The sequence below is a fragment of the Enterococcus sp. C65 genome, assembly GCF_040887165.1.
Taxonomy (GTDB): Bacteria; Bacillota; Bacilli; order Lactobacillales; family Enterococcaceae; genus Enterococcus_B; species Enterococcus_B hirae.
This window is the reverse complement of record NZ_JBFOFG010000011.1, coordinates 1-91,135: the sequence shown is the minus strand read 5'-3', so window position 1 is coordinate 91,135 and position 91,135 is coordinate 1. Positions and strand designations below refer to the sequence as shown.

The following is a 91,135-nucleotide window of genomic DNA, read 5'->3' as shown; positions in this document are numbered from 1 at the left end:
AACGATTAGGTTCAATACTTTCGTAATCAATTTCATACGAATGGACGATTCCTTCAGCTGCTAATGCTTTGGGATCTAACCGTTTTAACTCAGATTCGATCAGTTGCGCTACTCGGTCACTCTTAATCATATTGACCATTTCTTCATTAAGCTGCTTTTGTTTCATGTACACAATCCCTCCGATTATGATTACTGCTATCCCTAAAATTTTCATTAAACGATACATCATATTTTGTTTTTTCATAAATCCTCTTCCTGTTTTCTATCTATTTGACCAACACGTTCGTCATTCTCTTTTCATAATAGAGATACGCAAGTACTTGAAGATTTTTGTCAGATAAACCCAATTTTTTTGTTGATCTGATTTCTTTTACGATTCATGCTTTTGGTTTGATGGATTATCCAAGAACACTCATGACTTTCATCATGGGTAGTTCCTGCTCAATTAGAAGAATGTAAACAAAAAAACATAGATCTGGAACAAACGTTGTTCCAGATCTATGTTTTTCTTATCGATTAAAGTAGGAAAAAAATTATTGTCTTCGTTCCTTAAGAAAATAGTTGCATCAAAAATCCTGAAATGATCAAGACGATTGCACCGCCTAAACGATTTCCCATTTGCGCAAAAGCAATTAGTTCCATTCGATTAGCCGCAGATAATACTGCTACGTTCCCTGTACCACCCATTGAGTTGTTACACAATCCAGCTGTAATGGTTGATTCAACTGGGTACAAACCGAATAAACGTCCCACGAATCCTGAAGTGAGCGAGATTGCTACAACACTTGTCAAACATAAAACAACGAATTGCCAAGTTAACGCTGAAGCTAAGACATTTAGATTCAATAGCGCAATCCCTATTCCTGCAAGGACAGCTGCTGTTAAATTCTTAACGATCAGATTATTGAACATAATTGCTGCATCCTCATAATAATCAGGTAAGAGATTTGTAATTTTACAAATCACGACAATGATAATCATGAATGCATACGCATGGATTTTTGGCACAAAGTAGTTGCCGATTTGTCCTAAAATAAAGAATGTCAATGACACCATTAGACCTACACCTAATTGGGGGATCGATGGTTTCACATTCCGTGGTTTACCGTCACCAAGATCGCCTTTTGCCATAAGTTTGCCTTCACCATTCAATTTAGGCATTGATTTTCCTGCACGAGCAACCAAAGCTGCTCCAATGATGGCTAAGACATTAGTCATTGCTGTAGCTGGGAGTAATTGAGAAATAATAGAGGAAGCATTCGTTCCTAAGACGTTCGCATAAATCGTAGATAATGGAACTGCGCCAGCTCCAACTCCTCCAGCCATTGCTGGTAAAGAGATATACAGTACGGAACGTCCAAACCCATTACCAATTAACATTCCAACTAGACCAACAGCAAAAAACGAGACAATCATTGAAATAAGTGCTACTGGAATGAAACGTACCGATGCTTTCATTAGTAAATTACGGTTCATCCCTAAAATACTCCCAGTGATTAAAGCTGCGATATAAAAATCTAAGAAACCCATGTTACTTACAAAATTTTCAGTAGCTTTCACCACGTATTCTGGTAATATACCAAAAGTCGCAATTGCAGCTGAGGCAAAGATCGCAAATACGGAACCTCCACCTAGATAACTTCTAACGATTGGGATTTTTGTACCAATAAAATGAAATAAATTCCCGAATATCACTAGAACAGCGATCGGACCAATCATATTCGTTGGTAATTTTCCAAGTGCCATTGCAACGATCAGGACTAATACCATAACAAAATAGATAGGAAGACTTACTCCAGTAATCTTAGTTGTCCAAAATCCTTCTTTTGTTTTTTCTTCAACTTTTGTAGTTGATTCTTCTCTTTGTGTCATTCATACAGATCCTTTCTGAATAAAAAAGCACGGTGAAAGGCTGAGGTACGTTGAAAAATAGTTCAATATCTGATTTTTATAGCTTCTTCATCAGGTGATTCCCATTTTTCACCTCGTTGCATCTAATCAGCTGCTTTCCTTTCACCGATTAACGTACTCTGTGTATGATTGTGCTCAACTAATCCTTCATTCACTTTGTTTTAGAAATTTGGTCAAGCTTATTTGTCTAACTCTTGGTATTCTGGTACCCATTTAGCAGATTCCACTGCTGCTTTGATATCAGTGATTTCTTCACGATTCAATTTTTGAGAAACAACAGATTTCGCTACTGTTTCTGCAATCGTTTGAGAAAATTCAGTGATTTTCGCAACTGGAGGTAAAATTGCTGCGCCTGGTTGTGTAACATCAACGATTCCACCTAATGCACGACTTGCTTGAGAAATGATCTCAGCATTCACACGTGTAGCCGTTGAAGCAATCAAACCAAGTCCTAACCCTGGATACATCAACGCATTGTTTGCTTGTCCGATTTGATAAGTTACTCCTTGGTATTCCACGTCTGCTGCCGGAATCCCAGTTCCTACTAATGCTTTCCCATCAGTCCATTCAATTAAATCTTTGGCTTTCGCTTCCGCTAATTTCGTTGGATTAGACAATGGCATGATGATTGGACGTGGTGTATGGCTTGCCATTTCCTTAACGATTTCTTCCGTAAACGCACCTGGTTGAGTCGATGTCCCAATCATGATTGTTGGATGAATTTCTTTTACGACCGCTTCTAAAGTTGTTAGTTCAGCAGAATTAGTAAATTCAGATCGTTTTCGAGCAAAAGGAATTTGTCCTGGAGTCAAACCTTCTGTATCTTCAAATAATAACCCTTGTTTGTCTACTTGATAAAAGTGTTTTCGAGCTTCTTCTTCTGATACACCTTGACGAATCATTTCGTCTAATAGAATATTGGCAATACCTACGCCCGCAGTACCGGCTCCAAAAGTCAAAATAGTTTGGTCTTTCAATGATTCTCCAGAAATATTCAGTCCACCTAGTACACCAGCAAGAACAACAATCCCTGTTCCTTGGATATCATCATTGAAAGTAGTGATTTTATCTTCATATTTTTCTAAGATCGTTGCAGCATTTCCTCGTCCAAAATCTTCCCAATGTAGTAATAGTTCTGGGAAAAGATCCGTTGCTGCATCAACGAATTGATCGATAAATTCATAATATTTTTGTCCTGTCACACGACGATGGCGATTTCCTAAATACAATGGATTATTTAGTAATTCTTCATTATTTGTTCCTGCATCAATCGATACAGGTAATACTTGGGCAGGGTTGATTCCAGCAGCTGCTGTATAAACCATCAATTTACCGATCGCAATATCTACACCATTGACTCCCCAGTCACCCATACCTAAGATTCCTTCTGCATCAGTCACCACGATCAAGCGAATGTCTCGACCGTCCGCAGCATTTTGTAAACTTGCTTTGATATTTTCTGGTTCATCAATTGAAAGAAACGCAGCATCTTGCGGTTTTAAGAAAATTTCATTGTATTGTTCGATTGAATCCGCAACGACTGGATCATAAACAACTGGCATAAACTCAACTAAATGTTGTCCCATTAATTTATAGAAAAGTGTCCGGTTTGTATTGAATAAATTCATTAAGAAGATTCGTTTTTCAAGATCACTTTGTTTACTCAAATATTGTCCGTATGCTTGAATCGATTGTTCCTCTAACGTTTGGACTGTGCTTGGTAACATACCTGTAATCCCATATTTCGCACGTTCTTCTTTCGTAAAAGCTGTTCCTTTATTTAAAAATGGATTATTTAATAAGTTTAATCCTGTCAACATAGCTAATTCCTCCTAGGTTTTAGTAACAAGGGAAGTATAGGCGTGAGAAAAGAATATAGTCAAAACTAATACCTACCATAAATTTTATTTATATGTCACTTTTCCTTATAAACTATATTTTTATGAGCATTGCATTTGTATGACACTCTCGTTGAATACAATGACTCGCTTTCTGGCTTCATGACCAAATGAAGGAACGACCAACTACCGCGATTCACTTTCTTATTGTGTTGGTTAAAAAAATAAGATAAGATGAGAAAAATCTTTTGATTGGGGAAAACAAATGAAAGCATCTATCACAACACAGCTACAACCTGATACCAAGCAAACGATCCGTGAATTGAAAGAACAGATCGAACAGCAGCGTCACTGCCAGTTTAAACTAGCTCCTGATTTTGCTGAACAAACGAACGACCAGATCCGCCATGTCCTTTGTTTTAAAGAAGAGACACTTATTGCCTATGCTTTTTTAAGTTTTTATGATGAGAGTGAACTAGAAGTGACAATGATCGTGCATGAAAATTTGGCTTGTTTACAACAACTACTTGATGAAATAATGCGATTTGCTCAAACCATCGGTCGAACAACGATTCTTTACATCACTGATCCACGTGACCTTTTTTTGAAACATTACTTTGAGTCGAAAAAAGAATTGAACAAACAGTTTACTGAGTATCGGTTGATTCTTCAGCCAAACAAATTTAAACAGCTAGATTCTCCTTATCGACCACAAAAAGCTACTTTAAAGGAATCTTCCCTAATTGCCCAACTCCAATTAGGAGAAATTGGGGCAACGGTTCCTCCATTGTCATCTGAAGATTTAGAGAAAACAGTTGTTTTTCATAAAGAAAATCAACTGATTGCTTGTGCCCGAATCGAAGAGGATCTATCTTCCTATGGTATCTACGGCTTAGTCGTAGCACCGGCTTTTCGTGGTCAAGGGTTAGGTAAACTTTGCTTGAACCGTTTGATCCAAGAATTATTAATCAAAGAAGAAAAAGAAATTTATTTAGAAGTCGACGCAACCAATCAAATTGCATATGATTTATATGTAAACATGGGCTTTGAAAAGAAAAGTACATTTGATTACTATGTTTGCCAACTGACTAAATATTGAAAGCTGTCACTCCAAAGTATCACTAGAAATAAAACAGTTTTTCAGTTAAGAAATGCTCTATATAGAATGGCTTTATACGTTTTGATGTTGGTGAAGTTCACCAACATCTTTTCATTTTTCACCCTTCACTTTGATCCCTCCAGTAAAGAAAAACAATCAAATGTCTCCTCAATAAATATCCCATTCCATTCCTCACATCTACTAAGTCCTAATTCAGTCGTTTTAAGAAATTGTTTTAGCATTCAAATTTCCCCTACTAGAAATGTGTCCTCCATTCTTATGAATCCAGTCGTTATACTAGTCACTTCTTATTTTTTTCGACCAACTATTATTCTCTAATAATAAAAACAAAGAACCTATCAAAAGACTAAATTCTATCATTGACATTAGTACGAATTCGTATTATTATCATAAGTACGAATTAGGATTATAAAGGAGAGGTTCATAAATGGCTGAAAAACACACGAATCAACGAATTGGAAAAATAACTTCTACACTTGATGGTGTTTATTGGAAAATTTCAAAATTATCTGGTGTCAAAGAAAATTTATTTTGGCTCTTATATGTTTTAGACGATGGAGAATTCCATTCACAGAAACAAATCTGCGAGGATTGGTCATTTCCCAAAACAACAATCAATACGCTGATCAAAGAATGTGAATCAGATGGATACATTACTCTGAAAAATATTCCTGGGAAAAAACGTGAATTACAAATCTGTTTAACTGAAAAAGGTCTCCTCTATGCCCAAGAAGTATTAAAACCGGTATATGAGATTGAAAATAAAGCCCTTCAAGAAACTATGAAAATTGCACCAACTTTTATTGATGATTTTGAGAGATTTTCCAATGAACTCTTTTTCTCTTTAGAAGATTACTTAAAAAGGAGAAATGAATCATGAAAAAATTATTTTCCTTCTTAAAGTCATATTATAAAGAAACGATAGTAATGATCTTATGTGTTTTCATACAAGGATTTGGAACATTATATATCCCTACCCTCACTGCAGATATTGTGGATAATGGTATTCTTCAAGGAGATTTAGATTATATCTGGAGAATTGGTACGCTGATGATTTTGGTAGCACTTACTATCATGAGTTTTTCCATCTTTGGTACTTATCTTTCTTCAAAAATTTCTGCCTATCTAGGCCGTGACCTTCGAAATGCGTTATTTCAAAAAGCACAAAATCTATCAATAGATAAATTCAATGATTTCGGGCCAGCTTCAATGATCAGTAGAAATACCAGCGATGTAACAAAAATCCAAGAAGCTTTTTCTTCATCAGTTGAAATGCTCTTACCCGCTCCTTTCATGGCAATTGCTGGATTAGTTCTCACTTTTTCAAAAGATACTGGTTTAGCAATCAGCATCATGGGAATCATGGTGGTCATTCTTTTCTTAGCTTTTTTAATTAGCAAAAAAGCGATTCCTCTTCTAGCAAAACAGCAAACGCTTTTTGACAAGATGAATAAGAATATTAGGGAAAAAATTACTGGTGTCAGAGTCATTCGTGCCTTTAATCGTATGGATTATGAAAAGAGCCGTATGGATAAATCCTTTTTTGACTACAATAAAACAGCAGTTAGTATAAATAAACTATTTGCCATCCTCATGCCGATCATTACGCTTATCATGAATTTTTCTACATTGTTGATTGTCTATCTAGGAAATATCAGAGTAACCAATGGATCAATGCAATTAGGAGATATCATTGCCGTCATCGGATACTCTTCTATCATTCTTATGTCATTGATCATGGGACTTGCAGGAATCACTAGCCTTCCGAAAGCAAAAATAAGTGCAGATAGGATACTAGCTGTTTTAAATGTCGAGGAAGATGATTCCTCAGAGACTTCTATCAATGAAACTGATGAAGTAACGGAAGTAATCAAATTTGATAAAGTGTCTTTCGGTTATGCAAATGCTGAAGAACCAGTGTTGGAAGACATTAGTTTTAGTGTAAAGAAAGGTCAAACTACAGCTATCGTTGGAAGTACAGGTTCTGGAAAATCAACAATCGCAAGTTTACTTATGGGGTTTTATCACTCTTATACAGGAACTATTTCCTATAAAGGGAAAAATATCAAAAATTTATCTAGTGCAGCCCTCCGAGAGGAAATTGGCTATGTGCCTCAAAAAGCTTTTTTATTCAGTGGCACGATTTTAGATAATCTTAAACATGGTAAGAAAGATGCAACAGATGAGGAAATCACTCATGCTTGTAAAATTGCTCAGGTCAATGATTACATTAACAGCTTAAATGATAGATTTGAAACATCAGTAGCACAAGGAGGAAATAATTTTTCTGGTGGACAAAAACAAAGACTAGCCATTGCACGTGCATTAATTAAAAAGCCTGAGTTATATGTATTTGATGATAGTTTTTCAGCCCTAGATTATAAGACGGATGCGAAACTTCGATCACTCTTGAAAAAGGAAACAAGAGAAGCCGCTATGATCATTGTAGCTCAGAGAATCAATACAATTATCGATGCCGACCAAATCATTGTTTTGGACGAAGGTAAAGTAGCAGGTATTGGCACCCATCAGACTTTATTAGAGACTTGCTTACCTTATAAACAAATCGTTGATTCTCAGTTTAGCAAGGAGGATATCGCATGAGTAACACGACCGTAAATGGAAATCCATCAAAAATAAAGAGTGTGAAAAAAACAACTTCTCGTCTGTACACTGATCTCATGGGACAAAAATGGAAACTACTATTAACTCTTATAGGTGTAGGGATTAGTTCGTTACTGAGTATAATTTATCCTTTGTTATTAGCTCAGGCTATCAATCTTATTGCCCAAGAAGTTCAATTACCTGTACAAACAAGTAACGCATTTACAATAGGCATACACTCAATGAATACGTTGCTGCTATTGCTAGTTGGTATTTTTTCCGCCAGAGCTTTGTTTAGTTATCTGCAACAATATGTCTTGGCAAGTGTTGCAGAAAATGTCACGCTTTCAATGAGAAAACGAATTAGTGAAAAACTGAATAGAGTGCCACTTCGATTTTATGATACACATAAAAAAGGAGATATATCCAGTCGTATCACTAGCGACCTTGAAAAAGTTTCGACAACCTTACAAGATGGAATTTCTCAACTGCTTTCTTCATTTGTAGCAATGATTGGTGCCTTGTTCATCATGTTTATGATTAGTCCTTTGCTGTCTTTGATTGTACTAGGCACTGTGTTCTTGAGTCTGGTAATTGCTTCAATGTTCACGAAAAAAACACAGGTTGCTCATGCTGAGAACCAGAAAGCTTTGGGAAACATGAATGCTCAGATCGAAGAAGCATTCACAGGAAATATAATTATTAAGGCGTTTAATATCCAAGATGAAATGATTCAGAATACTGCGTCTTTAAATGAAGATCTGTGTCAGAAAGAAAAAAAAGCAAAGTTCATTACTTACGTCATCAATCCAATCATCCAATTTATGAACCATTTAGGCTATGTTGTAATCGCAATTGGCGGGGCAATTCTTGTTTTAAATGGAAGTATTTCAATTGGGTATATTCAAGCGTTTTTACAATATATTGAAAAAGTATCTGAATCAGTGTCTACATTTGCCTATATCTCTAATTCACTTCAAGGAGCTATTGCCGCTGCTGAGCGGATCTATCAAATAGAAGATGAAATAGAAGAAATTCCTGAAACGAACAAACGCATTAGCTTACCTAAAGTCAAAGGACAAATGCGTTTTGAAAATGTTCGTTTCGGCTACAAAGAAGACATGATGTTGATGGATAACATCAATATTGATGTTAAAGCGGGAAGTAAAGTGGCCATCGTTGGTCCTACAGGTGCTGGCAAAACAACATTAGTTAACTTAATCATGAGGTTTTATGAATTAAATGGAGGTAAGATTTCTATCGATAATGTCAATATAACGGAAATGACTCGTCAAGAATTGCGTTCGATCATTGGGATGGTTCTCCAAGATACTTGGCTATCCTCGGGTACTATTGCTGAAAATATTGCTTATGGAAAAAGAGATGCTCCAGAAACTGAGATTATCAAAGCTGCTAAAGCTGCACGAATCGATCATTTTATACGTACCCTTCCTGATGGTTATCAAACTATCTTGGATGATGAAACATCAAATATTTCTGTTGGACAAAAGCAATTACTAACTATAGCTAGAGCTATTCTAGCAGATCCAGCAATTCTAATTTTAGATGAAGCAACGTCTAGTGTAGATACACGTACGGAAGCTGAAATTCAAAAAGCAATGGATGCCCTGATGAAAAACCGTACAAGTTTTATCATCGCACATCGTCTTTCAACGATTCAAGATGCTGATCATATTCTGGTCATGGACAAAGGAACGATTATTGAACAAGGGAATCACGAAGAATTGATTCGTCAAAATGGGTTCTATGCTGATTTATATAATAGCCAATTTGCAGCCTAATCTAAGGGCTTGGTATCAATGCTCTTTCGACGAATGAAGAAACTAAATTATTGCAAGTAACGTATGGAGGAAGGTATGAAGATTTCAACAAAAAATGCGCTAACAAATGAACAAATCAAAACAGTTATATACAAACAATTTAAACATTCTGAAGTTACGAGTATCAAACAATTTAAGGAAGGAACGCTGAATACAGTCTACCTAATAAAAGGCACCCAAGAATTACGCAACGGAGTAGTATTAAAGACTGCACCTGACGAAAGTGCTGGTTTACCTTTGTTAGAAAAAGGCGGACTTTACACAGAAGTTTATGTTTATCAGTTGCTCCAAGATCATCATGTCCCTGTACCCAAAATGTATGCATATGATTTTTCAAGAAAAGTGATTCCTTATAATTACATTCTATTAGAGTGTGTTAAAGGAAAAACTTGGTCCAACTATTTTTCTAATTACTTGCTTTTAAATAAATCAAGACCTGAATTGATGAAAAAACTCGGGAAAATAAATGCTAAATTACATGGGATTGAAGGCGAATGGTTTGGCTATATCAAAGAAGAACGTCATTATCGTTACACATCTTGGAGTGAAGCATTTACGGCTATGGTTAGCGATTTGTTAGAGGATGCGCGACAGCACGGATACAAAATTCCGTATACTGAAATCTTATCTGCTATAGAACAAAGAAAAGAGTTGCTAGATGAAATTCAAATACCTAAGCTTGTTAATTATGATATGTGGACTGGAAACATATATTTGGCACCCAAAAAAGAAAAGTTGACTATCTCAGGTATCATTGATTTTGAACGATTCTTTTTCGGAGATCCATTAGCCACATTCCCTTCATTCATGTTAGATAGATTAGAAAAAGATCCAAATTTCATCTCAGGTTACAGTAAAGTGATAAATGATCATTTTACGTTTAGTCAAGAAGATAAGATTAGGCTTGTACTCTATGACATCTATACTCATTTGGTAGAAATAGCATGCACCTATCGCTATCCGAAAATTGTAGCGGAAATATACCGATACTATCTAAATTCAAAAATTAAAACCTTTTTAAAAAAATTGAGCAAAAATGAATATGTTATCAAATAAAGAGAATTCCAACTAACAAAAAGGATTAAAATAACTTAAAAAGATAAGTCTAACCAATCTATCTTAATGAAATATTTCTTGAAACCAAAAAATTAGGATGAATATAAAGGGTGAGGAAGCTTATGAATAAAAAAATAAAATTTCGTTTTGAAAACAATCAGTCTAATGATAGTTCATATGAAAATAAACAAATAAAATGGAGTTCATTAAATAAGACCGCCAAAACTAACGGACAACTATTTTTCATAAGTGATATTGATAAGTTAGAAATGGACATAAAAAAATTTGCCTATGTGATTGATAAAAAAATTGTTGAATCTGAAGAAAATGCTTTGACTTTTCTGAGCAACAATCCTGAACGAATCCCTTGGTATATCAAGAAGTTGAAAGAACAATACGAGAATTGGAAAAGTTCATCAAAATAAGGGCTTGCGAATACTCTAAGCAATGAGAGTTTCTCTCTTGCTTGGAGTATTTTATTTTTCAGAAGAAATACGATATCTAATTACCTGTTATACCTCAATTCTTCTATTGTATTAGATAACATAGATTCATCAGTTGGCTGTTAACAAGAAAATAGACACCGATGGTTAACCTTAGCCAAGCGACTAAAAATAAAGCAATTAAAAAACTTGCAGCACATCTAAACATTTAATGAACTTTGTTTGAGTGTTTATAGACACAAAAAGAATAGGATACACTTCATATTCGATTACAACAAAAGTGTCCAGAAATCCGTTGTCTTCTGAACACCCTCTGTTTACCTTTATAAAATAAAACGAACTAAATCAATTTCCTTGCTTAGGATAGCTTACTATTTTTCTGGTACAATGTATGGAACAATCGGTACTGTTACACCAACAGAACTGCCTCTAACAAAGGGTTTGTCTTTTAGTTCTGCTAAATTCTTTGCTTGTCCTGTAATCATTACTCCTAAGACTTCTAGGTCATCTACTTTCTTATTTTCGTTTTCCTTTAGAAAATTTACCATTGCTTTATTATTCACAGAAGAAACGTGTGATTCAAATGAGCTGAAAAAATAATCTTTATCTGCTTCTGCATCAATCAGCTGATTCTTTTCATCAAAACTTAACTGAAAACCATACGTTGGCATACCGGAACGTCCTTTGCTTTCGTCTCTCTCTTCAGAAAACAAATACAACCAGACAACATTGACATTTTCCGGAAATATTTTTTTCACTTCACTATAGCGATAGGGCCGATCAAAGGAAATCGCTACTTCTGCAAGTAAATCATCCGTGCTTTTTAAATCCGCTAATTCATTTTTCACCCCACCATAATAGTTTTCAATCGTCGGATTGTAGAATGTGGCGACTTTTTGTTTGGTTTGACGATTATATTCATATGAATTTTTAAGGGAATGATACCAAGATGTCATCCGTTCATTATTGTCCACTTCGTTGCCAAAAACATTGTACTTACTATGTAAACTACTCCAGGGTACAATGTAGCCATCAATGTTTTTCGATTGGTTAGTTACGACCTCCCCGCCCAAAATTGAGCTATTAGCAATCACTTGTGAGTCAATTTGTGTATTTGGTGACGCAATTGTTTGGTAAGCAAATAACGACTGATCTAGCTCATGATAATTTTTCGTAGCGACTTTATCTAATATAAAAACCAAGATACCCGACATCGTAAGAAAAATTATGATTGAAACACAACTGACCATTATTATCTGCTTTCTTTTGGCTTTTTTGATACTCCTATTCAAATCCATCACTCATCCTCCCAGTTTGCCTTTAATTTTTTTCGTGCTCTGTATAATTGTTTTTTCACGGTTTCTACTTTTTGATTTAACATACTCGCGATGTCCTCATACGATAGTCGATAATAATACTTAAAAATCAGTAATTCTTGTTCTTGCCTTTTTAGCGAGTCGATAATCATCCATAAATTTTCTGATTCATTAGTTCCATTCGACTGCGAGTCAACATAGCGAAAAATAAGCTCTTTTTCACGCTTCTTTTTCCTGAATAGATCAATATAGTTATTGAAAGAAACTCTAAAAAACCAAGGACGTAAATTATCCTGTGTCATATAGATAAGAGAAGAAAATATAGTATCATAGGTTTTAGAAACAGCATCTTCTGCGTCTTCCAACGTACTCCCCTTTTCTATTAGCACTCTGATTACTTCTTGCCCTAATAAAAGTAATACTTCTTCAAATGTTCCCTCCTGTTTCATTTCATTTTCTCCTTTCATCTATACAACGCTTGAACATCTGAAAAAGTGGACAAGAATATTTACTTTATCTGTCATTTCATTCTTAGAAACAATGACAAGTCACATACTTCATCACAAAGAACCTCTTATTATTATATCGTACCCTACGAAGGGTTTTATATTCCTATCTAGAAATCAGATATTTTCTGCATACTTTATTCTTGATCATTCCTTAAAACAAAATACACTTAACTATTTTGACTCTATTATTTATGTGGCTGATGAAACCGAGTTGATTTTTCAGACTCAGATTTGATTTTACTCCACTCATCAGTCCTTCTTGACAAAGAGCCGATTTTTAATAACCGTGGTCAAAGCAAAACACAAAAAAGCTGAACCCTTATCCATCAAGGGTTCAGCCGTCATTTTAAGACTATTCTTCTTCTTCAGCCATGAACGTGTTGAATACTTCTTCAATCATGTCCCATTCTGCATCAGTTTCGATTTGTTCTAGTTCGCCTTCTGTGCCATCTTCATTTTCGACATAAGCATAGGCTTGTAACTCAACATCTTCATCTTCTGGTACACCAGCTGGATAAAGCAATACGTAGTTACGGCCAAATTCTTCTTGTCCATCAACTGTTAATAAGATTTCATATAATGTTTCGTTTCCTTGATCATCTACTAAGGTGATATGCTCGTGCCCTTCGTGATCGTGGTCATGTGTGTGGTTATGTTCTGTCATAAGTCTCCCTCTTTTCATTGAAATTAAAATAATTTTTTTCCTGAACCGTCTAAATAATTTTGTAAAATCATGACAGCAGCTAATTTATCAATCACTTTTTTTCTTTTAGCTCTTGATGTATTGGCTTGCTCAACTAACATTCGTTCAGCTTGAACTGTGGTTAGTCGTTCATCTTGATATTCAACTGGTAACGAGAACAATTCTTTAATTTTTTCTCCATAAGCCATTGAGCTTTCTGCTCTTGGTCCAATTGTATTATTCATATTTTTAGGTAAGCCTACGACAAATCGGTCTACTTCATATTGATCGACTAGTTCTTTCAAACGGTCAAAGCCAAACTCTTCCGCCTCTTCATCAATACGAATGATCTCTACTCCTTGAGCGGTCCAACCAAATGGATCGCTAACAGCAATACCAACTGTTTTTGAGCCCACATCTAAGCCCATTACTCTCATATACTTACCCCATGGTTTGTTAGATAATCTTTAACAATTACTTCCATGATTTCATCGCGTTCGTGACGGCGTATCAAGTTTCTTGCATCACGATAACGAGGAATGTAGGCCGGGTCTCCAGAAAGCAAGTAGCCAACAATCTGATTAATTGGATTGTAGCCTTTTTCTTCTAAAGCCCGATAAACGATCGCTAATGTCTCACTTACTTCTTTTTTACGACTATCGTCAAAACCAAAACGTACGGTTTCATCTGTAAAACCCATGATTCTACACCTCTTTCCCGCAAGGTATTCATTTACCTTCTACACTTTTATTTTACTCGAATTACCTTAAAACTACAAATAAATCTTAAAAAACTTCCAGTTAAATTAATAAACAGACTTCTCATTACTTTAACATATTTGTGATCAAATGTTCAGTTACTTGATCGTATCTTAACCAAAGTATACGCTATATTTAAATAAATATAAGCTTTTTCGATAATTCTTCAAAAAGTTCATACTTTTTTCGTATACTATCAAATGTCATTAGCTATTTTTTTCTCGCCTGTCCGGTATCATAGTTGATTTCATAACCCTCTTGAACGTTATAAATAAACACATTAAATTTTATTTTTTTATCTTCAATACTTTCTGCTTCTAATTGCACTCCTCTGGCAACTAATTCATTCCCCTTAAAATGTGGAGTGACACGATAACGAACGTGATGATTGGTTTCTTTGATATAAGCGGCAATATCATTTTCATGGACTAGCATATACGGCGCATTTAATGAACGAGTACCTGTCATCAAATTTTTGATGTTGTTGTTTTGTCCAGTCAATTGATAACCAATCAAATGGCTACGATTATAAAGCCATTGGCCATCGCTTAATTTTTTTTGTTTCCAACCAGTTGGATCAATATACAACGGCTCGCGTTTTTCTTTGGGAAAAAGGTCTTTTCCCAATAACGCATTGGCCGCACCTACACGGTTCAATCGATCAATATTTGAATAGCTTTGCCATGTTCCTTTAGCTAAGCTCAAATCTTCTTCAGTGAAATCCGGACGATTCTGATTGATCTCAATTTCTTGATGCTTCCCATCATATTCTGGTACGTCTGCTACTTTTGACGCTTGTGGGGTTGAGTCAAATAACCCAGTAATTTGTTGAACGATATCTGAATTTTTTTGTGTTGATAGTCCTAGTGCCCCTGCTAAAACAGCAACAACCACACCCATAATGGCTTTTGTTGATTTTTTCTGCATTTCTTTACTCCTTTTCTAAACAACTATTCTAAACTTTAACATACGTTCCCCTTTTTTAAAATATTTAAACTTATTTTATTCCATTTATTTCTACCTTTAATTCTCTATACTAAGTAAAAATGGATCTCTTCTTAAAAAGAATACGTCATAAAAAATCATTGATCTTAAAACAGTATGTTTTCACTTAATCAAGCAAAAAATACCTTGTGACTCAAAAACAAAAAACAGTATTGATCAAACAACATGTGATCAATACTGTTTCTCTTCATTCTTATCGTTCGTTTAAGCGGGTGACGGGAATCGAACCCGCGACATCAGCTTGGGAAGCTGGGATTTTACCACTAAACTACACCCGCATCTTACAAAAATCAGTATACGCCTCTTTCTTTTCATACTCAAGTATTTATTTATTTCTCTTTTATTTAGTCATTTGTAGTAAAATAAAAGCAACAAATGAACTATTGGAGAAAATATTATGACAGAAAAAGAGTTGGATTTATTACTTGATACTTGTTTATTAGCTGGCAAAATCATGATGGAAAGCAATGCTGAGATGTACCGAGTAGAAGACACAATGAGCCGAATCGCTCTTGCTTCTGGCAATTATCGACTGGTCAGCTATGTTACTCAAACGGGTTTGTTTATTGGTCTTGACCGTACGTCAACCATTAGAATGGAACAAATCACCAATCGCTCCATTAATCTGGAAAAAGTTGTCAATGTCAATAATCTTTCTAGAAAATATGTTGCTGGTGAGTTAACTTTGAATGATCTCTACATTGCCTTACAAGCCATTGAAAAAGATCGGTCATTTTTCCCAGTATGGCTTCAAATTTTAAGTGCTGCGGTGATTAGCGGAACGATCATGGTATTATTTGGTGGAGAAATGAGTGATCTACCAATCACTTTGATGATCGGCGGTATCGGCTATGCGATTTACTTATATAGTTTAAAATTTTTTCGGATCAAATTTTTGTCAGAGTTCTTATCTTCCTTGTTAATTGGTCTTACAGCTATTCTCAGCGTTCGTGTCGGATTAGGTGCCAATCAGGATTTGATCATCATCGGTTGTGTCATGCCCCTTGTTCCTGGAGTACAGATTACAAATGCTATTCGGGATTTACTAGCTGGACACTATGTTTCTGGAGTTTCTCGTGGTACAGAAGCCATGATGACTGCCACAATGATCGGATTTGCGATTGCCTTTATCTTCCAACTTTTTTATTGAGAAAGGAACATGATGATGTGGAATCTATTTATTCAATTTTCTTTTAGCTTTTTAGCCACAGCGGCTTTTGCAATCATCACCAACGTTCCTAGACGTGCCTTGATTTGTTGCGGGCTCTCTGGTGCCTTTGGCTGGATGATCTATTGGGTATGTGTGGACTTAGGTGGTACGCCGGCTTTTGGTTCGTTACTGGGTTCTTTAGGTGTTGCATTTATCAGTGATCTTTTTTCTAAACGATTAAAAATGCCTGTAACCATCTTTAATATCCCTGGCATGGTACCACTAGTTCCTGGAGGTCTGGCTTATCAAGCAGTGAGAAATCTAGTAACTGGCTCGTATCAGGCAGCTGCAAGTTATACAGTTCAAGCGATCATGATTGCTGGTGCTATTGCTTTAGGACTCGTTTTATCAGAGGTCTTCAACCACAATATCCGAAACTTCAAATTAAAACGAGAAGCCATTTTTTTGAAACGAAAAAAAAGAACATCTAAAAACGTTCATAAATGAAAAAGTAACGGCGAAAATAATCGTGCCATGAATAAAAAACCAAAGTACTTGAAAATAGGCAAGCTACAAGCTATTTTCAAGTACTTTGGTTTTTTATTGTCACATCAGTTATTTTTGTCACTAATAATTTTAGTCTTTGCTTTAAAATGACCGATACACATATTGATTTTTGGGCGCCTCGATTTTGGTTAGAGTATTGACCTCTACAACTGGAATGTCCCGTTTGAAGGGTTCATAGTAGTCAGATTGGATGGTGCCTTCGACTTTATACCACTCATCGTTTTTGACATTCGTTCCTTCCGGCATATGTGTCAATAGACCGAATACACCTGAGTCAGCAACGCAATGGATGATTCCAAAACGGAATAAGAAATTATCTTCTTTTTCCCCATCTGGCGTTTTATACACAAAGCCTTCATAAGAGATTTTTTTCCCAATAAATTCACTTGGGTAATTATAAATCAATTCCATGACTTCCAAGTAATTCTCATCAGTGATCTTAATAAGCTGTTTGTCATCATATTTTTCTTTTAATTTTTTCATCTGATCCAAATAGTCAGACTTGTTAAAATAAATGCTCGTATCAGGCTTTAAATATTGTGTCTGCATTTCAGGGTCTCCAACCGACTCCTTACTTATTGGAAAATTGAATCCTTTTGCTTCCACAATCGTCGTATCTAAACTGACTGTTGGAAATAAAGTACCGACAATAACAGGTAAAGCCAACAGAACATAAGCGATCACTCGTTGTGAGGGTTTGGTTAACCCGTGATCGTGATCATGATCGTGGTGATGGTGTACTTCTTCATCTCCCTGTTTTTTCCCTTTTACTGAATCACTCTTGACCCAAATATACAATTGGACCAATGCAAGTAAAGCAGATAAAATCATCGATAAAATAGCCAAATAACGATAATGAACATTGATGTACTGATCTAATTTCCCAGATACTTGTAAATACATCATTAGCTCAAAATAACCAGATAATATCAAAAATCGTATCATACTGCTCCTCCTAGATAAATAATGTAAAACCAATCACACTAACGGCTATCAAACCAATGAGCATCAAAATAAAGCGACCATTAAAATAGCGTTTCATCATCAAAAGGTTTTTGATATCCACCATTGGTCCAAATACTAAGAATGCCACCACAGGAGCTGTACCAAAAAGGCTGAGTAAGGAGGACCCGATGAACGCATCTGCTTCCGAGCATAGGGACATCGTAAAAGCTAGAAGAAGCATGATAATAATTGCTAGTAGTTTGGTTGAGCCCAGTGTCAACATGACACGAGTTGGCAAGTAAGTTTGCATACTAGCGGCAATCAGACCACCGACAATCAGATAACGACCCGTATCAAAAAATTCATCGATCGAATGTGTGAGGACATGACCTGTTTGCTGACTAAGTTGCTTGATTCTCCCAATTTTGACCTCCTCGTGTTCATTGGTACCATGGGTGTGGTCATGATGATGGGTGTGATGATGGTTATGATCGATTGTTTGTTGGATCTTCGTTTTCAATACACTTTCTTTTTGAAAATAAGCGAGCCAGATACCAATGATCAACGCTACCACAAAGCTTCCAACCATTCGCCAACCGGCCATTTCCCAAGAGTTCCCAAATGCAATAAAAGTAGAAAAAATGACGATTGGATTGATAATAGGTGCTGTTAACATAAATGCGAAAGCGGTATGCACAGGAACTCCTTTTTTGACAAACTGATGAACGATCGGTACGATCCCACATTCACAGGATGGAAAGAAAAAGCCTAAAACAGAACCAGTCAAAATGGATAAAAAGCGATTATCTGGTAACCAGCGTTTGACTCGCTCAGGTGTTAAAAAGACTTGTAGTGCCCCAGAGATGAGACAGCCTAATAGAACAAATGGTAAAGCTTCAATAACGATTGATAGAAAAATCGTACTCATCTGCAATACCGAATTTGGTATAAAAGAAAACATTTTTTCGCTCCTTACTATAAACATCATTTGCCAGAATAATATACGCTTTTCGCTAAAAAAAAACAAGGTTACTTCTATTTCTTACCTAACTCTTATCTTTTATTTGATAAAAATAAGACAAGTTAGTTGACTTTTTTTCTTATTGTGATTAAATTGGTTCACGAAATTAGGTTGAGACAAAAGTGTTTAGCATCAAGAAATAAGAAGGAATTTCCGAAAATTGACAAGAAACACAAAAACTCGTTTTTGATGTTGATTGTTACCTACTTGGTGCTTCTCAAATTTTTGGTAAATTTCGGCAAATTTTCCGAAGATGCTACTTTTGTCTCACCGTGAACAAGAGGTCGTGAAAAGAGTGTTTTGACCTGAGCGTTAAGGATGGAAATCTCGAAACAGCTCCCCATGTTTTGAGATTTTTTGACTTATCGCCGAAGGTCAGCTCTTTGAACACCGTTTATCCGTTTTTAGAGATACTAGAAGAGACTGAGACAAGTTTTGTCCCAGTCTCGCTGTTTTGATTAGGAAGGACGTTTTTTATATGAAAAAAACCACGAATCTATCAGAAGTACATCAGTCATTAGCACAAGATGAAACGGTAGTTCTTTACTTATCTATGCCAAATTGCAGCGTATGTCATGCTGTTCTTCCTCGTTTGAAGAAATTATTGGATCAGTATGATTTTCCTAGTTTTCATTTAGATGCTGTGGAAACACCTGAAGTAGCTAGCGCCTTTCAAATATTGACTGCTCCTGTTATTTTGATCTACCATAAAAATAAAGAAGTCGAACGACAAGCACGCTTTATCAATTTTGCGAAACTAGAAACGCTGCTGGATCAGTTAAATAACTCTGATGAAACGATCAGCTATGAAGAATTGTTTCAGTAATCGTTGTCTTAACCTATACTATAGCCATATGAAGACAATTAATGCGCGCTAACCTTTAGATAGGATAAAATACTTCTTAGGTTTGCTTAAGTTCCCTTCATCTTACTATGGGCGAAATTTTGGAAATTCGTTCTAGTATTTTTTTCACTATGGTTTATTTAGCTATGTAGTTGACATTACGTAAAAACACCATAGAGGTTGAACTTCATTCAATCTCCATGGTGTTTTAATATTTGAAATCTGCGGGTAACATTGCACCGCACCAATTTCATAGTACTTCTCGCACTCGCTCTAGATTTTGAGATTTCGTGTATATTGATCTGGATTTCTCACTTGCAAACTCTCAACAACTAGCTGATTACGTCGATTCAAGTGTCCTGTCACAGCAATGTTATATTTTCTTTCTTCCATCATCATCAACTTATCCGCAATCTCGACATTTGCAACAATACAATTAAGTGGCTGATGAATGGTTTCCAATGTAAACCGAACAAGCAATGGTTGCGTCTTTATCACTCTGATCTTATCAAGTAAACCTACATATGTTTTCACATTGATCACCTCGATAATCGTTAGAAAAAGTCTCAAATCAGTTAAATTTTCATTGAAAGCAAATGGTCATTACTAGGAAAGAAACGTTCTTTCCTATGCAATTCGGACATAACTTTCTTTCAAAAAATATCTTTTTCGATACAACTAGTCTAAGTCGTGAAATTGTCGATATACTTCTTGCTTTTTGAGTCCATTTTTTACAGCAACAGCTTTAATAGCTGCATTTGTTTTTTCCCCAAGAGCAATCAACTGTTCGACTTGTTCTTTCAATGATCCTTCAATTTGTGTTTGTGGCTCTTCACTTCCAGTATTTCCTTCAACCAATAAACAGCATTCTCCCTTTACAGGGTGTTCTTCAATGTAGTCTAATAACTCTTCAATACTTCCACGTAAATATTCTTCATGGATTTTTGTTAATTCTCGACACAAAACAACTTGACGGTTACCAAAAACAGTCAACATATTCGTTAAAGTTGCACTGATCCGATAAGGAGATTCGTAAAAAATCAATGTAGCTGTGTATTCTTTCAATGTTTCTAACGTTGTTTGTTGTTCTTTTTTCTTTCTTCCTAAAAAACCATAAAATAAAAATGGCTGAGGTAACAAGCCTGAAGCAATCAACGCAGTCATCCCAGCAGTTGGTCCTGGAATAGCGACTACTGGAATCCCCGCTTGGATGCAAGCAAGTACCAGCTCATGTCCTGGATCGCTAATAGAAGGCATCCCAGCATCACTTACCTGTGCAATCGAGCGACCAGACATCAACTCAGCGATCAATTGCGGAATTCGTTCCTTATAGTTGTGTTCATGTAAACTTTTTTGCGGTGTCTGAATCTCAAAATGATTCAGTAATTTTTGGGTATTTCGTGTATCCTCACTGGCAATCAAGTCTACTTCTTGTAATATCCGTACACTACGATAAGTCATATCTTCTAAATTGCCAATCGGAGTCGGTACTAAATAAAGCGAGCCAGTTTCATGATGTCCTTTAAAACTTTTTTGATTAAGCATGATTTATTCTCCTGTGTAAGAGGTCGTGAAAAGCATGGGCTGCTTCAAGAATTAAGAACGAAAAATTGAAAATAGCTTTTCATATTTTTAATTTTTTGAGCTTAATTCCGCAGAAGCAATGCTTTGAACGCCGTGTAAGAGGTCGTGAAAACATCGGGTAGCTCCGATGACAATAAGAAAGAATTTTTTGAAACAGCTTCTCATGTTTTGAAAAATTCAGGCTTATTTCAAGGAGCTGATGTTTGAACGCCGTGTAAAGGTCGTGAAAAGCACGGGCTGCTTCAAGAATTAAGAACGAAAAATTGAAAATAGCTTTTCATATTTTTAATTTTTTGAGCTTAATTCCGCAGAAGCAATGCTTTGAACGCCATATAAGAGGTCGTGAACAACACGGCCTCCTTTAAGAATTAAGGGCGAAACATTGAAAAATAGCATTTCTTATTTTTTATTTTCGGACTTAATTCCGTAGAAGTGATACTGTGAGTGCCGTTTATTGATCGCTAAAAATAAGCAATATCAGGCTTGTTTCAAATCTCTTTGTTTACCGTCCGCTTTCTCGATAGATGACTTCTAAACAAAAGGCACAAGGTTCGTCATTCTCACGTCTTGAGCCATAGAGATCATAACAAACATGAAAGCCTTCTTCATAAATCTTTTCTAAGTTCATACGAGATTTTGAAAGTTCTTGTTTCACATTATCTGCTGGTGTTTGTACTTGATTTAATTCCCGTAAATGCTCTCTTAAACGTTGATTTTCCATTTCCAACGTTGTATTTTTTTCAACGATCTCATGTAATGCTTGCTTCATTTCCACCAATTCAGTTAATGTATTTCTTAGCTCTGATTCTAATTGGTTCAAGCCATCATATAATGATCTCTTATCCATTTATCTCACCTACCTGGATGAAGTTTTTCAATTCATCCCATTCATATTCGATTGGATTTTCCCGACCTGTTAATCGAACATTTACTAGTCGATTAAGTAAGTTCAAGCCGACAACTTTCCCTTTACCATCAGGAGTGTTAACCACTGTTCCAAAATCTGGAAGTGCTTTTTTTGCTAATTCATATTCTTCATTTTCATATTGCAAGCAACACATCAAACGTCCACACAACCCAGATATCTTAGTCGGGTTTAAGGACAAATTTTGATTTTTTGCCATTTTGATTGAAACTGGGACAAAATCTCCTAAAAATGAAGCACAGCATAAAGGCCGTCCACATGGACCAATCCCACCTAGCAATTTTGCTTCATCTCGTACTCCGATTTGTTGAAGTTCAATCCTAGTGCGAAACACGGCAGCTAAGTCTTTGACTAATTCCCGAAAATCAATTCGTCCATCTGCTGTGAATGAAAAGATGAGTTTACTACGATCTAACGTATATTCTACATGAATGATCTTCATTTCTAACCCATGTTTTTTGACTTTTTCTTTCGCAATCAGCCTGGCTTGTTCTGCATCTTCTTTATTTTTTTGTTCTTTTTCGAGTTCTGCTTGTGTCGCTTTATGCAAAATTGAACTGATTTGCTCAGGCAATTCTTCCGGATCAAGTTCTGCTTTAGGAATGGCGACAGTTGCAATATGTAAGTTTTTTTGAGTTTCAACGATTACTTTCTCGTTGTATTCATACGTTAATTGACCAGGTTTAAAATAATAGATAGGACCTGCTTCTTTATAACGGACACCTACTACTTCGACCATTTCCATCCCCCTTGACCCTCATTTTTCCTGCTGTCTCAGCCAGTAATTGTTTGTAAAACAAACTGTTCCGCTACTGCTTGGAAGCTGACATTGCTTCTTAATTTCTGTTCCGCTAATAAAATACGCTCAATCGTCTGATTAATACGTGTTACTTTTCTAAGATTTTCTGCTATTAAAGCTTGTTGTAAAGCTTCTTGATAATAAAACATTAAGATCGATAAACCAGTAAATTGTTGCGATTTTTCTTTAAAAGTCTTTATTAACTTTTTTTGAACATAAATGAATGCTTGTGTATCATTTTTTTGCAAATACACAAACCACTGTTGAATCGAATCCTTAGCATCATTAAACCATTCATTTTGCGATATTTCAACTGCTTTTGTGAAACTGTTCGTCAAGAAAGTCAAAAGTTTCGCTTTTTCTAAAGGAATCTGTGCTTGTTGTAATTTATAAATCAACGCATCTTTAGCCAGCTCCTGAAAATGCAAGATTTGGCAGCGTGATTGAATCGTTGGTAGGATTCGCCCAATCGAATCCGTTTCTAAGATCGCTAGAAAATCGCCTGGTGGTTCTTCTAAAAACTTAAGCAAACTATTTGCTGCACTTGCATTCATCTTTTCTGCTTCTTGAATAAGGAAGACTTTCTTCCTAGATTCATAACCACTACGACTAAATTCGGTTTGCAAACGTCTAATTTGATCGACTTTGATCGTTTGCCCTTCTGGTACGATCGTTAAAACGTCTGGATGTTCTTGGTTTTGGATTCGTTGACAATTATTGCATACTCCACAAGGAAGTTGTTCCTGCAGATTCGTACAAAACAGGTGTTGTGCTAACCAAATCCCCATTTCGTGTTTTCCCGTTCCTTTTTCGCCTTCAAAAAGATAAGCATGAGCGAGGCGCCCATGCTCAAAACTTCGTTGAAGCTGTTGATACACGATAGGTTGCATTTGATCCAGCGTAAATTCTTGATCCATGGCGCCTCCTAAAATTGATGAAATCCTTCAACTGGTAACACAAAGACGGTTGCTCCACCGACTTCAACTTCTACTGGATAAGGAACTCCACCGTCCATAGAGATATCCAACGTGACAGGTGTTGAAACAAATTGTTTTCTTGATTCACAAGTTTTTTTGATGATTTCTAATGCTTCTTCTACACGTTCGTCTTCAATCCCAACAATAAATGTACTGTTGCCAGCTTTCAAAAAGCCACCAGTTGAAGATAATTTTGTTGCACGGATATTGGCATCAATCAATTCATTGGATAAACGATTACTGTCTTTGTCTTGAATAATTGCTAAAATAATTTTCATATACAGTCACCTTCCTAGTTTTCAAAAAATTGTGGGTATTGTTCAACAATGGCTCTGTAACTTGTTTGAAGTACCTCTTCAAAGCTCTTTCTTGCATCAATTTTATAAATACGTTCAGGATTCTCTTCAGCTATTTTTAAATACGCATGACGTACTCGTTGATGAAATTCCAATCCTTCTGAATCTAATCGATCGATTTGACCTCTTCGGTTCTCTTTAATGCGATGCAATCCAGTATCTGAATCAATATCGAGATAAAGGGTAAAGTCAGGTGTCGTACCTTCTGTAGCAAATTCATTCAAGCGGGCAATCTCAGAAACACCAATTCTACGTCCCGCCCCTTGATAAGCCAATGAGCTGTCTACAAATCGATCACATAAAACAATGCTTCCTTCTGATAAAGCAGGTAGGACTTTCTCGACCAAATGCTGTCTTCTAGCCGCAGCATATAGCAAAGCTTCTGTCCGTTCATCCATCCGATCATTTTTAGGATCAAGGATAACTGCCCGAATCTCTTCGGCAATCGGGATCCCACCTGGTTCTCTTGTTTGAATGATCTTTGTTTTTGCTACTTTTTTCAAAAGAGGGAATAACTCATTTAGAATACTGGTTTTCCCAGCTCCATCTGGTCCCTCGATCGTAATAAATAGTCCGTTCACATTTTTGCCCCCATCTCTTGCGTTACTTCTTTATTGTAGCCGAAATTCTTTTTTATAGAAAATTTATAACTCGCGTCTGCCTTCTACCGCTTTTAACAGGGTCACTTCATCAGCATATTCGATATCCGAACCAACGGATAAGCCGTGGGCCAATCGAGTGACTTTGATACCAGCCGGTTTGATCAATCGTGAAAGATACATGGCAGTAGCTTCTCCTTCAGTGGTTGCATTTGTTGCAATGATCACTTCTTTCACTTGATCATCATGTAGGCGTTCAAGTAACGAAGAAATGTTGATATCTTCAGGTCCAGTCCCTTCCATTGGAGAAAGAACCCCATGTAGAACATGATAAAGCCCACGATATTCCCGCATTTTTTCTAACGCCATCACGTCTTTTGGTTCTTCGACAACTAAGATAACCCCCCGGTCTCTTGAAGGATCTTTACAAATCTCACATGGGTCTTCTTCTGTGATGTTGCCGCAAACACTACAAAAATGAAGATCTCGTTTGACACTTAACAACGATTTAGCAAATTCATTCACGATTTCATCTTTCATATCGATCGTGTAGAAAGCTAATCTTGTGGCTGTTTTCTGACCGATCCCTGGCAGTCTCATGTAACTATCGATCAATTTAGCAATTGGTTCTGGATATTGCATTTTCATTACCCCTTTAGGAAAAATTAGAAGGGTAACCCCTTAGTGTATTTTCCCATTGTTTTTTCAGATTCTGCATCGATTTTTGTCAAAGCATCATTGACAGCCATCATCAACAGGTCTTGCAACATTTCTGTATCTTCAGGATCCACGACACCTTCACTGATTTGGATGTCTTTCATCCGACGATCACCTGTAAAAATAACTTTCACTAACTCATTGGTTGCTACACCAGTAAATTCTGTTTCGTTCAATTGTTCTTGTGCTTGAACCATCTCTTTTTGCATTTTTTGGACTTGTTTCATCATCCCTTGCATGTTTCCCATTCCGCGCATCATAATTGATCATTCTCCTTTTTTTATTTAATCATCAATGATTGTCACAACATCTGTGCCAAAGATTTCTTCGGCTTTCGTGACGATCGTTTCTTCACTTGGTGCTTGTTGAGGGATCAGTTCGATCTCTTCATCTGAATCTTCCGGAGCAAAAGAATCATCATTACTCCCGTCTTTTGCTTGGACTAAATAGTCTTTGCGGATCGTTGGCCAGCTTTCTCTCGTGATATAGACTGAATCTGGTGCATAGTCTTTGATCATTCGACTTAAATTATTATGGATCGCCAACTGTAATTCTTCGTCGTTAGCAGCTCGTTGACAAACGATCTCGTAATCAAACGCAATGACTAACCCAGTAGGACTAGCCGCAACTGGTTCACTTGCTTTAAGCATCGCTCGTTGTGTCACAGACAAACTCATCAACAAATCGTCCCAGACTTCTTTGACTTCATTCAAATGCTTTCTGGTCGCTTCTCTTAGAACCTGATACACTCGTTCAGTTGGTATCCGATACGTACTTGCTTGTTTCTTTTGAACAGGAGCTTGTGTTTGCTTGGCAGTAGTTGAAGGGGTTCCCCCATTCGTTTTGATCTCGTTGATCGCTTTTTTCAGCTCTTTGATCTCTGCTTGTAGCTGATTAATTAACTGACTGTCTACTTCACTTGCTTGGTTACTACTTGAAGGAGCAGCTGAACCAGAAGCTTGAGCTAGCTTGACGGTTGCTACTTCCAGATAGATCGTAGCACTATTAGTAAAACGAATCTCATTTTGTGTTTCACTCAAAATATGGATCATCTGAAAAAGTCGAGGTGCAGGTACTTCTTTTGCTAGTTCGACAAATGGTTCTCGAAGTGAAGTTGTTCGTTCTGCTACGAGGTTTGGTGCTTGTTGGTACATCAGTAAGTCACGACAATACTGTAAAAGATCTTCTAAAAAGCGCCGTGCTTCCTTACCAGCAGCTAAGATATCTGTTAATGATTCTAACGCTTTGGGCACTTCATTATTCACACAAGCGCCTAAAAATTCATCCATCATCTCGTTGGTTAGACTACCGGTAACTTGCATCGCATCATCCACAGTTACGATCCCATTACTAAAAGAAATCGCTTGGTCCATGATACTTAGCGCATCACGCATCCCGCCTTCTGCTGCTCGAGCAATAACCCCTAGTGCTGGTTCTTCATATTGTACGTCTGATTGCTTTAAAATGTATGCCAAATGCTCAACGATATCTGCTGCATTGATTCGTTTGAAATCAAAGCGTTGTGTTCTGGAAATGATCGTTGCTGGTATCTTATGTGGCTCGGTTGTTGCTAAAATAAAAATAACATTTTCTTTAGGTTCTTCTAAAGTTTTCAACAATGCATTGAACGCTCCGGTAGAAAGCATATGCACTTCATCTATGATATAGATTTTATAAGTTGCTTTTGTCGGTGCGTAGTTCGCTCGATCTCGAATAAAACGTATTTCTTCGACTCCGTTATTACTTGCTGCGTCGATTTCAATCACGTCTTCTTGTGTTCCCGCTGTAATCGACTGACACATTTCACAATGATTACAAGGTTCTCCATCTTGACTATTCGGACAGTTGATAGCTTTTGCAAAAATTTTAGCTGCACTCGTTTTACCAGTTCCTCGTGGTCCTGTAAATAGATAAGCATGAGAAGTTTTATGGGAAACGATAGCATTTTTCAACGTCTGTGTCACCGCTTTTTGCCCGACAATGTCTTCGAAACGCTGTGAACGCCAGACACGATAGAGTGCTTGATATGCCATGAAGATCCCCCTTTTTTGAAAAATTCACTATCTTTTATTATACGTGATTTTGCTAAAAAAAACTACTATAGTTATGAGAAGAATCATGATTTGTCGTTTGTAGTTACTTGTGTATTCCCCGATTCTTTCAAATAAATACTCACAAACAGCTTTCTCGATCTTCCTTGCTTTTTGCAACTGAAAGAAAATCAGCTAAACAGCTAATATCCATCTTCCGTCTGAGAGTTTTTCATTGCTCCTATGGTATAATAGAGTCATTCATTTAACAATCAACATTCATAAAGGGAGGAATTTTTTATGGGTCTTATCAAAGCAGCAACAAGCATGATCGGCGGTGGATTAGCAGATCAATGGATCGAAGTAATCGAACCAGCGGATATGAGCGATACAACAGTTATGACAAAAGGTGTGAAAGTACGTAAAGATGATAAACGTGGCTCCAATCGTAAAGGAACAGAGGATGTTCTAACTGACGGAACCGTTGTCCATGTCTATCCGAATATGATGATGCTCCTTGTAGATGGTGGTAAAATCATTGATTATACTGCTGAAGAAGGCTACTACACGATCAAAAATGACTCTGCTCCTTCCATGTTCAATGGTTCATTGAAAGGTGCGATCGCAGAAACTTTTGAACGTTTTAAATTCGGTGGCGTGACACCTCAAAAGCAACAAGTCTTTTATATCAATCTTCAAGAAATCAAAGGAATCAAGTTTGGTACCAGTGCGCCACTGAACTATTTTGACAATTTTTACAATGCTGAATTGTTCTTACGAGCTCATGGTACTTATTCGATCCATATTACTGATCCAATTTTGTTTTATACCAACGCTATTCCTAAAAACAAAACGCAAGTAGAAATCTCAGATATTAATGAGCAGTATCTGGCAGAATTTTTAACAGCTCTTCAAGCTGCAATCAACCAAATGTCTGCTGATGGTCAGCGCATTTCTTATGTTCCATCAAAAAGCTTAGAATTAAGTAAATACATGGGCAATGTTTTAGATGAATCTTGGAATGAATTACGTGGTATGGAAATCGTTTCTGTCGCAGTAGCAAGTATTTCTTACACAGATGATTCAGTGAAATTGATCAATATGCGTAATGAAGGTGCGATGTTGGGAGATCCAAGTGTCCGTGAAGGCTATGTTCAAGGTTCGATTGCTCGTGGGATGGAAGCAGCTGGTAAAAATGATGCCGGCGCGATGACTGGCTTTATGGGCATGGGAATGGGAATGAATGCTAATGGTTCTTACCTTTCACAAGCAGCACAAAATAACCAGGAACAAATCAAACAACAAGCTGAAAAACAAAACCAACAAACTGCTCAAGGGAGCAATGATACTTGGACATGTCCAGTCTGCGGAACTGAAAATACGGGAAAATTCTGTTCTAACTGTGGGGCAGCCAAGCCAGTTGCAAATGTCCAACCAAAGTTACAAATGAAATGTAGTGAATGTAACGAAGTGGTCGATCTTTCAAATGGTATCCCTAAGTTTTGTCCAAATTGTGGAAAACCATTCAAAGGAATCCCACTCGACTAAGTTTTAGAAAGGTGTGGATAGAATGGACGTTCTTACACATAAATGCCCAAACTGTGGGGGTCCTCTCACGTTTGATCCAAAAGATCAAAAATTCCACTGTGACTATTGTTTAAATGTTTACACTGAGGAAGAAGTCAGTCAGTACGAACAAGAACAAAAAGCAGCCCGAGGGATTCACTCAGAAGATCAACCGCCCTCCCAACAAGATTCTGAAAAAGATTTTACTTTTACTGCAGATGAACAGTTGGAGCAGATGGATGAAGCAGAACGAAAAGCGTTTGAAGAAGCTGGTGGTTTTTCTGATCCTAGCGATCAAGCAACACCAACTGAATCAGTGGAAGAAGAAACAGAAGCAACGATGGAACTATTTCTTTGTCCAAGCTGTGGGGCAGAGATCGTGACCGATGCAACAACGGCTGCTACTTACTGCTACTATTGTCACAACCCAGTTGTTTTATCCGGGCGGTTAAGTGGAAAATTACTGCCAAATAAAGTCTTACCGTTTGCAGTCGAAAAAGAAGAGGCGGTCGAAAAATTCTTAGCTTGGACAAAGAAAAAATGGTTTGTACCCAAAGAATTTTTCAACAAAGACCAAATCGACAAACTAACTGGCGTTTATTTTCCTTATTGGACAACGGATGCAACCGTTGACGGCTCTATGCAAGCGACCGGAACAGTGATTCGTATTTGGCGAGTGGGTGACATCGAGTATACAGAAACCAAACAGTTTGCTGTTCATCGAGAAGGCTCACTTTCCTTTAAAGAACTAGTAAAAAATGCGTTGTCCAAGAATACCCAACAAAAAATGGTGGAAGCAGTCCAACCGTTTCCTTTGAACAAGGCAATTGACTTCAAAAGTCAGTATCTGGCAGGGTTTCAAGCAGAAAAACGAGATATCGAATATGAAGCAATCAAATCACAAGTGCAAGATGAACTGCAAGATTACTCCGAGAAATTGTTACGTGACACCGCAAATGGTTATACCACATTGACCAATGTTCGGACTTCGACAGATATCACTAGTGAGAATAATGAATATGTTCTTTTACCGGTATGGTTAGTCACTTATCGCAGTAGTGATGCCAATAAGAAAGTCTATTATTACGCCATGAATGGTCAAACAGGTAAAGTCAGCGGTGTTTTACCCATCAGTCATAAAAAACTGGGCTTGACGGCTTTTGGAATCTTTGCTGTATTGGCGATCCTCTTTATGATTGGAGGATACTTGATATGAAAAAAAGAATTTTACTTTTCTTTCTAGTCCTATTCGGTTTCTTTTGGAGTTCTTCCGTTGACGCTGCTACACCCGCAGTGAACGATGAAGCTGGTTTGTTTACGCAAGAGCAGATCCAATCTTTAGAGCAACAAATCCAGCCTATCAATGAGAAGATCAAAGGACAAATCTTTATCGTAACGACGACTTCCAACTCAGAAGAACCTCGAACGTTTGCAGATGATTACTTAAGAAATGCGATCGGTAATGATCAAAATGGGGCTGTTCTGTTGTTAGATATGGGGCAACGTGAGATTTACATTTCAACTTCTGGTAATATGATCGATTATCTTGATGATGCTCGGATCAATGACACGTTAGATGATGTCTACGACCAAATGACGAATTCGGCTTATTTTGCAGCAGCTCAAGCCTATTTGACTAAAACTTCAGAATATGTAGAAGCTGGAGTTCCTGGAGGACATTATCAAATTGATGAAGAGACTGGCAAGATCACGCGGTATAAAGTGTTGACGACGACTGAAATAGTGATTTCTATCATCTTAGCCCTAGCGTTGAGCCTCGTATTCTACTTTGTAACAGTTTCGAGGTATCAGTTGAAATCAGGAACTTATAAATACCCATTTAGAGAAAAATCAAATGTAAAATTAACGGATAAAACAGATCGGTTAACCAACTCCTTTGTCACTACACGCAGGATTCCAAAAAGCCCACCTCCTGGCAGCGGCGGTGGCGGAAGTACGACTCATTCTAGCGGTGGCGGGACTTTCGGTGGTGGTGGTCGAAGCTTTTAAAGCACCACAATAGGAACAATCATCCATAAATTAAGATGCTTCCTTCATGCATTGTCGTCAGCTAAAGCTGATACAACTACATGAAGGAAGCATCTTATGTTTTCCACTGATCCTGTTTAAAAGATAATATTGTCTTCCAATAAATCCATATTGGTGATAATGATCCGATGATCTTTAACGGTGATTATCCCATTTTCCTTCAGTTGTTTTAAGATCCTACTCACACTACTAGCGGTAGAGATTCCGCAAAACTTGGCGATTTCTTCATTAGTGATCACAAAATCGATCATCATGCCTTCCTCTGTCCGAACCCCAAATAAATCATATAACTCGTAAAGTTGCGTACATACGGCACCTAATTTCCCATTTAAAAGCATTTGTTGCATTTTTTTCATGGAATACAATAAACGATAACGATAATATTCTTTTACATAATGTTGCATCTTTGGATCTTCGTTGATATGTTCCCAAAATTTCACTCGATTGATTCGATAAAATTCTGCATATTCAGATTCAATCCGAATATTGTACGGCGAATCAATAAACTGCGAATATTCATCTTTTAAAAGTGAAACAATCTCTAGATCTTTAATATACCTCAAGTTGAACTCACGACCATCATTTGAGATGACACTTGCTTTGACCGTGCCTTCTTTTAAAATATACGTGTAACAATCCTCCACTCCTTCAAAAGTTAGATACTTATGATATCTTTTTCGTACAATTGGAAATTGATTTTTCTCTAAATATTCCTTTAGCACTCTGCTGTCCAATCATGCTCCCCCATCCAAACATTTATCTAAAAAAATAATACAAGATTTCTAAGTATTTTAAAGCCCAAAGGTATTTTACTAATGATATTAACATTTGTTAAGTACCATTTTAAATTATGTCTGTGATTTTTTTCTTCTTTTCGTTTCGTTATACTGCGAATGTAAAAAAAAATGAAAGAATTGAGGAAAAAAATATGAACTACTGGATGAAAACAATTATTAATCGACTTGAAACAGCTTATCAAACAAGATTTGACATGAAAGCTTCTTTGGTTTTCTTAAATGATGCTTACCAAAATTCGATTGAATTGATCAAAGCAGTCGATGAAAAACCATCGAATGAATTAGAAGAATTTTTAGAATTATTTATGACGACTCGAGACTTGTTCATTCGTCAATTGGTCGATCGCTACCCATCAAATTACCACGATGTTGAAGTACAAATCCAAAAATTAAAAGCTTATTCAGATTAAGGGGTAAACACAAAGCAAATGGAAAAAAAATTATTCAATAAACATTTTATCGGAATCACTCTTATTAATTTCATTGTCTATTTAATTTATTATTTACTGATGGTCATTATTGCCGTTATTGCTCAAGATGATTTACATGCTAGTATGAGCCAAGCAGGTTTTGCTTCTGGTATCTACATCATAGGTACACTATTGGCTCGTTTATTTATGGGTAAACAACTTGAATTATTTGGGCGCAAGTTTACTTTGCGTGGTGGAGCGATTTTTTATTTACTCTCTACTTTAGCCTATCTTTTCACCCCAACGATCGGCGTATTATATCTGGTACGTTTTTTAAATGGGTTTGGCTACGGGACCGTTTCGACAGCAACCAATGCGATCGTCACTGCCTATATTCCTGAATCAAAAAAAGGAGAAGGGATCAATTATTATGGTTTAAGTACTAGTTTAGCCGCTGCTATCGGACCCTTTTTAGGAATGATCTTGCTTAATCTGACTGATTTTCATTTTATTATTTGGTTTTCTATCGTTTTAGTTTTTCTTGTAACAATTGCCTGTCTGATGTTCCCAGTCAAAAATATTGATTTATCAGATACTCAAAGAAAATCACTACAATCTTGGAGTATCCATGGATTCATTGAGAAAAAAGCATTGTTCATTACAGGAATCGCCTTTTTAATGGGTCTTTCTTATTCAAGTGTTTTGTCCTTCTTGTCTTCTTATACGAAAGTCATTCATTTAGTCGCTGCAGGCTCCTTTTTCTTTGTGGTCTATGCGTTAGTTATCACCTTCACTCGCCCATTGACGGGACGTATTTTTGATGCTAAAGGTGAACAGTATGTCATGTATCCTAGCTATTTGTTCTTGACTGCTGGCTTATTTCTACTAAGTGCGACAACAAACAGCATCACCTTACTTATTTCAGGCGCACTCGTTGGTTTAGGTTACGGGACTTTCATGTCAAACGGACAAGCAGTTTGTTTGAAAATCGTCAAAGAACACCGTATCAGTATCGCTCTTTCAACTTACTTCATCGGATTAGATCTAGGTCTAGGTGTTGGCCCCTACTTGATGGGAATATTGAAATCTTATACGTCATTTAGAGGATTATACATTGTTTCTGGTATCATTCCTTTGATCTGTACAGTTCTCTATATCGTTTATAATAAAAAAAAGAGCCACTCAGCAAAACTTGAATGGAATTAGTGATGATCTGAAACTGATTCAAGAAACGAATAAAAGGTGTTGAAGTATTCACCTCTAGCAAAATATTGGCCGAAGAATCCAAAGATAGAAGAAACTATTTTTGGATTCTTCGGCTTATTTTCATGAATAGATACTTCTGTCAGAACTCCTTTTTGTTCAGAAACAATCACCCAATTTTATTCTGCTAACCCATAAACTTCTAGTTCATAAAGACGGACAGCTGTATCTGCGCCTTGAGTTGGTTGATCGATGATGACTCTCACAAATCGGGCAGTCGTTGCTGCAAAGGTATTTAGCGTTGAACCTTGCGTATTATTAGTTGTTCGCGAAACTTCTTGGAAATTTTCTCCGTCTGCACTCACTTCTATAGTATAAGCTTTGGTATTCATGCCTACACTTTCTCCTCCTGCAGAAGCGTGGGCCATGCGCACTTCACTGATCAATTTAGCTGTTCCTAAATCAAACGTGATGGTATGTGGCGCACTCCCTACAGCACACCATTTTGTTCCAAGATCACCATCGACAGCAAACTTTGGTACCTCTGATTCATTCACATATGAAGAGGCTTCTGCTTTGGCACCTTTAGATAATAAACTCAGACCAGCTTGGGCATTCTTTGTAACCGTAACGATCCCTTTCATTTCAGTTGTCGTTTCCCCTGCTTCATTGATTGCTGTCAATTCTACATCGTAGCTTCCTTCTTTTGAATAAGTGACACGAGGCTGTTCTTCCGTACTTGACTCTACATCAGCACCTTTGAATGTCCACTTTAAGCTTTGGGTATTTCGTGAAGAGGTGTTCGTGAAAGTGATCGGTTCTCCTGGCGCTACCAAAGTTTTTGAGACAGTAAAGGAAGCACGTGGTAACTGAACAGGTGGCCAGTCAAAACTGATTGGTCTGGAAGGTTCACCCTTGTTGCCATAGATATCAACTGGCACAACTTCGATAGCTGTAGCTGTTGCATTTTGACGTTCTAAGCCATTGATAAAATAATTCTCAGCAGGTGTGGCTCCGATAAAGACACGTGTTCCATCGTCTAGAACTCGGTAAATTTCATAGTGTTTGATGCGATCTGCTTGTGGACTAGTCCAAGATAATCTGATCCCGGCAAACATTGCTTCTTCGTCAAATGACAAATCATCGAATGTAACATCATTGACTGCTGTTGGACTCAGCACTTTTTTAGGTGTCGCAGAAATTTGACCTAAGAATAACTCATAATTCTCATTTGCTTTTGCTGAGGTTACCTCATAGGCAATCGACGTTACTTCTTTTCCAGTTGCTTTATTCAAAGGATAAGAAACCGTTGTCCAGTCATTCCCTATTTTTTTATTGCCATTAAACGTTTCAAATGTACCATCAGCAAAACCTAATACTAGTTTCAACGTGGTTCGATCAGATGCTTTGGCTGTCGTCGTAAATGACATGTTTTTCTCGACTTTGACTTTTGTTTGATACAGTTTGATCTTACTTGTTACTTTTTCCGCAAGTTTTCCTTTAAAAGCCAAGGAACTCCCACCATTAAAAGCAGTAGTATAGTCCACACTACCAGCTAATTTATTGCCAGCTCCTTCTTCGATAATATAGCGGTAAGTCGGCATGATATCTTGGAGACTTCGATTATTCCATTCATTTGTTGAAACTTGTTGCCCATTGCTAAAATAGCTGTAACCATTTCCAACATTGAAATTGGTGATAAAAGGCCATTGCGTAATAGCGGTTTGTTCAACCGAAAAAGTAGAGATTCCAGGCCAACTTGTGCCGGTCGGTAGTGTACTTTTAGTAGGATCCCCTTGTTCATTGATCCAGAATTTTTCTTCTTTTTGTTGGTAGTCTATTGGGTCATTGGAAGAAGAATAGGTCCAACTTGGGACGTAAAGCCCTAGTGAAGTATAGGGTATTCCCTTCTTATCCGTAAACAAATCCCATCTGACCGGTGTATCGTACCCTTTTTCTTGGACATCGATTCCCGCAAATAAATCATAGGGATCAATGGCTAAACTTTCTGCTTTTTCTTTTGATTTACGCAATAGATCTTGGCCTGCTAAGCTAGAGGTATTCCACCAAAAATTCAAAAACATGCTATCTGCTACTGAATTCAAATCAGCATCCACTAAATAATCTTGGTTTTGATCAGTCAACGCATTCTGCCAATCCATTTTCCCATCACTTGTCATGGAATCGTACCACATAACCTCTAACGCTCCAGCTGATTTTTGTTTAAATTCCACAATCAGTTCTTTCATTAAATCAGCGTGTTTTTTCGTTAGATTGGTTTCTGTCTCTTGATTGATGAACCATCCATCAAACCCATATCTTTGTGCGACTTCGATCATCTTGTCCACGATTGGAAAATGACCTTGAGCATCTTTTTCTAAAAAGGTATTCAACCATTCGATTTTTCCGCCATGGGCCCCTTGTGGAAAAAAGATCGTACCTAAAACAGGCACACCATTTTTATGCGCCGCATCGGTAACATCTGGGCTTGGCGGAACAATAATACCTTCGCCAGCTGAGCCTCCCCAATAAACCAATTGATCAATATATTGCCAATTCGAAAAAACATTTGCATCAAACTGATTGCTCCCTCTTGGTGCATTTCCACTAGTGCTATTATTCATGATCGAAAGTGCGACAACCTTCATCTTTTCGTTTTGGGTAGTATTCGATTTTAATAAGTGCGATTTCTCCACTCGTGTGGCTAAAGGCTCAACACTAACATTGTATTTCGCATCTGTATCCTGATCAAACGTCCATTTAAGCAATTCATCAGGGAACCAGTAAGAGGACTCCGGTTGATTATCCATCGAAACCCTTGCCTCGGGATTTGTGGTATCTACTTGTGCATAAACGACCGGTTCTTTCAGTGCAATTCCCATCATCACCGTTACCAATAATCCAGCTAAAGTACCTTCTAACTTCTTCATTACTTCCTCCTATGATTTGATCTTATCTAATCGCTTGCTGCAACTGTCCACTCGCTACTCCTTTCTTAATTATTATCTTCCACAATTTATGATAGCGCTTACTAAAAAAGGTGTACATGAACAAACTATAGCTTTCTTGATACAAATTATAGGTGTTATCAATGAATGAATTTTATGAGAACATCCACTTTTATTGGTCTTTCTGATTAATAAAAACACTCTGTGTGGTGTTCATGGATTTTTTTCAATTGTTCGTTCGTTAATTTCTGACTGGTCACTAAATAATCGATTTCATGACTAGCAATTGCTTGATGAATGAAGCGTTGTTCTAATTTATCTTGTGTAGCTAACACCATCAAATGATTGGCTTGTTTACGAAACGCTCTTTTTACTAACGCTTCTCCTTCATGCGTTTCCGTCACGCCTTGATTAAAATCAAATCCTCGACAGCTGATGATTGCAAGGTCAGCAGCATAAGTCAAAATATCATTATACGCTTTTGCTCCGTTGATCGTTGCTCGTTTTTGAACGATTTTACCACCGACGATCGATACTTTTGCTGAAGTAAATTCACTTAGCATCGCAGCAGTAATGACCCCATTCGTAATGATTTGCAGCCCTTCAAATCGACCTAAATTTCGTACTAAATGCAAACTAGTTGTACTAGAGTCTAAAAATAAAACCATATCATCTTTGATCAAATTAGCTGCAATATCCGCAATATAACGTTTTTCACTTTCTTCCTCTAAATGGGTGATTTTCATCATATATGGTACATCGATTTTCTGATTATCTACTAACATAGCCCCACCACGGACTCTTCGGATCAGACCACTTTGTTCTAAGACAACAAGATCTCGTTTCACTGTCGCTTCACTGTAATTGACTAAATCGATCAATTCAGTAATCCTGGCAAATTGGTTGATTTTCAAATGATTGACAATCGTTTGTTGTCGCTCTTCTACATCACTTAACATCTTCCCCACTCCTTTCTCTTTCGCTTTATTTTACCATAAACAAAGATGCCTCCACCTACATCCAAAAACAGAATCGAGTGGTTAGAATGAAAATGCTTCGCTATAGGACATCAGCCGAAACAACTAAAGTTAGCGATTCATTGGCTTATACCTAAAAATATTGAGCATTTTTTCATGACCACTCGATTTCGATTTCATTGGAGACTGAGCCAAAACTTGTCTCGGTCTCTTTTAGTATCTCTAAAACGAATAAACGATGAGAAATTCGTCTTATTTATAACACTTGGCTTGATCGATCGTGTTTAAGATCGTCATTTTATGTTTCACTACTTCCTGTACTTTTTGATTCGCATAAGGGTAGATCATATTCGGTTCATACATTTCCGGGTTTTCATTTAAGATTTCTCTTAAAGCATCGAAAAAGACACTTTTTAGATCCGAACTAAGGTTGACCTTAGCTACACCATATTTAACTGCTTCGCTTACTTCTTTATCCGGATTTCCTGAACCACCATGCAAAACAAACGGCAAATCGATGGTCTCATTCAATTCTTTCAATAACTCGATATTCAATTTTGGTGTTTTATCTTTAGGATATAAGCCATGTGCTGTTCCAATAGCGATAGCTAATGTATCAATATTCGTTTCTGCAACAAACTGTTTTGCTTGTTCAGGATCTGTGTAAATAATATTAGCTGCCCCACCTTCTGCTGACCCATTATTCCCAATCGTACCAATTTCTGCTTCGACTGACACATCTACCTCGTGAGCTAGAGCCACCACTTCTTTAGTTATCTTTATATTATCGTCAAAGGATTGCAAGGAGGCATCAATCATGACCGAGGTATAGCCATTGCGGATAGCCCGTAACACATCACTTACTTTACCGCCATGATCAAGATGGATCACTACAGGTACTTTACTTTTATGCGCATAAGCTCGAACAGCAGCAACAAATTCATCATTCAAGTAAGCAATCTCATCGGGATGGATCTCTAAAATCACTGGTGCATTTAACCGTTCTACTTCTTCCATGATTGCCTTTAACATATCATAACTACAAATATTAAAAGCAGGAACCGCAAATTGATTGTCTTTAGCTACTTTCAATAACTCTTTCATTGTATATAACATTACACTTCCACCTCATTTATTATTTTTTCTTGCTTCACTATTTTTTCTTCATTTCCGACTTGTTCTTCGCTTGATTTCTTTAATAATCCAAGTGAAAGAGCCGTAACTACTGTCCCAGCACCAATCGCTAGCAAATACATGGGTAGGTGATTGATCACGTTAGGTATCAGCATGACCCAAATCCCGCCATGCGGAGCAATGGATGTGACACCGGCAGCCATTGAGATGCCCGCTGCAGTAGCAGAGCCGAGAATCAAGCTCGGAATGACTCGAATCGGATCTGAAACTGCGAAGGGAATCGCTCCTTCTGTAATATAAGAAGCACCAAGCACCCAACAAGATTGACCAGAAGTCCGTTCTTCTTTCGTAAATTTTTTCTTGAACAACAGTGTGGCTAAAGCGATCCCCAGCGGTGGGGTCATTCCAGCTGCCATACATGCTGCGATCGGTGCATTGACTCCGGCAGACATCAAACCAATGGAAAAAGTTGAGATCGATTTATTGATCGGCCCTCCCATATCAGCTGCCATCATCACGCCGATGATCAAGCCAAACATTAATCCGGAAGTATTACCTAAACTATTCAACCAATTGGTTAATACTTCTAATAACCACGAAATGGGTTGTTCGATTACAAAAACCATTGCTAAACCAATGATCAAGATAGATATTAACGGAACGACGATCAATTGATACATCGCTAAGATACCTTTTTTTACAGGAATTTTATTTGCCAGAAAATCTGTCACATACCCTGCTAACAGCCCCCCGATCATTCCTCCAAGAAATCCAGAACCACCAGTAGATGCCAGTAGCCCTGCCACGATCCCAGGTGCAAAGCCAGCTTTCCCCGCAATAGAGGTCGCAATCCCTGCCCCTAAAGCTGGCACCATCATGGCAAAAGCGGTGTCTCCACCAATTCTAGAAAATGCGGCAGCTAGGACATTATAGTCAGCTGATTTAGGATCCGCTGCAGTGATCCCAAAAGCAAAACTTAATGCGATAATAATTCCGCCCGCAATAACAAACGGTAACATATAGTTCACACCACTCATAAAATGGTTATAAAGTGTAGCTTTTTGTTTCGTGGCTTTTGTTTGTTCAACTGATTGAGCAATTTCTAACGTATTGATCCCTTTTAATGCTTCATCAATTACCAATTCTGGTTCTTTAATTGCTCGACTCGTTGAAACTTTTTTGATTCTTTTACCCGTAAAACGTTGCATATCAATTTCTTTATCAACTGCTAGAATAATCGCATCTGCTTCAGCAATCTCTTTTGTAGTTAACCTATTTTCCGTTTTGATTCCTTGCGTTTCAAACTTTGCATCATGGCCTAGTTTTTTAGCAGTCCCTTCTAATTTCTCAGCGGACATATACGTATGCGCAATTCCCGTAGGACATGCGGTTACACCAATTATTTTCATCGTTATTCTCCCCTATCTGCTTATTCAATAACGGTCTCAGTTGATGCATGTGACATTATTCGATGATTCATTTAACGGATTGCTTTTTCTTCATTTTTTAAAACGGTCATAATTTCTGAGGCTGAATTTGCTTCTTTGATTTGTTTTCTAAAGTTTGGATCAATTAATCGCCTTGACAACGCACTGAGAATCTCAAGATGACTGTCAGCAGCGTTTGCAGGAACCACGATTGCAAAAGTATATGCAATTGGCTCCCCATCTAAGCCAAGATATTCTGTAATCTGGCTGCTACGAACAAAACAAATGGTTGGTGTAATGACAGCCTTGCTTTTAGCATGTGGGATACCAAATCCAGCTTCAATCCCTGTAGGCACTTCCTCTTCTCTTTTGAATAATGCTTTGATTATTTTTTTTGCACTTTTTACTCTATGTGTGGTTTCAAGTGTAGTACCGATACATTCAAATAATGATTTTTTTGATCGAATTGAGTCATCGAAAAGAATCAAATCTTCTGAAATCAGTTGACTAATCTCCACTCCACATAACCTCCTTTCTCTATTTGTTAACGCTTTCTAATAACTGTGGCAAGTATAGCATCCCTAATTCAGCCATTCAATGCTTTGAACGAATAACGAAAAATGGATCAAAATTTTAAAAAATCAGTCAAAAAAATGATCGATAGTGATCATCAAAATAAGAGGTTCATGTGTTTCAGACCTTACTTATATAAAAAAACACAACGTATTTTGACCGTTACAATCAAAATACGTTGTGTTTATTGATGATCAATCAATTCTTTCCCAGTCAATCGTTTCTCCAGGAACTTTATCGGTATTCCACCATTTTGCACGATATTTTACACCTTTATACATGACAATATCCCCAGCAACATACACTTTATCTTTATCCCAAGCTTCAATTGAAGGATCTTCCGTGTTGCCATTGTTATTATCATCATCGGTAATATTTCCTACATCACCTTTCATTTCATCACGATATTCCCATATTTTCTTCGTTAATTTTGGTAGTCTTGCTAATTCTTTTTTAGTATCAGCAGTAACTTCGATAGCCCATTTTTCAAAAAATGGCGTTAGATTTTTGTTACTGATCTTTGAAGCAGATAAGATAAAATGTTGTCGCTTGTCTTGTTCTGTCCATAGCTGTGGACTTTCTTCACGGTATAACTGATGTAGTTTAGGATAGAAGTCGCTGCCAAATGCTAATTCCAACTGCCAAAACATTCCTAGTCGAACAAATTCATCTTGTTTATCAAAATTTTTCGATTGACTTCGATTCAAATAATTGAAAATATCCGTATATACGCGATCTTCTTCTAAACGACTACGCTGTCCTAATGCTTTTTGTACCCGCATCGAAAAGATATTCACGGTCACTTCGGTCATATCCTCCCAACCCATATCATCAATTTGATAGGTATGACCTAATTCATGCCAAATCCCCCACTGTGAGGAACCGTCTGGATCTAACAAGACTCTCATTCCATCTGCATAATTAAAACCAGTATGTTGTTCATACGCGTACATATAATCTTCTCTGGCACTCGTTTCACGCATATGTTGAACTAAGCCAGTTGGTTGACGATGGATTGTAGCGCTATTATCTAGTCCGGCTGTTTGATCGTGAAGATCAATTACTTTTTCTTTCGTTGTTAAAATTTTAGTTGGGTCCTTCACATAATTAATTGTTTTGTCGGATCCTGTAACCAAAACTCGATCACTGACCAATTCATAAGCAGGTGCATTTGGATGATTTCTTACTTCATTCTGCCAATCTTTATTGGTCATTTTTCCTAAAATAAAACGTGGAATTGTAATACCACCACGTATTTCAATTCTCGTTTTTTGTTGCGTGATGCGAGTGGATTCATTTTGGATATGGATCACACCTTCTTGAGTACCGGAAATGACGTTTCTTCCTCTATTTAGTCGTTTCCCTTTCGTTGCCCCTTCGAGATAATCTTTCAGACTAGCCCTGGTAATCGTATACGTCGGTAGTTGTTGCGCCGTTTCATCTACATAAATTTCGATCGTATCATTTTTACGTTTATAGATCCCTGTAGATTGATTGCTACTAGGACCAAACCAATTACCGATTTCTTCCCGATAACTCTCAACATCCTCACTTTGATAAGCATTCAAAACCGTTGAAACGTTCTCATTACTTCGCTCTGAAAGAACGACTTCCCTCCCAATAGTCGGTTCATTTACTGTTGCCTCAACATTTAGGTCATTTGATAAAATAACCATACTGAACAGTAAAGACCCCAAAATCATTGCTTTCTTCTTACTCATATTAGCACCCCTTAATGTTATTTTTTTCTTTATAATATAACATTAACATGCATTATTTTATAAATGTTGTCGTTTTTTTCGAACAGAAGGAAATAATGAAAATCAGACTTTTAAATAATATGGTATGATAAATTTTTAGTGATTATTTTTTGTCTATCAGAAACAGAAAACACAAAAAAAACAGACTACCTTTATCAGATAGTCTGCTAAACATCGTATGAACAATGTTTTGATTATTCTGCAGCGTTTGCGTCTTTGAGACCGTACTTTTTGTTGAAACGGTCCACACGTCCGTCTGCTTGTGTAAATTTTTGACGTCCAGTATAGAATGGATGTGAGTCAGAAGTAACTTCGACACGGATGACTGGGTATGTATTACCGTCTTCCCATTCAACTGTTTCTTGTGAAGTTTTTGTTGAACCTGACAAGAATTTAAAGCCAGTTGTTGAATCCAAGAACACTACTGGATGGTAATCTGGATGGATGTTTTCTTTCATGCGTTTTCGCTCCTTTGCCCTGACCCATTTGCTGAACCAGAGTTGATTTGTCGATATACAACAGTAACATCTTAACATGTTTCTAACAACGTTGCAATTATCTTTTTAGATTTCTTGTCTGATTTTTTTTACCGAACGAAACATCTTGGAATTCTTTGAAAAATTGTTGATTGTTTTTGGTTTTTCTTAAAAAACGGATCAATTGTTCGGTGTATTCCAATGAATCGCCGACCATATTCTTTCGTAACTTCCAAATTTCTTCTAATTGATCTTCTGGCATTAGAAGCTCTTCTTTTCTCGTACCAGATTTCTTGATATCAATGGCAGGGAAGATACGACGCTCAGATAGTTCACGAGACAGTTGAAGTTCTAAATTCCCTGTTCCTTTAAACTCTTCATAGATCACATCATCCATTCGGCTACCCGTATCGACTAAGGCAGTTGCTAAGATCGTCAAGCTTCCACCTTCTTCGATATTTCTAGCTGCTCCGAAGAATTTTTTTGGTTTATATAGTGCGGCTGGATCGATTCCCCCGCTCAATGTACGACCACTTGGCGGTACGACTAAATTGTAAGCTCTAGCTAATCGGGTAATACTGTCCATCAAGATCACGACATCTCGTTTATCTTCGACTAAACGCATCGCTCTTTCCAGGACCAACTCAGATACCCTTGTATGATTTTGTGGTTGTAAATCGAAAGTAGATGAAACGACATCTCCTTTGACGCTTCGTTCCAAATCCGTGACTTCTTCTGGGCGTTCATCGATCAGAAGAACGATCAGTTCTACTTCTGGATGATTTTCAGTGATTCCATTGGCGATTTCCTTTAACACAGAAGTTTTTCCGGCTTTAGGAGGTGCTACGATCAAGCCACGTTGACCAAAACCTACTGGTGAGAAGATATCGATCATTCTTGTTGCTAGTCTTTGAGAGGTTGTTTCTAACCTAAGCTGTTCTTGAGGATACAGAGGTGTCAATGCTGGAAAATGCGGACGTTCTTTGGCTTCTTCTGGGTCTTTTCCATTTACACTTTCCACGTGCATCAACCCATAATAACGTTCTGACTCTTTAGGTGGGCGAGCCTTTCCTGCTACTTTATCTCCATTTCGCAAACTAAACCGTCTTATTTGTGAAGCAGAGATATAGATATCTTCTACACTTGGCCCATAATTGATTGGTCGTAAAAAACCATACCCATCTTGTCCAACGATATCTAAGATTCCTTCCATATAATAAAACCCTTGTTTTTCTGCTTGCGCCCGAATCACAGCTAAAGATAATTCTTTTTTATTCATTTTGCTATAATAAGGAATCTTAAATTCTTTTGCGTAACTGTAGACCTCTTTTAATGTCTTATTTTCCAGTTCCGCCATCGTTAAATAATCACTCATTCAGCTTCCACTTCCTCCACCATTTGGATTTCAGCACCTAATGCCGTCAATTTTTCAATAATATGATCATAACCACGTAAAATATATTCTACGTTATAAATAGTAGTTGTTCCTTCAGCCATGAGACCTGCAATAACTAAACAAGCACCTGCTCGAAGGTCAGAAGCGACTACCTCTGTTCCATGAAGTTTATTTGGTCCATTTGTAATGATCAAATTCCCTTCCACTGATATATCAGCACCCATACGTGCTAATTCAGGCACATGATTCACACGTTTAGCATAGATCGTATCTGTGATTTCAGCTGTTCCTTTGGTCATTAATAAGAGGGGAGTCAATGGTTGTTGTAAGTCTGTTGCAAACCCAGGATATGGATAAGTCATCACATTCACCGCTTTTAACTCTTTAGACGGAAACACTTCAATCTCATCTTCTCTAATTGTCATGTTTACGCCCATTTCTTGAAGTTTAGCAATAAAACTTTCTAAATGTTCGTAAATCACATTTTTGATCTTAACACCATTTCCTGCTGCTGCAGCAAGCGCTAGATAAGTCCCTGCTTCGATTCGATCAGGGATCATGAAATGGCGACAACCATGGAGTTTGTCTACACCTTCGATCCGGATCACATCCGTCCCTGCTCCTCGCACTTTGGCACCCATATTATTTAACAAAGTAGCAACATCGATGATCTCTGGTTCACGAGCGGCATTTTCGATTACTGTCTGACCTTTCGCTTTAATAGCAGCCAACATCACATTGATCGTTGCACCGACTGAAACGACATCCATGAAAATCCGATTTCCCTGTAATCCCTGTTGGTCGGTCCGTAAATACATTGCACCATGTTCATTATTGACTGAAGCACCTAATGCTTCGAAACCCTTGACATGTAAATCAATTGGTCGTGGTCCTAGATAGCAACCACCTGGCAAACCAACCACTGCCTCACCAAATTTTCCAAGCAGTGCCCCCATAAAATAATAGGAAGCACGTAGACTATTGATCTTACCACTTGGCATGGGCACAGAGACGATACCGCGGGGATCAATTTCTAAAATATTTTGTGAAAAATGGATTTTTGCTCCCATGATTTCTAAAATTTCGATTAGTGAATGAACATCCTGAATATCAGGTACGCCTTCTAAAATAACCGGAGAATCTGCTAAAATCGCTGCAGGAATCAAAGCCACTGCACTATTTTTAGCCCCACTGATCGTTACTTCACCAGTTAACGGACGATTTCCTTCAATTATGATTTTTTTCATTGATTTCCACCTTGTTATTGTTCAATTTTATTACACATGCTTGTATTTTATCATAGATGAAATAAAGAAACGAGTTCCCATTCTTTTTTATTTCCTCAAAAATCAAAGGTCTATTCTGAAAAAAGATGGACGAATGTTTATCAAAGTGAACGATTATCAATTTGCGAAAAAAAAACCGCAAAACAGGTTGAACCTGTTTCACGGCATTCTTAATCGATTAATTAAGCTTTGTTAGCTGAACCGAACCAATCAATGTGTTCTTCTGCATCTTTAATGATTGCAGCTTTACCTGGTGCTAACAATTTACGAGGGTCAAAACCTTTTCCTTCTTTATCTTTACCAGCTTCGATATATTCACGAGTAGCTTTAGCAAATGATAATTGGAATTCAGTATTTACGTTTACTTTAGAAACACCCATTGAAATTGCTTTTTGGATTTGTTCTTGAGGAATACCTGATCCACCATGTAATACTAAAGGCATATCTGGACCTACAGCATCAGCGATTGCTTGTAAATGATCAAATGCTAAACCATTCCAGTTTTCTGGATATTGACCATGGATGTTACCGATACCACATGCTAGGTAGTCGATTCCTGTAGCAACCATTTGTTTACATTCTTCGATATCTGCTAATTCACCGTTACCGATGATTCCATCTTCTTCTCCGCCGATTGAACCAACTTCACATTCAACAGAAATTCCTTTAGCGTGAGCTTTTTCTACAACTTCTTTCGCTAATTTCAAGTTTTCTTCAAATGGTAAGTGAGAACCGTCAAACATAACTGAAGTATAGCCTACTTCGATACATTCCATAGCTGCATCATAGTCACCATGGTCTAAGTGGATGGCAACAGGAACAGTGATGTTCATTGATTCAACTAAGTCACAAATAATATCTTTAGCAACTTTGTAGCCGCCCATGTATTTAGCCGCACCCATTGAAGTTTGGATAAGTACTGGTGCTTGTTTTGCTTCAGCTGCTTCAAGGATTGCTTGAGTCCATTCTAAGTTATTTGTATTGAATCCGCCGACAGCGTAACCGCCTTTACGAGCAGCTTTTAAAAATTCAGCTCCTGATACTACTGGCATAATAAATTCCTCCTAAGTTTTGTAAAACTAAATTTGTTAAGACTATCCTTAACCAACGAACCTATTTTACCAAACATTTTCAGAGTTTTCTACTAAAATCAATGAAAATGAAAATTTTCAAGAACTTTTTTGCAAAAAATAAGGTTTTCAGTTGGCTGATTTAGTCAAAAATGGCTAGTTTATCGTTTTTTATTGTTCAAACAATAACAATTTATTTATAACTGTTTTCTCTAAATTCATCTGAAACATTAAAAGCGTATTTGTCCCGCTTATTTTCCTTCACGTTCAGACAAAGCAGCTCCGACAAATCCTTTGATCAATTTTTGTGGGCGATTTGGTCTTGAGATCAATTCTGGATGGAATTGACAACCAACAAAGAATTTTTTCTCTGTTAATTCCACGATTTCCACTAAACGATTATCAGGAGAAACACCTGAGAATACTAATCCTTTTTCTTCAAATAATTGACGGTATTTATTGTTGAATTCATAACGATGACGGTGACGTTCTTGTACTACATCAGCTCCGTCATAAGCTTCGGCTGTTTTCGTTCCTTTTTTAATTTTACATGGGTAAAGACCTAGACGTAACGTTCCACCTAAGTTCTCGATATTTTCTTGGTCTGCCATCAAATCAATGATATTGTTCGTTGTTTCTGGTGTAGTTTCTGCTGAAGCAGCATCTTCCAAACCAACCACATTACGAGCAAACTCCACACACGCCATTTGCATGCCTAAACAAATACCTAAGAAAGGCACATCATTTTCACGAGCGTAACGGATGGCTTCGATTTTTCCTTCGACCCCACGATCGCCAAAACCACCAGGTACTAAGATGCCATCTGCATCTTTCAAATATTCTGCAACATTTTCTTTAGTTAAATCTTGAGCCTTGATCCAGTCAAGTTCGATATCCGCATCAAAAGCAAAGCCTGAATGTTTCAACGCTTCAACAACTGAGATATAAGCATCTGGTAATTCTACATATTTACCTACTAAAGCAATTCGGACTTTTTTCTTCAGATTCAATACTTTTTCTTCTAATTGTTTCCATTCTTCCATATCAGCTTCTGGCGTTTCTAGTTTCAAATGTTCACAAACGATGCGATCCATGCCTTGTTTTTGTAAAAGCAACGGAATAGAGTAAAGAGTGTCCACATCTGGTGATTCAATGACCGCTTCGGGTTCTACGTCACAAAATTGTGCTAATTTATTTTTCACATTTTGTGAAACAGGTTGCTCTGTTCGAACCACCAAGATATTAGGTTGGATTCCTAAACCACGTAATTCTTTTACACTATGTTGAGTTGGTTTAGTTTTCATTTCTCCCGCAGCTTTTAGATAAGGAATCAATGTGGTGTGGATATACATCACGTTATCAGCACCAACATCCGCCTTCATTTGGCGTAGTGCTTCTAAAAATGGTAAAGATTCGATATCGCCGACTGTTCCGCCAACTTCAGTGATGATCACGTCTGAATCAGTCATTTTTGCTGCACGCATGATTTTCTCTTTGATTTCATTTGTGATATGAGGGATGACTTGAACAGTTGCTCCTAAGTATTCCCCTTTTCGTTCTTTACGAAGTACTTCTGAATAAATTTTCCCTGTAGTAACATTGGAGTATTTGTTCAAATTGATATCGATAAAACGTTCATAATGGCCTAGATCCAAATCAGTTTCTGCTCCGTCGTCTGTTACAAAAACTTCTCCGTGTTGGTACGGACTCATCGTTCCCGGGTCTACGTTGATGTAGGGATCAAATTTTTGGATGGTTACTTTTAAGCCACGATTTTTCAACAAACGACCTAAAGAAGCTGCAACGATTCCTTTACCAATCGATGAAACTACGCCGCCCGTTACAAAAATGTATTTTGTCATAAGTTCAAAAACTCCTTCTTCTTTTATCTGCAGGAAAAGTCCCAGAAAATGAACAAAGCTCCCTATTCTAGTTAGAATAGGGAGCAAAATTTCTGTGAACTTCTGACCCTTTAAAAGGGTGCCCAATGAGTATACTACAAGCAAATTTGAAGAAAGTCAAGCCTCTAATTTAACGTTGCAGATGTCGTTAGTCATAAGAATAATCCAACGTCATTGATAAATGAAAACAGGTAGTTCACTCTCTAATAAAAAACTGCACGAAAAATAGTACACTCATTCTTTTAGTAAGAACGATTAGCCATACGACTTCTTTACTCATTCACTAGACTATCTTTGATGATCTCTAGAAGATTTTTGTCCTTTTTTTTCAGATATGTTTGTACTTCTCGTTCTTGCAGCATTGAATTTTTCTGTCCTATTTTTTAACGGTGACAATTTTTCTACATCTAATTGTTTCCAGTTTTCTTGTCTTCTTTTCTTAAAATCCTCCACTTTTTTCATTACCTGTTCCTGTTGTCCGGGGGTCAAATTAGAAAATTCAGCTTGAAAACCTAATTTATCTTCAGCTTTAGTTCCCACCTTGCCAACACTTTCTTTAACCAACCCTCTAAATTCTCTTTTATATAATTCAAGGTTTGAAAGTTCCTGTGGATTGCCATGCACAAGATCTGTTTGTGGATACTGTAACATATTGAATTCAGCATAGTTAGTCAGTAGTTCTACAGCATGGCGGTTAAACTGCCAACGTTCATTTACGTTTTCCACGCTCAAACCAAGATTATGTATAATTTCCCTATATTCATTCTGCCTAAGAGGCAAAACACGTCTTGAAGTACCTTCTATTGTTGTACTATGTGGTATATCTAAATTCTCTTCTAATATAGATACAACCTCGTGTTGTGCAAGTGGAATAACTGGGTCATTCATTTGCTCACGAAGTACTGAAGTGATATCCTGTATCAGGGTAAAAGGACGGCGCATTCTCAACCTTTCTATTTTTATTGAAAGTTCAGTATCCCTTATTGCCTTCATCTCCTCAATTCTTTTCTTTTGTGATTCTTTAATTTTATTACGAGTATCAGGACTGAGGTCAAACAAGTCCACGAAAGAACCAATATCATTAGGTTTCATCTTAAAATTTTCTATTACAAATTCTATATCCTCACTTAAATCAGCCTCATTAACTTTGTAAGGTAACTCTGAATACATTTTTTTAAGACTCTCTGCAACCTCTGTGAACGTCCTTGATGTCATCGACTGTTGCACCATTTCGTTAATTTTTTGTATTCGTTCTTCTTTTAAAAACTTGATTTTACGTCGAGGTTCTTCTTCAATCTCACTTTTTCTAATTGTTTCACGAAGATTTTCTTTATTTGCTAGTTCTAGCTTATCAATAGTAGAATTTATTTCATCTGGTGTAAAATAGGTTTTTTCAAAGAAGACGTCTAATGCCTCACTTATATCAATATCGTCTATTGGTTGAATAACATTAATTTCCGGATCATGAATCAATTGATTGATAGATGCAACAACTGTATCTATCATCTTTGAGCGATCAGAGAATGAATTGACTTCCTCACTTTGTTTGTTTAAATTTTTATGAACAGCTCTAAGTTTTTCGTCTCTTAATAAATTTTTTTTTCGCACTTGATGTTTTTTCATTGAATTAATTTGTGATGTTCTAACCTGTTCACGAGTATGATCATCCAGATTAAGACGATCTACTACGTAATTGATTTCATCTTTAGAATAAGTACGTAGGTTTAATAAAAATATTTCTTCTTCATCTTCCTCTAATCCTTCATTCATGTCTTTGATTATTTGATCTAATTCAACTTTATTCATAAATTTATGCCTCCTTTATAATATAATAATAAGGCAATAACTTTAATTTGAGCATACCTAATTTTCCCCCCAGAAGAAATAGGTGTTCTCAAATTAAAAAAATTCAATTATTTATCATCATATACAATCTTCAATGAACTCATTTTTTACTTGTGCGTATCAACCAGGAGTGCAATAATCACTGTAAAACAAGAATATTCTTAGAAAAATTCTACACAAAAAAAATGAAAAAAATTTTTTTATACTATAGAATAGGTGTGTTATTCATATTTTGCAAATAATTTTCTTTCCATTAAAATTTTAAAAAAAATTTCAATCAGAAATAGCTGTATACTACTCGTAGAGAATGATTTCATTACACAATCCAACCAGTTATTTGTGATTCAGAATAACTTAACATCATCCGTTTCTCATTCTCTTACTCCTGAGGTGTATTCTTCAGGAGTTTTTTGTTGTCCCACATCTATTTTGCTCTCACTAAACCATGCACGAACAAAATAAGCCAAAATTTCCTAAAATAAGTCTTCAGCGACTAAGAAATCAGTGAAACAAACTAACTTTCTCTTCAGTCGTACTTATTTTTCGTAAAATTTTGGCTTATTGTCCTGTTATCATGCAAAAGAAGGCTGTGAAAAGAGCGGTTTGCCCTGAGTATTAAGGATGAAAACCTCGAAACAGCTTTTCATGTTTTGAAAAATTCAGACTTACTTCAAGGAGCTAATGCTTAAAAACCATTCACTCGTTTTTAAAGTGAAGTGAGATTGATATCTTCAACTCCAATTATTCGTATTCTAATGGGGAAGCGATAATCAATATAATTCCAAGTATTGTTCTCTTTCCCATTCTGAAACAGTTTGTCTAAAGGCTGCCCATTCTAAGCGTTTTGCTTCGACAAAGTTCGAAAAGATATGTTGTCCCAATGCATCGATCATCACTTTGTCTTTTCTTAATTCTTTGATTGCATTATGGATCGTTGAAGGAAGATCTTGAATGTGGGCTTCTTCTCGTTCTTCTTCGTTCATCACATAAATATTTCGGTCCACCGCTGCTGGTGGTGTGATTTCATTACGAACGCCATCTAATCCAGCTTGTAATAAAACAGCCATTGCTAGATATGGGTTAGCAGATGGATCAACTGAACGCAATTCCAAACGTGTGGATAAGCCACGTGACTCTGGAACACGGACTAATGGTGAACGATTGCGACCGCTCCATGCCACATATACCGGTGCTTCATAGCCAGGAACTAAACGTTTATATGAGTTGACGGTCGGATTGCAAACCGCTGTATAGGCACGAGCATGTTTCAATAGCCCACCTAGGAAATGATACGCTGTTTGGCTAAGTTCTAAATCGCCATCTTTGTCATAAAAGACATTTCCTTCATCATTGAACAAGGACATATTACAGTGCATCCCCGAACCATTGATCCCGAATAATGGTTTAGGCATGAACGTTGCGTGTAACCCATGTTTACGAGCAATTGTTTTAACGACTAGTTTGAATGTTTGAATATTGTCACAAGCATCCACAACGTCTGCATATTTAAAATCAATCTCATGTTGCCCAGGAGCTACTTCGTGGTGAGAAGCTTCTACTTCAAACCCAAGGCTTTCTAATTCTAAAACAATATCACGACGACAGTTCTCACCTAAATCTGTTGGTGCAAAATCAAAATATCCACCTTTATCGTTTAACGTGGTCGTGATCCCACCATCTTCATCTAACTTAAATAAGAAGAATTCTGGTTCTGGACCTAAGTTGAAAGAGGTAAATCCAAGGTTGCGCATATCTTTTAAGGCACGTTTCAAATTCCCGCGTGGATCACCTGCAAAAGGTGTGCCATCTGGGTTATAGATATCACAAATCAAGCGAGCGACTTTGCCATGATCACTTTCCCAAGGGAAGATCATCCATGTTGAAAGATCAGGATACAAATACATATCGCTTTCTTCAATCCGAACAAAACCTTCGATCGAAGAACCATCAAACATCATTTTGTTTTCAAGTACTTTATCGATTTGACTAACGGGTACTTCGACATTTTTGATCGTTCCTAAGATATCTGTGAACATTAATCTTAAAAATCGAACGTTCTCTTCTTCAATGATTCGTTTAATTTCATCACCAGTTATTTGTTTCTTTACCATGGTATCCCTCTTTCTTTTTCTTTATATTATTCAGTCAAAGAATTGTCGTTGCATTCCTTGCGACTGATAATGCCCAGTTTTACTTAGCCCACCTTGCGCCAATATCTCATCACGAAAAATTTGTCGAACGTCATGATCAGTTAGCGGTTTTTTGCTCTTTTCTTCCTGTTTTTTGGCTTGAGCCATTTCGTAAACTCGTTTGATACCAGCCATATTTAATCCATCAGAAAGATAATCTTTGATCTCTAACAACAAGTCAATATCGTTTAATGAATACATTCGACGATTTCCTTCGCTTCTTTCAGGATGAACAAAATCTTGTTCTTCATAATAACGAATTTGTCGTGCGGATAAATCAGTCAGTTTCATTACTGTACCAATTGGAAATACAGACATTGAACGGCGCAATTCCTTTTCTCCCATCAGACGTCCCCTTTCGTTTAACAAGTTGGGTAAAGTATACCAATCAAAAAAACTACTGTCAACCGCTTATGTCAGGTTTTCTAACATGAAGGTTGGTTTTTTTTTTACAAAAAAACTTGAGCAACGATTCATTGCTCAAGTTTTCTAACTTTTAAAAAAAGAGAAAATACATAGGTCACTCTGATAAGAAAGAGACAACGACCATTTAACTATTCAGCCATTTAGAAGTTGACTTTGCAAATCCTTTTACTTCATATCCATTTTTTTCTTCTACAAAATGCTCTTTCAAAACGAGGGTTTGTCTTCGTAAAGCACTTAACGTTTGCCCATCCTGACTGGGTACAAAGAGCGTGTATGGCACCATCAATTCCAACAACTGCTGTTTGATCGCTTGCACTAGCTTTTCTTTCCCATCGGTACTTTGCGCCGATATCAATACATTTGGAAAGAGTGAGGGAGTAAATAAGGCTGGATCAATTTGATCCGCTTTGTTATAGACTGTTAATACAGGCATCTCTTCCATCTTTAGTTCCGCCATCAACTGTAATACAGTCTGCTCCTGCAAAATACGATCTGGCGAACTTGCATCAACTACATGTAACAATAGATCCATTGATTGACTTTCTTCCAATGTTGAATGGAACGCATCAATTAATTGTGTCGGAAGATCTTGAATAAATCCAACCGTATCAGTAACCGTAATCTCAAACCCTTCTGCAAATCGCCATTTCTTTGTTAAGGGATCCAAAGTAGCAAATAACTGATCTTTAGAATACGTATCCGCTTGCGTAAGCAAATTAAGAATGGTTGACTTCCCCGCATTGGTATACCCAATCAAACCAATTTGAAAGATTTCACTAGACTGTCTTTTTTGGCGGTTTCTCGCTCGATGCGCTTCTACAGCCTTCAACTCACGTTTTACCCCTAATATTTTATTACGGATATGACGTCGATCCGTTTCCAACTTGGTTTCCCCAGGTCCTCTCGTTCCGATTCCACCACCTAATCGAGACAATGACTTTCCTTGTCCAGCTAAGCGTGGTAAAAGGTACTCTAATTGTGCTAGCTCTACTTGCAGCTTTCCTTCTTTCGAACGGGCTCTCATGGCAAAAATATCTAAAATCAACTGGACTCGGTCAATGATAGGGATTCCTACTGCTTCTGAGACTAGCTGACTCTGCCGAGGGGTCATTTCATGGTTAAAGATAATCAGATCCGCTTCATGAGCATCCGCTTGTTGGATCAATTCTTGTAATTTACCTTTACCGATAATAGTTTGACGATCGACTTGCGGTCGTTTTTGCGTCAATGTAAATACAACTTCCCCAGAAGCTGTATTGGTCAGCTTGCTCAATTCTGCCATCGACTCTGTGAAGTATCGTTGATTCTGTTCTGTCTCAACGCCTACGATGATCACTTTTTCTTTTTTATTTGTCATCTTTTTCCTCCAACCACGTTCTGATCAATTGATCAATTTGCTCCATACTACTGGACTCTGCTAATAAGTCAAACCAATGTGCATCAAGACGATTACGAAACCATGTCAATTGTCGTTTTGCATACCGTCTCGAGTTCATCTTCAACTGCTCCACAACGTTTTCTAAAGATTCTTCTCCCTTAAAATACGGATAGAATTCTTTGTATCCAATGCCCTGACTCGCTTGGACTTCACCAAGTTCATACACAAAACGTGCTTCTTCTAATAAGCCTTCCTCTAACATACTATCTACACGTTGATTGATGCGCTGGTATAACAAGGCTCTCTCGGTATTAAGACCAATCATACAATAATCATAAAGACGTGCGGGTTCCTCTTGCGGTGTTGTGATACTGTAGCCAGTCACTTCAAATACTTCTAAAGCTCGAATCACTTTTCGTTGGTTATTCCAATGGATTTTTTCCGCTGCTAGCGGATCTTTTGTTTTCAAATACTCCCAAAGTTCTTTTTTACTGAGTGTTTCAGCTAATTCTTCATATTTTTTTCGTACTGCTGTGACGCTTTCCTCTTTTGCACCCAATTGAAAATCATAAAGCAAAGATTGAATATACAACCCTGTTCCACCAACGATCATTGGCAAATGGCCACGTTCTGTGATTTCTGTGATCAATTTTCGTCCAGCTTTTTGAAAATCTGCTACGGAATAAGTTTCATTCGGTTCGATGATATCAATCAAATGATGGGGAATACCTTCCATTTCTGACGTCTTTATTTTAGCTGTTCCGATATCTAATTTCTTGTAAACTTGCAGTGAATCCCCACTAATAATTTCACCGTGAAATTTTTTAGCCAATTCCACGCTAAGCGCTGTTTTCCCTACCGCTGTAGGTCCAACGATTACTAATACTTTTTCCATTATCATCCTACTTTTTCATTGTTTGTTTTATCCAAAATGCTTTTTGGGGAAAGTCTGTGATTATTGCATCTAGTTGTTGATCGAAACATCGTGTCATCTGCTGGTCGTCGTTGATGGTCCAGCATCTGATCGATTTGGGGAATGTCTCCATGGATGGCAAATGCTCCAAGTACCAGTCACCTCTAGGATGAATCCCTTCTATCCAAGGAGTATCTTCAGCTAACTGTACTTTCTTTTGTGACGTACTTAAAAGAAGATCCAGCTGTGCCTGAGGATCAATTTTTACTACTCGTTCCAATGTATGAAAGTTAAAACTGCAGTACGCATGTCGAAAAGGCCATTCCACTGCTTTTAATTGTTGAACTACTTTTTCTTCGATGCCAGCATACTCATATTTATCTGTTTTAATCTCGATCATTACCGTTCCACGATAATTCATTTCCCAAAAAAGATGCAAGACCTCTTTCAAAGTTGGCACTTTTGTTGCCTGAAACTCTGTATTGAACCACTTTCCTGCATTCAACTTTTTTATCTCTGCTAATGTTTTTTCCCGTACCAATCCTTTGCCATCCGTCGTCCGATCCACTTCCTCATCATGAATCACCACGATCTGCTCATCTTTCGTCAAATGAACATCTAGTTCAATCCCATCTGCACCTATTCGAACAGCTTCGGCAAACGCAGGCAATGTATTCTCTGGATGGGTACCACTACTTCCACGATGCGCAAAAATCTGAACCATTTCATCACCACTTTCAGTCTCTTTGATTGTACCATAGGAAAAAGGCTGTGAAAAAGTCGTAATACTTCGAATGTCTAAGAATGAGGTTGACTTGTCATTCTAAAAAATGAGTAAACGGTATTCAATAAAGAACTCCTCAGCAATAAGCGATGATTTTCTAAAATATGAAAAGCTATAAAAAAGGCCTCTCTCATTCGCTTAAAGATGTTCTTCGACGATCAGTCAAAAAATCTCAAAATATGGGGAGCTGTTTCGAGATTTTCATTCTTCATACTCAGGGCAAACTGCTGTTTTCACAATCTCTCATTCATAGTGTTTCATCTATCGAAAATAAGCCGAAAAAACCAAAAATATAAGGAACTACTTTTGGATTCTTCCGCTTATTTCTAAAAGCTAGACAATTCTGTCACAACCTTGCCTTTACAAATTATAAAAGTTTTTTGATCCTCTTCGATCTCAACTCAAAAAACAATTAGCTCCACACATTATCATTTGAGAAAAAGCCAATGGGTTGTCGCGTGACACTTTTTAATTGCGCTTTTTTTTCATTGATCATTTCCGTCAGATTATCCGTGAAGTTTTCTAAGATCACACGTCCACCTTTATAAGCATAACCGCCTATTTTCATCGTTTCGTCAGGAGAAAGAACGACTTTACGGTGCGCAATGTTTTTAAACAACTCCTCTAAGATGTAATTTGGAAGATAAAAATTATTTTGTGCAGCAAATGACTGTAAATAAGCAAAATCATCAATAGTGATATAACAATCATCAAATGCATCAAAGCTGACATATTCATCTAACAATGTTGCTCTTTTTTGCAAGATTTCATTGATTTTTTTATTTAGTTGATTCAAAGTCTCAATCTCTTTGACTTTTAATTCTAACTCCCGTCTTCGTTGCTCTTTGTTTTCAAGATGGCGCATCTGAACAACCATCCCGATATATACTAAAATAGCTCCTAATAAAACCCCAATTAAGCCTACGATGCCAACTACCAATTAGTGTTCCTCCTTGCTGTATTCTTCTATTTCATCATAACATAAACGTGCAAGCACAGACTATTTTCTAAAATTTTTTTATTTGACCTTTATTGACCAAGAATGTATACTACTTTTTAGGTAGAAGAAATGAATTTGTGTTACACTATTTGTAAAGAACTTAAGGAGGAACCAAATTATGAATTTAATCCCTACAGTTATTGAGCAATCCTCTCGTGGCGAACGAGCTTATGATATTTATTCACGCTTATTAAAAGACCGCATTATCATGTTAAGTGGTCAAGTGACTGATGATCTTGCAAACTCGATCATTGCTCAATTGCTTTTCCTAGATGCACAAGATTCTGAAAAAGACATTTATCTTTATATCAACTCTCCTGGCGGTTCTGTTACTGCTGGAATGGCGATTTATGATACGATGAATTTTGTTAAAGCAGATGTCCAAACCATTGTGATGGGTATGGCTGCTTCTATGGGTAGTTTCTTACTTACAGCAGGTAAAAAAGGCAAACGTTTTGCTTTACCAAATGCTGAAATCATGATCCATCAACCACTTGGCGGCGCACAAGGTCAAGCGACAGAAATCGAAATCGCAGCTCGTCACATTTTACAAACACGAGAACGCTTGAACAAAATTTTAGCAGAACGTACTGGTCAACCTCTTGAAGTGATCGAAAAAGATACCGACCGTGATAATTACATGACTGCTGAACAAGCGAAAGCATACGGTTTGATTGATGAAGTGATGGAAAACAGTGCTGGATTAAACTAATATCATTTGTAAACTAAAAGGACGATGGGACTGCTCGATTGAGCGGCTCATCGTCCTTTTTTCAGTTGGAACGAAAGCTCGGTTTTTCAATGCTGTTCTTTAAACTTTCCTTCGTTATATTGTTCTCCAAGTTCAACGTAATGTTGAATATTTTGGCGATTCTTTTCAATCTCTTCTTCCGTTAAAGGACGAATGACTTTAGCTGGCCGACCAAACGCTAATACGTTGGGCGGAATGACCTTGCCTTCGGTCACTAAAGAACCAGCACCAATCAAACTATTTTCACCGATCACTGCATGGTTCAAAATAGTTGATCCCATACCAATCAACGCGCCCTTTTCGATGGTGCAACCATGAAGCATACATTGATGTCCTACCGTTACATTTTCAGCAATTTCAACTGGTGCATCATGGTCCACATGAATAACAGTACCATCTTGAATATTCGTTCTTGCTCCAACTTTAACCGTATTGCTATCCCCACGAATCACCGCTTGATACCAAACTGTGACCGATTCTGCGAGCTCTACATCGCCAACAACAGTTGCATTCGGTGCAATAAATTTTTGACTCATTTTTACACATCTCCTTTTTTGGCTTATTTCCAATTATAGCAGAAGATGGATTTCTCCTTCAAAAAGACTAGCAGCTATTATTTCATAGTCCCTTCAAGCACGCCTACTCTCTAGGGACTGAGACAAAAGTAGCATCTTCGGAAAATTTGCCGAAATTTACCAAAAATTTGAGAAGCACCAAGTAGGTAACAATCAACATCAAAAACGAGTTTTTGTGTTTCTTGTCAATTTTCGGAAATTCCTTCTTATTTCTTGATGCTGAACACTTTTGTCTCAACCTCTCGTTTTTACACAACTAAAGAGCTCAGAACAATCTTTCGTGTTCCAAGCTCTTTCCTTTTATCTATATGCTATCTAAACTGGTAGCTAAATTTTATCCATTTACTTTAGAAATATTGATTGAGCCGATATAGCCAGCTTTATAGTTTTCCACATTGATTAGTGGGCTTGTTTCTCCTTTATTTACTTTAAAAGTAGTTGTAAGTCGATAGTATCCTTTTTCTTCTAAAACCCCATCTCTCATCAATGTGGTGTTAAGGAGTTCACGACTATCTTTAGACGAAGTATCTTCCTTCAATGCCACTTTTACATAATGGTCACTCAACATATCGACCACTGGTTTCACATAAACGGTTACTCGATAAGTTGCATTTTCTTCTAAAGCTTCACTACCGTTAAAGATTTTATATACACTAGCATGCTGATCAGCAAAGAAAGTATAGTCACCTACTAAAGCATTCACAGGGTCTTTCACTAGTTCAATGTCATCTCCTGAGAACATTTTCCATCCAGCAGTTTGTCCGTCAGGCCAAGTATCATTGATTTTCACCGTTACATTAATCGTTTTTCTAGCCACTTCATTTACACTATTTTTCACTTCATAAGTGACTTGGTATTTTCCAGGAATAGAGGAATCAACGTTGTTTTCTACCACTTTGATTTTGTCTGTGATGTCTCCGTCAACACGATCATAAGCACTTAGATTGATTCGTTTGTCATATGGATCAAATAACTCATCGTGCAAAATTTCAATATCATTTGCATGTAACTCTGGTTTTTCAAAAACTGCTGCAAATTGATTGATTCTGACAGTATGCGTATTGAAGTGTTCTCCTGTTGCAGCTCCAATCGTAAAAGTATATTTCTTTGATTTATCGATGTTTGGATTTTTCAATTCCCAATGTTGCCCATCATAATCTGCAGTAATGAGTTGTTGCTTGCTATTCCATTTTAACGTTAATTTTTTAAAAGTATTTGGCGTGAATTTAATTTGTTGCATAGGAGCTAAAGCGGTTAAAAATCCGCTGTTGGCATCTGTTGAAACAAAGCCTCCATGAGCACCCACCATTTGAGCATGGTTGAAAGAAGTATCCGCATCATCTCTATCTGGCGCTTTAGAATAGGTATCCAATTCAAATCCAATTCCCTTTTTCAGGCCTCTGATACCTAGACCTCCACCATTAGCTCCAATGTCGCCAATTGCTCCTTGGTGGAAAGCCACACCTACCCCATCAGCACCATTTACATTATCACCTAAATTGACATCCATATCCAACAAGAAATCATAGTTCATATCAAGGGAGACGATTCCAGATATTGTTCCTTTTTGAAATTGTTTCGATTGAGTAAGACGAGCTGTATGGGAATCAAGTTGGACGGCACTTCCATTAAATGCGACGATGTCTTTCAAATCAAAATTATTTTGATCCACATTTTGGGAGATAGCAATATTTTTATTGACTAAAACATTACTAGTTTCTGCATTTACTGACAATCCAACAACACTTACCCCAATTAATCCAATAGTTCCTGCACATACTTTTTTATAAAAGGTCTTTTTGTTCATAATAAATAACACTCCCATTCATATAGTTATTTTTTATACACTATCCTTTTCCGTTCTATCTGCATTTCATCATCTCTTTTCATTCTTTTAGTAAACAATTACGCGTAAAATTCATTTACTAGCAAGCATCCAGTAGTAGAAGCATTTTTGAATGCTATTTCGCCTCCCTTGATCTTTTTTCTACTACAAATTTATCGTAACGCTCAGATTTTATTATTTTTATTTTGTATAGTAGTCCAACAAATAAAAAAAGAGGTGAGACAAAAATGTTTATCTTTAATAAATAAGAAGGGATTTCTGAAAATTAACAAGAAGCATAAACACTCGTTTTTTGCTGTTGATCGTTACCTACTTGGTGCTTCTTATTTCTTGATGCTACTTTTATCTCACTGTTTATTCGATTTTTAGAGATACTAAAAGAGACTGAGGAAAGTTTTTCCTCAGTCTCTCTATTCTAAAAATTCTTTCTTGTTTGCTCGGAGCTGATCGCTTCTTTCACGACCTCTTGGTTTAAACGGTGTTCAAGAAGCAACTCCTTGAAATAAGCCTGAATTTTTCAAAACATGAGAAGCTGTTTCAAAAAATTCTTTCTTATTGTCATCGGAGCTACCCGCTTCTTTCACAACCTCTTGGTTTAATCGGTATCAAGCATCAGCAACATCTTCAGCAATTTGGCTATTGTACAGTTTTTCATAGAATCCGCCTTGAGCTAACAGCCCTTCATGCGTTCCTTTTTCGATAATTTGTCCTTGATCCATCACTAAGATCAAATCCGCATCACGAATCGTTGAAAGGCGATGAGCAATAACAAAACTTGTTCGTCCTTCCATTACACGATCCATTGCTTTTTGGATCAATGCTTCTAAACGAGTATCGACAGAACTAGTAGCTTCATCAAGTATCAAGATTTTAGGATCAGAAACCACGGCTCTGGCAATAGTCAATAATTGCTTTTGCCCTAACGAAACATTGTCACCTTCAGCGTTGATTTCCATTTCGTACCCATCAGGCATTGTCCGAATAAAATGATCAACGTTAGCTGTTTTTGCTGCGTCAACGACTTCATAATCCGTCGCATCTAATTTACCAAAACGAATATTATCAGCGATTGTCCCTTCATAGAGCCAAGCATCTTGAAGAACCATCCCAAATAATGAGCGGACATCACTACGACTCATCGTTTTAGTATCAATACCATCGATTTTTATTGCCCCATGACTCACATCATAAAAACGCATCAATAAATTAATCAGAGTGGTTTTCCCTGCACCGGTTGGTCCGACTACCGCAACTGTTTGACCAGCTTTTACTTCAAAGTTCAAATCTTGAATCAACGGTTTTTTAGGGTCATAAGCAAAATCAACATGTTCAAATGAAACATTTCCTGCTACTGTTTCTGGTAAAGTGACATCCACTTTATTTTCTTTTTCTTCTGGTTCATCTAAAATCTCAAAGACACGTCTGGTAGCCGCAGATGCACTTTGCAATACAGAAGATAACTGTGTGATATTCCCCATTGGCTGGCTGATTTGCCAAATATATTGGATAAATGCTTGTAATTGCCCCACAACGATGACACCCGTAATGACGTAAAAACTTCCCAATACAGCCATACCGATATAAGTAGCATATGCGGTCAACTGAACTAAGGGCATCATCAATCCAGATATAAAGGCTGCTCTAAATCCATAATGTTTCAATCGATGATTGACTTGTTTGAATCCTTCAAACGTTTTTTGCTCACGTCCATAAACTTTTAACACACTAAAACCAGTCATATTTTCTTGGACATAACCATTTAAATCCCCTAACGAATTTTGCATTTCTTGGAAATATTTTTGCGAAGCATTGATCACACGTTTTGAAATCCAGATAGATGCAGGAATCATGATCATCGAGATCAACGCCATCAATGGCTGGATATAAAACATCATCGCTGCTGCCAGTGTGATCCCTAAAATAGCATTCACCACACCGATAAACGCTTGCTGTAACGCCCCACTGACTGCGTCTACGTCATTCGTCACCCGAGATAAGATATTTCCTTGTTGATTTTTATCAAAATAAGAAACAGGCAATCGATTGATTTTTTCTTCAATATCTCTTCGCAAATCTTGCATTGCACTTTGCACGACATTCGTCATCAAAACACCTGAAAGTAATTGCGAAACACAATAACCAACGCCCACGATCGTGATCCAAATCAAACAATTGAAAATATAAGAAAAATTAATCGCTTCGTTGTTTGCAATATTGTGACTGATCTCAGTAGTTGGCAATCCGACAACGTAGGGTAAAGCAACGTTGAAAATCACCGTCAAAACAGTAAACAACAGTACAAAGAAAAATGTTAACTGATAAGGTTTGATGTATCGAGCTAATCGTTTTAAGGAAGATAATGTTTGTTTCATGCTAATTCCTCCTTCGATAATTGCGAAGCTGCGATATCATAATAGATTGGACAGTTTTCTAATAATTCACGGTGTGTCCCGATACCTACGACTTCTCCCTCATTCAAGACGATGATTTTATCAGCATGCATGATCGTACCCACTCGCTGCGCCACGATTAACACCGTTGATTCGGTCGTTTCTTTTTTCAAGCGAGCCCGAAGTTTTGCATCCGTTTGATAATCAAGCGCCGAGAAGCTGTCATCAAAAATATAGATTTCCGGACGTCGAATAATAGCTCTGGCAATCGCTAAACGCTGCTTTTGTCCTCCAGAGAAATTAGCTCCACCTTCGGAAAGAAGTTCATCATACCCATCCGTTTTCTTCGAAATGAAGTCCGTTGCTTGTGCGATTTCAGCTGCTCGCTCCATCTCCTCTTGCGTAGCATCTTCTTTTCCATATCTTAAATTATCTGCGATCGTCCCAGTAAATAACAATGCTTTTTGAGGAATAAAGCCAATTTTATCTCTTAATTTACTCAAGCGATAGTCCCTGACATCTACGCCATCAATAAGGATTTCCCCATCACTTACATCGTAAAATCGAGGAATCAATTGAATCAACGTTGACTTCCCGCTACCTGTACTACCGATGAATGCGACTGTCTCTCCTGGCGAAGCAGTAAAACTCACATTACGGATCACGGGTTCTTGTGAATGTCCAGGGTAAGCAAATGTCACATTCTTAAACTCAATATATCCTTTGGTTTTTGTTTCAGATACACCATTTGGATCTTCTTTGATCGACGGTGAGGCATCTAATGCTTCTTGGATACGCCCTGCTGAAACAGCTGCCCGTGGATACATCATAAAGACACTTGCAAACAGCATGAAGGAGAATAATGCATGGAAAATATATTCAATAAACGCAATCAGATCCCCCACTTGAAGAGAACCAGCATCGATTTGAACTGCTCCGCTCCAAATGATCAAGACCATTACAATGTTAAACAGGAAGTAGAATCCAGGCTGTGCAACAGCCATTAAACGAAACAAGCTTTTCGAGCTTTTTGTATAGTTATCATTAACTTTCGCAAATCGTTTTTCTTCAAACTTTTCATTAACGAATGCTCGGATAACACGTAATCCTGAAAGATTTTCACGTAAAATACTATTAATCTTATCCAAATTTTTCTGTTGTTTTTTTGATAACGGTTCAGAAAATTTCGCAATCGCAACCACTGAAAGTAGTAAAAACGGTAGCGCTCCGATCACATAATAACTCAATGAAACACTGGTCCGCATAACCATATAAAGACTGACAACAAACATCATCGGTGTCATAAATCCGATCCGTAAGATATTTTGTAAGAACAGCATAATTTGATAAGCGTCGTTCGTCGTACGCGTGATCAACGAAGCAACCCCTAATGTTTCATATTCTTGGTGAGAATAACTCTGGATTTTCTTGAATAGATCATCACGAATATCCGCAACGATGTTCGTCGTGATCCGTGAACCAAAATAGCCTAATAGAATATTCATAATGATCCCAACCACAGTAATCACGACCATCAAGATCCCTTGTTGTTTTACATAACCAAAATCGTTGTTACGAATCCCGACATCAATCATACGAGCTAAAATCGTTGGTAAGCCTAACTCAATTAAAATAAAACCAAATACGCAGATGAAATTTAATAACAAATATTTCTTATAGCGCATGGTATAGTGCCACATCAACTTCAAACTCTCATCTCCTTTTAATTAGAATAAATTTAGCTATTAATAAAAATAATAGCACACTCCTATAGTATATAGAACACCTCTCTCATCAAAAATTTTTTTTATTACATTTAAATGATAAAAAACATTTTTCCTTTCCACCTTGTTGATTTCTATACTTATCCACTTTTTTATGCTAAAATAGCAATTAACTATTGTATGAATTCATACAGAAGGTACGGTTGAAAAAATTTCCGAACAGAGAAGCAAAACGAGGCTTGTCTCTTTGATTAGAATCGCTCATTTTAATCAAAGCATATCAAAAAACAGGTGGCTTGACCCCTCGTTTTGTGTTGTCTAAAAAAAATCAACTAGCTAAATTACTGCGACATGCAGATAAAGGAGACATAAACATGATTTACAAAGTATATTATCAAGAATCAAAAATCCGTAATCCTAAACGGGAAGAAACAAAATCACTTTACATTGAAGCAAATAGTGATGTTGACGCACGTCAACAAGTGGAAGAAAATACCCCATACAACATTGAATTCGTTCAACTTCTAGAAGGCAGTCATCTAGAATACGAAAAAGAAAATGCTGAATTCACATTAGTGGAGTTTTAAAATGAAACTTTCCATCAAAAATAATGAGACAGGCGTCTTTGCTATTGGTGGATTAGGTGAAATCGGGAAAAACACGTATGGGGTACAATTCCAAGATGAGATTATCATCATTGATGCTGGAATCAAGTTTCCAGAAGATGATCTGCTTGGGATTGACTACGTAATTCCTGACTACAACTATATCGTTCAAAATATACACAAAGTGAAAGCACTGGTGATCACGCATGGACACGAAGACCATATCGGTGGCATTCCTTATTTGTTGAAACAAGCGAATATCCCTATTTATGCTGGACCATTAGCGCTTGCACTGATTACCAATAAGTTGGATGAACATGGCTTGCTTAGAGATGCACAATTGCATGAAATCAATGAAGATACCGTGATTCGTTTCAGAAAAACATCGGTCAGCTTTTTTAGAACAACCCATAGTATCCCTGATGCGTTGGGTGTCGTTGTAAAAACGCCTTCTGGTAATATCGTTGCAACAGGTGACTTTAAATTTGATTTCACCCCAGTCGGTGAACCTGCTAACCTGCACAAAATGGCACGGATCGGTGAAGAAGGCGTACTCTGCTTGCTATCAGACAGTACAAATGCTGAGATCCCAACATTTACAAAATCAGAAAAAACGATTGGTCTTTCGATCCTAAAGATTTTTGAGAAAATCGAAGGTCGGATCATTTTTGCCAGCTTCGCTTCAAACATTTTCCGTCTACAACAAGCAGCAGATGCAGCGGTTGCTACCGGCAGAAAAATTGCTGTTTTTGGACGCAGTATGGAAAATGCGATCGTTAACGGCCAACGTTTAGGCTATATCAAAGTCCCAGAAGGAACCTTCGTTGATGCACATGAAATCAATCGATTACCTGCGAATGAAACGATGATCTTATGTACTGGTTCTCAAGGTGAACCGATGGCTGCTTTAAGTCGTATTGCTAATGGTACCCATCGCCAAATCCAGATCCAACCAGATGATACCGTCATTTTCTCAAGCTCACCAATTCCTGGGAATACTACCAGCGTCAACCATTTGATCAATTTATTATCTGAAGCTGGTGCAGAAGTCATTCATGGGAAAATCAACAATATCCATACTTCTGGACACGGTGGTCAAGAAGAACAAAAGCTGATGCTTCGTTTGATGAAGCCTAAATACTTTGTTCCAGTCCACGGAGAATTCAGAATGTTGAAGATCCATGCTTCCCTTGCTCAAGATACTGGTGTACCTGCTGAAAATTGCTTTATTATGGAAAATGGAGATGTGTTGGCTTTGACTAGCGAAACCGCTCGTCCAGCCGGACATTTTATTGCCGGTGACGTCTATATCGACGGTAGCGGGATCGGTGACATTGGAAATGTTGTTTTGAGAGACCGTCATTTGTTATCTGAAGAAGGACTAGTTCTGGCAGTTGCTACTGTCGACATCAAAAAGAAAGAAATTTTAGCGGGACCTGATATTTTATCACGTGGCTTTGTTTATATGCGTGAATCAGGTGAGATGATCAATGAGGCGCAACGCATCCTTTTCCATGCATTGCGTGAAGTGTTAAATGCTCCTGATTGCTCTGAACATAAACTGAAAGAAGCCATGACAGGCGCTTTACAACCTTTCTTATTTGAACGAACAGAAAGACATCCAATGATCCTTCCAATGGTGATGACACCTGATGAAGAAAAATAAATGAAAAACTTATAATGGCTACATGCGCCGACTACCTACATAGATGGGTAAAGTTCGGCGCAGTTGTCCATTATAAGTTTTTTTGTAACAAAAAAGAGCGTAATCACTTACGCTCTTAACATGTTTAAATAGGTGAACAACACTTATTTAGTTTACTCGCTCTACTTAAGCTTTTTCAACATTAGCAGCTTGTGGGCCACGATCTGATTCTTCAACATCAAAAGTCACTGCTTGACCTTCTTCTAAAGTTTTGAATCCGTCACCTTGGATAGCTGAAAAGTGAACAAAAACATCGCTTCCGTCTTCACGTGAAATAAAACCAAATCCTTTTTCAGCGTTGAACCATTTAACTGTTCCGTTTTCCATTAATAATACCCTCCTCGTGCCTAAGCACTTAATTGATTGTAACATTGCTCGCGTACGATAGAGGTGCAACAGATGTTTCAACTTCTATTCCCAAACAAAATTACAATATAATTGTACACTTGGTTCTTTTTTTTTGCAAGAAAGCTACTTCCACTTATTCAATTTATTCCTCTTCCATCAATCCCTCCTCTCTCAGACTAAAATACTGTTTGCATCCAATGATCAAATGATCTAAGACATCGATTCCCATCATCTCCCCACATTTTTGAACTCTTTTAGTAAAAAGCAAATCTTGTTTAGATGGAAGAACATTCCCCGATGGATGATTATGAACTAAAATAATTCTCGCTGCAGAATATCGAACAGCATAATGGAACACTTCTCTTGGATGTGCGATCGTTTGATCCAGGGAACCAATAAATAGCGTTTTTTTCAACAATACTTGATTCTTAGTATCCAAATAAATACAAATCAAATGTTCTTGTTTGTGATCCTTTAATTCTATGATTAATTGATGCGCTAATTCATAGCTGGCATGGATCGTGGGTTGTACCGCTACATGCTGTGTTTGGATTCTTTTTCCTAGCTCGATCAGTGCTTTGATTTCAAGAGCCTTAACCTGACCAATTCCTCGTATTTTTTCCAGCTCCGACAGCGTTGCCTGTCTTAACAGTGCAAGTCCACCAAATGTTTTCAACAAATTACCTGCTAGTTCCAAGACATTATAGGGATGCTGTCCCGTGCGTAATAAAATAGCAAGTAATTCTTGATCAGAGAGTGCTTTCTCTCCGTAAAGCAACATTCGCTCCCTTGGAAGTGAGGTTGCTGGCACAGCATCCAGCAAATTTTTTTCCATAAAATCCCCCCTTTCTTCTTCTCACTAATAAGATACGAAAAAAGGGGGGAGCTATTTTTATTTTTTTAGATATCCTGGTACTTCGTGTAGAGAAGATAAAACTGCTAACGTTTTTTGTTGCAAGTCTTCTGAAGGAGCCAACAAATCTGGAATCATAATCACTGGGATCTCCGCACTTGCTGCTGCAAGTATCCCGTTTTTAGAATCTTCCAGAACCAATGTTTCTTGTTTTTTCGTTCCTAGATATTCATGGGCAAGCAAAAAGATTTCTGGATCAGGTTTAGCACGTTTGACATTTTCTGCTGAAACAATCGTTTCAAAATAGTTTGTCAGTTGGTTCTTTTCCAATAATAGCTCAATAATATGACGTTGGTTACTAGAAGCGACAACTTTAGGTATTCGGTGTTCTTCTAAAAAGTCCAGTAATTCGATTACTCCTGGTTTTAATTGCACTGCACCTAAGGAAAACCGTCTGATCGTTTCTTCATAAGCATCATTAATGAATTTTTGGACATTATTTTTCCCAAAACTTGCAAAGATCTGATGATAATTTGCCCAAACCTCTTCATCTGATACACCTAGATATTTCAAATACAATTCTTTGTCGTAAGGAAAGCCCATTTGATCAGCAACCATTTGCGAGGCTTCATAGTAGACGATTTCTGTGTCGAAGAGTAACCCGTCCATGTCAAAAATGACAGCTTTATAATTCATTTTTTCCTCCTAACTGTAACAATAGTGTTCGTACTTCAGAAATAAAGTAAAGGGAACCTGTAACCACTAAGACATCTTCATTGGTCATTTTTTCTAATATTTCAGCTAAACCAAATTGCCATAATGAAACAATTGAAACTGTTTCATCTACAAGATCAGTCACGGTGCTTAAATCCAATGCTTTCGGGTGTTCAAACGTCGTTAAATACAAATGCGCATTAGGAACTGCTTTTAATTGGGCTAGCATTGCTTCTACATCTTTTGTACTTAGTGCAGAAAATAAAATATTGATCCGATAATCTTTGAACTCTTTCTTCAAATTTTGAACCAAACGGCTGACTGCATGTGTATTATGAGCGCCATCTATAATAACAAAAGGTTCTTCACTTAATTTTTCCATTCGTCCAGGCCAGTGCGCTTTTTTCAGCCCTTTGCGAATTTCTTTTTCACTAAATGGTATTCCTGTCATCTTGCAGTAAACTTGGTATAGTTCAATTGCCATACCAGCATTTTCTGTCTGATGTTGTCCAATCATGCCAATCGTAAGCGAGGTCATTTTTCCATGCTCATTATGAAATGAAAATACTTCTCCCCATTGCTCAGCTGGATGTTGATAAGTAACTTGATAGTTTTCGCCAAAAATATGAAGGGGGGCATTTCTTAGTCTAGCCTGTTTTTTGATTACTTCTAAAGCTCTTTCTTCGATATTTCCCGTAACGACAGGCACCCCTTGCTTGATTATTCCTGCTTTTTGGGCAGCGATTTCTTCAATTGTTTCTCCTAAAATATCCGTATGATCCAAGCCAATCGTGGTGATTCCTGTAAGTAATGGTACGGCAACATTTGTTGAGTCTAGTAAACCGCCTAACCCAACTTCAATAATAGCAACGTCGACTTTTTGACACAAAAAATAATCAAATGCCATTGCTGTCAGCGTTTCAAACTCAGTGATTCCGGCAACTGCTTCAAATCGATCCAAATGTTCAACAAGTGGTCGGTATTTTTGTACAAGCTTGATTAAGTCTTGATCTGGAATTTCTTGTCCATTGATCGAGATTCGTTCATTAAAAGATTCAATATACGGCGAAGTAAATGTCCCCACTGTCAGACCTGCTTCTTCTAGTAGACATCTCAGATACGTAACCGTCGAACCTTTTCCGTTGGTTCCTGCGATATGGATCGTTTTCACCTGTTTTTCAGGATGCCCGACTATCTCTAATAATGCCTCCACTCGATCTAGTCCCGGACGAGAGCCAAATGGCAAGCGGCTATGGATCCAGGCGATTGCTTCTTCTATTTTCATCAACGTTTCCCCCATTCCATATTTATTATAGCAAAAAGCAACCGGAAACACAGGAAAAGACGTAGTGTATGTAAAAGAAGAAGAAATACTGAATAGCCAATTCTGATTCTACTTATTTTTGCTGACGTCTTGCTTTTTACTTAAAAAGAGAGCGGAAATGTTTTTCAACTACTTTCCGCTCTCTTTTGCATTTGTACGATTGTTCGAATGTCAGATTACTGGATGGTTCTTAAGCTGCGGATTCTTTCTGTAACTGCTGCTTGTTTGTCCAAATAATCTTTTTCTTTTGTCCGCTCTGCTTCAACCACTTCTTCTGGCGCGTTGGCAACAAAGCGTTCATTGCCTAATTTTCCTTGTACTCGTTTCACTTCATCTGTCCATTTCGCTAGTTCTTTTTCTAACCGTTTGATTTCTTCTTCGATATTGATCAAACCTGCTAATGGTAAGAAAATTTCTGCCCCTGTCAATACAGCTGACATTGCTAGATCAGGCGCAACGATTTCACTTGAGATCGTTAGCTCTTCTGGATTACAGAAACGCTCGATGTAGCTGGTATTTTCTGTTAAGAATTGACCGATTTTCGGATCATTGATCTTAATCATTAATGTAATTGGTTTGGATAATGGTGTATTCACTTCAGAACGAATATTACGTACGGAACGAATTAGTTCTTTGAGTACTTCCATCCCTTTTGAAGCTGTTTCATCATTAAATTCCGGATGAACCACCGGATAATCAGCAACTACTAAAGAAGTACCTTGATGTGGGATGTGTTGCCAAATTTCTTCAGTAACAAATGGCATAATTGGATGCAATAGACGTAAAATTTGATCTAACGTATGCACCAAAATACTTTGTGTTGTTTGTTTTGAGACAGCATCATCACCATACAAGACTTCTTTACTCATCTCGATATACCAGTCACAAAAATCATCCCAAATAAAGTTATACAACTGACGCCCAGCTTCCCCAAATTCAAAATGATCAAAGAGTTCAGTAACCTTAGCGATCGTTTCATTTAGACGTGTCAAGATCCAGCGGTCTGCCACAGTTTTCTCGCCAGTTAGCGTAATATCTTCAACTGTCATGCCTTCACTGTTCATAATAACAAAACGTGAAGCATTCCAAATTTTATTAATGAAATTCCAAGCTGCATCCATTTTTTCATAGCTGAAACGGACATCTTGACCAGGTGCTGAACCGTTTGATAAGAACCAACGTAAGGCATCAGCGCCATATTTTTCAATCACTTCCATTGGATCAATGCCGTTTCCAAGAGATTTACTCATCTTACGTCCTTGTTCGTCCCGAATCAACCCATGAATCAAAACATTTTCAAACGGACGACGATCTGTAAATTCTAAGCTTTGGAAAATCATTCGACTAACCCAGAAGAAGATAATGTCGTAGCCAGTTACTAATGTGCTTGTTGGGAAATAGCGTTGATAATCAGCACTATTTTCATCTGGCCATCCCATCGTTGAAAAAGGCCATAATGCTGAACTAAACCAAGTATCTAATACATCTGGATCTTGTACCCACTCTTCACTATTTTCTGGAGCTTCCATCCCTACATACATTTCACCCGTTTCTTTATGGTACCAAGCCGGGATTTGGTGTCCCCACCACAATTGACGAGAGATGACCCAATCGTGAACATTTTCCATCCAACGTAAAAATGTTTGATTAAAACGTGGTGGGAAAAATTCAACTGCATCATCAGTCTCTTGATTTTTCATTGCTTTCTCAGCTAATGGAGCCATTTTAACAAACCATTGTGTGGACAAGCGTGGTTCAATGACTACTCCCGTACGTTCTGAATGCCCAACATTATGGATCATTTTTTCAATTTTGATCAATCGTCCGATTTCCTTCAAATCAGAGACAATCGCTTTACGTGCTTCGAAACGATCCATACCTGCATATTTTCCAGCTAAGTCATTCATCGTTCCATTTTCGTTCATCACATTTACACGTGGCAGATCATGACGGTTACCTACCTCAAAGTCATTTGGATCATGCGCAGGTGTAATTTTCACTACGCCTGTTCCAAATTCCATATCAACATACGTATCTGCAATAATCGGAATTTCTTTATTTACTAATGGTAAAATTACTTTTTTGCCGATCAACGCTTGATAACGCTCGTCTTCTGGGTGTACAGCAATCGCTGTGTCACCTAGCATAGTTTCTGGACGAGTCGTTGCAATTTCCACTACACCCGAACCATCAGCCAGTTCATAGCTCATGTGGTAGAAAGCACCTTCAATCTCTTTGTGGATCACTTCGATATCCGATAAAGCAGTGCGTGCTTGTGGGTCCCAGTTAATAATGTATTCACCACGGTAAATCAAGCCTTTTTCATAAAGTGTCACGAATACTTTACGAACAGCTTCTGACAAGCCATCATCTAGTGTAAAACGTTCACGACTATAATCGAGAGATAAGCCCATTTTTGCCCATTGTTCACGGATATGGCTTGCATACTCTTCTTTCCATTCCCATACTTGATCCACAAATTTTTCACGTCCTAAGTCATAACGCGAAATCCCTTGTTGACGAAGCTTTTCTTCTACTTTTGCCTGTGTAGCGATCCCTGCATGGTCCATCCCAGGTAACCACAAGGTATCAAAGCCTTGCATCCGTTTTTGACGAATCAGCATGTCTTGTAAAGTCGTATCCCAGGCATGTCCTAAGTGAAGTTTTCCTGTAACATTTGGTGGGGGGATTACGATTGAATAGGGTTTTGCTTTCTGATCGCCACTTGGTTTGAACAAATCTTGTTCCAACCATTTTTCATAACGGCCAGCTTCAACTTCTTGCGGATTGTATTTTGTTGATAGATTTTTTTCTTCCGTCATACTGATGTCCTCCTTAAAAATAAAAAAAGTCCTAAAATACTTTCGTATTTTAGGACGTATTGATTTACGCGGTACCACCTAATTTGTAGCAGTTTCCTACTACCTCTCATGTGAGTTAACGATCACGACTCGTTTATCTCTAGGTTTTATCGGTTTGCTGTACACGATAAAGGGTTCAAGATAAAAACTCCCAAGCTACCTTCACTAGTCTCTCCTAAGAACGTCTCACCATCTCGTTCTCTCTCTAAAAGGCTGTAACTAGTTACTCCTCTTGATCAACGTCATGCCTCATTTTACAATGGTTCAATTTTAAAGTCAATAAAAGACGGTAAGAATCGTATTTCCCTAAATAGTACCTCTTCAGGCTTATGATTCGCCTATTATAAATAATTGACTAAACAATAAGCAGTAGTGACAATGTTTGCTTATTCAGAACGTGACTGTTCAAATTAATTTTTTAACTCTCTTACAGAAGACTGATTTTTTCCTGCTTCCTTCATCTCATTTAGATTATTAGCCTTATTTGTAGACTGATTCATTCGCTCCTCTAGTGTTTGAATTTTTATTACAGGGTGACTATTGGGCGTTTGAGGTGATTTATTTGTTAGAGATTGATCCCTGATTTCCTTGGGAATTGGTATTGATTGAATACCAGCGGACTTCTCCTGATTTAGACTATCAGCCACATTTGTAGACTGATTCATTTGCTCCTCGAATGTTTGATTTTTTATTACAAGGGGCGTTTTGGTTTGTTTATCTGTTAGAGAGTGATTACTGATTCCGAGAGGTGTTAATGTTGGTTCAATACCTGCAGACTTTTCTTTAGGTTGCTCCTTTTTTCTCTCTGGTTCCTTTACTGAATTACTTATTAGAGACTGATTACTTGTTCCCTGAGGCATTGGAGTTGGTTCAACATCTATATTCAGTTCTTTAAGTTGCTTCATTTCCTGTCTATGTGAGTGTAATTTCTCGAAACTCTCAACTAGTCTTTTAATTTTCCCTCGATTCTGTTGGTGTTCTGAGTCTTTATTAAGATACCCTGCCGTGTATTTAGGATTTATATTTTTAAATACACCAGATGAATATACCAAGAAAGACAAAACAACCTGGGAACAACAATGCTCATCCTTGATTAGTAATTCTTCAATCTGTCGATTCACATCAGACACTAATAGGTTATTCGGACTTACGTAAGTATTTATAAACTGCTTAATCTTATCGCTTTCCTGTTGCCACCACTCCCTTTCGAATGGAGTCAGCACCTGATTAAGATTCTTAAAATATTTATTATTGTTACCCTCAACTTCATTAATCGTTACCTTCTTAAGATCAACAGAAACTAAAGGAATTTGTTTGCTACACTCGTCAATGACACTTTTTAATTTGGGATATGTATGTATAAAATGTTGTATCTTTTCTTTTTGATTAAGGATATTTGAAAATTGCTCCTCTATACTAAGTCGATCATCTCTAAATTCGTACACCTCAATCACACTATATTTCATTTGTTTTTTAATTTCTTCTTTTTTATTATTTAAATCTTTTTGAAACGTCTCAATTACTTTATTGACTCTGACTTGTTTTGTATTTTTTTTATTTTTTATCTTCAATAAACTATTTTTAATCTTATTTATTACAACTTGGGATTCACTTTGCCGCTTTTTTTCATCCATTGATAAACATTTTTCCGTCCAATTGATGACATCCGATTCAGTAAAATTAATATTTTGTGAACGAAGTGCTTCTTTAATTGATTGAAGAAGAGACTCAGCTTGTGAAAGGTCCTTGGTTTCCTTTAATAGTCCTTCTCCGTCATCCCCAAACCTTTTTTTTAAATCAGTTACATCACTTGAATTTCCCCATTCTCTACTCATTACAGAATAAATGACTGTTGATAAAGTCTCTCCCTCCTTTTTTTGCTGGAGTGCTTCTTCGATTTTTGGAAGTATTTCTTTTTTTGTCTGATAATCTTGTAATAGATTTAATACTTTTTCCCTATCCGAACGATTCGAACAATCAATTCTTTCTTCACTTAGTGTATGATTAATCGTTTCCAGTATTATAGGAAAAAGGTAATCTACTTTTTGTTTTTTTAAATCTTTTCTTACTTCCCCCACTATATCAAGAGCTTTTATTTTATCAGTAGGGGCAAGTATTATAGTTTGTGCTTTTTCTCCCATTTCCATGCTTATTGCGGATATTCTTAAGATCACTTCTTTTTCATTCAAAATTTTGTTTGTTTGAATCTTATCCTCTTCATTTAAATAAGTACTTAATTGATTATTGACTTGTTCAAAGTTTTTTTCCGTCCAGTTTGGGTAATTAACTTTTAACTGAAGCATAATCGTTGCGATCTGCTCGGGTTTTAATTGCTTGAGATAGTCATTGTTCGCCATTTTATTATCAATTGATCGAAGTCCATTCATGTATCGCTGATTTTCGATTTCACTCAGATCTTTTTTCATCATTTCCGATAAGGAACTATTTTTTTTTGCTTCTGTCTCCTTTAATTCTTCTTTAAATGCCTGAACTGTTTCAAATTTGTGCCATTGATTTTCACCAAAAACAAGTCTCCCTAAATAGGATAACTGTTTTTTTGACTCTGGGGAATTCAATAATCTATAGAATCTATCAAATCGGTCTATTTTTGCCCCACTATTCAATAAATCTTCTAATTGATCCCCTAAATCTAATCGATTTTCTTTTTTTAGTTTTTCGATGATACTTTTTTTATAAAATTCTAAACGGTCCGTTTCTTTGAAGGAAGTATTGACATGTTGCCTAACAGACTCTTTTACTAATGTGGACTGAGACTCAACATAAATTTGTGTCATCACCTCAACTGTTCCTTGTTCTTCTCCTCTTAATATTTCATCATACTTTACAGCCAACTCTGGGGTTACTTCTTTAGCAATCAAATAAACGAGCTCTTGATCAAGGATTCTTTTTTTTGTGATTATGGTACTTTCTTTTATATTTATTTTTTTAAAATATGGAATGCTATTACCAATAAACGGCGAATCACTATGATTTGTAGCTATAGAAATATATGTTTTTTTTTCAGCTTCTGATAAATTCTTTCTTTGGAGAAGTTTAGAAATTATTTTATCATCTCTCAAAAAGTCAAAAAACCATTTATACTTATCATCAGGGTCAGGCATCATTCCAAAAAATCCATCAATTACGATTTCTTTACATCCTTCTTCATAATCTAGCTCCATATTGACTAATTGTTGGTATTTTACACTGCCCTCGTTTAATAGTTCAAATGTACGAGCTAAAATATCCTCTTTGACTTTAGCTGAGTCCATGCCATATTGTAATTCTATACATATCTCTTTAATTTTTTTCTCGATTTCATCTGTCGATAATTTTATTTTATTAATACTAAACAAAACATTCTCATGAAAAAATTTATCACCATCCACAGATAAACTATTAGTTAAAGATGTTAATAAGTTGAGCTGTTCTGTCAGATTTCTAGTTGGAACCATTAGAAGATCAAAAAGATGAATCTGATTTATTACATTATCAGAATTTTGTTGAAAATAGAGACAAGATTCCACGATCTCTCTCGTTATTACTCTCTCTTGTTTCAGCATCATTATCAGCTCATCAAGAGTTTCAAATCTGTTAATTGCCGTCCCCCCTCTTAATGTATCCAGTAATTGCTGATAGTCTGCAGTTATTTTGTAAGGGAATTTATTCAACACTGCTTTCATTTGGTGGTATCCTTCACTTGTTTTGTCCGAAAACCGTTCCATTTCCATAAGAATTGTATTTTTTACCTTCTCTTGATTCATTTTTACCATCCTTTACATTTTTTTGTTATAGCATCCGTGGCTTGTCTGTTTTGCTAGACATTCATATCTAGCCTGAATCATAAGAATTAAGGATTGTTCCTTTTATGTACATTCAATCAAATCTTAAACTTCATTAGTATTTTTTACTCCAACTTGTTTCATAACCGCCTCCTTCAGATTAACTTTTTTCTTACAACAGTGATTCTATCCATTGCATTCATCTTTATTACTGTCATTCACTCCTAAAAAAAGGTTTCTCCTTTCAAAAAAACCAGTTATTTTATAATCCCTGCACACGATGATACAATGAACTGAAAGCTATTATATCAGTATTATGATTGTAAACAAACAAAAATAGATATAAACATGCGTTATAAAAAAACGCTTAGAAACATTGGCTCTAAGCGCTAAAACTATGGATTGTCATAAAAAAACTTCTGAATATTTCTCGTTAAAAAATATAAGCGTTTGCAATTCTGTCGTCAAATCAATGTATTGAATATTCACATGCTTGGGTACGATCACTCGGTCAGGAGCAAAGTTTAAGATCGCTGATACGCCACCTTTCACAATTTCATCGATTGCTGACTGGGAGTGTTTACTTGGAACCGTTGAAATCGCAACTGTTACTTTTTCTTTTTTGACGATTTCGCCAAACTGTTCGATTGGATAAATAAATTGACCATCGATTTCTTGGTTGACGATTTTAGGGTCATTGTCAAATACACAGACGATATTCAAATTTTCATTTCTTCTAAAATTATTGTGCTTTAAAGCTTTCCCTAGATTCCCATACCCAACTAAGGCAATTCGTTTTTCCTCTTCCGTCTTTAAGATCCGATCAAATACTTCGATCAGATAAGGCACTTCATAACCATAGCCACTGCGCCCCAATTCACCTAAATATGAAAAATCTCTACGGATCGACGCAGAAGGTACTTGGGTGATTTGACTAAATTCATTTGATTTAATCCGCTTCACACCTGAATCATTGAGCATTTTTAAATAACGTAAATATAAAGGTAGTCTTTTAGCTGTTGCTTTTGGTAAAACCGCTATTTTTTCTCCCATCTTCAAACTCCTTTGTTAATTTCTTCACATAGTCAGTTTATCATTTATCCTCTCTTAGAGCAACAAGACTGGGACAAAAATTGTCTCAGTCTCTACTAGTATCTCTAAAAACGAATAAACGGTGAGACAAAAGTAGCATCTTCGGAAATAAGCCGAAATTGACCAAAAATTTGAGAATCAATTTTCGGAAATTCCTTCTTATTTCTTGATGCTGAACACTTTTGTCTCAACCTCAAATAAGTGTAAGAACAAATAAAAAGTAATGTTTTTAAAGTATGTTTTATTAAACATAAAAAAACGGTTCAATCTACTTTCTTATTCTTGTCAAAGCTCCACGATAATTTCAAGACTCTTATAACAAATCAGCAAATTCTTCTACTTGTTCAGCTTCGGTAGCTGTATGGATCGTTTCCATTTTTAAACCAGAAAGAGCTCGTTCGATCATTTCTTCGATTGGTAAACGTTCTTCGTATTGATGAACTTTATCAAGGCGTGGTCGAGTCTTTGGTTGAGGTGGGGCAAAAATCGTACAGCAATCTTCAAATGGTTGGACTGAAAGCTCAAAGGTATCGATTTGTTCAGCTACTTCAATGATTTCTAATTTATCCATCGTAGCAACTGGACGAATGATAGGCGTATTCGTTACTTCATTGATAGCAACCATGCTTTGTAAGGTCTGCGAAGCTACTTGTCCTAAAGACTCCCCATTAAGGATAATCAAACCATGGCGTAATCGGCGGATCTCATCCGTTAATCGCAGCATCATCCGTCGAGTAATCGTCATCCAGTACCCTTGTGGAATGTTTTTCTTGATTTCTTCTTGGATCTCAGTAAACGGTACCTCGATAAACTCGATTTTACCGACATAAGGAGTCAATTTTGCTGTTAAATCTTTTGCTTTTTGTAATGCTTGCTCACTCGTGTAAGGTGGACTAGCAAAGTGGACCGCTTCAATTTCGACACCACGCTTCATAGCAAAATAACCAGCCACAGGTGAATCGATTCCACCAGACAACATCAACATGCCTTTACCGCTTGTTCCCACTGGCAACCCGCCTGCTCCTTTAATCGTTTCATAGGATAGGTAAGCAGCATCTCGACGGATTTCTACCCGTAGTGGAATATCTGGTTTACGCATTTGTGCTTCTATATCAGGGAAGATATCTACCACCGCATTTCCTAACGTTTGATTTAATTCATTACTTGTTAATTCAAAGTCGTGGTCACTACGTTTCGCAATAATTTTAAAGGTTTCTTTTCCTGTATAGACTTCTTTCATGATAGCTTGAACTGCATCTTTTAACTTTTGAACATCTTTTTCGATTCGAATACTTGGTGAGAAATTTTGGATACCGAAAATTTTAGCCAATTTAGGTATAACTAACGCACTATCAGCACCATTTAACAGTAGGTGCATCCGGTCACGATCAGCATGGATCTTGATTTCGGGAAAATCACTCAATGCTTGACGAACATTTTGAGCAAGTTGCATAATAAAACTTTTACGGTTTTTTCCTTTTGTTGACAGTTCACCATAGCGGACCATGATTTCACTATATTTCACAAAAACACTCCTTATTGATTAATTGATGGTTGAAAATTTCTTATATAATTGTTTAAAAATGATCATAAATTGTTCTACTTCTGCCATAGAATTACTTTCATCTAAACTAATGCGAACAGCTGACGTAGCTAAATCATCAGGCACATGCATGGCATGCAACGTGCTACTTGCAAGGTGTTTACGAGAAGAACAAGCACTAGTTGTAGAAATAAATATTTGTTTTTCTTCTAACGCATGAACAAGGACTTCTCCTCGAATCCCTTTGAGTGAAAAACATAAGATATGTGGTGCATAATCTTCTCCCTCTGAAAAAATAGTCACTTTTTCATAGGCTTTCAAAGCGTTGATCAATGCCTCTTTTAAATGTTTGGTGTGATCTGGCTTTTGAAGTTTTCGATCCAGTGCAATTCGTAAGGCTTTCGCCATTGCGACAATCGCAGGAACATTTTCTGTTCCACTTCGCTGATTTTTTTCTTGGCCACCGCCATTAAGAAGCGGTGCTAAACGTCGTCCCTTCTTCCAATAAATAAAACCTATACCCCGTGGTCCATGAAATTTATGAGCTGAAAACGTCGCAAAATCAACTCTTTCGGTCAGCCATTCAGATAAAGAAACTTTTCCGATTGCTTGCACAGCATCCACATGAAAATGGATTTTAGGGTATTCTTTTAGCAACTCACTGATTTCTAAAATTGGTTGGATTGATCCAATTTCGTTATTGACTGCCATGATTGAAACCAACACCGTGTCTTTACGAATTAGTTTCTTCAATTCATCAACAATGACAAATCCTTGATTATTTACTGGCGCTATACTAACTTCTACCCCTAGAGATTTAAGTTGTTCAGCTGTTTCACTTACAGCAGGATGTTCTATCCCAGAGATGATCATGTGGTTTCCATATTCACGTTTTTCAATCATCGTCCCTTTAAGTACCCAATTATCGCCTTCTGTCCCACCAGAAGTAAAATAAATTTCATCTGGAGTAACAGTGATCAGCTCAGCAATTTGTTTTCTAGCTTGTTGTAACAAACGGTTTGCTTGATTGCCTAAATCATGCAAACTTGACGGATTCCCAATAATCCGCTGACTTGTCTTTATATAGGCATCTAAACTTTGCGGAAAGATTGGGGTTGTCGCACTATTATCAAAATATATCATAAGAAACCCCTCTTTTTTGAAATTCTTTACTATTATAACGGTTGTCCCAATTGCTTTCAAGAGGAGGTTGTTTTTTCAGAAAGTTTCGTGTAATTGAACACGAAAAAAGACAACACTTGGTGGATTGACCAGTGTTGCCTTTTTAGTTAGTTTTATTAAACTAAATCAGGATTCTTAAAATAAAAATCTTCAATTCTCTTGAAAGCACCAGGTTCAACACGTTCGAGTGCTGTACCGATCTCGTCCAAAGCTTCTTGATAATGATGTTCCTTATTGAATAAGTAATAACTTTTATCAATTGCTTCTCTGATTTCTTCATGTGTGTGGCGATAACGATTTGCATACTGTAGCATTTGTTCTGTCAGTGCTGCAGCATCCACTAAATCATGCGTTTTCTTATCAAGTAAGTCTAAATCTTCTTCACATAACGTAACTAAGCGATTGACTTCTTCCATATTGACTCTGATTTTATTTAGCACGATACTTAGCTCTTCAATCCGATCAGTTGCCACAAAGAAAAATTCTAAATAATCATTTGGTAGACCAGGCAAACGTTGTTGTTCCACAAAACGTTTTAAATTACGCAATTTAAATTCGAAAGTATCGATTTTTTCTTGCGCTTCTTTTTCACCTTTTCTTAACTCGTGTAGTGAGTCATCGATTTCAACTTGTTGGTTTTCGATATCTTCTAAAACTTTGAATACTTTTTTATAGAAAGTCCGTACTTCAGAATATGGTAGCAAGTGTTGCTGGATTTGTGGTTTCATCTGTTCGTTTTGACGTTCGATTTCTTCCACTTCTGTTTGGAATCCGCGTACTCGACCAATTTCATTATGATTCAACGCATAACTTTGAGCAGTATGATCTAACTCAATCAATAATTGACGATTGTTTTTTGTGGCATGTTTGATGTATTGTTCAATGGTTGCTTGATTGGTTGTGACATAATTTTGGGCTTCCATTTCCCGCTCTAGAATGTCGTAGAGCGAATCAATCATACTAGCAGTTTCACGATTCTCGAATTCAACCGTTTCAACTTCTGTTTTTTCAAGATTTGCTAATGAACTTTCAATACGATGGCTTACTTTTTCAATCTCACCAACAAGATCTTCTTCTGGGAAAACATATTGTTCCTGCATCAATTTTTCATAAGTTTGCTGGATTTCTTCCAGTTGTTCTGGGAAAGTAGTGTTCAAATCTTCAAATAGCGGCGGAACTTTTTTCATCAAAGCTTCAACTTCATACGTATGTTTTTCTGCTTTATCCAAAACTTCTCGAGCTTCAACAGGATCACCTGAAGTATTCAATGCAACAAATTGCGTGAATTCATTTTCGATCATCTTGACTTGCTTTTGTAATTCAGGAAACGCAGGACCGTATTCTTGCTCATCTTCTCTGATTGTTTCTTTCAGTTCTTCATAGACATCCAAAGCTTGCTGAACCGCTAGTGAATTACGTTCTTCTGTTTCACGTAACTCTTTTAGTCCATCACGAATCTCAGAAACTTTCTTTTCCATTTGGTCCATGGTTTTTTCTGCTTCGATCACAGCTTTTTTACCTTTTAAAAATCGGAAACTCTCATTAAGATTTTCTACTTCAAAAATTTGACTTTCTAACTCAGCAAACGAGGAAGTGGATATGTCATTCCATTTTTGACTCCATTCACGAAAGGTATTTTGGCTTTGCCCCACCAGATGCATTTTTTTAACATCATCGACTTCTTCAATCACAGGCAAGTCGAATAATTCTTCCTTGCGCTTTTCCAAGGCGTCCAATCGATCTTGGTTTTTTTTCTTCATATAGTAACTAACCAAAAAGACGACTAGGGCGACTATAATGATTGCTATGACGATTCCGATGATAACATTATTTCCCATTTAAGGTACCTCCGTTTTCAATATGCATCTATTTTTTATGCTTAGTTAAATAATTTGTGTGCATAAAACAATAAATACGTCTTCCGTGCAAAAGACATCTATTGTAAATTATAACACACAATTTTTAAGCATTCACTAACTTCATCGAAAATCTTTTATTCCTACCTAGAAAATAGCATAACCAGTATGAAACGCCGGTTTATTTTGGTTTGTTTCGTCTATTCAAGACTGTTTCTTTCGAGTCGCTTGAGCGATTTGCCGTTGAATTTCTTTGGCGATCTTAGGTTCAGGGGCACACTGCTCTTCCCAGTTATCAGGTTTTAATACCTTACTCGTGACCGGATGATAATGTGGTTTACCATCTGGGAATAATTTCCCCATGTTTGCTTGGTGAACGATCTCAAATATCTTCGTAGGATCAACACCCAATAATGAAAAAGAACCATAAGTAAAATATAAAAGATCGGTTAAAGCATCGACTTGCTCGATCAAAGGTGCTTGTCCCCATTCTTTTTTAGTCAACATTTTTTGTTCTGCTTTCTCTAATGCTTCGTGAAGAGCTGTTACTCCTTCGTGTAATTGTTCCTGATCTCCCTGACAATTGGCCGCAATCAATTCGACTAATTCTTCGATTTTAAATTCTGCACGATAAATGGCTGCTTGTTTCGAAAATGCAGTCGGTACATCAGGTGAACGAGGATCAAAAATTTTATGAAACTCTTCTACTTGTTGAAAGGGTGTTTTCTCAGACATCTTTTTCTACCTTCTTTTCTTACTTCTCTTAACATTTTTACTGAAGTCTAGTCTATCAACTGTTTTAGTAAATCAAACCATAATGCTTCAGTCCTTGATAAATTCCGTCTTTTTCATTGGTATCCGTCACATAATCAGCAGCTTGCTTAACTTCTTTTTGAGCATTCCCCATAGCAACCCCGATTCCGACACCTTCCAGCATCTCAATGTCGTTATAATGATCACCAAATGCCATGATCTCGGTCATTTCGATCCCCATGTCTTTGGCAAAGGCTGCAATTCCTGAAAGCTTTGAGCCACCTTTTGGAATGATATCAACGGTATACGCATTGGACCGTTGAAAGCTGCACTCCGGAAACCGCTCTTCTAATTTTTCTTGTTCTGATTCCTGACTCAATAAAATACATTGGTAAATTGGTTCATCAAGAATCTCCAGTGCCTCATATCGCTTTTTCTGTCGATGTGGGCTAAACATTTGCAGTCCTTTTTTCATCAATCGAACGGGAAATTTTTTTGGTAATAAACTAACTAAACGTTTGATTAAAATCGACTGTCCTAATAGCATCGTGGTCGAACCAGCTAGTTGATCTCTTCCACCAAAAATGATCTGGCGATGGTTCTTATCAGCATATTCCACGATCTTACTTAAAACGACTTGATCAAATGGTTGATCTACAATCGTTCGTTCGGCAGTAAATACCAATTGTCCATTATAGACAACATACATATCTAATTCCAATTCATCAATCACTTCTTTGATTTTAACTGGACTCCGCCCAGTTGCTACACCACACAATATCCCATTTTTTCTAGCATAGCTAATCGCACGTTTAGTCGAAGCAAGTGCTTTTGAACGGTCGTTGACTAATGTGCCATCAATATCAAAAAAAATTGCTTTGATCATTCAACGCTCCCTCTCTAAAATAAATCCATTTGTTGTGGGTTTAAGCCTTCCGGTTTTATTTTTAATATTTTTTGTAAAGCTAACGCATTTTCTGCAGCATCTCCACCAGAATTGTTGTTAAAGATAATTCCGATTTCTTTCGTTTTTGAGCTAACAGAGTCAATAGCAGTTGCTAGTTCTCTCAGTTCCTGCTCAGAATAGCGATAAAGAGTTCTTTTTTTACGCCAATCTTTATCATTGGCCTGCCAACCTTGAGCATTTCTTCCGTGAAACCTGAAAAGAGCAAAGTCTGGATTCGTGATGAATGGGTCAAAAGGAACTGTTGTGTTTAACAACTGTGGTTCATCAATTACTGCCAAAGAAAATTCTGCTCGAGTCATGAAGCTTCTCGTGCGCTCAACGAATTCCTCGCTGTACCACGAAAAGTCCCGAAGTTCGATTGCTACCGGATAGCCAGCAAACCATTTTCGAAGCTTACGTAGGTATTGTACACTTTCCTTGGTGCATTTAAAGGAAGCTGGAAATTGGACTAAAAAACAAAAAAGCTTGTTCGCATCACTCATTGGTTTCATTACTTCCAGAAATTTAGCAATCATTTCTTCTTCTGTTTGATAATATTTTTCCCAGTCTCTTTGACCACTAATCCCTTGATACGCCTTAACAACAAAACGAAAATCATTTGGAACCTCTTGCACCCATTTTTCTACCGAAGTTCGTCTTGGGATTCCATAGTAAGCTGTATCAAGCTCCACTAATGGCAAATATCTAGCATACTCATAAAGTGTGTTATTCTTTTTTCCAGTCAATTTATCATGTTCTTTAAATGAGGTTAATCCGATTCGTATCATTTCAAGCCACCTTTGCTTTTCCATCCAAAAATCAACTATGTATAGTGAGATTTACTACTCATTGCTCAATGCCACGGATAGCAAAACTCTTTCATATAGTATACAATAAGCGTTAAAGCCTATGCAAAATTATATGTAAGGAAGTCCGAAAAAAAATGAAAAAAATTCTAATTTTACACACTGGCGGAACGATTGCCATGAGAGAAAATCTTTTAACTGGTGGAGTGAGTCCTGATGTTGTGAATCCTTTGCTAGATGCTGAAATTGAAATTCCAGAAGATGTTGATTTAGTAATAGAAGATATCTTTAATCTTCCTTCACCTCATATCATGCCTAAACATATGTTAATTTTAAAAAATCGGATTAATGAAGCCTATCATTTGGGGTTTGACGGTGTTGTAATCACTCATGGAACAGATACGTTAGAAGAAACCGCCTTTTTCTTAGACACGACGATTGGAGATAAACTGCCGATCGTACTAACTGGCGCTATGCGATCCAGCAACGAATTAGGGAGCGATGGGCTGTACAATTTCGAGAGTGCTATTCGAGTCGCTAGTTGTAAGGAAGCAAATGGAAAAGGTGTATTGGTCGTAATGAACGATGAGATCCACTCCGCACGTTACGTGACCAAAACCCACACGACAAATGTTGCCACTTTTCGTACACCCACATTAGGTCCAATTGGTCTAGTAACAAAACATCGGATCTTATTTATGCAAGAATTACTAGAAACTACACGCTTAGATATCACTTCAGTCAATGGTACGATCCCAATCGTTAAGGCTTATGCGGGGATGCAAGGTGATCTATTAGAAGCTATCGCCCATACCAAAGTAGATGGCCTAGTGATCGAAGCTTTAGGAGCTGGCAATTTACCACCACAAGCTGTAACAGCTTTGAAAAAATTATTAGTACAAAAAATCCCAGTGGTCTTAGTTTCCCGGTGTTTTAATGGGATAGCAGAACCTGTTTATGACTACGAGGGTGGCGGAAAAGAATTAGCAAACATGGGGATTATTTTTTGTAATAGCATCAATAGCCAAAAAGCTCGCATCAAACTACTGATTGCCTTGAATCACGGGTTAAAAGATCAATCATTGATTTCGTTTATTACTCAATAAGTTATAGCTAAATCACATACGAAAATTCCTGACATTAAAATTCCGTTCTAAAAAAATCCAGAGTTCGTTTAGCAATTGAACCAATTTTGCGCATTCTTTTTTCAATCATGGAAGGTTATCGATCCTTACCTATTACTGGATATCCAAAAGTCTTATTTCCATGTTAGAATGTCCAAAAGTATGAACACCTAAAGAATTCTTTATTATTCAGCACTTCGGCAATCAATCAAAAAAGCTCAAAACAGTTTTGTTTTGAGCTTTTTCCGCTTGTTGTTCCTGCTTATTTCCCAGAGCTAGACACTTCTGCGACAACTTCTTTCCGATTGGAACATCGTTTGCTATTAGCTGTTTATTTATTTTTCCAAGTGATATTTGCTTCACAATAGAGTTGTTCTTGCATTCTGATTTCATGTCTTGTTTTCACACCATGTTCCATCTCTACTTGTTCATAATGACTTTCAATTTCATTGCCATATTCCACTTCTTTGTCAAAACGGATCAAAACTTTTTCTGGTACATATGTCGTCAAGAAATCATAGCCTAAGACATCAATAATCCAGTTGAAATACATGGCATTGTTCACATGTTGGTTACTATCGATATCATAGAAACGCACGCGATAAGGTAACATCATGCCCGATTCGATCTTTTCTATTTTTTCTTGCCGTTTGATTTTTTTGATTTTTTCGCTTTCAAACGGCGCAATAATTTCCTCATTGACACTACTCATTTTCCGATTCACAAAATCCATTAATACAAAAACTGATTCTATTTTCACCAGTTCTGTGCCTTCTTCATCATGAATCCAAAAATTACGATAACAAAAGAATTTATTGTACTCCATGGCTTGTGTTGTTATAGAAATCGTCTCTCCTACTTTTGGCAAACGAGTGATTGTCATTGAATAATTGGTAATGACCCAAGTCAGTCCAAAACTATTGACAAATTTACTACCACAATCAAGCGCATCACTTTGATCTTCCGATGTCTTGATCACGATTCCTAACATTGATGGAAATGTCATGGTCTGATTAATGTCACATTCATAATATGAAACTTCATGTTTTTTTGTATATCTCTTTGCCAAAAAAACACCCTCCTCTTATCTTTTCGCTAATAATTGATCCACTTGTGAACCATAACTTTCCCCAAACATATTTAGATGGGCTAACAAATAATATAACTGGTAAATCGGCAATCGCTTTTCCCAATTTTTTTCCAAAGGATAGACCATTTGATAACTTTGTAAAAACTCTGGACGAAACCCACCAAACAGCTGGCTCATAGCTATGTCCTGCTCACGATCACCGTAAGAAACGGCTGGATCAACGAAGACTGGTTCTCCTTGCTGATCAAAGAACACATTACCACTCCACAAGTCGCCATGCAAGAGGCTAGGGACAATCTTTTTATCACTAAAGTTTTCTAACACGTATTGCTTAAAAGAAATAAATGTTTCTTGGCGGTTTTGATTCCAATGGTTGTTTTTTTGTGCCAAAGCAATTTGACTTTCTAGACGATTTTTAAAGAAGAAAAGCCACCAATCTTCTTCCACATGATTGAATTGCGGAACGGTCCCTAAATAGTTATCCTTTCGATACCCAAATTGAGGAGCGGTTACCTTGTGCAATTTCGCCAAAGAAACGGCTAGATCTTTTTGATCTCCTTTGCCAGGTTCGATCCATTCCATCAAAAGATAGGCACCATCTTTTTGTTCACCCAGCATGTAAGTTTCAGGTACTCGAACGTAGGGAGCTAGTTCTTTTAACCCATCCACTTCCGCTTCAAAAAAAGACTTTCCAATATTAGGATGAAGCTTTAAGAAATATGATTTATTTTGCTCTTCAATTCGATACGTTTGATTAACGTCCCCACCAGTGATAGGTATCACTTTGCCTTCTAATTGGATTTCTGCTAACACCGACTGAATATTCATCTCTACTCCTCCTTACATGCTTTTCCAACCTATTTGTTAGCTATCATTATATCACAGAGAATCTAAAACAAAGAAAATGAGTCTAGTAACTCTTTGTTCAACAGTAAAAGTCCATTGCTCATATTTATAGACAAAAAAAGAGAGGCTTCTTTCAAAATTAGCAATCCTACTAATTTCGAAGACTAACCTCTCTTTCTTTCAATCCCTCATTTACTTTCTTTTTCAGTAATCTGAAACACCAATTCGTCTATTTTCTTCATACTTTGAGTAGAATCAGTTTTTTTAAGCCAATGCGCCCATTGGATCCCAAGGAGCTAAAACGATTGGTTCTTCATTGAAGGCTTGGAGTTGCTCTTTCGACAACAAATCTTTGCGAACAACGATTTGATACGTGTATTCGTTCATCCAATCGTCACTCATTACAAAAAATCCTTTATTGCCAACTTTTTCTCCCCAGCTATTTTCGACTTTCCATTTCGTTGATTTACCATCAACAAGATCGACTCCCGTCAATACCATCGCGTGGGTCATTAAGCTTTCACCATAATCTAAACGTTGTGCTTTAGTCATCGTAAAATCTACATCGAATAAGTCATCCATGTCGTAAACATCCAGTGCCATGACCCCACTATCTCTAGTTGAAGATTGTCCGACATCACAACCAAACCAAACAGACTCTCCTTGTTCCAGTTGGGCAATAGCCAACTGTTTAAACGTTGACATATCTACGTTCAAATAACGAACTTCTTTCCCGCCAACCACATTCCCTAACATTTCTACAGTGTAAGAACGATCAAAAGGTTTGTCTTTTGTCGGTGCATTGATGATGCTAACGTAATCATCTAGTTTTACACCAATATATTTATCATAAAAGAGTTGAGGTGTAAGCTGTTGGTCAATATGATAATTGTTTTCTTCGTCACGGTATTCAAAATCAAATTCTTTTGGTGGTGTTCCTAAGGAGATGGCTAAAAATTGATAGATTCCTTCTAGCATTTCCTCTTTTTTTGCTTGAATCGCTTCAGCAGTTTCACCACCGGCAATCATTTCACGTAAGACCGTCGCATCTTTACGCAACAATTTATTCAAGTAATTATTTAAATCTCGTGAATTTGAACTATTTGCACTTTCTGGCATAACAGATTTAGGAACTACACCATATTTCTGGAAGAGGGAAACGATCATATCCCATTGTCCGCCATCTTGTTGTGGGGTTGTTAATAAAAAGGCTACTTTTCGGCTATCTAAGGCATCATTCCCTGTTGCGATAATATTTTCATAAAAATAATTAGCTTTTTCATATTTGTCCCAGAAAAACGTATAGTTTTGTGATAATTCAAATTCTTTCAAATGGAATTGATTGAGCAATTTATGTCGGAAAGTATTTAATGCTGCAAACATCCAGCAACGACCAGATTGTTTCTGATTTGAAACCTTTCCCGTTGATAAATCAATTGAAAAAACCGGTGTATTAGACACATGGGCAGCCACATTTTCAGCAGAAGCGGTGATCCCATTTTTTACTACCGCTCTTTGTAGAGCTTGTTGCTTGTTGTTTTCTTCAAAACCTTTTGCAAATTTTTTCGTCATTTCAGGTGTAATAGCTTTCATCCAATCATCCTTCCAATCAAAAATATATCTTTAATTCTACCCTTAAGTGGTTTGAAATACAACGACTCACTTTTAATCGTTACAACAAATCGACTGAATCCCCCTCACGACAACCCTTTTTTGTTATTCTCAAAAGTTTTTGAGAATAACAAAAAAACCACAGCTTAGAGGCTGTGGTTGAAGTACTCCGGCAGTAGGACTCGAACCTACGACATCATGATTAACAGTCATGCGCTACTACCAACTGAGCTATGCCGGAATCAAGTACATGTATATAATATCAATTTATCTTAAATAACGCAATACTTTTTTTACATATTTTTTTGTTTTTTCACAAAAATCACTGCACAAAATTTGTTATTTATACAATTTAGAATGATCATCCTATGAAACCAAATTTTTTTTGTTTTAGATATTGACAAAATTGATTATTTTCGTTATTCTATTACTTGTATTAAGAAATCATGCCGCTTTAGCTCAGTTGGTAGAGCGCTTCCATGGTAAGGAAGAGGTCGCCGGTTCAAGCCCGGCAAGTGGCTTACTTAGATAACGTAACCTGTTGTTTTAACAATAAGGTTACGTTGTTTTTTTATCTTCATTTTTTTAAATACTATATGATTTTATAGCTAATAAAACTAAGCTGTAATGAATAGATAGTTGTAAATAAACGTAAAGGACTAGAGTCTTAGATATAAATCTTACGTTTACTCTAATAACGAGTAAACAGTGTTCAATCAACCACTCCTTGCAATAAGCCTGAATTTTTCATAATATGAGAAGCTGTTTCAAGATCCCCATCCTTATTGGCCCTGCAATTACTCATCGCAGTTTCTACTTAGTGAGCGCTCAGATCAAAACGCTCTTTTCGCATCCTCTGATCTACGATGTTCCAAGTAGTATCGAAAATAAGCTGGAGAATCCAAAAAATAAGAAGAACTATTTTTGGATTCTCCAGCTTATTTCTCAGTGCTAAACACTGCTGTCACAACTGCATGTCTTTAAGGGCGTAAATCAACTAAAGGGACTTGGTTATCCAAAGTTCCACTAGGGGATTCAAGTTTAAAACTATTTAAACGGGGGTCTAAAGTTAACGTCATCGTTTCATCCATGTACATTTTTGAATAGTCTTTGATATAAATGGCTCCCATATCACTGTCAATCTTCATTGGATAGTCTGTTTTCTCTTGTTTGCTAGCTAATAACAATAGACGGAAGCTCGTATCTAACGAACACACACCCATCTTAGAATACTTACCCACACCATCATCTAGGTCAAGAATGATGGTGGCACCTTCTTGGATATACTTTTCTAATCTTTCCTGCGCTTTTTCAGAGATTTTTAAATACATATTACCTTCCACCTCCAACTCTCATTACCTTACGATGCTAGCACGTTTCTTTCTATGAAGCGAACCATCTGCTCAGTTCCCGCCTAAACTATTCCTTTTGTTAAAAGTTATCTTTTGAAATACCAGACTAATCGCATCCAGTAAGAAAAACCTATTGTTCAATCGCACTGATAAATTAACTAGTCCTATACTGTGCCCAAAATATATAAAGACAAAAAAACACGATAGAAATTCTATCGTGTCTAAATACTCCGGCAGTAGGACTCGAACCTACGACATCATGATTAACAGTCATGCGCTACTACCAACTGAGCTATGCCGGAATCACCTTGTTCGTTTTTTACAACGAACACACACATAAGATAAACTTAT

79 protein-coding genes, 4 tRNA genes and 1 other annotated feature are annotated in these 91,135 nt (G+C 37.1%); of the genes, 19 read left to right on the top strand and 64 right to left on the bottom strand.

The window, feature by feature from the left end:
- The 3 genes from AB3I12_RS12145 to AB3I12_RS12135 all read right to left on the bottom strand — a co-directional run.
- Positions 1–244: DUF1310 family protein (locus AB3I12_RS12145; RefSeq protein ID WP_368015662.1), on the bottom strand; the 244-nt coding region annotated here is incomplete at its 3' end.
- Between the two features lie 305 nt (positions 245–549).
- Complete coding sequence (locus tag AB3I12_RS12140; RefSeq protein WP_010718665.1) at positions 550–1,872, bottom strand: 2-hydroxycarboxylate transporter family protein; 1,323 nt, start codon at positions 1,870–1,872, stop codon at positions 550–552.
- 218 nt (positions 1,873–2,090) lie between these two features.
- Positions 2,091–3,731 (bottom strand): malolactic enzyme, encoded by a 1,641-nt coding sequence (locus AB3I12_RS12135; protein WP_010718666.1) that lies wholly within the window; start codon positions 3,729–3,731, stop codon positions 2,091–2,093.
- 283 nt (positions 3,732–4,014) lie between these two features.
- Between AB3I12_RS12135 and AB3I12_RS12130 the strand changes: the two genes are divergently transcribed.
- The 6 genes from AB3I12_RS12130 (at position 4,015) to AB3I12_RS12105 (ending at position 10,795) form a co-directional block, all read left to right on the top strand.
- Complete coding sequence (locus tag AB3I12_RS12130) at positions 4,015–4,848, top strand: N-acetyltransferase (RefSeq protein ID WP_063627439.1); 834 nt, start codon at positions 4,015–4,017, stop codon at positions 4,846–4,848.
- A gap of 448 nt (positions 4,849–5,296) precedes the next feature.
- The gene (locus tag AB3I12_RS12125; protein ID WP_010718669.1) at positions 5,297–5,749 is read left to right on the top strand and encodes a MarR family winged helix-turn-helix transcriptional regulator; all 453 of its coding nucleotides are present in this window, start codon (positions 5,297–5,299) and stop codon (positions 5,747–5,749) included.
- Positions 5,746–7,473, top strand: a complete 1,728-nt coding sequence (locus AB3I12_RS12120) for an ABC transporter ATP-binding protein (RefSeq protein ID WP_063627440.1) — start codon at positions 5,746–5,748, stop codon at positions 7,471–7,473. The genes AB3I12_RS12125 and AB3I12_RS12120 overlap by 4 nt, the downstream gene beginning before the upstream one ends.
- Positions 7,470–9,275: an ABC transporter ATP-binding protein gene (locus AB3I12_RS12115; protein WP_063627441.1), complete on the top strand. Its 1,806-nt coding sequence runs from the start codon at positions 7,470–7,472 to the stop codon at positions 9,273–9,275. The genes AB3I12_RS12120 and AB3I12_RS12115 overlap by 4 nt, the downstream gene beginning before the upstream one ends.
- A 75-nt stretch (positions 9,276–9,350) precedes the next feature.
- Positions 9,351–10,370 (top strand): phosphotransferase family protein, encoded by a 1,020-nt coding sequence (locus AB3I12_RS12110; protein ID WP_010718672.1) that lies wholly within the window; start codon positions 9,351–9,353, stop codon positions 10,368–10,370.
- A gap of 122 nt (positions 10,371–10,492) precedes the next feature.
- Positions 10,493–10,795 (top strand): hypothetical protein, encoded by a 303-nt coding sequence (locus AB3I12_RS12105; RefSeq protein ID WP_063627442.1) that lies wholly within the window; start codon positions 10,493–10,495, stop codon positions 10,793–10,795.
- 389 nt (positions 10,796–11,184) lie between these two features.
- Here the strand turns inward: AB3I12_RS12105 and AB3I12_RS12100 are convergent, their stop codons facing one another.
- The 7 genes from AB3I12_RS12100 to AB3I12_RS12070 form a co-directional block, all read right to left on the bottom strand.
- A complete protein-coding gene (locus tag AB3I12_RS12100) occupies positions 11,185–12,111 on the bottom strand; it encodes an anti sigma factor C-terminal domain-containing protein (RefSeq protein ID WP_063627443.1) in 927 nt (308 codons plus the stop codon).
- Complete coding sequence (locus AB3I12_RS12095; protein ID WP_010738038.1) at positions 12,111–12,578, bottom strand: RNA polymerase sigma factor; 468 nt, start codon at positions 12,576–12,578, stop codon at positions 12,111–12,113. The genes AB3I12_RS12100 and AB3I12_RS12095 overlap by 1 nt, the downstream gene beginning before the upstream one ends.
- Positions 12,579–12,990: 412 nt before the next feature.
- Positions 12,991–13,302: a DUF1292 domain-containing protein gene (locus AB3I12_RS12090; protein WP_010718676.1), complete on the bottom strand. Its 312-nt coding sequence runs from the start codon at positions 13,300–13,302 to the stop codon at positions 12,991–12,993.
- Between the two features lie 23 nt (positions 13,303–13,325).
- A complete protein-coding gene (gene ruvX, locus AB3I12_RS12085; RefSeq protein WP_010718677.1) occupies positions 13,326–13,757 on the bottom strand; it encodes a Holliday junction resolvase RuvX in 432 nt (143 codons plus the stop codon).
- The gene (locus AB3I12_RS12080) at positions 13,754–14,020 is read right to left on the bottom strand and encodes an IreB family regulatory phosphoprotein (protein ID WP_010718678.1); all 267 of its coding nucleotides are present in this window, start codon (positions 14,018–14,020) and stop codon (positions 13,754–13,756) included. Before AB3I12_RS12080 ends, ruvX begins: the two co-directional genes overlap by 4 nt.
- Before the next feature lie 268 nt (positions 14,021–14,288).
- Positions 14,289–15,005 (bottom strand): DNA/RNA non-specific endonuclease, encoded by a 717-nt coding sequence (locus AB3I12_RS12075; protein WP_010718679.1) that lies wholly within the window; start codon positions 15,003–15,005, stop codon positions 14,289–14,291.
- Between the two features lie 285 nt (positions 15,006–15,290).
- Positions 15,291–15,361: transfer RNA gene (locus AB3I12_RS12070), tRNA-Gly, on the bottom strand.
- 119 nt (positions 15,362–15,480) lie between these two features.
- On the opposite strand from AB3I12_RS12070, the gene AB3I12_RS12065 reads away from it, so the two are divergent.
- Both AB3I12_RS12065 and AB3I12_RS12060 read left to right on the top strand, forming a co-directional pair.
- Entirely contained in the window at positions 15,481–16,233 is a 753-nt protein-coding gene (locus tag AB3I12_RS12065; RefSeq protein WP_010718680.1) for a threonine/serine exporter family protein, read from the top strand.
- Between the two features lie 15 nt (positions 16,234–16,248).
- Entirely contained in the window at positions 16,249–16,740 is a 492-nt protein-coding gene (locus tag AB3I12_RS12060) for a threonine/serine exporter family protein (RefSeq protein ID WP_063627444.1), read from the top strand.
- Between the two features lie 141 nt (positions 16,741–16,881).
- Here the strand turns inward: AB3I12_RS12060 and AB3I12_RS12055 are convergent, their stop codons facing one another.
- Both AB3I12_RS12055 and AB3I12_RS12050 read right to left on the bottom strand, forming a co-directional pair.
- The gene (locus AB3I12_RS12055; protein ID WP_063627445.1) at positions 16,882–17,745 is read right to left on the bottom strand and encodes a TIGR03943 family protein; all 864 of its coding nucleotides are present in this window, start codon (positions 17,743–17,745) and stop codon (positions 16,882–16,884) included.
- Positions 17,746–17,755: 10 nt separating this feature from the next.
- On the bottom strand, positions 17,756–18,706 hold the full coding sequence (locus AB3I12_RS12050; RefSeq protein WP_063627446.1) for a permease: 951 nt from the start codon (positions 18,704–18,706) through the stop codon (positions 17,756–17,758).
- A 538-nt stretch (positions 18,707–19,244) separates the two neighbouring features.
- On the opposite strand from AB3I12_RS12050, the gene AB3I12_RS12045 reads away from it, so the two are divergent.
- Positions 19,245–19,592, top strand: a complete 348-nt coding sequence (locus tag AB3I12_RS12045; RefSeq protein ID WP_002328072.1) for a thioredoxin family protein — start codon at positions 19,245–19,247, stop codon at positions 19,590–19,592.
- Positions 19,593–19,883: 291 nt separating this feature from the next.
- Here AB3I12_RS12045 and AB3I12_RS12040 read toward each other — a convergent pair whose 3' ends face one another.
- The 10 genes from AB3I12_RS12040 to dnaX all read right to left on the bottom strand — a co-directional run bounded on the left by AB3I12_RS12040 (position 19,884) and on the right by dnaX (position 27,600).
- Positions 19,884–20,144: a hypothetical protein gene (locus tag AB3I12_RS12040; protein WP_002328071.1), complete on the bottom strand. Its 261-nt coding sequence runs from the start codon at positions 20,142–20,144 to the stop codon at positions 19,884–19,886.
- Between the two features lie 144 nt (positions 20,145–20,288).
- A complete protein-coding gene (gene rsmI, locus AB3I12_RS12035; RefSeq protein WP_010718684.1) occupies positions 20,289–21,155 on the bottom strand; it encodes a 16S rRNA (cytidine(1402)-2'-O)-methyltransferase in 867 nt (288 codons plus the stop codon).
- A 541-nt stretch (positions 21,156–21,696) separates the two neighbouring features.
- Positions 21,697–22,041 (bottom strand): DNA replication initiation control protein YabA, encoded by a 345-nt coding sequence (locus AB3I12_RS12030; protein WP_010718685.1) that lies wholly within the window; start codon positions 22,039–22,041, stop codon positions 21,697–21,699.
- On the bottom strand, positions 22,034–22,858 hold the full coding sequence (locus AB3I12_RS12025) for a stage 0 sporulation family protein (protein ID WP_010738041.1): 825 nt from the start codon (positions 22,856–22,858) through the stop codon (positions 22,034–22,036). The genes AB3I12_RS12030 and AB3I12_RS12025 overlap by 8 nt, the downstream gene beginning before the upstream one ends.
- Before the next feature lie 35 nt (positions 22,859–22,893).
- Positions 22,894–23,835 (bottom strand): DNA polymerase III subunit delta', encoded by a 942-nt coding sequence (gene holB / locus AB3I12_RS12020; protein ID WP_010718687.1) that lies wholly within the window; start codon positions 23,833–23,835, stop codon positions 22,894–22,896.
- A gap of 8 nt (positions 23,836–23,843) precedes the next feature.
- Positions 23,844–24,173, bottom strand: coding sequence for a cyclic-di-AMP receptor (locus AB3I12_RS12015; RefSeq protein WP_010718688.1), 330 nt, complete (start codon positions 24,171–24,173; stop codon positions 23,844–23,846).
- Positions 24,174–24,187: 14 nt separating this feature from the next.
- The gene (gene tmk / locus AB3I12_RS12010) at positions 24,188–24,832 is read right to left on the bottom strand and encodes a dTMP kinase (RefSeq protein ID WP_010718689.1); all 645 of its coding nucleotides are present in this window, start codon (positions 24,830–24,832) and stop codon (positions 24,188–24,190) included.
- A 63-nt stretch (positions 24,833–24,895) separates the two neighbouring features.
- Complete coding sequence (recR, locus tag AB3I12_RS12005) at positions 24,896–25,492, bottom strand: recombination mediator RecR (RefSeq protein ID WP_010718690.1); 597 nt, start codon at positions 25,490–25,492, stop codon at positions 24,896–24,898.
- Between the two features lie 23 nt (positions 25,493–25,515).
- Positions 25,516–25,827 (bottom strand): YbaB/EbfC family nucleoid-associated protein, encoded by a 312-nt coding sequence (locus tag AB3I12_RS12000; protein ID WP_010718691.1) that lies wholly within the window; start codon positions 25,825–25,827, stop codon positions 25,516–25,518.
- Positions 25,828–25,851: 24 nt separating this feature from the next.
- A complete protein-coding gene (dnaX, locus tag AB3I12_RS11995; RefSeq protein WP_034699015.1) occupies positions 25,852–27,600 on the bottom strand; it encodes a DNA polymerase III subunit gamma/tau in 1,749 nt (582 codons plus the stop codon).
- Positions 27,601–27,897: 297 nt separating this feature from the next.
- On the opposite strand from dnaX, the gene AB3I12_RS11990 reads away from it, so the two are divergent.
- From AB3I12_RS11990 to AB3I12_RS11980, 3 genes are read left to right on the top strand one after another with little or no spacing between them, the layout of a single operon-like run.
- A complete protein-coding gene (locus AB3I12_RS11990; protein WP_010718693.1) occupies positions 27,898–29,145 on the top strand; it encodes an SPFH domain-containing protein in 1,248 nt (415 codons plus the stop codon).
- A 22-nt stretch (positions 29,146–29,167) separates the two neighbouring features.
- A complete protein-coding gene (locus AB3I12_RS11985) occupies positions 29,168–30,379 on the top strand; it encodes a hypothetical protein (RefSeq protein ID WP_063627447.1) in 1,212 nt (403 codons plus the stop codon).
- A complete protein-coding gene (locus AB3I12_RS11980; protein ID WP_010738043.1) occupies positions 30,376–31,173 on the top strand; it encodes a TPM domain-containing protein in 798 nt (265 codons plus the stop codon). Before AB3I12_RS11985 ends, AB3I12_RS11980 begins: the two co-directional genes overlap by 4 nt.
- Positions 31,174–31,289: 116 nt before the next feature.
- Here the strand turns inward: AB3I12_RS11980 and AB3I12_RS11975 are convergent, their stop codons facing one another.
- The gene (locus AB3I12_RS11975; protein ID WP_010738044.1) at positions 31,290–31,946 is read right to left on the bottom strand and encodes a Crp/Fnr family transcriptional regulator; all 657 of its coding nucleotides are present in this window, start codon (positions 31,944–31,946) and stop codon (positions 31,290–31,292) included.
- 194 nt (positions 31,947–32,140) lie between these two features.
- On the opposite strand from AB3I12_RS11975, the gene AB3I12_RS11970 reads away from it, so the two are divergent.
- Complete coding sequence (locus AB3I12_RS11970; protein ID WP_010718697.1) at positions 32,141–32,419, top strand: hypothetical protein; 279 nt, start codon at positions 32,141–32,143, stop codon at positions 32,417–32,419.
- A gap of 18 nt (positions 32,420–32,437) precedes the next feature.
- A complete protein-coding gene (locus AB3I12_RS11965; protein WP_010738045.1) occupies positions 32,438–33,625 on the top strand; it encodes an MFS transporter in 1,188 nt (395 codons plus the stop codon).
- Between the two features lie 176 nt (positions 33,626–33,801).
- On the opposite strand, the gene AB3I12_RS11960 is transcribed toward AB3I12_RS11965, so the two are convergent.
- From AB3I12_RS11960 to AB3I12_RS11875, 18 genes are all read right to left on the bottom strand, one after another.
- Entirely contained in the window at positions 33,802–36,552 is a 2,751-nt protein-coding gene (locus AB3I12_RS11960; protein WP_063627448.1) for a discoidin domain-containing protein, read from the bottom strand.
- A gap of 206 nt (positions 36,553–36,758) precedes the next feature.
- Complete coding sequence (locus AB3I12_RS11955; protein ID WP_010718700.1) at positions 36,759–37,529, bottom strand: DeoR/GlpR family DNA-binding transcription regulator; 771 nt, start codon at positions 37,527–37,529, stop codon at positions 36,759–36,761.
- Positions 37,530–37,799: 270 nt separating this feature from the next.
- A complete protein-coding gene (locus AB3I12_RS11950; RefSeq protein WP_063627449.1) occupies positions 37,800–38,663 on the bottom strand; it encodes a ketose-bisphosphate aldolase in 864 nt (287 codons plus the stop codon).
- A complete protein-coding gene (locus AB3I12_RS11945; protein ID WP_010738049.1) occupies positions 38,663–40,090 on the bottom strand; it encodes a PTS fructose transporter subunit IIC in 1,428 nt (475 codons plus the stop codon). The genes AB3I12_RS11950 and AB3I12_RS11945 overlap by 1 nt, the downstream gene beginning before the upstream one ends.
- Positions 40,091–40,161: 71 nt before the next feature.
- The gene (locus AB3I12_RS11940) at positions 40,162–40,626 is read right to left on the bottom strand and encodes a PTS sugar transporter subunit IIA (protein WP_010718703.1); all 465 of its coding nucleotides are present in this window, start codon (positions 40,624–40,626) and stop codon (positions 40,162–40,164) included.
- A gap of 249 nt (positions 40,627–40,875) precedes the next feature.
- The gene (locus tag AB3I12_RS11935; RefSeq protein ID WP_231105513.1) at positions 40,876–42,402 is read right to left on the bottom strand and encodes a M60 family metallopeptidase; all 1,527 of its coding nucleotides are present in this window, start codon (positions 42,400–42,402) and stop codon (positions 40,876–40,878) included.
- A 233-nt stretch (positions 42,403–42,635) separates the two neighbouring features.
- A complete protein-coding gene (locus AB3I12_RS11930) occupies positions 42,636–42,899 on the bottom strand; it encodes a type B 50S ribosomal protein L31 (RefSeq protein ID WP_010718705.1) in 264 nt (87 codons plus the stop codon).
- 97 nt (positions 42,900–42,996) lie between these two features.
- The gene (gene rho / locus AB3I12_RS11925; RefSeq protein ID WP_010718706.1) at positions 42,997–44,292 is read right to left on the bottom strand and encodes a transcription termination factor Rho; all 1,296 of its coding nucleotides are present in this window, start codon (positions 44,290–44,292) and stop codon (positions 42,997–42,999) included.
- On the bottom strand, positions 44,289–45,560 hold the full coding sequence (locus tag AB3I12_RS11920) for a UDP-N-acetylglucosamine 1-carboxyvinyltransferase (RefSeq protein ID WP_010718707.1): 1,272 nt from the start codon (positions 45,558–45,560) through the stop codon (positions 44,289–44,291). The genes rho and AB3I12_RS11920 overlap by 4 nt, the downstream gene beginning before the upstream one ends.
- A gap of 221 nt (positions 45,561–45,781) precedes the next feature.
- Positions 45,782–46,651: a class II fructose-bisphosphate aldolase gene (locus tag AB3I12_RS11915; protein ID WP_010718708.1), complete on the bottom strand. Its 870-nt coding sequence runs from the start codon at positions 46,649–46,651 to the stop codon at positions 45,782–45,784.
- A 269-nt stretch (positions 46,652–46,920) separates the two neighbouring features.
- On the bottom strand, positions 46,921–48,531 hold the full coding sequence (locus AB3I12_RS11910; RefSeq protein WP_010718709.1) for a CTP synthase: 1,611 nt from the start codon (positions 48,529–48,531) through the stop codon (positions 46,921–46,923).
- Positions 48,532–48,858: 327 nt separating this feature from the next.
- A complete protein-coding gene (locus AB3I12_RS11905; protein ID WP_231105514.1) occupies positions 48,859–50,376 on the bottom strand; it encodes a hypothetical protein in 1,518 nt (505 codons plus the stop codon).
- Between the two features lie 809 nt (positions 50,377–51,185).
- Entirely contained in the window at positions 51,186–52,526 is a 1,341-nt protein-coding gene (gene glnA / locus AB3I12_RS11900; protein ID WP_010718711.1) for a type I glutamate--ammonia ligase, read from the bottom strand.
- Positions 52,527–52,556: 30 nt separating this feature from the next.
- On the bottom strand, positions 52,557–52,949 hold the full coding sequence (locus AB3I12_RS11895) for a MerR family transcriptional regulator (RefSeq protein WP_010718712.1): 393 nt from the start codon (positions 52,947–52,949) through the stop codon (positions 52,557–52,559).
- Between the two features lie 205 nt (positions 52,950–53,154).
- Positions 53,155–54,387: a GTPase HflX gene (hflX, locus tag AB3I12_RS11890; protein ID WP_034698955.1), complete on the bottom strand. Its 1,233-nt coding sequence runs from the start codon at positions 54,385–54,387 to the stop codon at positions 53,155–53,157.
- Positions 54,377–55,303, bottom strand: coding sequence for a tRNA (adenosine(37)-N6)-dimethylallyltransferase MiaA (gene miaA / locus AB3I12_RS11885; RefSeq protein WP_063627451.1), 927 nt, complete (start codon positions 55,301–55,303; stop codon positions 54,377–54,379). Before miaA ends, hflX begins: the two co-directional genes overlap by 11 nt.
- Before the next feature lie 7 nt (positions 55,304–55,310).
- Positions 55,311–56,045 carry a glycerophosphodiester phosphodiesterase gene (locus AB3I12_RS11880; protein ID WP_034698950.1) on the bottom strand — a complete coding sequence of 245 codons (735 nt, stop codon included), beginning with the start codon at positions 56,043–56,045 and terminating at the stop codon, positions 55,311–55,313.
- Positions 56,046–56,517: 472 nt separating this feature from the next.
- Complete coding sequence (locus tag AB3I12_RS11875) at positions 56,518–57,045, bottom strand: hypothetical protein (RefSeq protein WP_010718716.1); 528 nt, start codon at positions 57,043–57,045, stop codon at positions 56,518–56,520.
- A gap of 178 nt (positions 57,046–57,223) precedes the next feature.
- On the opposite strand from AB3I12_RS11875, the gene clpP reads away from it, so the two are divergent.
- A complete protein-coding gene (clpP, locus tag AB3I12_RS11870; RefSeq protein WP_010718717.1) occupies positions 57,224–57,817 on the top strand; it encodes an ATP-dependent Clp endopeptidase proteolytic subunit ClpP in 594 nt (197 codons plus the stop codon).
- Between the two features lie 86 nt (positions 57,818–57,903).
- On the opposite strand, the gene AB3I12_RS11865 is transcribed toward clpP, so the two are convergent.
- The 4 genes from AB3I12_RS11865 to efrA form a co-directional block, all read right to left on the bottom strand.
- Positions 57,904–58,392, bottom strand: coding sequence for a gamma carbonic anhydrase family protein (locus AB3I12_RS11865; RefSeq protein WP_010718718.1), 489 nt, complete (start codon positions 58,390–58,392; stop codon positions 57,904–57,906).
- Between the two features lie 373 nt (positions 58,393–58,765).
- The gene (locus tag AB3I12_RS11860) at positions 58,766–60,238 is read right to left on the bottom strand and encodes an immunoglobulin-like domain-containing protein (RefSeq protein ID WP_034698948.1); all 1,473 of its coding nucleotides are present in this window, start codon (positions 60,236–60,238) and stop codon (positions 58,766–58,768) included.
- Between the two features lie 644 nt (positions 60,239–60,882).
- Entirely contained in the window at positions 60,883–62,649 is a 1,767-nt protein-coding gene (gene efrB, locus AB3I12_RS11855; protein WP_063627452.1) for a multidrug efflux ABC transporter subunit EfrB, read from the bottom strand.
- Positions 62,646–64,376, bottom strand: a complete 1,731-nt coding sequence (gene efrA / locus AB3I12_RS11850; RefSeq protein WP_010738063.1) for a multidrug efflux ABC transporter subunit EfrA — start codon at positions 64,374–64,376, stop codon at positions 62,646–62,648. Before efrA ends, efrB begins: the two co-directional genes overlap by 4 nt.
- A 389-nt stretch (positions 64,377–64,765) precedes the next feature.
- On the opposite strand from efrA, the gene AB3I12_RS11845 reads away from it, so the two are divergent.
- The gene (locus tag AB3I12_RS11845; RefSeq protein ID WP_010718722.1) at positions 64,766–64,978 is read left to right on the top strand and encodes a DNA-directed RNA polymerase subunit epsilon; all 213 of its coding nucleotides are present in this window, start codon (positions 64,766–64,768) and stop codon (positions 64,976–64,978) included.
- 1 nt (position 64,979) lies between these two features.
- The gene (locus tag AB3I12_RS11840) at positions 64,980–66,662 is read left to right on the top strand and encodes a ribonuclease J (RefSeq protein WP_010718723.1); all 1,683 of its coding nucleotides are present in this window, start codon (positions 64,980–64,982) and stop codon (positions 66,660–66,662) included.
- Between the two features lie 165 nt (positions 66,663–66,827).
- Here AB3I12_RS11840 and AB3I12_RS11835 read toward each other — a convergent pair whose 3' ends face one another.
- The 13 genes from AB3I12_RS11835 to AB3I12_RS11775 form a co-directional block, all read right to left on the bottom strand.
- Positions 66,828–67,028 (bottom strand): cold-shock protein, encoded by a 201-nt coding sequence (locus AB3I12_RS11835; protein WP_010718724.1) that lies wholly within the window; start codon positions 67,026–67,028, stop codon positions 66,828–66,830.
- Between the two features lie 163 nt (positions 67,029–67,191).
- Positions 67,192–67,884: a DNA repair protein RadC gene (gene radC, locus AB3I12_RS11830; RefSeq protein WP_034698946.1), complete on the bottom strand. Its 693-nt coding sequence runs from the start codon at positions 67,882–67,884 to the stop codon at positions 67,192–67,194.
- A 57-nt stretch (positions 67,885–67,941) separates the two neighbouring features.
- Positions 67,942–68,598 (bottom strand): HAD family phosphatase, encoded by a 657-nt coding sequence (locus AB3I12_RS11825; protein WP_010718726.1) that lies wholly within the window; start codon positions 68,596–68,598, stop codon positions 67,942–67,944.
- On the bottom strand, positions 68,588–69,901 hold the full coding sequence (locus tag AB3I12_RS11820) for a folylpolyglutamate synthase/dihydrofolate synthase family protein (RefSeq protein ID WP_063627453.1): 1,314 nt from the start codon (positions 69,899–69,901) through the stop codon (positions 68,588–68,590). The genes AB3I12_RS11825 and AB3I12_RS11820 overlap by 11 nt, the downstream gene beginning before the upstream one ends.
- Before the next feature lie 215 nt (positions 69,902–70,116).
- Complete coding sequence (locus AB3I12_RS11815) at positions 70,117–72,762, bottom strand: valine--tRNA ligase (RefSeq protein WP_063627454.1); 2,646 nt, start codon at positions 72,760–72,762, stop codon at positions 70,117–70,119.
- 47 nt (positions 72,763–72,809) lie between these two features.
- Positions 72,810–73,050, bottom strand: a binding site (T-box leader).
- A gap of 161 nt (positions 73,051–73,211) precedes the next feature.
- The gene (locus AB3I12_RS11810; protein ID WP_063627455.1) at positions 73,212–76,565 is read right to left on the bottom strand and encodes a hypothetical protein; all 3,354 of its coding nucleotides are present in this window, start codon (positions 76,563–76,565) and stop codon (positions 73,212–73,214) included.
- A 423-nt stretch (positions 76,566–76,988) separates the two neighbouring features.
- Complete coding sequence (locus AB3I12_RS11805; protein ID WP_010718730.1) at positions 76,989–77,636, bottom strand: redox-sensing transcriptional repressor Rex; 648 nt, start codon at positions 77,634–77,636, stop codon at positions 76,989–76,991.
- A 352-nt stretch (positions 77,637–77,988) separates the two neighbouring features.
- Positions 77,989–79,200 carry a tRNA uracil 4-sulfurtransferase ThiI gene (thiI, locus tag AB3I12_RS11800; RefSeq protein ID WP_010718731.1) on the bottom strand — a complete coding sequence of 404 codons (1,212 nt, stop codon included), beginning with the start codon at positions 79,198–79,200 and terminating at the stop codon, positions 77,989–77,991.
- Positions 79,201–79,218: 18 nt separating this feature from the next.
- Positions 79,219–80,361: a cysteine desulfurase family protein gene (locus AB3I12_RS11795; protein ID WP_010738070.1), complete on the bottom strand. Its 1,143-nt coding sequence runs from the start codon at positions 80,359–80,361 to the stop codon at positions 79,219–79,221.
- A gap of 155 nt (positions 80,362–80,516) precedes the next feature.
- Complete coding sequence (locus AB3I12_RS11790) at positions 80,517–82,238, bottom strand: septation ring formation regulator EzrA (protein WP_010718733.1); 1,722 nt, start codon at positions 82,236–82,238, stop codon at positions 80,517–80,519.
- Positions 82,239–82,460: 222 nt separating this feature from the next.
- The gene (locus AB3I12_RS11785) at positions 82,461–82,991 is read right to left on the bottom strand and encodes a haloacid dehalogenase (protein WP_010738071.1); all 531 of its coding nucleotides are present in this window, start codon (positions 82,989–82,991) and stop codon (positions 82,461–82,463) included.
- A 64-nt stretch (positions 82,992–83,055) separates the two neighbouring features.
- A complete protein-coding gene (locus tag AB3I12_RS11780; protein WP_010738072.1) occupies positions 83,056–83,895 on the bottom strand; it encodes a Cof-type HAD-IIB family hydrolase in 840 nt (279 codons plus the stop codon).
- A gap of 14 nt (positions 83,896–83,909) precedes the next feature.
- The gene (locus AB3I12_RS11775) at positions 83,910–84,743 is read right to left on the bottom strand and encodes a DUF72 domain-containing protein (RefSeq protein WP_010738073.1); all 834 of its coding nucleotides are present in this window, start codon (positions 84,741–84,743) and stop codon (positions 83,910–83,912) included.
- A 155-nt stretch (positions 84,744–84,898) separates the two neighbouring features.
- Here AB3I12_RS11775 and AB3I12_RS11770 point away from each other — a divergent pair, with 155 nt between their 5' ends.
- Entirely contained in the window at positions 84,899–85,867 is a 969-nt protein-coding gene (locus tag AB3I12_RS11770; RefSeq protein WP_010718737.1) for an asparaginase, read from the top strand.
- Positions 85,868–86,216: 349 nt separating this feature from the next.
- Here the strand turns inward: AB3I12_RS11770 and AB3I12_RS11765 are convergent, their stop codons facing one another.
- From AB3I12_RS11765 to AB3I12_RS11750, 4 genes are all read right to left on the bottom strand, one after another.
- On the bottom strand, positions 86,217–86,954 hold the full coding sequence (locus tag AB3I12_RS11765) for an acyl-ACP thioesterase domain-containing protein (protein WP_063627456.1): 738 nt from the start codon (positions 86,952–86,954) through the stop codon (positions 86,217–86,219).
- Positions 86,955–86,969: 15 nt separating this feature from the next.
- The gene (locus AB3I12_RS11760) at positions 86,970–87,803 is read right to left on the bottom strand and encodes a fructosamine kinase family protein (RefSeq protein WP_010718739.1); all 834 of its coding nucleotides are present in this window, start codon (positions 87,801–87,803) and stop codon (positions 86,970–86,972) included.
- A gap of 282 nt (positions 87,804–88,085) precedes the next feature.
- On the bottom strand, positions 88,086–89,414 hold the full coding sequence (locus AB3I12_RS11755) for an aminopeptidase C (protein WP_010718740.1): 1,329 nt from the start codon (positions 89,412–89,414) through the stop codon (positions 88,086–88,088).
- A gap of 185 nt (positions 89,415–89,599) precedes the next feature.
- Positions 89,600–89,673 (bottom strand) — tRNA-Asn (locus AB3I12_RS11750).
- 207 nt (positions 89,674–89,880) lie between these two features.
- Between AB3I12_RS11750 and AB3I12_RS11745 the strand changes: the two genes are divergently transcribed.
- A tRNA-Thr gene (locus tag AB3I12_RS11745) sits at positions 89,881–89,953 on the top strand.
- 459 nt (positions 89,954–90,412) lie between these two features.
- On the opposite strand, the gene AB3I12_RS11740 is transcribed toward AB3I12_RS11745, so the two are convergent.
- On the bottom strand, positions 90,413–90,763 hold the full coding sequence (locus AB3I12_RS11740) for an iron-sulfur cluster biosynthesis family protein (RefSeq protein ID WP_010718741.1): 351 nt from the start codon (positions 90,761–90,763) through the stop codon (positions 90,413–90,415).
- Positions 90,764–91,012: 249 nt separating this feature from the next.
- Positions 91,013–91,086: transfer RNA gene (locus tag AB3I12_RS11735), tRNA-Asn, on the bottom strand.
- Positions 91,087–91,135 lie beyond the last annotated feature (49 nt).

Bases quoted from the DNA above. Each gene is read 5' to 3' on its own strand.
- AB3I12_RS12140 (WP_010718665.1), bottom strand. From the start codon at position 1,872: ATGACACAAAGAGAAGAATCAACTACAAAAGTTGAAGAAAAAACAAAA.
- AB3I12_RS12135 (WP_010718666.1), bottom strand. From the start codon at position 3,731: ATGTTGACAGGATTAAACTTATTAAATAATCCATTTTTAAATAAAGGA.
- AB3I12_RS12130 (WP_063627439.1), top strand. From the start codon at position 4,015: ATGAAAGCATCTATCACAACACAGCTACAACCTGATACCAAGCAAACG.
- AB3I12_RS12125 (WP_010718669.1), top strand. From the start codon at position 5,297: ATGGCTGAAAAACACACGAATCAACGAATTGGAAAAATAACTTCTACA.
- AB3I12_RS12120 (WP_063627440.1), top strand. From the start codon at position 5,746: ATGAAAAAATTATTTTCCTTCTTAAAGTCATATTATAAAGAAACGATA.
- AB3I12_RS12115 (WP_063627441.1), top strand. From the start codon at position 7,470: ATGAGTAACACGACCGTAAATGGAAATCCATCAAAAATAAAGAGTGTG.
- AB3I12_RS12110 (WP_010718672.1), top strand. From the start codon at position 9,351: ATGAAGATTTCAACAAAAAATGCGCTAACAAATGAACAAATCAAAACA.
- AB3I12_RS12105 (WP_063627442.1), top strand. From the start codon at position 10,493: ATGAATAAAAAAATAAAATTTCGTTTTGAAAACAATCAGTCTAATGAT.
- AB3I12_RS12100 (WP_063627443.1), bottom strand. From the start codon at position 12,111: ATGGATTTGAATAGGAGTATCAAAAAAGCCAAAAGAAAGCAGATAATA.
- AB3I12_RS12095 (WP_010738038.1), bottom strand. From the start codon at position 12,578: ATGAAACAGGAGGGAACATTTGAAGAAGTATTACTTTTATTAGGGCAA.
- AB3I12_RS12090 (WP_010718676.1), bottom strand. From the start codon at position 13,302: ATGACAGAACATAACCACACACATGACCACGATCACGAAGGGCACGAG.
- ruvX (WP_010718677.1), bottom strand. From the start codon at position 13,757: ATGAGAGTAATGGGCTTAGATGTGGGCTCAAAAACAGTTGGTATTGCT.
- AB3I12_RS12080 (WP_010718678.1), bottom strand. From the start codon at position 14,020: ATGGGTTTTACAGATGAAACCGTACGTTTTGGTTTTGACGATAGTCGT.
- AB3I12_RS12075 (WP_010718679.1), bottom strand. From the start codon at position 15,005: ATGCAGAAAAAATCAACAAAAGCCATTATGGGTGTGGTTGTTGCTGTT.
- AB3I12_RS12065 (WP_010718680.1), top strand. From the start codon at position 15,481: ATGACAGAAAAAGAGTTGGATTTATTACTTGATACTTGTTTATTAGCT.
- AB3I12_RS12060 (WP_063627444.1), top strand. From the start codon at position 16,249: ATGTGGAATCTATTTATTCAATTTTCTTTTAGCTTTTTAGCCACAGCG.
- AB3I12_RS12055 (WP_063627445.1), bottom strand. From the start codon at position 17,745: ATGATACGATTTTTGATATTATCTGGTTATTTTGAGCTAATGATGTAT.
- AB3I12_RS12050 (WP_063627446.1), bottom strand. From the start codon at position 18,706: ATGTTTTCTTTTATACCAAATTCGGTATTGCAGATGAGTACGATTTTT.
- AB3I12_RS12045 (WP_002328072.1), top strand. From the start codon at position 19,245: ATGAAAAAAACCACGAATCTATCAGAAGTACATCAGTCATTAGCACAA.
- rsmI (WP_010718684.1), bottom strand. From the start codon at position 21,155: ATGCTTAATCAAAAAAGTTTTAAAGGACATCATGAAACTGGCTCGCTT.
- AB3I12_RS12030 (WP_010718685.1), bottom strand. From the start codon at position 22,041: ATGGATAAGAGATCATTATATGATGGCTTGAACCAATTAGAATCAGAG.
- AB3I12_RS12025 (WP_010738041.1), bottom strand. From the start codon at position 22,858: ATGGTCGAAGTAGTAGGTGTCCGTTATAAAGAAGCAGGTCCTATCTAT.
- holB (WP_010718687.1), bottom strand. From the start codon at position 23,835: ATGGATCAAGAATTTACGCTGGATCAAATGCAACCTATCGTGTATCAA.
- AB3I12_RS12015 (WP_010718688.1), bottom strand. From the start codon at position 24,173: ATGAAAATTATTTTAGCAATTATTCAAGACAAAGACAGTAATCGTTTA.
- recR (WP_010718690.1), bottom strand. From the start codon at position 25,492: ATGCAATATCCAGAACCAATTGCTAAATTGATCGATAGTTACATGAGA.
- AB3I12_RS12000 (WP_010718691.1), bottom strand. From the start codon at position 25,827: ATGATGCGCGGAATGGGAAACATGCAAGGGATGATGAAACAAGTCCAA.
- dnaX (WP_034699015.1), bottom strand. From the start codon at position 27,600: ATGGCATATCAAGCACTCTATCGTGTCTGGCGTTCACAGCGTTTCGAA.
- AB3I12_RS11990 (WP_010718693.1), top strand. From the start codon at position 27,898: ATGGGTCTTATCAAAGCAGCAACAAGCATGATCGGCGGTGGATTAGCA.
- AB3I12_RS11985 (WP_063627447.1), top strand. From the start codon at position 29,168: ATGGACGTTCTTACACATAAATGCCCAAACTGTGGGGGTCCTCTCACG.
- AB3I12_RS11980 (WP_010738043.1), top strand. From the start codon at position 30,376: ATGAAAAAAAGAATTTTACTTTTCTTTCTAGTCCTATTCGGTTTCTTT.
- AB3I12_RS11970 (WP_010718697.1), top strand. From the start codon at position 32,141: ATGAACTACTGGATGAAAACAATTATTAATCGACTTGAAACAGCTTAT.
- AB3I12_RS11965 (WP_010738045.1), top strand. From the start codon at position 32,438: ATGGAAAAAAAATTATTCAATAAACATTTTATCGGAATCACTCTTATT.
- AB3I12_RS11960 (WP_063627448.1), bottom strand. From the start codon at position 36,552: ATGAAGAAGTTAGAAGGTACTTTAGCTGGATTATTGGTAACGGTGATG.
- AB3I12_RS11955 (WP_010718700.1), bottom strand. From the start codon at position 37,529: ATGTTAAGTGATGTAGAAGAGCGACAACAAACGATTGTCAATCATTTG.
- AB3I12_RS11950 (WP_063627449.1), bottom strand. From the start codon at position 38,663: ATGTTATATACAATGAAAGAGTTATTGAAAGTAGCTAAAGACAATCAA.
- AB3I12_RS11945 (WP_010738049.1), bottom strand. From the start codon at position 40,090: ATGAAAATAATTGGTGTAACCGCATGTCCTACGGGAATTGCGCATACG.
- AB3I12_RS11935 (WP_231105513.1), bottom strand. From the start codon at position 42,402: ATGAGTAAGAAGAAAGCAATGATTTTGGGGTCTTTACTGTTCAGTATG.
- AB3I12_RS11930 (WP_010718705.1), bottom strand. From the start codon at position 42,899: ATGAAAGAAAACATCCATCCAGATTACCATCCAGTAGTGTTCTTGGAT.
- rho (WP_010718706.1), bottom strand. From the start codon at position 44,292: ATGAGTGATTATTTAACGATGGCGGAACTGGAAAATAAGACATTAAAA.
- AB3I12_RS11920 (WP_010718707.1), bottom strand. From the start codon at position 45,560: ATGAAAAAAATCATAATTGAAGGAAATCGTCCGTTAACTGGTGAAGTA.
- AB3I12_RS11915 (WP_010718708.1), bottom strand. From the start codon at position 46,651: ATGCCAGTAGTATCAGGAGCTGAATTTTTAAAAGCTGCTCGTAAAGGC.
- AB3I12_RS11910 (WP_010718709.1), bottom strand. From the start codon at position 48,531: ATGACAAAATACATTTTTGTAACGGGCGGCGTAGTTTCATCGATTGGT.
- AB3I12_RS11905 (WP_231105514.1), bottom strand. From the start codon at position 50,376: ATGAATAAAGTTGAATTAGATCAAATAATCAAAGACATGAATGAAGGA.
- glnA (WP_010718711.1), bottom strand. From the start codon at position 52,526: ATGGTAAAGAAACAAATAACTGGTGATGAAATTAAACGAATCATTGAA.
- AB3I12_RS11895 (WP_010718712.1), bottom strand. From the start codon at position 52,949: ATGGGAGAAAAGGAATTGCGCCGTTCAATGTCTGTATTTCCAATTGGT.
- hflX (WP_034698955.1), bottom strand. From the start codon at position 54,387: ATGACAAATAAAAAAGAAAAAGTGATCATCGTAGGCGTTGAGACAGAA.
- miaA (WP_063627451.1), bottom strand. From the start codon at position 55,303: ATGGAAAAAGTATTAGTAATCGTTGGACCTACAGCGGTAGGGAAAACA.
- AB3I12_RS11880 (WP_034698950.1), bottom strand. From the start codon at position 56,045: ATGGTTCAGATTTTTGCGCATCGTGGAAGTAGTGGTACCCATCCAGAG.
- clpP (WP_010718717.1), top strand. From the start codon at position 57,224: ATGAATTTAATCCCTACAGTTATTGAGCAATCCTCTCGTGGCGAACGA.
- AB3I12_RS11865 (WP_010718718.1), bottom strand. From the start codon at position 58,392: ATGAGTCAAAAATTTATTGCACCGAATGCAACTGTTGTTGGCGATGTA.
- AB3I12_RS11860 (WP_034698948.1), bottom strand. From the start codon at position 60,238: ATGAACAAAAAGACCTTTTATAAAAAAGTATGTGCAGGAACTATTGGA.
- efrB (WP_063627452.1), bottom strand. From the start codon at position 62,649: ATGAAACAAACATTATCTTCCTTAAAACGATTAGCTCGATACATCAAA.
- AB3I12_RS11845 (WP_010718722.1), top strand. From the start codon at position 64,766: ATGATTTACAAAGTATATTATCAAGAATCAAAAATCCGTAATCCTAAA.
- AB3I12_RS11840 (WP_010718723.1), top strand. From the start codon at position 64,980: ATGAAACTTTCCATCAAAAATAATGAGACAGGCGTCTTTGCTATTGGT.
- AB3I12_RS11835 (WP_010718724.1), bottom strand. From the start codon at position 67,028: ATGGAAAACGGAACAGTTAAATGGTTCAACGCTGAAAAAGGATTTGGT.
- radC (WP_034698946.1), bottom strand. From the start codon at position 67,884: ATGGAAAAAAATTTGCTGGATGCTGTGCCAGCAACCTCACTTCCAAGG.
- AB3I12_RS11825 (WP_010718726.1), bottom strand. From the start codon at position 68,598: ATGAATTATAAAGCTGTCATTTTTGACATGGACGGGTTACTCTTCGAC.
- AB3I12_RS11820 (WP_063627453.1), bottom strand. From the start codon at position 69,901: ATGAAAATAGAAGAAGCAATCGCCTGGATCCATAGCCGCTTGCCATTT.
- AB3I12_RS11815 (WP_063627454.1), bottom strand. From the start codon at position 72,762: ATGACGGAAGAAAAAAATCTATCAACAAAATACAATCCGCAAGAAGTT.
- AB3I12_RS11810 (WP_063627455.1), bottom strand. From the start codon at position 76,565: ATGAATCAAGAGAAGGTAAAAAATACAATTCTTATGGAAATGGAACGG.
- AB3I12_RS11805 (WP_010718730.1), bottom strand. From the start codon at position 77,636: ATGGGAGAAAAAATAGCGGTTTTACCAAAAGCAACAGCTAAAAGACTA.
- AB3I12_RS11795 (WP_010738070.1), bottom strand. From the start codon at position 80,361: ATGATATATTTTGATAATAGTGCGACAACCCCAATCTTTCCGCAAAGT.
- AB3I12_RS11790 (WP_010718733.1), bottom strand. From the start codon at position 82,238: ATGGGAAATAATGTTATCATCGGAATCGTCATAGCAATCATTATAGTC.
- AB3I12_RS11785 (WP_010738071.1), bottom strand. From the start codon at position 82,991: ATGTCTGAGAAAACACCCTTTCAACAAGTAGAAGAGTTTCATAAAATT.
- AB3I12_RS11780 (WP_010738072.1), bottom strand. From the start codon at position 83,895: ATGATCAAAGCAATTTTTTTTGATATTGATGGCACATTAGTCAACGAC.
- AB3I12_RS11775 (WP_010738073.1), bottom strand. From the start codon at position 84,743: ATGATACGAATCGGATTAACCTCATTTAAAGAACATGATAAATTGACT.
- AB3I12_RS11770 (WP_010718737.1), top strand. From the start codon at position 84,899: ATGAAAAAAATTCTAATTTTACACACTGGCGGAACGATTGCCATGAGA.
- AB3I12_RS11760 (WP_010718739.1), bottom strand. From the start codon at position 87,803: ATGAATATTCAGTCGGTGTTAGCAGAAATCCAATTAGAAGGCAAAGTG.
- AB3I12_RS11755 (WP_010718740.1), bottom strand. From the start codon at position 89,414: ATGAAAGCTATTACACCTGAAATGACGAAAAAATTTGCAAAAGGTTTT.
- AB3I12_RS11740 (WP_010718741.1), bottom strand. From the start codon at position 90,763: ATGTATTTAAAAATCTCTGAAAAAGCGCAGGAAAGATTAGAAAAGTAT.